This is a genomic window from Burkholderia sp. BC1 (assembly GCF_052683555.1).
Genome location: NZ_JBQYLP010000001.1, coordinates 55,140 through 164,910 on the forward strand (window position 1 = coordinate 55,140; position 109,771 = coordinate 164,910).

The 109,771-nt window shown below is 68.2% G+C and carries 115 protein-coding genes (2 of these 115 only partly in view); 57 read left to right on the forward strand and 58 right to left on the reverse strand.

Annotation, left to right across the window (positions count from 1 at the left end; genetic code table 11):
- The 7 genes from ACSHSS_RS00280 to ACSHSS_RS00310 form a co-directional block, all read left to right on the forward strand.
- Nucleotides 1-648 carry the 3' portion of a polyamine ABC transporter substrate-binding protein gene (locus ACSHSS_RS00280; RefSeq protein ID WP_006402785.1) on the forward strand. 468 nt of this gene lie to the left of the window's left edge, so the window shows 648 of its 1,116 coding nt (coding positions 469-1,116); its start codon lies beyond the left edge, outside the window; it ends in the stop codon at nt 646-648.
- A 188-nt stretch (nt 649-836) separates the two neighbouring features.
- Entirely contained in the window at nt 837-1,991 is a 1,155-nt protein-coding gene (locus ACSHSS_RS00285; protein WP_006402784.1) for an ABC transporter ATP-binding protein, read from the forward strand.
- 10 nt (nt 1,992-2,001) lie between these two features.
- Nucleotides 2,002-2,985 carry an ABC transporter permease subunit gene (locus ACSHSS_RS00290; RefSeq protein ID WP_261512965.1) on the forward strand — a complete coding sequence of 328 codons (984 nt, stop codon included), beginning with the start codon at nt 2,002-2,004 and terminating at the stop codon, nt 2,983-2,985.
- Nucleotides 2,982-3,821 (forward strand): ABC transporter permease subunit, encoded by an 840-nt coding sequence (locus tag ACSHSS_RS00295; RefSeq protein WP_006416260.1) that lies wholly within the window; start codon nt 2,982-2,984, stop codon nt 3,819-3,821. Before ACSHSS_RS00290 ends, ACSHSS_RS00295 begins: the two co-directional genes overlap by 4 nt.
- A gap of 101 nt (nt 3,822-3,922) precedes the next feature.
- On the forward strand, nt 3,923-5,500 hold the full coding sequence (locus ACSHSS_RS00300; RefSeq protein ID WP_212160258.1) for a DUF3138 family protein: 1,578 nt from the start codon (nt 3,923-3,925) through the stop codon (nt 5,498-5,500).
- Between the two features lie 120 nt (nt 5,501-5,620).
- Nucleotides 5,621-6,922 (forward strand): NAD(P)/FAD-dependent oxidoreductase, encoded by a 1,302-nt coding sequence (locus tag ACSHSS_RS00305; protein WP_212160263.1) that lies wholly within the window; start codon nt 5,621-5,623, stop codon nt 6,920-6,922.
- A 25-nt stretch (nt 6,923-6,947) separates the two neighbouring features.
- The gene (locus ACSHSS_RS00310) at nt 6,948-8,249 is read left to right on the forward strand and encodes an NAD(P)/FAD-dependent oxidoreductase (protein WP_212160264.1); all 1,302 of its coding nucleotides are present in this window, start codon (nt 6,948-6,950) and stop codon (nt 8,247-8,249) included.
- Between the two features lie 97 nt (nt 8,250-8,346).
- On the opposite strand, the gene ACSHSS_RS00315 is transcribed toward ACSHSS_RS00310, so the two are convergent.
- From ACSHSS_RS00315 to ACSHSS_RS00350, 8 genes are all read right to left on the reverse strand, one after another.
- The gene (locus ACSHSS_RS00315; protein ID WP_006416259.1) at nt 8,347-9,021 is read right to left on the reverse strand and encodes a DUF799 domain-containing protein; all 675 of its coding nucleotides are present in this window, start codon (nt 9,019-9,021) and stop codon (nt 8,347-8,349) included.
- 10 nt (nt 9,022-9,031) lie between these two features.
- On the reverse strand, nt 9,032-9,403 hold the full coding sequence (locus tag ACSHSS_RS00320; protein WP_006416254.1) for a DUF4810 domain-containing protein: 372 nt from the start codon (nt 9,401-9,403) through the stop codon (nt 9,032-9,034).
- Nucleotides 9,404-9,457: 54 nt separating this feature from the next.
- Nucleotides 9,458-10,111 carry a CsgG/HfaB family protein gene (locus ACSHSS_RS00325; RefSeq protein WP_012467433.1) on the reverse strand — a complete coding sequence of 218 codons (654 nt, stop codon included), beginning with the start codon at nt 10,109-10,111 and terminating at the stop codon, nt 9,458-9,460.
- Between the two features lie 20 nt (nt 10,112-10,131).
- A complete protein-coding gene (locus ACSHSS_RS00330; RefSeq protein ID WP_146121511.1) occupies nt 10,132-10,380 on the reverse strand; it encodes a hypothetical protein in 249 nt (82 codons plus the stop codon).
- 333 nt (nt 10,381-10,713) lie between these two features.
- Nucleotides 10,714-12,069 carry a glutathione-disulfide reductase gene (gene gor, locus ACSHSS_RS00335; protein ID WP_035952629.1) on the reverse strand — a complete coding sequence of 452 codons (1,356 nt, stop codon included), beginning with the start codon at nt 12,067-12,069 and terminating at the stop codon, nt 10,714-10,716.
- A gap of 238 nt (nt 12,070-12,307) precedes the next feature.
- The gene (locus ACSHSS_RS00340) at nt 12,308-12,535 is read right to left on the reverse strand and encodes a hypothetical protein (RefSeq protein WP_035488925.1); all 228 of its coding nucleotides are present in this window, start codon (nt 12,533-12,535) and stop codon (nt 12,308-12,310) included.
- Between the two features lie 325 nt (nt 12,536-12,860).
- Nucleotides 12,861-13,982, reverse strand: a complete 1,122-nt coding sequence (locus ACSHSS_RS00345; protein ID WP_006408014.1) for a porin — start codon at nt 13,980-13,982, stop codon at nt 12,861-12,863.
- A 281-nt stretch (nt 13,983-14,263) separates the two neighbouring features.
- On the reverse strand, nt 14,264-14,974 hold the full coding sequence (locus ACSHSS_RS00350) for a YoaK family protein (RefSeq protein ID WP_212160265.1): 711 nt from the start codon (nt 14,972-14,974) through the stop codon (nt 14,264-14,266).
- Between the two features lie 227 nt (nt 14,975-15,201).
- Here ACSHSS_RS00350 and ACSHSS_RS00355 point away from each other — a divergent pair, with 227 nt between their 5' ends.
- Complete coding sequence (locus tag ACSHSS_RS00355) at nt 15,202-15,540, forward strand: hypothetical protein (protein ID WP_105840271.1); 339 nt, start codon at nt 15,202-15,204, stop codon at nt 15,538-15,540.
- Between the two features lie 13 nt (nt 15,541-15,553).
- On the opposite strand, the gene ACSHSS_RS00360 is transcribed toward ACSHSS_RS00355, so the two are convergent.
- Both ACSHSS_RS00360 and ACSHSS_RS00365 read right to left on the reverse strand, forming a co-directional pair.
- Nucleotides 15,554-16,081 (reverse strand): chromate transporter, encoded by a 528-nt coding sequence (locus ACSHSS_RS00360; RefSeq protein WP_006402771.1) that lies wholly within the window; start codon nt 16,079-16,081, stop codon nt 15,554-15,556.
- Complete coding sequence (locus ACSHSS_RS00365) at nt 16,078-16,704, reverse strand: chromate transporter (protein WP_039220414.1); 627 nt, start codon at nt 16,702-16,704, stop codon at nt 16,078-16,080. Before ACSHSS_RS00365 ends, ACSHSS_RS00360 begins: the two co-directional genes overlap by 4 nt.
- A gap of 95 nt (nt 16,705-16,799) precedes the next feature.
- On the opposite strand from ACSHSS_RS00365, the gene ACSHSS_RS00370 reads away from it, so the two are divergent.
- Complete coding sequence (locus ACSHSS_RS00370; protein ID WP_176034260.1) at nt 16,800-17,684, forward strand: transcriptional regulator GcvA; 885 nt, start codon at nt 16,800-16,802, stop codon at nt 17,682-17,684.
- 121 nt (nt 17,685-17,805) lie between these two features.
- Here ACSHSS_RS00370 and ACSHSS_RS00375 read toward each other — a convergent pair whose 3' ends face one another.
- The 13 genes from ACSHSS_RS00375 to flgB all read right to left on the reverse strand — a co-directional run bounded on the left by ACSHSS_RS00375 (nt 17,806) and on the right by flgB (nt 31,333).
- Nucleotides 17,806-19,113 (reverse strand): solute carrier family 23 protein, encoded by a 1,308-nt coding sequence (locus ACSHSS_RS00375; RefSeq protein ID WP_006402768.1) that lies wholly within the window; start codon nt 19,111-19,113, stop codon nt 17,806-17,808.
- A 356-nt stretch (nt 19,114-19,469) separates the two neighbouring features.
- Complete coding sequence (gene flgL / locus ACSHSS_RS00380; RefSeq protein ID WP_054317032.1) at nt 19,470-20,705, reverse strand: flagellar hook-associated protein FlgL; 1,236 nt, start codon at nt 20,703-20,705, stop codon at nt 19,470-19,472.
- A gap of 17 nt (nt 20,706-20,722) precedes the next feature.
- The gene (flgK, locus tag ACSHSS_RS00385; protein WP_212160267.1) at nt 20,723-22,702 is read right to left on the reverse strand and encodes a flagellar hook-associated protein FlgK; all 1,980 of its coding nucleotides are present in this window, start codon (nt 22,700-22,702) and stop codon (nt 20,723-20,725) included.
- A gap of 181 nt (nt 22,703-22,883) precedes the next feature.
- A complete protein-coding gene (locus ACSHSS_RS00390; RefSeq protein WP_006408025.1) occupies nt 22,884-23,639 on the reverse strand; it encodes a flagellar brake protein in 756 nt (251 codons plus the stop codon).
- A 214-nt stretch (nt 23,640-23,853) separates the two neighbouring features.
- Nucleotides 23,854-24,819, reverse strand: coding sequence for a flagellar assembly peptidoglycan hydrolase FlgJ (flgJ, locus tag ACSHSS_RS00395; protein WP_212160271.1), 966 nt, complete (start codon nt 24,817-24,819; stop codon nt 23,854-23,856).
- Nucleotides 24,820-25,992 carry a flagellar basal body P-ring protein FlgI gene (locus tag ACSHSS_RS00400; RefSeq protein WP_212160275.1) on the reverse strand — a complete coding sequence of 391 codons (1,173 nt, stop codon included), beginning with the start codon at nt 25,990-25,992 and terminating at the stop codon, nt 24,820-24,822.
- Between the two features lie 5 nt (nt 25,993-25,997).
- Nucleotides 25,998-26,687: a flagellar basal body L-ring protein FlgH gene (gene flgH / locus ACSHSS_RS00405; RefSeq protein ID WP_006402762.1), complete on the reverse strand. Its 690-nt coding sequence runs from the start codon at nt 26,685-26,687 to the stop codon at nt 25,998-26,000.
- Between the two features lie 18 nt (nt 26,688-26,705).
- A complete protein-coding gene (flgG, locus tag ACSHSS_RS00410; RefSeq protein WP_006402761.1) occupies nt 26,706-27,494 on the reverse strand; it encodes a flagellar basal-body rod protein FlgG in 789 nt (262 codons plus the stop codon).
- 37 nt (nt 27,495-27,531) lie between these two features.
- Complete coding sequence (gene flgF, locus ACSHSS_RS00415) at nt 27,532-28,290, reverse strand: flagellar basal-body rod protein FlgF (protein WP_006402760.1); 759 nt, start codon at nt 28,288-28,290, stop codon at nt 27,532-27,534.
- A gap of 20 nt (nt 28,291-28,310) precedes the next feature.
- Nucleotides 28,311-29,552 (reverse strand): flagellar hook protein FlgE, encoded by a 1,242-nt coding sequence (gene flgE / locus ACSHSS_RS00420; RefSeq protein ID WP_059783980.1) that lies wholly within the window; start codon nt 29,550-29,552, stop codon nt 28,311-28,313.
- A gap of 27 nt (nt 29,553-29,579) precedes the next feature.
- Nucleotides 29,580-30,323, reverse strand: a complete 744-nt coding sequence (gene flgD, locus ACSHSS_RS00425) for a flagellar hook assembly protein FlgD (protein ID WP_006402758.1) — start codon at nt 30,321-30,323, stop codon at nt 29,580-29,582.
- A 55-nt stretch (nt 30,324-30,378) separates the two neighbouring features.
- On the reverse strand, nt 30,379-30,804 hold the full coding sequence (gene flgC, locus ACSHSS_RS00430; protein ID WP_006402757.1) for a flagellar basal body rod protein FlgC: 426 nt from the start codon (nt 30,802-30,804) through the stop codon (nt 30,379-30,381).
- A gap of 40 nt (nt 30,805-30,844) precedes the next feature.
- Nucleotides 30,845-31,333, reverse strand: a complete 489-nt coding sequence (gene flgB, locus ACSHSS_RS00435) for a flagellar basal body rod protein FlgB (RefSeq protein ID WP_060111025.1) — start codon at nt 31,331-31,333, stop codon at nt 30,845-30,847.
- 201 nt (nt 31,334-31,534) lie between these two features.
- Between flgB and flgA the strand changes: the two genes are divergently transcribed.
- The 3 genes from flgA to ACSHSS_RS00450 all read left to right on the forward strand — a co-directional run bounded on the left by flgA (nt 31,535) and on the right by ACSHSS_RS00450 (nt 33,626).
- A complete protein-coding gene (gene flgA, locus ACSHSS_RS00440; protein ID WP_212160279.1) occupies nt 31,535-32,701 on the forward strand; it encodes a flagellar basal body P-ring formation chaperone FlgA in 1,167 nt (388 codons plus the stop codon).
- A 100-nt stretch (nt 32,702-32,801) separates the two neighbouring features.
- Nucleotides 32,802-33,140: a flagellar biosynthesis anti-sigma factor FlgM gene (flgM, locus tag ACSHSS_RS00445; protein ID WP_006402754.1), complete on the forward strand. Its 339-nt coding sequence runs from the start codon at nt 32,802-32,804 to the stop codon at nt 33,138-33,140.
- 45 nt (nt 33,141-33,185) lie between these two features.
- Entirely contained in the window at nt 33,186-33,626 is a 441-nt protein-coding gene (locus ACSHSS_RS00450; RefSeq protein WP_006402753.1) for a flagella synthesis protein FlgN, read from the forward strand.
- A gap of 67 nt (nt 33,627-33,693) precedes the next feature.
- Here ACSHSS_RS00450 and ACSHSS_RS00455 read toward each other — a convergent pair whose 3' ends face one another.
- Nucleotides 33,694-35,544: a M24 family metallopeptidase gene (locus ACSHSS_RS00455; RefSeq protein ID WP_212160286.1), complete on the reverse strand. Its 1,851-nt coding sequence runs from the start codon at nt 35,542-35,544 to the stop codon at nt 33,694-33,696.
- A gap of 496 nt (nt 35,545-36,040) precedes the next feature.
- Between ACSHSS_RS00455 and ACSHSS_RS00460 the strand changes: the two genes are divergently transcribed.
- Nucleotides 36,041-36,874, forward strand: coding sequence for a helix-turn-helix domain-containing protein (locus ACSHSS_RS00460; protein WP_212160289.1), 834 nt, complete (start codon nt 36,041-36,043; stop codon nt 36,872-36,874).
- Nucleotides 36,875-37,149: 275 nt separating this feature from the next.
- Here the strand turns inward: ACSHSS_RS00460 and ACSHSS_RS00465 are convergent, their stop codons facing one another.
- The 4 genes from ACSHSS_RS00465 to ACSHSS_RS00480 are packed head-to-tail and all read right to left on the reverse strand — an operon-like array spanning nt 37,150 to nt 42,064.
- The gene (locus ACSHSS_RS00465) at nt 37,150-38,391 is read right to left on the reverse strand and encodes a multifunctional CCA addition/repair protein (protein ID WP_006402749.1); all 1,242 of its coding nucleotides are present in this window, start codon (nt 38,389-38,391) and stop codon (nt 37,150-37,152) included.
- On the reverse strand, nt 38,388-39,035 hold the full coding sequence (locus tag ACSHSS_RS00470) for a glutathione S-transferase family protein (protein ID WP_006402748.1): 648 nt from the start codon (nt 39,033-39,035) through the stop codon (nt 38,388-38,390). The genes ACSHSS_RS00465 and ACSHSS_RS00470 overlap by 4 nt, the downstream gene beginning before the upstream one ends.
- A gap of 59 nt (nt 39,036-39,094) precedes the next feature.
- Complete coding sequence (locus ACSHSS_RS00475) at nt 39,095-40,054, reverse strand: complex I NDUFA9 subunit family protein (RefSeq protein ID WP_060183596.1); 960 nt, start codon at nt 40,052-40,054, stop codon at nt 39,095-39,097.
- Between the two features lie 57 nt (nt 40,055-40,111).
- Nucleotides 40,112-42,064 (reverse strand): lytic transglycosylase domain-containing protein, encoded by a 1,953-nt coding sequence (locus ACSHSS_RS00480; RefSeq protein ID WP_212161323.1) that lies wholly within the window; start codon nt 42,062-42,064, stop codon nt 40,112-40,114.
- Nucleotides 42,065-42,072: 8 nt separating this feature from the next.
- On the opposite strand from ACSHSS_RS00480, the gene ACSHSS_RS00485 reads away from it, so the two are divergent.
- Complete coding sequence (locus tag ACSHSS_RS00485; RefSeq protein ID WP_212161320.1) at nt 42,073-42,681, forward strand: 5-formyltetrahydrofolate cyclo-ligase; 609 nt, start codon at nt 42,073-42,075, stop codon at nt 42,679-42,681.
- 59 nt (nt 42,682-42,740) lie between these two features.
- On the opposite strand, the gene ACSHSS_RS00490 is transcribed toward ACSHSS_RS00485, so the two are convergent.
- Complete coding sequence (locus ACSHSS_RS00490) at nt 42,741-43,253, reverse strand: winged helix DNA-binding protein (protein ID WP_006408041.1); 513 nt, start codon at nt 43,251-43,253, stop codon at nt 42,741-42,743.
- Nucleotides 43,254-43,401: 148 nt separating this feature from the next.
- Here ACSHSS_RS00490 and pxpB point away from each other — a divergent pair, with 148 nt between their 5' ends.
- From pxpB to ACSHSS_RS00510, 4 genes are all read left to right on the forward strand, one after another.
- Nucleotides 43,402-44,058, forward strand: a complete 657-nt coding sequence (gene pxpB / locus ACSHSS_RS00495) for a 5-oxoprolinase subunit PxpB (RefSeq protein WP_006402743.1) — start codon at nt 43,402-43,404, stop codon at nt 44,056-44,058.
- Complete coding sequence (locus tag ACSHSS_RS00500) at nt 44,055-45,122, forward strand: 5-oxoprolinase subunit C family protein (RefSeq protein WP_006402742.1); 1,068 nt, start codon at nt 44,055-44,057, stop codon at nt 45,120-45,122. The genes pxpB and ACSHSS_RS00500 overlap by 4 nt, the downstream gene beginning before the upstream one ends.
- A 60-nt stretch (nt 45,123-45,182) precedes the next feature.
- The gene (gene pxpA / locus ACSHSS_RS00505; protein ID WP_035952672.1) at nt 45,183-45,947 is read left to right on the forward strand and encodes a 5-oxoprolinase subunit PxpA; all 765 of its coding nucleotides are present in this window, start codon (nt 45,183-45,185) and stop codon (nt 45,945-45,947) included.
- Nucleotides 45,948-46,433: 486 nt separating this feature from the next.
- A complete protein-coding gene (locus ACSHSS_RS00510; RefSeq protein WP_212161315.1) occupies nt 46,434-47,150 on the forward strand; it encodes a response regulator transcription factor in 717 nt (238 codons plus the stop codon).
- An 82-nt stretch (nt 47,151-47,232) separates the two neighbouring features.
- Here ACSHSS_RS00510 and ACSHSS_RS00515 read toward each other — a convergent pair whose 3' ends face one another.
- A complete protein-coding gene (locus tag ACSHSS_RS00515) occupies nt 47,233-47,499 on the reverse strand; it encodes a hypothetical protein (RefSeq protein ID WP_059783997.1) in 267 nt (88 codons plus the stop codon).
- Nucleotides 47,500-48,167: 668 nt separating this feature from the next.
- On the opposite strand from ACSHSS_RS00515, the gene ACSHSS_RS00520 reads away from it, so the two are divergent.
- Nucleotides 48,168-48,476, forward strand: coding sequence for a hypothetical protein (locus ACSHSS_RS00520; RefSeq protein WP_196798269.1), 309 nt, complete (start codon nt 48,168-48,170; stop codon nt 48,474-48,476).
- Between the two features lie 81 nt (nt 48,477-48,557).
- Here the strand turns inward: ACSHSS_RS00520 and ACSHSS_RS00525 are convergent, their stop codons facing one another.
- The 11 genes from ACSHSS_RS00525 to ACSHSS_RS00575 all read right to left on the reverse strand — a co-directional run bounded on the left by ACSHSS_RS00525 (nt 48,558) and on the right by ACSHSS_RS00575 (nt 60,603).
- Nucleotides 48,558-48,908, reverse strand: coding sequence for a hypothetical protein (locus tag ACSHSS_RS00525; protein ID WP_146121467.1), 351 nt, complete (start codon nt 48,906-48,908; stop codon nt 48,558-48,560).
- A gap of 318 nt (nt 48,909-49,226) precedes the next feature.
- The gene (locus ACSHSS_RS00530) at nt 49,227-50,375 is read right to left on the reverse strand and encodes a TraB/GumN family protein (RefSeq protein ID WP_212161308.1); all 1,149 of its coding nucleotides are present in this window, start codon (nt 50,373-50,375) and stop codon (nt 49,227-49,229) included.
- Entirely contained in the window at nt 50,368-51,384 is a 1,017-nt protein-coding gene (locus ACSHSS_RS00535; protein WP_212161304.1) for a peptide ABC transporter ATP-binding protein, read from the reverse strand. The genes ACSHSS_RS00530 and ACSHSS_RS00535 overlap by 8 nt, the downstream gene beginning before the upstream one ends.
- Nucleotides 51,381-52,379 carry an ABC transporter ATP-binding protein gene (locus tag ACSHSS_RS00540; RefSeq protein ID WP_006402733.1) on the reverse strand — a complete coding sequence of 333 codons (999 nt, stop codon included), beginning with the start codon at nt 52,377-52,379 and terminating at the stop codon, nt 51,381-51,383. Before ACSHSS_RS00540 ends, ACSHSS_RS00535 begins: the two co-directional genes overlap by 4 nt.
- Before the next feature lies 1 nt (nt 52,380).
- Nucleotides 52,381-53,298 (reverse strand): ABC transporter permease subunit, encoded by a 918-nt coding sequence (locus ACSHSS_RS00545; protein ID WP_212161299.1) that lies wholly within the window; start codon nt 53,296-53,298, stop codon nt 52,381-52,383.
- 3 nt (nt 53,299-53,301) lie between these two features.
- Nucleotides 53,302-54,312 (reverse strand): ABC transporter permease subunit, encoded by a 1,011-nt coding sequence (locus ACSHSS_RS00550; RefSeq protein WP_039220472.1) that lies wholly within the window; start codon nt 54,310-54,312, stop codon nt 53,302-53,304.
- 112 nt (nt 54,313-54,424) lie between these two features.
- Entirely contained in the window at nt 54,425-56,053 is a 1,629-nt protein-coding gene (locus ACSHSS_RS00555; RefSeq protein WP_053297790.1) for an ABC transporter substrate-binding protein, read from the reverse strand.
- A 341-nt stretch (nt 56,054-56,394) separates the two neighbouring features.
- Nucleotides 56,395-57,702 (reverse strand): MFS transporter, encoded by a 1,308-nt coding sequence (locus ACSHSS_RS00560; RefSeq protein WP_212161289.1) that lies wholly within the window; start codon nt 57,700-57,702, stop codon nt 56,395-56,397.
- Nucleotides 57,703-57,891: 189 nt separating this feature from the next.
- Nucleotides 57,892-58,203 (reverse strand): high-potential iron-sulfur protein, encoded by a 312-nt coding sequence (locus tag ACSHSS_RS00565; RefSeq protein ID WP_006402728.1) that lies wholly within the window; start codon nt 58,201-58,203, stop codon nt 57,892-57,894.
- 169 nt (nt 58,204-58,372) lie between these two features.
- A complete protein-coding gene (locus ACSHSS_RS00570) occupies nt 58,373-59,482 on the reverse strand; it encodes an NAD(P)/FAD-dependent oxidoreductase (protein ID WP_212161285.1) in 1,110 nt (369 codons plus the stop codon).
- Nucleotides 59,483-59,622: 140 nt separating this feature from the next.
- On the reverse strand, nt 59,623-60,603 hold the full coding sequence (locus ACSHSS_RS00575) for an AAA family ATPase (protein WP_006402726.1): 981 nt from the start codon (nt 60,601-60,603) through the stop codon (nt 59,623-59,625).
- Nucleotides 60,604-60,830: 227 nt separating this feature from the next.
- Between ACSHSS_RS00575 and ACSHSS_RS00580 the strand changes: the two genes are divergently transcribed.
- From ACSHSS_RS00580 to ACSHSS_RS00615, 8 genes are all read left to right on the forward strand, one after another.
- Nucleotides 60,831-61,550: a nitroreductase gene (locus ACSHSS_RS00580; RefSeq protein ID WP_012214325.1), complete on the forward strand. Its 720-nt coding sequence runs from the start codon at nt 60,831-60,833 to the stop codon at nt 61,548-61,550.
- A gap of 249 nt (nt 61,551-61,799) precedes the next feature.
- Nucleotides 61,800-62,288, forward strand: coding sequence for a hypothetical protein (locus ACSHSS_RS00585; RefSeq protein ID WP_006402724.1), 489 nt, complete (start codon nt 61,800-61,802; stop codon nt 62,286-62,288).
- Between the two features lie 5 nt (nt 62,289-62,293).
- Nucleotides 62,294-63,109: an endonuclease/exonuclease/phosphatase family protein gene (locus ACSHSS_RS00590; protein WP_006402723.1), complete on the forward strand. Its 816-nt coding sequence runs from the start codon at nt 62,294-62,296 to the stop codon at nt 63,107-63,109.
- Between the two features lie 254 nt (nt 63,110-63,363).
- A complete protein-coding gene (locus tag ACSHSS_RS00595) occupies nt 63,364-64,134 on the forward strand; it encodes a ferredoxin--NADP reductase (protein WP_012214327.1) in 771 nt (256 codons plus the stop codon).
- A 414-nt stretch (nt 64,135-64,548) separates the two neighbouring features.
- Nucleotides 64,549-65,340, forward strand: coding sequence for a quorum system sensor histidine kinase RqpS (gene rqpS, locus ACSHSS_RS00600; RefSeq protein WP_212164380.1), 792 nt, complete (start codon nt 64,549-64,551; stop codon nt 65,338-65,340).
- A 7-nt stretch (nt 65,341-65,347) separates the two neighbouring features.
- Nucleotides 65,348-66,004 (forward strand): response regulator transcription factor RqpR, encoded by a 657-nt coding sequence (rqpR, locus tag ACSHSS_RS00605; RefSeq protein WP_006402720.1) that lies wholly within the window; start codon nt 65,348-65,350, stop codon nt 66,002-66,004.
- Between the two features lie 232 nt (nt 66,005-66,236).
- Nucleotides 66,237-67,637, forward strand: a complete 1,401-nt coding sequence (locus ACSHSS_RS00610; protein WP_006402719.1) for an amino acid permease — start codon at nt 66,237-66,239, stop codon at nt 67,635-67,637.
- Between the two features lie 146 nt (nt 67,638-67,783).
- The gene (locus tag ACSHSS_RS00615) at nt 67,784-68,809 is read left to right on the forward strand and encodes an XdhC family protein (RefSeq protein ID WP_212161282.1); all 1,026 of its coding nucleotides are present in this window, start codon (nt 67,784-67,786) and stop codon (nt 68,807-68,809) included.
- A 70-nt stretch (nt 68,810-68,879) separates the two neighbouring features.
- On the opposite strand, the gene ACSHSS_RS00620 is transcribed toward ACSHSS_RS00615, so the two are convergent.
- Nucleotides 68,880-69,614 (reverse strand): PepSY-associated TM helix domain-containing protein, encoded by a 735-nt coding sequence (locus tag ACSHSS_RS00620; protein ID WP_212161278.1) that lies wholly within the window; start codon nt 69,612-69,614, stop codon nt 68,880-68,882.
- On the opposite strand from ACSHSS_RS00620, the gene ACSHSS_RS00625 reads away from it, so the two are divergent.
- Complete coding sequence (locus ACSHSS_RS00625) at nt 69,553-69,792, forward strand: hypothetical protein (RefSeq protein ID WP_212161329.1); 240 nt, start codon at nt 69,553-69,555, stop codon at nt 69,790-69,792. The genes ACSHSS_RS00620 and ACSHSS_RS00625 overlap by 62 nt on opposite strands.
- Nucleotides 69,793-69,877: 85 nt before the next feature.
- Here ACSHSS_RS00625 and ACSHSS_RS00630 read toward each other — a convergent pair whose 3' ends face one another.
- The 5 genes from ACSHSS_RS00630 to fliE all read right to left on the reverse strand — a co-directional run bounded on the left by ACSHSS_RS00630 (nt 69,878) and on the right by fliE (nt 72,940).
- Nucleotides 69,878-70,195, reverse strand: a complete 318-nt coding sequence (locus ACSHSS_RS00630; protein ID WP_006402715.1) for an EscU/YscU/HrcU family type III secretion system export apparatus switch protein — start codon at nt 70,193-70,195, stop codon at nt 69,878-69,880.
- Complete coding sequence (gene fliK / locus ACSHSS_RS00635) at nt 70,192-71,550, reverse strand: flagellar hook-length control protein FliK (RefSeq protein ID WP_261512941.1); 1,359 nt, start codon at nt 71,548-71,550, stop codon at nt 70,192-70,194. The genes ACSHSS_RS00630 and fliK overlap by 4 nt, the downstream gene beginning before the upstream one ends.
- Nucleotides 71,551-71,628: 78 nt before the next feature.
- Entirely contained in the window at nt 71,629-71,961 is a 333-nt protein-coding gene (locus tag ACSHSS_RS00640) for a flagellar protein FliT (protein WP_006407159.1), read from the reverse strand.
- Nucleotides 71,958-72,392 carry a flagellar export chaperone FliS gene (gene fliS, locus ACSHSS_RS00645; protein ID WP_212160684.1) on the reverse strand — a complete coding sequence of 145 codons (435 nt, stop codon included), beginning with the start codon at nt 72,390-72,392 and terminating at the stop codon, nt 71,958-71,960. Before fliS ends, ACSHSS_RS00640 begins: the two co-directional genes overlap by 4 nt.
- A gap of 203 nt (nt 72,393-72,595) precedes the next feature.
- A complete protein-coding gene (gene fliE / locus ACSHSS_RS00650; RefSeq protein ID WP_012214333.1) occupies nt 72,596-72,940 on the reverse strand; it encodes a flagellar hook-basal body complex protein FliE in 345 nt (114 codons plus the stop codon).
- Between the two features lie 248 nt (nt 72,941-73,188).
- Here fliE and fliF point away from each other — a divergent pair, with 248 nt between their 5' ends.
- The 6 genes from fliF to ACSHSS_RS00680 are packed head-to-tail and all read left to right on the forward strand — an operon-like array spanning nt 73,189 to nt 80,048.
- Nucleotides 73,189-74,952, forward strand: coding sequence for a flagellar basal-body MS-ring/collar protein FliF (gene fliF, locus ACSHSS_RS00655; RefSeq protein ID WP_212160673.1), 1,764 nt, complete (start codon nt 73,189-73,191; stop codon nt 74,950-74,952).
- Complete coding sequence (gene fliG / locus ACSHSS_RS00660; protein ID WP_006402963.1) at nt 74,942-75,937, forward strand: flagellar motor switch protein FliG; 996 nt, start codon at nt 74,942-74,944, stop codon at nt 75,935-75,937. Before fliF ends, fliG begins: the two co-directional genes overlap by 11 nt.
- A complete protein-coding gene (fliH, locus tag ACSHSS_RS00665) occupies nt 75,930-76,607 on the forward strand; it encodes a flagellar assembly protein FliH (protein ID WP_006402964.1) in 678 nt (225 codons plus the stop codon). The genes fliG and fliH overlap by 8 nt, the downstream gene beginning before the upstream one ends.
- A complete protein-coding gene (gene fliI, locus ACSHSS_RS00670) occupies nt 76,601-78,166 on the forward strand; it encodes a flagellar protein export ATPase FliI (protein ID WP_253596531.1) in 1,566 nt (521 codons plus the stop codon). The genes fliH and fliI overlap by 7 nt, the downstream gene beginning before the upstream one ends.
- Before the next feature lie 41 nt (nt 78,167-78,207).
- The gene (gene fliJ / locus ACSHSS_RS00675; RefSeq protein ID WP_006415419.1) at nt 78,208-78,666 is read left to right on the forward strand and encodes a flagellar export protein FliJ; all 459 of its coding nucleotides are present in this window, start codon (nt 78,208-78,210) and stop codon (nt 78,664-78,666) included.
- A gap of 32 nt (nt 78,667-78,698) precedes the next feature.
- Nucleotides 78,699-80,048 (forward strand): flagellar hook-length control protein FliK, encoded by a 1,350-nt coding sequence (locus ACSHSS_RS00680; protein ID WP_261512939.1) that lies wholly within the window; start codon nt 78,699-78,701, stop codon nt 80,046-80,048.
- 24 nt (nt 80,049-80,072) lie between these two features.
- Here ACSHSS_RS00680 and ACSHSS_RS00685 read toward each other — a convergent pair whose 3' ends face one another.
- Nucleotides 80,073-81,713 carry a GMC family oxidoreductase gene (locus ACSHSS_RS00685; protein ID WP_048805551.1) on the reverse strand — a complete coding sequence of 547 codons (1,641 nt, stop codon included), beginning with the start codon at nt 81,711-81,713 and terminating at the stop codon, nt 80,073-80,075.
- Nucleotides 81,714-81,929: 216 nt separating this feature from the next.
- Here ACSHSS_RS00685 and ACSHSS_RS00690 point away from each other — a divergent pair, with 216 nt between their 5' ends.
- Both ACSHSS_RS00690 and ACSHSS_RS00695 read left to right on the forward strand, forming a co-directional pair.
- The gene (locus tag ACSHSS_RS00690; RefSeq protein ID WP_261512937.1) at nt 81,930-82,343 is read left to right on the forward strand and encodes a hypothetical protein; all 414 of its coding nucleotides are present in this window, start codon (nt 81,930-81,932) and stop codon (nt 82,341-82,343) included.
- Nucleotides 82,340-83,782 (forward strand): coniferyl aldehyde dehydrogenase, encoded by a 1,443-nt coding sequence (locus ACSHSS_RS00695; protein WP_261512935.1) that lies wholly within the window; start codon nt 82,340-82,342, stop codon nt 83,780-83,782. Before ACSHSS_RS00690 ends, ACSHSS_RS00695 begins: the two co-directional genes overlap by 4 nt.
- A gap of 144 nt (nt 83,783-83,926) precedes the next feature.
- Here the strand turns inward: ACSHSS_RS00695 and ACSHSS_RS00700 are convergent, their stop codons facing one another.
- From ACSHSS_RS00700 to ACSHSS_RS00710, 3 genes are all read right to left on the reverse strand, one after another.
- Nucleotides 83,927-84,949, reverse strand: coding sequence for a serine/threonine protein kinase (locus tag ACSHSS_RS00700; protein ID WP_006413292.1), 1,023 nt, complete (start codon nt 84,947-84,949; stop codon nt 83,927-83,929).
- Between the two features lie 58 nt (nt 84,950-85,007).
- A complete protein-coding gene (locus ACSHSS_RS00705) occupies nt 85,008-85,220 on the reverse strand; it encodes a hypothetical protein (RefSeq protein ID WP_006402972.1) in 213 nt (70 codons plus the stop codon).
- Nucleotides 85,221-85,322: 102 nt separating this feature from the next.
- Nucleotides 85,323-85,598: a hypothetical protein gene (locus tag ACSHSS_RS00710; RefSeq protein ID WP_212160695.1), complete on the reverse strand. Its 276-nt coding sequence runs from the start codon at nt 85,596-85,598 to the stop codon at nt 85,323-85,325.
- Nucleotides 85,599-85,890: 292 nt separating this feature from the next.
- Between ACSHSS_RS00710 and ACSHSS_RS00715 the strand changes: the two genes are divergently transcribed.
- Nucleotides 85,891-86,772, forward strand: a complete 882-nt coding sequence (locus ACSHSS_RS00715; protein WP_059784035.1) for a DMT family transporter — start codon at nt 85,891-85,893, stop codon at nt 86,770-86,772.
- Nucleotides 86,773-87,065: 293 nt separating this feature from the next.
- Nucleotides 87,066-87,251: a hypothetical protein gene (locus tag ACSHSS_RS00720; RefSeq protein ID WP_006402976.1), complete on the forward strand. Its 186-nt coding sequence runs from the start codon at nt 87,066-87,068 to the stop codon at nt 87,249-87,251.
- 87 nt (nt 87,252-87,338) lie between these two features.
- Here the strand turns inward: ACSHSS_RS00720 and mgrA are convergent, their stop codons facing one another.
- Nucleotides 87,339-88,382, reverse strand: coding sequence for an L-glyceraldehyde 3-phosphate reductase (mgrA, locus tag ACSHSS_RS00725; RefSeq protein WP_006402978.1), 1,044 nt, complete (start codon nt 88,380-88,382; stop codon nt 87,339-87,341).
- Nucleotides 88,383-88,559: 177 nt separating this feature from the next.
- On the opposite strand from mgrA, the gene ACSHSS_RS00730 reads away from it, so the two are divergent.
- On the forward strand, nt 88,560-88,769 hold the full coding sequence (locus ACSHSS_RS00730; protein WP_006402979.1) for a DUF3185 family protein: 210 nt from the start codon (nt 88,560-88,562) through the stop codon (nt 88,767-88,769).
- A gap of 140 nt (nt 88,770-88,909) precedes the next feature.
- Here the strand turns inward: ACSHSS_RS00730 and ACSHSS_RS00735 are convergent, their stop codons facing one another.
- Nucleotides 88,910-89,683: a phytanoyl-CoA dioxygenase family protein gene (locus tag ACSHSS_RS00735; RefSeq protein ID WP_006402980.1), complete on the reverse strand. Its 774-nt coding sequence runs from the start codon at nt 89,681-89,683 to the stop codon at nt 88,910-88,912.
- A gap of 352 nt (nt 89,684-90,035) precedes the next feature.
- Here ACSHSS_RS00735 and ACSHSS_RS00740 point away from each other — a divergent pair, with 352 nt between their 5' ends.
- Nucleotides 90,036-90,377, forward strand: a complete 342-nt coding sequence (locus tag ACSHSS_RS00740) for a hypothetical protein (RefSeq protein ID WP_006413290.1) — start codon at nt 90,036-90,038, stop codon at nt 90,375-90,377.
- Between the two features lie 95 nt (nt 90,378-90,472).
- Here ACSHSS_RS00740 and metK read toward each other — a convergent pair whose 3' ends face one another.
- Nucleotides 90,473-91,660: a methionine adenosyltransferase gene (gene metK / locus ACSHSS_RS00745; RefSeq protein WP_006407179.1), complete on the reverse strand. Its 1,188-nt coding sequence runs from the start codon at nt 91,658-91,660 to the stop codon at nt 90,473-90,475.
- A gap of 265 nt (nt 91,661-91,925) precedes the next feature.
- Between metK and lpxL the strand changes: the two genes are divergently transcribed.
- Complete coding sequence (gene lpxL / locus ACSHSS_RS00750; protein WP_006402984.1) at nt 91,926-92,810, forward strand: lauroyl acyltransferase LpxL; 885 nt, start codon at nt 91,926-91,928, stop codon at nt 92,808-92,810.
- Nucleotides 92,811-92,846: 36 nt separating this feature from the next.
- On the opposite strand, the gene ACSHSS_RS00755 is transcribed toward lpxL, so the two are convergent.
- Nucleotides 92,847-93,131, reverse strand: a complete 285-nt coding sequence (locus ACSHSS_RS00755; protein WP_230975269.1) for a HigA family addiction module antitoxin — start codon at nt 93,129-93,131, stop codon at nt 92,847-92,849.
- Nucleotides 93,132-93,237: 106 nt separating this feature from the next.
- Between ACSHSS_RS00755 and dapF the strand changes: the two genes are divergently transcribed.
- From dapF to ACSHSS_RS00800, 9 genes are all read left to right on the forward strand, one after another.
- Nucleotides 93,238-94,107: a diaminopimelate epimerase gene (gene dapF, locus ACSHSS_RS00760; RefSeq protein WP_006402988.1), complete on the forward strand. Its 870-nt coding sequence runs from the start codon at nt 93,238-93,240 to the stop codon at nt 94,105-94,107.
- Nucleotides 94,108-94,146: 39 nt separating this feature from the next.
- A complete protein-coding gene (locus ACSHSS_RS00765; RefSeq protein ID WP_012214346.1) occupies nt 94,147-94,875 on the forward strand; it encodes a DUF484 family protein in 729 nt (242 codons plus the stop codon).
- Between the two features lie 13 nt (nt 94,876-94,888).
- Complete coding sequence (gene xerC, locus ACSHSS_RS00770) at nt 94,889-95,809, forward strand: tyrosine recombinase XerC (protein WP_006402990.1); 921 nt, start codon at nt 94,889-94,891, stop codon at nt 95,807-95,809.
- A gap of 76 nt (nt 95,810-95,885) precedes the next feature.
- A complete protein-coding gene (locus ACSHSS_RS00775; protein ID WP_012214348.1) occupies nt 95,886-97,100 on the forward strand; it encodes a class I SAM-dependent rRNA methyltransferase in 1,215 nt (404 codons plus the stop codon).
- A 281-nt stretch (nt 97,101-97,381) separates the two neighbouring features.
- The gene (locus ACSHSS_RS00780) at nt 97,382-98,467 is read left to right on the forward strand and encodes a CobW family GTP-binding protein (protein ID WP_039220533.1); all 1,086 of its coding nucleotides are present in this window, start codon (nt 97,382-97,384) and stop codon (nt 98,465-98,467) included.
- A 475-nt stretch (nt 98,468-98,942) separates the two neighbouring features.
- Nucleotides 98,943-99,359, forward strand: coding sequence for an RNA polymerase-binding protein DksA (gene dksA / locus ACSHSS_RS00785; RefSeq protein WP_006402995.1), 417 nt, complete (start codon nt 98,943-98,945; stop codon nt 99,357-99,359).
- 234 nt (nt 99,360-99,593) lie between these two features.
- Nucleotides 99,594-100,130, forward strand: a complete 537-nt coding sequence (gene hslV / locus ACSHSS_RS00790; protein WP_006402996.1) for an ATP-dependent protease subunit HslV — start codon at nt 99,594-99,596, stop codon at nt 100,128-100,130.
- A 10-nt stretch (nt 100,131-100,140) separates the two neighbouring features.
- On the forward strand, nt 100,141-101,484 hold the full coding sequence (gene hslU, locus ACSHSS_RS00795) for an ATP-dependent protease ATPase subunit HslU (protein WP_006402997.1): 1,344 nt from the start codon (nt 100,141-100,143) through the stop codon (nt 101,482-101,484).
- Between the two features lie 214 nt (nt 101,485-101,698).
- On the forward strand, nt 101,699-102,070 hold the full coding sequence (locus ACSHSS_RS00800) for a hypothetical protein (RefSeq protein WP_212160638.1): 372 nt from the start codon (nt 101,699-101,701) through the stop codon (nt 102,068-102,070).
- Between the two features lie 25 nt (nt 102,071-102,095).
- Here the strand turns inward: ACSHSS_RS00800 and ACSHSS_RS00805 are convergent, their stop codons facing one another.
- The 3 genes from ACSHSS_RS00805 to ACSHSS_RS00815 all read right to left on the reverse strand — a co-directional run bounded on the left by ACSHSS_RS00805 (nt 102,096) and on the right by ACSHSS_RS00815 (nt 104,377).
- Nucleotides 102,096-102,638 carry a response regulator transcription factor gene (locus ACSHSS_RS00805; RefSeq protein WP_006402999.1) on the reverse strand — a complete coding sequence of 181 codons (543 nt, stop codon included), beginning with the start codon at nt 102,636-102,638 and terminating at the stop codon, nt 102,096-102,098.
- A gap of 14 nt (nt 102,639-102,652) precedes the next feature.
- Complete coding sequence (locus ACSHSS_RS00810) at nt 102,653-104,056, reverse strand: ATP-binding protein (RefSeq protein WP_105781285.1); 1,404 nt, start codon at nt 104,054-104,056, stop codon at nt 102,653-102,655.
- Between the two features lie 96 nt (nt 104,057-104,152).
- The gene (locus tag ACSHSS_RS00815) at nt 104,153-104,377 is read right to left on the reverse strand and encodes a cysteine-rich CWC family protein (protein ID WP_105824520.1); all 225 of its coding nucleotides are present in this window, start codon (nt 104,375-104,377) and stop codon (nt 104,153-104,155) included.
- A 294-nt stretch (nt 104,378-104,671) separates the two neighbouring features.
- On the opposite strand from ACSHSS_RS00815, the gene argB reads away from it, so the two are divergent.
- From argB to ACSHSS_RS00850, 7 genes are all read left to right on the forward strand, one after another.
- Nucleotides 104,672-105,571, forward strand: coding sequence for an acetylglutamate kinase (argB, locus tag ACSHSS_RS00820; RefSeq protein ID WP_006401887.1), 900 nt, complete (start codon nt 104,672-104,674; stop codon nt 105,569-105,571).
- Nucleotides 105,568-106,359, forward strand: a complete 792-nt coding sequence (locus tag ACSHSS_RS00825; RefSeq protein ID WP_006401886.1) for a pyrimidine 5'-nucleotidase — start codon at nt 105,568-105,570, stop codon at nt 106,357-106,359. The genes argB and ACSHSS_RS00825 overlap by 4 nt, the downstream gene beginning before the upstream one ends.
- Nucleotides 106,326-106,991, forward strand: coding sequence for a nucleoid occlusion factor SlmA (gene slmA, locus ACSHSS_RS00830; RefSeq protein ID WP_012214354.1), 666 nt, complete (start codon nt 106,326-106,328; stop codon nt 106,989-106,991). The genes ACSHSS_RS00825 and slmA overlap by 34 nt, the downstream gene beginning before the upstream one ends.
- A 115-nt stretch (nt 106,992-107,106) precedes the next feature.
- Entirely contained in the window at nt 107,107-107,397 is a 291-nt protein-coding gene (locus tag ACSHSS_RS00835) for a hypothetical protein (protein WP_212160633.1), read from the forward strand.
- A gap of 24 nt (nt 107,398-107,421) precedes the next feature.
- Nucleotides 107,422-108,567, forward strand: a complete 1,146-nt coding sequence (metX, locus tag ACSHSS_RS00840) for a homoserine O-succinyltransferase MetX (RefSeq protein ID WP_006401873.1) — start codon at nt 107,422-107,424, stop codon at nt 108,565-108,567.
- Complete coding sequence (gene metW, locus ACSHSS_RS00845; RefSeq protein ID WP_006401872.1) at nt 108,564-109,172, forward strand: methionine biosynthesis protein MetW; 609 nt, start codon at nt 108,564-108,566, stop codon at nt 109,170-109,172. The genes metX and metW overlap by 4 nt, the downstream gene beginning before the upstream one ends.
- 144 nt (nt 109,173-109,316) lie before the next feature.
- Nucleotides 109,317-109,771: the beginning of an AmpG family muropeptide MFS transporter gene (locus ACSHSS_RS00850; protein ID WP_105779154.1), read on the forward strand. Its footprint extends 967 nt past the window's final position; only the first 455 of its 1,422 coding nucleotides appear in the window; its start codon is at nt 109,317-109,319; the stop codon falls past the right edge of the window.

A 109,771-nucleotide genomic window follows, 5' to 3' on the forward strand; every position in this document is an offset into this window, starting at 1 on the left:
GCGCCCGTCGACAGCTGGGCGCTCGTGTTCGATCCGGCCAACATGGAGAAGCTGAAGAGCTGCGGCGTGTCGATCCTCGATCAGGCCGTCGACGTATTCGCGGCCACGCTGCAATACATGGGCAAGAACCCGAACAGCACGAATCCGGCCGACTATCAGGCCGCGTTCGACGTGCTGAAGAAAGTCCGCCCGTACATCACGCAGTTCAACTCGTCGGGCTACATCAACGACCTCGCGAACAACGACGTCTGCGTCGCGCTCGGCTGGTCGGGCGACGTCGGCATCGCGCATCGCCGCGCGGCCGAAGCGAAGCGCTCGTACGACATCCGCTTCGCCAATCCGAAGGAAGGCGGGCTGCTGTGGTTCGACGTGATGGTGATCCCGAAGGACGCGCCGCATCCCGAGAACGCGCTGAAGTGGATCAACTACGTGTCCGATCCGAAGGTCAACGCGGCCATCACGAACACCGTGTTCTATCCGACCGCGAACAAGGCCGCGCGCCAGTTCGTGACGCCGGCCGTCGCGCAGGACCCGACCGTGTATCCGTCCGACGAGGTGCTGAAGAAGATGGTGCTGATGAAGCCGATGCCGGCCGAGATCCTGCGGCTGGAAAACCGTCTGTGGGCGCAGCTGAAGACCGGCCACTGACCGCGATGCCGCACGGCGTCGCGCAGGCCGCCCGCCTGCCGCGCGCCTGACATTCGCGGACAGCGTCCGCCCGCGCGCGCCGCGCGCACCTGTTCCATCCGGCCCGAGCCGTTTTCCGCGAGTCGCGTTGCGCGCCTCGTGCGGGAGCGCTCGCGCCTGCAATCCGTGAAGAACGAATGGTGACTCCCATGCAATCGATTCCCTCTTCCGCCGCTGCGCGCCACGTGCAGCCGGCCGCGGCCGTCCGTCCCGCCAACGACGCGTTCGTGCGCATCGAAAACGTCGTGAAGAAGTTCGGCGACAGCACCGCCGTCGACAACGTGAACCTGACGATCGCGAAGAACGAGCTGTTCGCGCTGCTCGGCAGTTCGGGCTGCGGCAAGTCGACGCTGCTGCGCATGCTCGCCGGCCTCGAAACCGCGACGTCCGGCAAGATCTACGTCGACGGCGAAGATCTCGCGTCGCTGCCGCCGTACCGCCGGCCGGTGAACATGATGTTCCAGTCGTACGCGCTGTTTCCGCACATGAGCGTCGAATCGAACGTCGCGTTCGGGCTGAAGCAGGAAGGCACGCCGAAGCACGAGATTCGCGAACGCGTCGCCGATGCGCTCGCGCTCGTGCAGATGAGCAAGTACGCGAAGCGCAAGCCGCACCAGCTGTCGGGCGGCCAGCAGCAGCGCGTCGCGCTCGCGCGCTCGCTCGTCAAGCGTCCGAAGCTGCTGCTGCTGGACGAGCCGATGTCCGCGCTCGACAAGAAGATCCGGCAGAAGACGCAGCTCGAACTCGTCAACATCATCGACAAGGTCGACGTGACCTGCGTGATGGTCACGCACGATCAGGAAGAAGCGATGACGATGGCGAGCCGCCTCGCGGTGATGAGCGAAGGCCGCATCGTGCAGATCGGCACACCGGGCGAAGTCTATGAGTATCCGAACAGCCGCTTCTCGGCCGAATTCATCGGTTCGACGAACCTGTTCGAGGGCCGCGTCGTCGAGGACGAGCCCGACCACATCTTCGTCGAGAGCGACGATCTCGAAACACGCATGTACGTGAGCCACGGCGTGACGGGCCCGCTCGGGATGCCGGTCGGCATCTCGGTGCGCCCGGAGCGCGTGCACGTGTCGCGCGAGAAGCCGAACGCGCCGCACAACTGGGCGCGCGGCGTCGTCACCGATATCGCCTACATGGGCAGCTACTCGCTGTATCACGTGCGGCTGCCGAGCGGCAAGACGGTCGTGTCGAACCTGTCGAGCTCGCATCTCATGCACGACGGCGCGCCGTCGTGGAACGACGACGTGTTCGTCTCGTGGTCGCCGGCGAGCGGCGTCGTGCTGACGCAGTGAGGAGCCGACGATGAGAACCTCCGCTTCCACTTCGTCCGCGCCGGTGTCGCCCGGCGCCGTGCCGGCTGCCGCGGCGCCGCGCCGCCGCGCGCGTTTCCCCACGCTGTCGCGCCTGCTGCCGTCCGGGCGCAGCGTCGCGATCGGCGTGCCGTTCCTGTGGCTCGCGGTCTTCTTCGCGCTGCCGTTCGTGCTCGTGCTGAAGATCAGCTTCGCCGATCAGGTGATGGGCATTCCGCCGTACACGTCGCTCCTGCAGGTCAAGGACGGCGTCGTGCACTTCGCGCTGCAGCTGTCGCACTACGCGTTTTTGTTGCAGGACGACCTGTACGTCGCGACCTATCTCAGCTCGCTGAAGATGGCGGCCGTATCGACGGTGTTCTGCCTGCTGATCGGCTATCCGATGGCGTACTACATCGCGCGCTCGGAGCCCGGCACGCGCAACGTGCTGATGATGGCCGTGATGCTGCCGTTCTGGACGTCGTTCCTGATTCGCGTGTACGCATGGATCGGCATCCTGAAGGACGACGGCCTGCTGAACCACGCGCTGATCGCGCTCGGCATCATCCACACGCCGCTGCGGCTCTATCACAGCGATGCGGGCGTCTATATCGGGATGGTCTATTCGTACCTGCCGTTCATGGTGATGCCGCTGTACGCGCACCTCGTCAAGATGGACCTCACGCTGCTCGAGGCCGCGTACGACCTCGGCGCGAAGCCGTGGGTCGCGTTCACGCGCATCACGCTGCCGCTGTCGAAGAACGGCATCATCGCGGGCAGCCTGCTCGTGTTCATTCCGGCCGTCGGCGAATACGTGATTCCGGAGCTGCTCGGCGGCGCCGACACGCTGATGATCGGGCGCGTCATGTGGGATGAGTTCTTCAACAACATGGACTGGCCGATGGCGTCCGCGGTCACCGTCGCGATGGTGCTGCTGCTCGTGCCGATGGCGTTGTTCCAGTACTACCAGGTCAAGGAACTGGAGGAAGCGAAATGATCAAGCCGAGCAAACCGCTGTCGACGGGCGTTCTCGCCTTCGGCTTCCTGTTTCTCTACATCCCGATCATCAGCCTCGTCGTGTACTCGTTCAACGAGTCGAAGCTGGTCACCGTGTGGTCCGGCTTCTCGCTGAAGTGGTATGCGGCGCTCTGGCAGGACGACGAACTGCTGACGGCCGCCTGGCTGTCGCTGAAGATCGGCCTGCTGACCGCGACCGCGTCGGTCGTGATCGGCACCTGGGCCGGCTTCGTGCTCGCGCGCTTCGGGCGCTTCCGCGGCTTCACGCTCTACACGGGGATGATCAACGCGCCGCTCGTGATTCCCGAAGTGATTCAGGGGATCTCGCTGCTGCTGCTGTTCGTCGCGCTCGAGCAGATGTTCGGCTGGCCGAAGGGGCGCGGGATGGTGACGATCTGGATCGGCCACGTGATGCTCTGCGTGTCGTACGTCGCGATCATCGTGCAGTCGCGCGTGAAGGAGATGAACAAGTCGCTCGAGGAGGCGGCGCTCGATCTCGGCGCGACGCCGTTGAAGGTGTTCTTCGTCGTCACGCTGCCGCTGATCTCGCAGGCGCTGCTGTCGGGGTGGCTGCTGTCGTTCACGCTGTCGATCGACGATCTGGTGTTGTCGGCGTTCCTGTCGGGCCCCGGCTCGACGACGCTGCCGCTCGTCGTGTTCTCGCGCGTGCGGCTCGGGCTCAATCCCGAGATGAACGCGCTCGCGACGCTGTTCATCACCGCGGTGACGATCGGCGTGATCGTCGTGAACCAGATGATGATCGCGCGCGAACGCCGACGCATCGCCGATCTGAAGCACGCGTTCGCGGCCGCGTAAGCCAGCCCTTCCATCCGTACCGAAAACAACCCGGCGCGTCGCGTTGCGCGGCGCGCCGTTCGACCACGCACTGACGACGCGCACGACAAGGAGAATCCGCAATGAAGAAGAAACTGATCTGCCTGCTGGTGGCCGGCGCACTGCCGGGCATCGCGCTGGCCGACTCGACATCCGCGCAGATCAAGGCACTGCAGGCACAGGTGGCCGCGCTGCAGCAGCAGATGAAGGCGATGCAGGCGCAGCTCGCCGCGCGGCCGGGCGCCGCCGCGAATGCGTCGGGCGGCACGAAGGCCGCCATCGCACCGGTCGCGGTCGCCGCCGATCCGGGCTCGCCCGATTACGGCAAGGCGCCGGCCATGCTGACCAACGACGACGTGACCGAGATGAAGCAGCAGATCGCGAGCCAGCAACTGAAGGTCGACACGCTGACCGACGCGGCGAACACCGGGCCGCTCGCGGGGCTGTCGGTGACCGGCTACATCGACCCGACCTACATCTACAACCGCGCGGCCGGCACGTCGTCGTTCCTGTTCGCGAACCACGAGAACGCGTACAACTACTTCAACAGCACGTTCGGCGATCTCTATCTCGACATCAAGAAGACGTTCGGCGTCGGCCCGATGGCGCCGTCGGCCGAGATCACGCTGATGCCGAACCGCGGCAACGGGATCACGCTGTTGCAAAACTCGCGCGGCTCGATTACCGACAACCTGCTGAACACGGCGGTCGTCAACGTGCCGATCAGCGCGACGACGACACTCGTCGCCGGCCTGATTCCGAGCTTCGGCGGCTACGAGGTCCAGCAGTCGAACCAGATGCTCACGCTCACGCACAACCTGCTGTACGACTTCTCCGATCCGGGCAGCTACATCGGCGCGGGCATGAACTACACGAAGGGCGCCTGGGCGTGGAAGTTCTTCCTCGGCAACGAGCAGTACCGCACCTACGGCTCGGTCACGCAGACCGGCACCAACGCGCTCGGCGATCCGATCACGACCAGCAACAAGGTGCCGACCTTCACCGCACGCGCGGACTACACCTGGTCGAGCGCGCTCGACATCGGCGGGTCGTTCAACATCGGCCGCCAGACCTTGCCGAGCGCGATCGACCCGGCGACCGGCAACGTGTCGTACGGCGTCGGCGGCGCCGCGCCGAGCGCCTACGGCACGTTCTTCTTCGCGGAAGCCGATGCGACCTACACGCTCGCCGACGTGCAATACAACGCCGAACTCGACTACGGCCAGCAGCAGCACGCGGCGTACAACGGCGGGCTCGCGCAGTGGTACGGGCTGTCGCTGCTCGCGCACCGCAAGTTCAACGCGCCGGTGGTCGGCCGCATGGGCGTGACGCTGCGCTACGATGCGCTCGTGAACCGCAAGAACGGCGGCGGTGGCGGCGGCATCGCGCTGAACGGCAACGGGATGGATCCGTACAACGGTTTCGGCGTCGACGCGGACTGCCTCGCGACGTCGAGGGCGAACGGCGGACTCGGCTTCGACTGCAAGGGCGCGATCCGTCAGGACGTCGCGCTCGACCTGCTGTTCTATCCGACGCAGCAGATCACCGTGAAGGTCGAATACCGGCACGACTGGGCGAACAACAAGGTGTTCCTGCGCAACGACGGCTCGTACGGCAAGTCGAACGATCTGCTCGCGACGCAGTTCATCTATTCGTTCTGATCGCGGTTCGCGCGTTCGCGCGTTCGCGCGGGCGCACGGTGCCGCGCGTCCCGCGTCGTTTCGGCCGGCCGGCGCGCGGTGCCGCACGATCGCCGCCGGTCGCCATTCAGGAGTCCGTTCATGAAGCAGTCTTTTGCCCGCCGCGCCGATGCGCTCGCGCGCGACTCGTACTACGAAGCGTCGGTCGTACGCGCGGCCGACGATGCGCCGCTCGACCGCACGGTCGACGTCGACGTGTGCGTGATCGGCGCCGGTTTCGCCGGGCTCTCGACGGCGCTCGACTGCCGCGCGCGCGGGCTGTCGGTCGCGGTGATCGATGCACACCGTCCCGGCTGGGGCGCATCCGGCCGCAACGGCGGCCAGGCGATCGCGGGCTTCGCGAAGGACGACGAAATCGAGCGGCAGCTCGGCGCCGACGGTGCGCGCGCCGCGTGGTCGCTGTCGTTCGACGGCCTCGCGCTGATCGCCGAGCGGATCGCGCGCTACGGCATCGACTGCGACTTCACGCGCGGCTATCTGACGGTCGCGACGAAGCCGCGCGGCGTCGACGCCTTGCGCGCGTGGATGGACGCGGCGACGTCGCGCTGGGGCCATCCGTCGCTCGCTTGGCTCGATGCCGATGCGATCGGCACGCGCATCGCGTCGACGCGCTATCTCGCCGGCGTCCACGATCCGCTGTCCGGCCATCTGCATCCGCTGAAGTACTGCCTCGGTCTCGCCGATGCCGCGCGCCGCGAAGGCGTCGCCCTGCACGCGCATACGCCGGCGCTCGACGTCGTGCGCGGGGCACGGCCCGTCGTGCGTACGCCCGGCGGCGAAGTGCGCTGCCGCTTCGTCGTGTCGTGCTGCAACGCAGGGCCGGGCGGCATCCTGCCGGCCGCGACGGCCGCGCGCATCGCGCCGATCGCGTCGTACATCATCGCGACCGAACCGCTCGCGCAGGATCGCGCCGATGCGCTGATCGCCCGGCGCGAAGCCGTGTGCGACAACAACTTCTTTCTCGACTATTTCCGGCTGTCGGCCGACAACCGGATGCTGTTCGGCGGCCGCGCGAATTCGGCCGGCGCGTCGCCCGACACGCTCGCCGATGCGATCCGGCATCGCATGGTGCGCGTGTTCCCGCAGCTCGCGGACGTGCGCGTCGCACACGCGTGGGGCGGCTTCGTCGACGTCACGCGCAACCGCGCGCCGGACTTCGGCGCGCTCGATCCGAACTTCTTCTACGTGCAGGGCTTCAGCGGGCACGGCGTCGCGCTGACCGGCATCGCGGGCCGCGCGATCGCCGACGCGATCGCCGGCGACACGCGCACCTTCGACCTGTTCGCGCGCGTGCGCCATCGTCGCTTTCCGGGCGGCGACGCGTGGCGACAACCGGCGCTCGAACTCGGCATGCTGTATCACCGCGTGCGCGAGCTGTTCTGACTTCCTTCTTCTTCGTCTTTCGACCATGCAGACATTCGCGAACCAGCCGCACACCGCGTCGTACTACGCCGCGACCGCCAACGACGTCACGCGTCACGCGCCGCTCGCCGGCGCCACGGACGCCGACGTCTGCGTGATCGGCGCCGGGCTGACGGGGCTGTCGGCCGCGCTCAATCTCGCGGAGCGCGGCCATTCGGTGACCGTGCTCGAGGCGTCGCGCGTCGGCTGGGCCGCAAGCGGCCGCAACGGCGGGCAGCTGATCGGCGGCTTCGCCTGCGACATCGACACGTTCGGCCGCTTCATGCCCGAAGAGGACGTGAAGCGGATCTGGGACATGGGGCTCGAAACGCTGTCGCTCGTGAAGTCGCGCATCGTGCAGCACCGCATCGACTGCGCGTTCGTGCCGGGCTACCTGACCGCCGCGAATACTGCGCGCGACGTCGATGCGCTGAAGCGCTGGCGCGACGAAGCGGCGACGCGCTTCGGCTACGACCGTTTCCGCTTCGTCGACGGCGCCGATCTCGGCGACTACGTGCAGTCGACGCGCTATCGCGGCGGCCTGTACGACCCGGACAGCGGCCACCTCCATCCGCTCAACTACACGCTCGGGCTCGCGCGCGCGGCGACCGAGGCCGGCGTGCGCATTCACGAGGACAGCTGCGCGACGCGCGTGCGCGACATCGCGGGCGGGCATCTGGTCGAGACGGAACGCGGTCACGTGCGTGCGCGCTACGTCGTGCTCGCGTGCAATACCTACGTCGGCACGCTCGCGCCCGCGCTGTCGAAAAAGATCATGCCCGTCGGCACCTACGTGATCGCGACCGAACCGCTCGGCGACGCGCGCGCGGCCGCGCTGATGCCGGCACGCGCGGCGATCTGCGACAGCCGCTTCGTGCTCGACTATTTCCGGCCGGCGCCCGACACGCGCATCGTGTGGGGCGGCAAGGTCAGCTATTCGACGCTGCCGCCGCGCAATCTCGCGGAGGCGATGCGCCGCGACATGCTGAAGACGTTCCCCCAGCTCGCCGACGTGAAGATCGACTACGCATGGGGCGGCTTCGTCGACATCACGATGAACCGCGCGCCGCACTTCGGCCGCATCGCGCCGACGCTGTATTTCGCGCAGGGCTTCTCGGGGCACGGCGTGAACACGACCGCGCTGGCGGGCAAGTTGATCGCGGAAGCGATCGACGGGCAGGCGAGCCGCTTCGACCTGTTCGGCCGGATCCGCCATCGCGACTTTCCCGGCGGCGCCGCGCTGCGCACGCCGGCGCTCGTGCTCGCGATGAGCTGGTACCGGCTGCTCGACGCGTTCGGCGTGCATTGAGCGCTCGGGGCGCGTGCGGCGCTCAAGGCCACTGCACAGAAAAAACGGCTGCGCGAATGCGCAGCCGTGCAATCAGCGACGCGTCGCGACGATGCGATCAGTCGGTGCCGTACTTCGGCGAACGCGGGCCGTACAGCAGCCCGTTCGGCGTCCCCGCCGAGAGCAGCCGGCTGCTCGTCAGCGCGGCCACGTCGTGCGCTTCGTCGCTCAGCGAGTGCGCGACCTGCTTGACGGCCGCCTGCACGAGCATCCCGACGATGCCGAACGCGTTCACGCTCATGTTGTTGCCGACTTCCTTGCCGGTCGCGCGGCCTTCGCCCTGCCAAAGAACGTCGCCGGTCTTCAGATCAACGAGCTTGGCGGACGCCGCGACGATCGTCGTGCTGTCGACGACCTGGTAGACCGACCCATATTGCTTGACCTTCGAGTACAGCGCGGCGTCCGCGCCGAAGATCTCCCGCAGCTTGGCGGGCGACGTCTGCTGGATCTCGGCCGCGTTCGTCAGGCCGTTTTGTTTGAACGTCTCGTCCATCACGGCGACCGGCACCACGTAATAACCGGACTCCGCGAGCGGCAGCGTCATCTGCGACAGCATGCCGTACGTTGCGCCGACATCGGTAGTCTCGTTGACGGGCGGCAGCACGAGAATCGAGCGCGGCTGGCTCTTCTTGAATGCCGCGTAGTCGGGACGTTTGACCGGCTGCGCGCACGCGCTCAGCAGCGCAGCGATCGACAGCACGGAAAGCAGCTTGAATGAAAGTGTCTTGAACATGATGCGCACGTCACTGTTGGGCGGTTTTCTGCGGAACGGATTTCTTCTTCATCAGGAAATCCATGTAGGCGGACGATTCCGGAAACAGCTGCTTTTCGGCCTGCAGTTCCTGGTCGGCGCGTTGCTCATTGCCGACGCTCGCGTACAGCATTCCCAGATGTGCATGGAAGCCCGGCGGCGGCGTGCGGCCCTTCGCGCGAATTTCCTGCAGCGCCTTTTCGAGCGCGTCGATCTGCGCCTGCGGCGACTGCTGGCCCTTGAAGTATTCGTACACCTGCGGCTGATAGCCGTTCCATTGATAGAGCGGCGGCGTGCTCGGCGCCGCGCAGCCTGCAAGCAGCAATGCGGCCGCCGTCGCCGGAAGCCAGATACCCCGTTTCATGTGCGTTCTCTTTTCGTTGAGTAAAAATCGTCGATGCGATGCCGGTGCGCCGCTTTACTGCGACGCTTTCAGCGCGCCTGCGTCGACCTGGTCGACGAGATGGTTCACGGCCTCCTGGATCGCGAGATCGAGCACCTTGCCGTTCAGCGTCGAGTCGTAGCCGGCGGTGCCGCCGAAGCCGATTACCTCGCGGTTCGACAAGCTGAATTCGCCGGCGCCCTGGCTCGATGCGACGACTTCGGACGTCGTCGTGTCGACGATGTTCAGGTTGACCTTCGCGTAGGCCACCTGCGTCTTGCCGCGGCCCAGAATGCCGAACAGCTGGTGATCGCCGACATCCTTGCGGCCGAACTCGGTCACGTCGCCCGTCACCACGTAGTTCGCGCCCTTCACTGCCTGCGCCTTCTTCATGAAGCCGGCTTCCTGCTTGATCTCGTCGAGATTCTCGCGGTCGAGCACGTTGAAGCGGTGGCTTTGCTGCAGCCGCGTGACGAGAATCGTCTTCGCCTGGCCGCCGAGGCGGTCGATGCCGTCCGAGAAAATGCCGCGCATGTAGCTCGAGCGGTTGTCGAACTTGCCGACCGCGATCGCGACCGGCTTGCCCGCATACGGCTTCTGCGCGCTGCTGACGGCCGGCACGTCGAGCGTGCGCGAGGATTCGGTCGCGCAGCCCGACAGCGCCGCGACGGCGGCGGCTGCCACGAGCATCGTGCGTCGTGTCTGAATAGTCACTGCTGGGTCTCCTTCGATGAAAAGCTTGCCCGGAACGGGCACGCCGGCACATGGGCGAACCGGCGCTGCAAACGACAACGCGATGCGTGCGCGAGCGCATGCATCGCCAGGCCGGCGACGGCGGTACAGGAAGGGAAGGTGCGCACAACGGGTGAGTTGCGGCCACTAGCGAAAATGCGGCGAACCGGTCGAGATTCGCGCGCGACGGTCACCCCTTTATTGTGATTGCGCTGTTGATCGCGCATCGTCGGCCCCGGATATCGTTTCGCGCGATGATAGCAAATGCTTTTATCGAGACGTGCAATCTTTAAAAGAATTGACGCGGTTTTGACAAAAACGCGCGCTGCGTCCTATTCCGGGAGAACGCGGCGGGATACGGGATCGCGGCCGATCGGACGCAAACGGCGATTTGGCGCGACGGCGAATGACGGGTCAAAAGCTAGACGGCGGTTGGCGATTGGTAATCAATCGATGTCGATATCGCCGATATATCGCCCATGTCGAATCGCGCGCAATAGCGCCGCTTGCGCAGCACGCGGGAACGCATGCCACGCATGGCTCGCGGCACGCCCACCGCGCTACTCGCCCACCTTCTGCCGCATCGTCACGAACTCCTCGGCCGCCGTCGGATGAATGCCGATCGTTTCGTCGAACTGCGCCTTCGTCGCGCCCGCGCGAATCGCGATCGCGATGCCCTGGATGATCTCGCCCGCCTCGCGGCCGACCATGTGCGCGCCGACCACGCGCTGGCTGTCGCGCGCGACGACGAGCTTCATCAGCGTGCGCTCGTCGCGCCCCGACAGCGTATGGCGCAGCGCCTTGAACGACGTGCGATAGATGTCGACCGCACCGTACTGCTCGCGGGCGCGCGCCTCGGTGAGACCGACCGTCGCGACTTCCGGCTGGCTGAACACGGCCGACGGCACCCATTCGTGATCGGTCGCGACACGGCGGCCGCCGAACAGCGTCATCGCGAGCAGCGCGCCGTCGCGCGTCGCGACCGGCGTGAGCTGCGGCCGCGACGTCACGTCGCCGATGGCGTGGATCGAATCGACCGACGTCGCCGAATACGCGTCGACCGCGATCGCGCCGCGCGCATCGAGCACGACGCCCGCCGCCTCGAGGCCGAGCCCTTCGACGTTCGGCACGCGGCCCGTCGCGTACAGCACCGCATCGTACGGGCCATGCTTTGCGTCGCCGACACGCAGGCTCAGCGTGCCGTCGTCGGCGCGCTCGATCGCCTGGATCGTCGCGCCCGTATGAATCGCGATGCCCTGCTTCGTCATCTCGTCGGACAGGAACTGCCGCACGTCGTCGTCGAAGCCGCGCAGGATCGTTTCGCCGCGATAGAAGAGATCGACGCGGCTGCCGAAGCCGTTGAAGATGCCCGCGAACTCCACGGCGATATACCCGCCGCCGACCACCGCGATGCGCGCGGGCAGCGCGTCGAGCGACAGCGCCTCGCGCGACGTGATCGCGTGCTCGATGCCCGGACGCGGCGGCAGCGACGGACGCGAGCCGGTCGCGATCGCGATATGGCGCGCGCGAATCCGCCGCTCGCCGACGGCGACCGTATGCGCATCGACGATCGTCGCGCGCCCGGCGATCATGTCGACGCCCGATTGCCGCAGCAGGTTCACGTAGATGTCGCTGAGCCGGTTGATCTCGCGATCCTTCGCGGCGATCAGCGCGTGCCAGTCGAGCGTGCCGGCGCCGAAGGTCCAGCCGAAGCCCTTCGCGTCCTCGATGTCGTGCGGGTAATGCGAGGCATAGACGAGCAGCTTCTTCGGGATGCAGCCGCGCAGCACGCACGTGCCGCCGATCTGTTCTTGCTCCGCAATGCCGACGCGCGCGCCGTACGACGCGGACATCCGCGCGAGCCTCACGCCGCCCGAGCCGGCGCCGATCACGAACAGGTCGTAGTCGAAGTCCATCGCATGCCCTCATCTCGATCAGGATGACGGCACGATAGCAAGATTCGGGAATTCGTGCGGAACGCCCCCGCGGCGGGCGCGCATAAAAAACGGCGAGAGACGTCGCCTCTCGCCGGTCAATCCGACTGCCGGGTCGTCATGCGTCACCGATCGACCGCATGTCCGGCGCGCCGGTCGCGCGGCACCGGTCCGCCGCATTCGCGCGCGCTGCGCGAACGGGCCGAACCGGCCGCCATGCTCATGCCTGCGACGTGTCGCTGCCGTCCGTCGCCTGCGTGTCGTCCGCTGCCTGTTCGGTCGCGTCTTCCTTCTTCTCGAGCAGACCTTCGAGCGCTTCGGCGCCCTTGAAGCCCGCGACGGCCGCGGCCGCCTTCGTCAGCAGGCCCGCATCCGGGTCGAGCTTCTCGGCCGCTTCGACAGCCGCCACGGCACCGGCGATTTCGCCTACGGTGTTCAGGATACCCATCGTCAACCCCTTTTCGAGCAATCGTGACGTGCATCGTCACACGAAAAAATCCGGCGCAATGTGTCTGTGATCGCCGGATACACAAGTTACGCACCGGCAAGTACCGGAGCCATGCAGGCAGCGTAGCGGAAAGCGGTCGCGCGCACTGTCAAAGTATGTTCGGCAATACCGACGAACGGCTTACGCCGCAGGCCGTGCGCAATGGAGCGTTCGCCGAATAGTCGCGTACGCATATGAAGGTTGCGCGCGCAAAAAAAGAGGCTCCCGCAGGAGCCTCTTCGAGCGCGCGCCGGACTCGCGTCCGGCGTCGGCGATCCGACGTTCGTCAGAAGATATTGCGCAGACCGATCGCGATGCCGGTCTGGTTGCTGCGGCCCGGCAGTTCGACGTTGGCCGCGCCGTTCGTCTTGTTGAAGTCGATCGTGCCGTAGATTTCGGTGCGCTTGCTCAGCGCATATTCGGCGATACCGACGATCGCATAGCGGTTGCCGCTCGCGAGCGTGCCGTTCGCGGTCATCGCGTTGCGCATGTGGTCGTAGTAGAACGCGCCCGTCAGCGTCAGCGGCGTGCTGACTTGCCAGCTCACGCCCGCGAACGGACCGTCGTCGATACGGCCGGTGCCCTTGGCAGTCGGAATCGTCTGCTGCGCGAGCAGGCTGTCGACGAAGCCCGTGTCGTCCTTCGAGCGCAGGTAGCCCGCGTAGATCTTCGCCTTGCTGAACGCGTAGACGACGTTCGCGTGGTAGATCGTCTGCTTGCGTGCCGAGTTGTCGCTGTTCTGCTGCGCGCCGGCCGCGATGCTGAGCGGGCCCATCACGTACGACAGCGACACGCCCCACGCATTGCCCTTGCCGAGCGAACCCGGAATCTGGCCGGAGAAGCCGCCGGCGCCGGTCGATTCGTAGTTCGTGCCCGTCGAGTACATCGCCTTCGCGGTCAGGCCTGCGAACTTGCCCGTGTACTTGATCTGGTTGTCCGCATACAGGCCGCCGCCGAGTGCGACCGGCAACCACGCGTTTTCGAGATAGTTGCCGACGGTCAGAGGATCGTAGGTGTCCGACAGCAGATCGAACAGCGGCGTCTTCTGACGGCCCAGCGTGACCGTGCCGTACGGGCTCTGCAGGCCGACGTACGCAGCGCGGTTGAACAGGCGGCCGCTGTCGGCGAATGCGCCGTTCTGCAGGTTCACGCCGCTTTCGAGATTGAACAGCGCCTTCAGGCCGCCGCCGAGATCTTCCGTACCGTAGATGCCGAAGCGGCTGTTCGTGATCGCGCCGTTGGTCATCTGCAGCAGGCCGTCGTTGTTCGCGTTCGCGTTGGTGAGGTAGCGAACGCTCACGTCCGCGACGCCCCACAGCGTGACCGAGCTTTGTGCCGCCGCGTACTGGCTGGCGAAAGCCAGCGCCGCGCCCCCTGCAAGTGCTGCGAGTCTGGTGGTCTGCTTCATGAGCTTGCCCTTTTGTAGGTGTCTCCGTTCATTGCCGGCCGCGTGCGCAACCGGGTGGCGATCGCGCCACGCTCATGGCGCGCGCGATGTGGGCTGAATCATAAGACCAGGCCGACCGCTGAAAGAAATTGAATCCGCGGCGGCGGGCGGTTTTGTCGCCCTGGCACAACGCTTGGCGCGCGCGGGCTTGCCTGCCGCGCATCGCGCGCCAACGGTTTCGCGCGCGGCCGCGCCCGTGCCACTGTAAGAATCGGCGGCCGCGACGGGCGCAACCGGCGCGCTCAGGCCGCTTGCGCGTCGCCGCCGCCGGTGTCGCCGCGCCCCGCGCGACGGCGCGCGCGCCGCACGATCTCCGCAAATGCGCCGACGAGCAGCAGCACCGCGCCCCACAGCGCGACGGCCGGCGCGATGCGCGTCGCGAATCCGCCGAGCACCGCGCCGGCCATGAAGCAGGAGCTGATCGTCGCAAGCAGCGCGGAATCGTGGAGCGCGCCGGCGTCGTAGCGCGGAATCAGCCCGACGAACAGCTTCTGCGTTGCGCGCCGCAGGTTGCCGGTCGTCATCACCGACGTGTACGACAGTTCCTCGAGATGCGTGAACGACAGCGTCTGCAGCGTCGCGACGAACGAAATGCCGGGAATCAGCCAGGCGCTCGACGCGCCGACGATGCCGCTCGCGGCGATGCCGAGAAACGCGATCTCGACGATCAGGCTCGCGAACGCGGTGTGCCGCACCCAACCGCGCTGTGCGGCGAGCCCGAGCAGGTGCGCGACCAGCACCGCGATCACGAAGCCGACGAGCGGCGGCACGTGGTGCAGCGCAGCGCCCCACTCGCCGGCGGACAGATTGATGCCGAGCAGCGCGACGTTGCCGGTCATCGTGTTCGCGAATACGTGGCCGTGGCCGACGTAGGTGTACGCATCGAGATAGCCGCCGGACAAGGTCAGCAGCGCGGCGACGGTGAGATTGCGGCTGGCGCCGTCGAGATCCATCGATCCTCCGTGTAGCGCACCGCGCGCGGTGCGAGGTCGGGCCCGGCCGGCCGTCGCGACACGCGCGGCGCATCGGGCGGGCCCATATAATGAACGCCTTCGGACGCGCGTCGTGCGGCGCGGGCCCGCCGCGTCGCGGCAACGGGCGGCGCGCCGAGTATACCGGCCGTGCCGCCGCACGCCGGCGCGCCGCACGCCGGCGTGCCCCCGCTTCATCGATGCTCCGCATGACACCCGCGAAATTCTTCCTGCGCTACACCGTGATCCCGTTCGTCGCGATCGTGCTGGTGGCCGTCTGGGCCTTCAACCGCGAATCGGGCGAGATCGATGCGCGCCAGTATGCGGCGCTCGCCGCCGCGTATCCGAACTTCACGCCGAAGCTGAAGCGCGAGGTCGCCGATGCGCTGCGCGGCGGCCGGCTCACGAAGAACGACTACGCGACGATCATGCGCGATGCGCTCGAGGCCGGTTACGTGATCGACTGGCCCGCCGCGACGAGCGACGTCGGCAGCGAGCGCGGCCGGCTGCTCGGCGCGGTGAACAGCGACGCACCTGCGTTGCCGTAACCGCTGCGCGCGATTACTGACCGAAGCCGGTCAGTCCGATCAGCGCGCCGCCCGCGAGCAGCCAGAGCGGATGGATCCGCGTGCGGTATGCGAGCACCGCGCAGACCGCGGTGATGCCCCACTGAATCGCCGTGCGGTTCGACGCCTGCGCGATCAGCACCGCGCTCGCCGCGACGAGCCCGGCCGTGACCGGCATCAGCCCCTGCTGCACGTAGCGGCGCCACGGCCGGTCGCGAAAGCGCTCCCACGCGTGCAGCGCGAGCACGGTGACGATCGACGACGGCCCGAACTTGGCCAGCGACGCGACGAGCAGCCCCGACCAGCCGGCGACGTGCCAGCCGACGAGCGACACGATCATCATGTTCGGGCCGGGCGCCGCCTGCGCGAGCGCGAACAGCGCGGTGAACTCGTGCGCGCTCATCCAGTGATGCACGTCGACGACCTGCCGCTGCATCTCCGGCAGGATCGTGTTGCCGCCGCCGAACGCAAGCAGCGACAGCTGGCTGAAGATCGTTGCGATCGCGATCAGCGTGTCGTTCATCGGCGGCCTCCGTCGCGCGGCTCGGGCGTGGGCGCGCGGGCGGCAGCGCCCGCGGCGGTATCGCGGCGCCGCGCCGCGAGCCAGATGCTGACGGGCGTCAGCACGAGCATCGTCGTCAGCAGCGGAATGCGCAGCACGGCGATCGCGACGAACGCGAGCGCCGCGATGCCGGCCGCCGCGCGAGCGTGCCGCAGCGGCTTCGCGACCTTCACGGCCATCGCGGCGAGCAGCCCGGCCGCCGCGGCCGCGAGCCCGGCAAACAGGTGCTGCACGCGCGGATCGTTCTGCGTCTTCGCGTACAGCACGCCGAGCGCGACGACGACGAGCGTCGGCCCCGCGATCAGCCCGAGAATGCCGGCGAACGCGCCCGGTATCCCGCGAAAGCGCATGCCGACCGCGACCGACAGGTTGATCACGTTGCCGCCGGGCAGGAACTGGCAAAGGCCGAGCAGATCGGTGAATTCGTCGGCGGACAGCCAGCGGCGCTCCTCGACGATCGTGCGCCGCGCGAACGGCAGCGCGCCGCCGAACGACATGAGCCCAAGCGACAGAAAGCCGGTGAACAGCTCGGCGAGGCCGACCCGTCGCGGCGGCGTGACGGGCGGCGAAGAAGCGGATGGCATGGGGTTCCTCATCGAAAGTAGGCCGAGGTTACCGCCGATCCGCGCGGCGGCAAAACGATTTTATCGACACGCCTTTGTGATCTAGAATCACAAGCATGCGTCGCGACCTCCCGCCCTTCTCCGCGCTTCGGGCCTTTGAAGCCGCGGCCCGCCATGAAAGCTTCAGCGCTGCCGGCGACGAGCTGCATGTGACCCACGGTGCCATCAGCCGGCAAATCGCCGGCTTCGAGGCATGGCTCGGCAAGCCCGTGTTTCACCGCTACGGCAAGCGCGTGAAGCTCACCGACGAAGGCCGCCGCTATCTCGACACCGTGCGCGCCGCGTTCGACAGCATCGCGCTCGCGACCGAGCAGCTGCGCCATACCGGCACCGCGCGCGTGCTGCGCATCAATGCACTGCCGACTTTCGCGATGAAATGGCTGCTGCCGAGGCTGTCGCGGTTCCAGCGCGACGTGCCGAACGTCGAGCTGAAGCTGTCGACGTCGAATGCGCCGCTCGACACGCTCGACGGTTTCGACGTCGCGATCCGGCGCGGCCCCGGCCACTGGCCGGCATGCACGAGCGGCCACTTCCTCGACGAAAGCGTGATTCCGGTCTGCAGCCCGGCGCTGCTCAAGCGCGCGCCGATCGCGCGCGCGGACGATCTCGTGCGGCACGTGCTGCTGCATTCGGATACGCGGCCGGAAGGCTGGCGCGACTGGTTCGCGGCGGCCGGCGTGACGATGAAGGCGCGCAAGCGGCAATCGTTCGACCACTTCTATCTCGCGCTGCAGGCGGCCGTCGACGGGCTCGGCGTCGCGCTGGGCCCGCTGCCGCTGATCGACGACGAACTGGCGAGCGGCCGCCTCGTGATGCCGCTCGCGGGCCCGCGCATCGCGACGCGCAGCTACTGGTGGATCGCGCCGCGCGCGCCGGCGGACGATCCGCTCGTCGCGCAGTTCTGCGCGTGGCTGGAGGCGCAGTCGAACGTCGGCGCGTAGTACCGCGCGGTTCGACGAAACAAGCGGTGCGGGCGGCAGGACACCGCCACACCGCGGCGCCGCCCATGCGGCCCGCTCCGCGCGCGGACGGCCTTGCACCGCCCGCTGCCGCGCGCACCGCTCAGACCACCGGGCCCGGCTCCTTTTCCTTGCGCAGCAGCGCGTACAGGATGATCGCGCCGAACGTCGCGGTACCGATGCCGCCGAGCCCGAAGCCGCCGATCTTCAGCGAGAAGTCGCCGGCGCCGAGCACGAGCGTGACGGCCGCGACGATCAGGTTGCGGTTGTCCGAGAAATCGACCTTGTTGACGACCCAGATCCGCGCGCCCGTGACGGCGATCAGCCCGAACACGACGATCGACACGCCGCCGAGCACGGCGCCCGGAATGGTCTGGATCACCGCGCCGAACTTCGGCGAGAAGCCGAGCACGATCGCGATCACCGCGGCGACCGCGAACACGAGCGTGGAATAGATGCGCGTGACGGCCATCACGCCGATGTTTTCGGAATAGGTCGTCACGCCGGTGCCGCCGACGCTGCCCGACACGATCGTCGCGAGCCCGTCGCCGATGAACGCGCGGCCGACGTAGCGGTCGAGGTTCTGCCCCGTCATCGCGCTGACGGCCTTGATGTGGCCGAGGTTCTCGGCGACGAGGATCACCGCGACGGGCGCGAGCATCAGCATCGCGTGCGGATCGAACACCGGCGCGGTGAAGGCCGGCATCCCGAACCACGCGGCGTGCGAGACGATCGAGAAGTCGATCGGCTTGCCGAGCCCCATGCCGTTGGTCGCGATCGCATAGATCACGTACGCGATCACGAGGCCGACCAGGATCAGCAGCCGCTGCATCATGCCGCGCGCGAACACCGCGACGCCGCCGACGCAGAGCACGGTGACGAGCGCCATCGTCGAATCGAAGTTCGACGCCGACACGCCCTTGACCGCGATCGGCGCGAGGTTCAGCCCGATCACCGCGACCACCGCGCCCGTCACGACAGGCGGCATCAGCGTTTCGATCCAGCGCGTGCCGATCGCCGACACGAGCGCGCCGAGCGCGACGTAGACGACGCCGCACGCGACGATCCCGCCGAGCGCGACGGGGATGTTCGGGTTCGGGCCGCTGCCGCCGTAGCCCGTCACCGCGATCACGAGGCCGATGAACGCGAAGCTCGAGCCGAGATAGCTCGGCACGCGGCCGCCGACCAGCACGAAGAACAGCAGCGTGCCGATGCCCGACATGAAGATGCAGAGGTTCGGATCGAAGCCCATCAGCAGCGGCGCGAGCACGGTCGAGCCGAACATCGCGACGACGTGCTGCACGCCCATCGCGACCATCTGCGGCCACGGCAGGCGCTCGTCGGGGCCGACCACGCGCGCGGACGCGCCGGTCGACTGCACCCGCCAGCGCGGGAAGTAGGAATCGGACATGGGAAAAAGGGCTCCTGTCGGTCGCCGGCTGCGACGGTGCGCCGGTCTGGAAACTCGCGCGAGTTTACGGAGCGGAAATGGGGCTGGCAAGCGCGGCCCGCGCGCTCGACGGCGCGCGGCAGTACGAACCGACGGCTGCGCAATTTCGAACCTGTCCGCTTCCAGCGCGCGGCGTGCTGCCCTACAGTACGCGGACCGCTGCGATACCAGGGCGCAGCGGGTTGTGAGTGGCTCCCTCTCGCCGCCCGCGCGTTGCGCCGGGCGGCTTTTTTATGCGCACGCCGCTCGCGCCCGCGGCCCGCTGCCGCGTCGCGCGACGTGAGCGGGCGCTCACATCGGGCGACGCACGCGTTGCGTCACGGGTTGATGTACTGGAACAGCGACAGGTTCTGCAGCTGCGCGTACGCCTTCTGCGCGCCCGTCAGCGCGTTCTGCATCTGCAGGAACTGGCTGATCGTCGACACCATGTTGGTGCTCGTCAGATCGGCGAGGTTGCTGGTCACCTGCAGCGTATTCGTCTGGTTCACGGCCTGCATCGCCTGGATTTCCTGCTCGCGGCCGCCGACCGACGCCTGCACGGTGAGGATGTTCGTCATCGTGTTGTCGAGCTTCGTCGTGCCGGTCGTCATCGCGTTCGCGAGCTTCGCGGCCGCGACCGTGTCGCTGCCGATCGGCACCTTCAGCGCCGCGATCATCGTGTCGAGCGTCGCGAACACGTCGGTGCCAGCCTGCGGCGCCGGCGTGACCGAGAACGTGTCGTTCGGCGACGGCGTGCCCGACACCGGCACCGACAGGCCGTTGCCGAGCGCGATCGCCGTGCCGGCGGCATACGGTTGCGGCGCCGTGGTCGTCGGCGGCGCGACCGTCTCGTCGGTCACCGTGTAGGTCGGCGCGGCCGACGTGCCGCCGAACGTGATCGTGAACGTGTGCGCGTTCGTCGCGGCCGACGGATCGGTGATCGTCACCGCGCCGATCGTCGCCGTGCCCTGGTTCGCCGCGCCGGCGGCCGGCACCGGCTGGCTGCCGAGCATCGGCACCGACAGGAACACGCTCGCGCCGTCGTCGCCCTGCGCGATCGTGCGCGTGTCGGCGATCTGCACCTGGCGCGCGCCGCGGTCGCCGCTGTAGACCACGCCGCCGCCCGTGCCGTTCGCGAACGGCGCCGTCGTCGACTGGTAGCCCGCGAACAGGTAGTTGCCGGCGCCGTCGGTCGAGTTCGCGAGCGTCAGCAGCTGGTCGCGATAGCCCTGCAGCTGCGTCGCGAGCGCCGACCGGTCGCTGTCGGACAGCGCGCCGTCGCCGGCCCGGATCACGATCGAATGGATGCTGTTGAGCAGGTTGTTCACGCTCGTGAGCGCCTGATCCTCCTTCTGCAGCGACGACAGCGCGACGTTCTGGTTCGTCGCGTACTGCGACAGCGTCGCCGACGTCATCGACAGCTGCACGGCCTGCGCCGCGCCGAGCGGGTTGTCGGCGGCCGTCGACAGGCTCACGCCGCTCGAAATCTGCTGATACAGCTGCGCGAGCTGCGCCTGCTGGTCGCTCATCTGCGCGACGTTCAGCTGGTAGAACTGGGCTGTGGAAATCCGCATCGCTTCGATCCCCGGAATCAGTTGAACAGGCCGAGCACGGTCTGGAACAGCGTCGCCGCCGTCTGGATCACCTTCGCGTTCGCCTGGTAGAGCTGCTGGTACTGCATCAGGTTCGCCGCTTCCTCGTTCTGGTTCACGCCCGACACCGACTGCTGCGCGGACGTGATCTGGCCGACGAGCGCCGTCTGCGCGGCGCTCGACGACTTGAGCTGGCTCGCCGCGTTGCCGATGTCGTTCACGTAGCTGGCGTACGCACCGGTCAGCGTGACCGTGCCGTTGCCGAACGACTTCGCGGTGACGAGCTTCGAGAGCGCGAGCGCGTTGGTGCCGTCGTTCGTGCCGCCCGCGTACGGGCCGATCCGGAACGTATCGCCGTCGGCCGGCGCGCCGGACAGCGACACCGTCACGCCGCTCAGCGCGCCCGGTGCGGTGCCCGACATCGTCAGCGTCGCGCCGGCGGCCGGGTCGTACGGCACGGGCGTCGTCGAGCTCGTGATCGTCACGGTCTGCGGCGGCGTGCCGGCGATCGTCACCGTCGTGCCGGCCGGGAAGCCCGACAGCGACTTCGTCGCCGCGTCGTAGGTCAGCGTCGTGGCCGGCACCTGATAGCCGGCGCTCACCGGCCCCTGCGTGATGGTCGCGGTGCCCGCGTTGGTCGACGCGGCCGACGTGACGACCGGCGACGCGGCCGCGATCGCGGAACCGTTCGAGGTCGCGAGCTGGAAGCCGTCGAGCGCGCCGCGCGTCGGCAGCACGGTGAACTGGTCGCCGGCCTGCATCGTGCCCGACGACACCGAGAAGTCGAGCCCGCCGATCGAGCCGGGCATCGTGTTCGACGTGCCGACCACCGAACCCGTCGCGCGGTCGGTCAGCGTGTACTGCGTGCCGTCGAACGACAGCGTGTAGTCGCCGGTGGTCGGCTGCGACGCGTTCGAAAACGACACCGACAGCGTCGCGTCGCCCTGGTTGCGCGTGTCGGTATAGACGGTCGGCGCGCCGACCGCGAACAGGTTGCTGCCGACGTTGCCCGACAGATCGATGCCGAGCGCGTTCTGCGCGTTGACCTGCGCGGCGAAGCTGGCGGCGATCGCGCCGAGCTTCGCCTGCGCCGGATCGAGCGTCTGGCTGCGGAACGCGAGCAGGCCGCCGAGCGTGCCGCCGGACAGCGACGTGTCGGGCAGGTACTGGTTCGGGCCCGGCGGATTTGCGCCGGCGATGCCCTGCGACACGACGGTCAGCTCGCTCGGGTCGGACGGCGACGTGACGGTCGCGAGCTGATAGCTCTTGTCCGCGACGACGAGCGGCTGGCCGCCCGCGAGGAATACGCTGTAGCCGTCGCTGTTGCGCACGACCTGCACGCCCGCGAGGCTCGACAGGTTCGACACCGCGAGGTCGCGCTGGTCCATCAGCTGGTTCGGCGGCTGCCCCTGGCTGCTCGCGGCGGCGATCTGCTGGTTCAGCTGCGCGATCTGCGCGGTGTAGGTATTGATCTGCGATACGGTGCTCGTGAGCTGCGTGTTCACGCTCTGGCGCAGCGCGTCGTATTGCTGGCCGGCGGCCGTGATCTGGTCCGCGAGCGTCTGCGCGTTGCTTATCGCCGTCTGCCGCACCGTCGGGTCGGCCGCGTTGTTCGCGACGTTCTGCAGCCCCGTGAAGTAGTTCGTGATCGCGGTCGAAATGCCGGCCGTCGGGCTGCCGATGTAGTTGTTCAGCTGCGCGACGAGCGAATACCAGGTCGACAGCGCGCCGCTTTGCGTCTGCGCGGTGTTCAGCTGGTCGCTCAGGTACTGGCTGTACTGCCGCTGCACGGTGACGGTGTTCACGCCCTGCGGCAGGTAACCGCTGCTCGTGTACTGGCCGCTCGCTTCCGCGTAGACGGGCCGCTCCACCGAATAGCCGGGCGTCGCGGCGTTGCTGATGTTCTGACCGGTCGTCGTGAGGCCCCAGAGCGCGGCGTTGAGGCCGCTGACGCCGAGGTTCATGAGTGTGTTGGACATGCGCGATCCTGATGAGCCGGCCGCGCTGCGGCCGCCGGGTTGCGTGACTCCCGGTATAACGGCCGCGGATCGAAAAAATTGAGGGAAAAATGGCCGCCCGACGCGCATGTCGCGCATCGGGCGCCGGCGCTGCCCGAAGCGACGCCGGCGAGCCTGCCGCGCGCCGTCGCGGCGCGGCGCGTCACGCGCGAGCGAGCGAGCGGCGCTTCATCTCGAGCTGCGTGATCAGCCGCTGCAGCGTGTTTTCGGCGCTGCCCGGCAGCGACAGGAAGCGAAAGCCGAGCTGATAGCGGCGCGCGCCGTTCGGCAGCTGCGTCGCGCGCTGCGACACGAGCTGCAGGTCGAGCGACAGCTTGCCGTGCCCGGTCAGCTCGAGCTCGACGTCCGGCAGCACCGTGCCGAGCGCGAGCGCCTCGACGCGTTCGTCGGCCGTGCGCAGCCCGACGCCGCCGAGCGACAGGTTGTGCACCTCGAACTGGAAGCGCTCGCCGTCCGGCAGCGCGCCGCGGCACAGGAACGGATCGACGACCGGCGCGTCGACGCGGAAATACTCGCGGCGCTGGATGCAGACGAGCACGTCGGGGAAATCGGCGACGAACGCCGGCAGCCCCTCGTAGCGCGTCTCGCGCGGCGTGCCGGTCGTGAATTCGACGCGCACGCCTTCGGGCGCGGCCGAGAACGCGCAGTGCGCCGCGCCGAGAATGCTCGCGTTCTGTTCGGACAGTGCGCCCCAGTCGAACGTGAACGTGCGTGCGCCGACATCGACTTCCAGCAGGCGCGTGACGAGCTGGCCGCCCGGATACTCGACGGTCAGGAAATCGCCGCGGTTCACGAGATTGCGCAACTGGACGCCGATTTCCAGCGGATTGCGGCGGGCGTAGTCGGGGCCGGAGTGGCCCGAGTCCAGGCTCGGGTCCGTCGACGTTTCGATATTCATGGCTAGCCGGTCTTTCTTGTCATGGGCGCACGCATAACCGGTGCGCGATAAAACCGGGCCAGAATACGGGGCCCGGACGCAGGTCTCTCACACTTAGCGGCAGTGCTGACCGAAAGTTTAGATCGATTTGCCGAATTTTTTTGCGCAAACGTTGAAACCGCGCGCGGCGGGGTGCCGGGCGCGGTCCGTCGGGGGCCAAAGCGTCAGCGATTCGTCAGCCGATCTGCTGCATGATCGAGATCAGCTTTTTCGCGTAGTTCGGGTCCGTCGCATAGCCGGCCTTCTGCATCCCCTGCGCAAAACCCTCGACGCTGCGGCTCGCGCTCAGCACGCCCGCATAGCGCGGATTGTTCTTCAGCAGGTTCGCGTAGTCGGTCATCGCATGCTCGTACGAATCGTACGCGCGGAACTTCGCGACGACGCGCCGCGGCGTGCCGTTCACGTATTCGGTCGTCAGCGCCGATACCGTGCGGCCGGTCCAGCCGCGTGTCGCCTTGATGCCGAATACGTTGTAGCTGGTCGAGCCGTCGGCCGCGCGGATCTCGCGCTTGCCCCAGCCCGATTCGAGCGCCGCCTGGCCGACGATGAAGCGCGCCGGAATGCCGGTCGCCGCGCTCGCCGCCTGTGCGGGGCCGGCGAGCCGGTCGACGAACGCGTCCGCGTCCGGCGCACCGGTCGCGCCCTTCACCGGCGGCGTCAGCGCGCTGCCGGCCGAATAGCCGCGCGCGCGCGACAGGCCGCCGTTGTTCGCGGCCGCGTTCGCATAGGCGTTCGCCATCGCGCTCATCGCGGCGAGGCTGCCTTCGTTGCCGGCCGCGCCGAAGCCGCCGCCGAGATCGGCCGCCGCGCCGGCGCCCGCGCCCTGCCCGGCGTTGCGCATCAGCTGCTTCATCAGCGCGTCGGCGACGCCGATGCCGCGCGACGACATCTGCTGCGCGAGCTGCTGGTCGAGCATCGACGTGTACATCTTCGACGTATGCGAGTCGAACAGCCCGCCTTCGGGCGTCGCATCGCGCATGCTCTTCAGCATCATCTGCGTGAACATCGCGTCGAACTGGCCTGCGACCGCCTTCGCGCCGCCCTGCGGCGACTGCTTCGCCTGCGCGCGCAGCGCGTCGAAGCCCTGCACGTCGAGTGCGAAGCGCTGCGTGAGGTCGGTGGCACCGGGGAAATTCGCCATTTAGATGATCTCCAGATCCGCGCGCAGCGCACCGGCCGCCTTCATCGCCTGCAGGATCGACATCAGGTCGGCCGGCGTCGCGCCGAGCGTGTTCAGCGCCTTCACGACGTCCGCGAGATTCGCGCCGGCCGTCACCATCTTCAGCGCGCCGTTGTCCTGCTTGAGCTGGATCTGCGACTGCTGCGCGACGACCGTCTGCCCGTTCGAGAACGGCCCCGGCTGCGACACGACCGGCTGCGTGTTGACGACCACCGACAGGTTGCCGTGCGCGACCGCGCAGCTTTGCAGCGTGACCATCTGGTTCATCACGATCGAGCCCGTGCGCGCGTTCAGGATCACCTTCGCGGCCGCCTTGTCGGGGCTCACGTCGAGGTTCTGCAGCCGCGCCATGAACGCGACCTGCTGCGCGGGATCGGCCGGCGCGGCGAGCTGGATCGTCCGCCCGTCGAGCGCGGTCGCGACGCCCGGACCGAAGCTCGAATTGACGGCCGCGACGATGCGCTGCGCGGTGCCGTAGTCCATGTCGTTGAGCTGCAGCTGCAGCATCCCGTTCATCTGCGCGAGCGCGTTCGGCACCGAGCGCTCGACGATCGCGCCGCCGACGATGCGCCCGGCCGCGAGCTGGTTCACCTGCACACGGCTGCCGTTCGCGCTCGCGCCGGCGCCGCCGACCGCCATGTTGCCCTGCGCGAGCGCGTACACCTGCCCGTCCGCGCCCTTCAGCGGCGTGAGCAGCAGCGTGCCGCCGCGCAGGCTCTTCGCGTTGCCGAGCGACGACACGGTCACGTCGAGCGCCTCGCCCGGCCGCGCGAACGGCGGCAGCGTCGCGGTCACCATCACGGCCGCGACGTTCTTCAGCTGCATGTTGTTCAGCGACGACGTGCCGCCGTTCGCCGAACCGTTGTTGATCGAGATGCCGAGGTTCGCGAGCATGTTCGCGAGCGTCTGCGTCGTGAACGGCGTCTGCATCGTCTGGTCGCCGGTGCCGTCGAGGCCGACGACGAGCCCGTAGCCGATCAGCGGGTTGTCGCGCACGCCCTGGATCTGCGCGAGGTCCTTCAGCCGCTCCGCGTGCGCGGCGGGCGCGCCGAGCGCGCATGCGACGGCGATCAGCAGGCCGGCGGCCGCGGCCGACACGCGCGACGAGAGGCGGTGAAATACGGTGTCGTGCATCGTCTTCACCACGGCGCGATGTTCAGGAAGAAGCGCTGCAGCCAGCCCATCGTCTCGGCCTCGTTGATGTAGCCCTTCGCCGAGTATTCGATCCGCGCGTCGGCGACCTGCGTCGAGTACACCGAGTTCGAGCCCGAGATCGTGTTCGGATTGACGACGCCCGAGAAGCGCACGAATTCGTTGCCCTGGTTGATCAGCATCTGCTTCTCGCCGCTGACGACGAGGTTGCCGTTCGGCAGCACGTTCGTGACGGTCACCGTGATCGTGCCGTTGAACGTGTTCGCCGCGCTCGCGCCGCCGGTGGCCGCGAACTTGTTCGTGCCGGCCGCCGACAGGTTCGCCTTGCTGAACAGCCCGCCGAGAAAGCCGGCGGTCGGCACGTTGAAGTCGGTATTGCCTTGCCGGTTCGTGTTCGCGCCCGACGATTTCGTCGCGTTGATGTTTTCCGCGATCACGATCGTCAGGATGTCGCCGATGTTGCGCGGCCGCTGATCCTCGAACAGCGGCCGGCCCGCGTAGCCGGGATTGAAGATCGAACCCGGCGCCTGCATCGATACCGGCAGCGGCGGCTGCGCGGTCATCGGCTGCTGGACGATCGGCTCGCGCGGAATCTGCGCGCAACCGGCGAGCGCCGCCGCCGCGAGCGCGCAGGCGGCGCGGACGGCGGCGGGCGGGAGAAGGCGAACCTGCTTCATGGCAACGACTCGGTCCGGTTAGCTCTTCATCTGCGTGACGGTCTGCAGCATCTGGTCGGACGTCGTCACGGCCTTGCTGTTGATCTCGTACGCGCGCTGCGTCTGGATCATGTTCACGAGTTCCTGCACGACGTTCACGTTCGACGCCTCGACGTAGCCCTGATTGAGCGTGCCCGCGCCGTTCAGTCCCGGCTGCGACACGTTCGGCGCGCCCGACGACGTCGTCTCCGCGAACAGGTTCTCGCCCTTCGCCTCGAGGCCGGCCGGGTTGATGAAGGTCGCGATCTGCAGCGAGCCGATCTGCACCGCGTTGCTCGAGCCCGGCTGCGTGACCGACACGACGCCGTCCTTGCCGATCGTCAGCGACGTCGCGTTCTGCGGCACCGTGATCGCCGGCAGGATCTGATAGCCGCTCGACGTGACGAGCTGGCCCTGCGCGTTGGTCTGGAACGAGCCGTCGCGCGTGTACGCGTTCGTGCCGTCCGGCATCAGCACCTGGAAGAAGCCCGCGCCGTTGATCGCGACGTCCTTCGAGTTGCCGGTCTGCGTGAGGCTGCCCTGCGTGTAGAGCCGCTCGGTCGCGACCTGCTGCACGCCGGTGCCGAGCTGCAGCCCGGACGGCAGCTCGGTCTGCTGCGTCGAGTTCGCGCCCGGCTGGCGGATCGTCTGGTACAGCAGATCCTCGAACACCGCGCGCGAGCCCTTGAAGCCGTTGGTGCTGACGTTCGCGAGGTTGTTCGAGATCACGTCCATCTGCGCCTGCTGCGCGTTCATGCCGGTAGCGGCGATATAAAGCGAACGATTCACTTATCAGGTTCTCCTGCGGTGGGCTGGCGCGGGTCGCTCAGCTGAAGTTGAGCAACTGGTTCGCCGACTGCTCGTTCTGGTCGGCCGTCTGGATCAGCTTCGACTGAAGCTGGAATGCGCGCGCGTTGTCGATCATCGCGACCATCGCGGTGACCGGATTCACGTTGCTGCCTTCGAGCGAATTCGGCACGACCGCGACGTTCGGATCGGCGTCGGCCGGATTGCCGTCGGTGGTGCGGAACAGGCCGTCGTTGCCGCGCACGAGCGTGGCCGGATCGGGATTGACGAGCTTCATCTGATCGACGATCGCGACAGCCGTCGGCGGATCGCCCGGCATCAGCGCGGACACCGTGCCGTCCTTGCCGATCGTCACTTCCGCATTCGGCGGCACCGAGATCGGGCCGCCGTTGCCGACCACCGGCAGGTTGCTCGCGTTCACGAGCTGGCCGTTCTGGTCGACGTGCAGGTTGCCCGCGCGCGTGTACGCCTCGCTGCCGTCCGGCAGCTGCACCGACAGCCAGCCGGGGCCCTGCACCGCGACGTCGAGCGGGTTGCCGGTGCGCGTGATCGGGCCCGGCGCAAAGTCGGCGCCCGGCGTCGAGGCGAGCACGTAGGTACGCGTCGTATTCGGATCGATCGCGCTGCCGTCGCCGAAATTCATCGGCACCGCGCGGTAGGTCGCGAGCTGCGCGCGAAAGCCCGTCGTCGACGCGTTCGCGAGGTTGTTCGCGACGATCGCCTGCTGGTCGAGCGACTGCGACGCGCCCGTCATCGCCGTATAGATCAGTCGGTCCATGGCTGCCCGTTATCCGCGCGTTACAGATTGATCAGCGTCTGGTCGACGGTCTGCTGCGTCTTGATCGTCTGCGCGTTCGCCTGGTAGTTGCGCTGCGCGGTGATCAGGTTCACGAGCTGCGACGTGAGGTCGACGTTCGAGTTCTCGAGCGCGCTGCCCTGCAGCGTGCCGTGGTTCGTGCTGCCCGGCACCGAGATCTGCGGGACGCCCGATGCGGCCGTCTCGGCGTACTGGTTGCCGCCGATGTTGACGAGCCCGTTCGGGTTGTTGAAGTTCGCGAGCGCGATCTGGCCGAGCACGGCGGTCTGCCCGTTCGAGTAGTTGCCGGTGAGCTTGCCGTCGGTGCCGATCGTGAACGTCGTCAGCGTGCCGCTCGCGTAGCCGTCCTGCGCGAGGTTGTTCACGCCGTCCTTGCCGCCATACTGCGTGGTGCCGGTCAGGTCGAGCGTCAGCGTCTGCGGCGTCGCGGAGCCGTCGGTGTTCGGCACCGTGAACTGGAACTGGCCGAGCGCCGCGGTCGGCGTGGCGGGCGAGCCCGTCGTCGTGCCCGAGATCGCGCCCGACGAATCGAACTGGATCGTGCCGAGGTCGTTCGTCGTGCCGCCCTGCACGCCCGCGTACGCTTCCCACGTGCCGGCCGCGGTTTTCACGAAATACATGTTGACGGCCTGCGAGCCGCCGAGCGAGTCGTATACCTGGATCGACGTCGAATAGTTGTAGGTCGTCGTGTCGTTCGCGTCGAACGGCGTCTTGGTCGGCACCGTGTCCTGCGAGTTCAGGTTGAACTGGCCGGTGATCTTGGTCGTCGCGGTCGGCGCGATGTTCGTCGTCGGCGCCTGCAGCGGCACGGTCTGCGCGGTATTGATCACGCCGTTCTTGTCGGCCGCGTAACCCATCAGGTTCAGGCCCTGCGAGTTGACGATGTAGCCGTTCTTGTCGCGCTGGAACGTGCCGTCACGCGTGTACGTGATCGTGCCGTTGTTCGACATCTGGAAGAAGCCGTTGCCGTTGATCGCGACGTCGAGCGACGAGTTCGTCGTGTTGATCGTCCCCTGCCCGAACTGCTGCTGCACCGACGCGAGCGCCGTGCCGATCCCGATCTGCGTGTTCACCGACGTCGCGATCGAATTCGCGTACATGTCGGAAAACTGCGCGGTGCTCGACTTGAAGCCGACCGTATTCGCGTTCGCGATGTTGTTGCCGATCACGTCCAGCGCGTTCGATGCGCCGGCGAGGCCGCTCAGACCCTGTTGATAACCCATTTCGGTCTCCGTTTCGAGGAAGCTGGATCAGTTGGTGGACGCGCTGCCGGACGACGACGAGCCCGTGTTCGGGAAGATCGACGCGACCTGCGTGAGGCCCACCGTCGAACCGTTCGACAGCACGAGCCCCGGCGTGCCGTCCGACTGCTTGATGACGCTCTGCACCTGCGCGGCGGTCAGCACGGTCGGCGCGTAGCTCTTGCCGTCGGTGCCCGTGTACTGCGCGCTGATCGTGTACTGGCCGTCCGGCAGCGCGTTGCCGGCTGCGTCGGTCGGCGTCCAGTTGAACGGCACGGTGCCGGCCGACTGGCTGCCCGCGTTGATCGTGTTCACGACTGCGCCCGCCGAGTTCTTCACGGTGATCGTCAGGTTCGACACGTCGGATGTCAGCGACACGCCGAACGGCGACGCGGCGCCGCTCTTCACCGCGACCGTATCGCCCGGCGCGAGCACGTTCGAGCCGATCAGCAGCGCGGCCTGCGTCTGCTGACCGGCCGCGAGCTGCGTCGACAGCGACGTCAGCGACGTATTCAGCTGCGCGATGCCGCTTACCGTGTTGATCTGCGCGAGCTGCGACGTCATCTGCGAGCTGTCGACCGGGCTCGTCGGATCCTGGTTCTGCAACTGCGTGACGAGCAGCTTCAGGAACGTCGCCTGCAGGTCGCTCGCCGACGTGCCGGTCGTCGACACGTTGTTCGTGTTCATCGTGTCGGTCGGCAGCGTCGATACGTTCGCGCCGTTGCTGCCGATCGTCGTGGAGGAGGAGGTCATGCTCGGTGGCCTTGTGTCGAAACTGTCGGGTCGGTCGAATCGGGCGCCGCGCGGCTCACGAGCCGATCGTCAGCGTCTTCAGCATCAGTTGCTTCGCGGTGTTCAGCGTCTCGACGTTGGCCTGATACGAGCGCGACGCCGAGATCATGTTCACCATTTCCTGCACCGGATCGACGTTCGGCATCTGCACGTAGCCGTTCGCGTCGGCGGCCGGGTTCGCGGGGTCGTAGGTCGACTTCATCGGCGACGGATCGTCGATCACCTTCGTCACGCGCACGCCGCCGACGCCCTGGCCCGACGCGGTGCGCGCGCCGCCGATCGGATCGGTCGCGAACACGACCTGCTTGGCCTTGTACGGCTTGCCGTCGGGGCCGGTCGCGCTGTCGGCGTTCGCGAGGTTCGATGCGGTGACGTTCAGGCGCTGCGACTGCGCGGACAGCGCCGAGCCGGCAACGCCGAAGATGTTCATCAACGAGGGCATGAAGGCTCCTTGTGCTCGGGTTCGGAAACGGCGCGCGCGCTCACGAGTTCGTCGTGATCGCGGCGATCATCGCCTTGATCTGCTGCGTCATCACGGTCATCCCGGTCTCGTAGTGCAGCGCGTTGTTCGCGAACTGCACGCGCTCGACGTCGAGATCGACCGTGTTGCCGTCGAGCGACGGCTGCAGCGGCATCCGGTATTGCGCGCGGCCGTAGTCGTCGGACGGGCCGCCGGTCGGAATCAGCTTCACGGCGCCGGCCATGTGGCCGGGCGCGGTCGAGGCCATCGTCATCCCGCTCGTCACGCCGGCCGGCTGCGCGAGCGGCAGCTGCGCGGCGTTGCTCGGCGCGAGTCCGCCGTTCGCCTGCTTCAGCGAGCGTGCGAGCGTCGACGCGAAATCGACGTCGCGTGCCCGATAGCCCGGCGTATCCGCGTTCGCGATGTTCGACGACAGCAGTTCCTGCCGATAGGCGCGGACGTCGAGCGCCTGTCGCCCGAACGCGAATTCGGCATCGAGTTTGTCCAGCATCTGTGCGTCCTCCGGATGAAGCGCTGCACGCCTGCCGCGCCGCGCGGGCCCGGAAGGCTTTTTTCCATGACAGCGATGGTAGGCGGCGCGTGCAACCGGCAATCGTGCGAATAACGCGGCAAAGCCCCCCTCTATTCATCGTTTGCGCGCCGGGTGCGCTCCCTAGAATGCGAAGCGGATCAACGGATCGAGGACACGGCGATGAAGGGCGGCGCACTTCGCGGAACGGACGAACGGCCGATGCAGCGCCGGCGTGCGCGCGCGCTCGGGCTCGCCGCCGTGCTGTCGGTCGTCGCGGCGGTCGCGCACGCGGACGACGGGATGATCGTGATTCCCGGACGCGGCGACACGGCCGAGCACGCACTCGCGAGCGCGAATGCCGCGAGCGGCGGACGGCTCGGTGCGAACGGTGCCGCGCCGATGCGCGATGCGGGCAATGTGACGCCCGCCGGCCCCGTGAATTTCGTGGCGAACGCGCCGGCCGATGCGGCGCCGGGCACGCGCGGCAATGCAGCCGTCGTCGCACCGGCAGCAGCCGCGCCGCGCGCGGCCGATCCGGGCGGTATCGTGACGGTCGTTGCAGGCGCGTCGGACGCGGCGCCGAACATCGTGAAAACGCCGCCGCGCGCGGCGCTCGCGACGCGCGCCGTACCCGCCGTATCGGCAACACGCCCTGCCGCCGTCACCGCGGCCGCGACAGCCGCACCCGCTTCGCCGCCGCCGACGCAATCGGCCGGCGCCCCCGCCCAGCAGGACCCCGACACGATCCGGCGCGCGGCGCTCGCGTTCCTGCAGCAGCAGATCGCCGGGCTGCCCGGCAAGACGAGCGCGACCGTCGCACCGGCGTTCCCGCGCGGGCTCGCCGCCTGCACGACGCTCGAGCCGTTCCTGCCGACCGGCGCACGGCTCTGGGGCCGCACGACGGTCGGCGTGCGCTGCGCGGGCGAGCGGCCGTGGACCGTCTATCTGCAGGCGAAAGTCACCGTGCACGCGACCTACTACGTCGCCGCGCGGCAGATCGCGCCCGGCGAGCCGCTGAGCGCGGCCGATCTCGTCGCGCGCGACGGCGATCTGACGGTGCTGCCGCTCGCGGTGATCACCGATCCCGCGCAAGCGATCGGCGCGACCGCGCTCGCGCGGATCGCGGCCGGGCTGCCGCTGCGGCAGGACATGCTGAAGAGCGCGGCGTCGGTATCGGCCGGGCAGACGGTGCGCGTCGTCGCGGCCGGGCCCGGCTTCACGATTTCGGCCGAAGGCAGCGCGCTCGCGAATGCGGCGCCCGGCCAGTCGGTCAGGGTCCGGATGGCGGCGGGCCAGATCGTCACCGCGATCGTGAAGGACGCGGGGACGGTGGAGATCCCGCTATAAGAATGCAAAGGATTGTTTATTCGGAGAATTTCGAGCGCGCGATGCTAAAGTTCGGGCCGCACCTGCCGTTATCTGGGTCAAACCGTACAGGAACGCCATCGTGAAAATCGATACCACTCCGAACCCGAGCCCCGTCGCGCCGGCCAGCACCGGCAACGGCGCCGCTCGCCCGCAATCCGGCGCGGCCGCGTCGACGGCGCCGCAGGCGTCCGACGCCGGGTCCGCCGGCGGCGACGCGACCGTGAACCTGTCCGGTCTGTCGGGCCAGTTGCGCGCGCAGTCGGCCTCCGGCGGCGCGGACATCGACATGGGCCTCGTCCAGTCGATCAAGGACGCATTGAAGGACGGCACGCTGACGATCGACGCGAACAAGATCGCCGACGGCGTGCTGAACACCGCGCGCGAACTGCTGCAGCAGCAGCGGCCGCGCGGCAACTGAGCCGGTTCCCGGTTTGCCGGCGCCCGGCGCGACGAGCATCACGCGATGAGAGAAGAACTGCTGGCCACGGTCAACGACGAGCACGCGACGGTCGAAGCGTTCGCGTCGCTGCTCGCGTATGAGGAAAAGGCGCTGACGACGGCCGAGCCGCTCGCGATGCTGCCCGACATCGTCGAGAAGAAGACCGCGCTGCTCGACCGGCTCGCGCAGCTCGAGCGCACGCGCGACACGCAGCTCGCGGCGCTCGGCTTTCCGGCCGGCAAGAAGGGCATGGATCTCGCCGCGGAGCGCGACACGCGCCTCGCGGGCTGCTGGACGCTGTTGCAGCAGGCCGCCGAACGCGCGCGCCGCGCGAACGCGAACAACGGAATGCTGATCCGGATCCGGATGGACTACAACGAGCGCGCGCTCGCCGTGCTGCGCTCGGCCCCCGCGCCGGCCGGCGTGTACGGGCCGGACGGACGCGTGTCGGCGCTGATGCGCTGATGCGCCGAGACGGCCGGCGAGCGCCGCGTCGCGCGCGGCGGCTGCGCCGAGCCGCACCCTGACAAACCTACAGCAGCGGACACGCCGTCACCTGCGTGCCGCGCTCCACGCACATCCGCTCGTAGTCGCGCAGATACGCACGCTCGTCGTCGTCGAGCAGCGCCAGATCGATCAGATCCCAGTCGTAGCCGACCGCAACGAGATTCTCGAAGCGCACCTTGTCCGGCTCGCGCTCGCTCGGGCGGATGATGACGATGTTCTCGATCCGCACGCCGCCCTTGCCCGGCACGTAGATGCCGGGCTCCACCGAAATCACCGCGTTCGGCACGAGCCCGTAGGGCGCGCCCGGCGCGAAACGCACGCCGCCTTCGTGCACGTGGATGCCGACGCCGTGTCCGGTGCCGTGCCCGTAGTCGTAGCCGTGATCGCGGCACACCTGACGCACGAGCGCGTCGACGTCGCCGCCCGTCGCGTCTTTCGGGTAATGCGTGACGAGCCCCTTGATGCACGCCTTCAGCGCGACCGTGTAGATCTCGCGCTGCCACGGCTGCGCGACCGTGTCCGCACGCGTGCGCCGCAGGACGACGCGCGTGCAGTCGGTCGCGAAACCCGCTTCGTAGTACGCGCCGCTGTCGAGCAGCACGAGTTCGCCTTCGGTCAGCTCGACGTCGGCGCTCGCGGCCGTGTAATGCGCGTGCGCGCTGTTCGCGCCGTTCGCCGCGATCGACGGAAACGTCAGCGCGACGGCCGAGCGCGCGCCGTACGCGTCGTTGATCGCGCGCGCCAGATCGTATTCTGTGTGCCGCCGGCCGGGCTCGCCGGCCTTCGCCCAGCGCATCGTCTCGGCGATCGCCGCCGAACTGCGCGCGAACGCGTCGCGGAACCGGTCGAGCACGGCCGGCGTCTTCGTGGCCCGCATCGCTTCGACCGGATTGAAGTCGATGTGCGACGCATGCGGCCAGACGCGGCGCACGCTGTCGGCAAGCGCGCAGTTGACCGCGTCGAAGCCGTAGCAGACGTGCTCGACCGCGAACCGCGCAACGAAGCGCTCGAGTGCGCCGAAGTCGCGCCGGATCACGTGCAGCGCCGGATACGACGCGAGTTCGACCGGGCAGCGATCGCAGCCTTCCGGCAGGAACAGCACGATCTGCTCGCCGATCACGAACAGGAAGCCCAGATGCGACGACGCATTCGGCAGATGGTAGCCGCGGCTGTTCAGCAGATAGGCGAGATCGTCGGACGCGCAGGTGACGAATGCGGTCTTGCCGTCGGCCGCGCCGGTCCGCGCGGCGAGCCGCCCGTTCAGCGCCGCGACGTGCTCGGCGACGCGCGCGCCCGTCATCGACTCCGGCAGCTCGAAGATCGGCCGCTCGACGTGCCAGCCGGGCAGCGCGATCGCGCGATCGACGGCGCGATCCGCGACGCTCGTCCACGTCAGCGACGCGTCGCGCGTCGCGGCGAACAGGCGCTCGCGCTGGCCGACGCTGACGCGCCAGCCGTCGTAGCCGATGCGCGGCACGTGGGCCGCGTGCGCGACCAGCCAGTCCGCGATCGCGGCCCAGATCGTCCGATCGAGGCCGAGCTTCTCGACGCGCACGCGCGCGGGGTCGCACTGCTGCTCGGCCTGCAGGTGATAGCGACCGTCGACGAACAGCACGAACGGCGGCATGCCGAGCGCACGCGCGGCCGCTTCGCCGAGAAACACGCCGCAGCCGGCCGAGCCGTCGAAGCCCGACAGCGCGTAGCGCGGATTGTTGTGGCGCGGCAGATACTCGGTCACGTATTCGTCCTGCGACGTGACGACGAGCGCGTCGAGCTGCAGCGTATCGAGTGCGCGCGACAGCGCGGCCTGCGTGTCGGCAACGGAAGCTTGATACGGCGAGAGGCTGGAAAAGCTGTATGTCAGTCGATCGATCATCGAAGGGTCGTCCTGTCGTTGTTATCGGCACGCGTGCTGCGGCGTGCGCGTTGTGCTCGCATGCGGCGAAACCGGCTGGCTGGCTGGCTGGCTGGCGGCCGGGCGTTGCGCATGCAGCAAAGGCATCGGCCGCGCGGCCTGGCTCGCGCCCGCGCCCGCGCGGTGTGCCGCAGCGCCGGCCGCCGACGCGCGGATGCGCGACGATCCGGCCTTGCCGGCCGTGCGAGAATTTTCGTCACACTAAAATTTCGGCGCGCGCGCGACAGAATCTAGAGCAGCGCGGAATTGAGGTCAAGCTTAAATTTTGGTGGCACTAAAATTCCGCGACGCACGCGCGAGGCCCGCCGCGCCGACGCGGCCGAACGATGCCGCGCGGTACAATGCGCCGGCATCGCCGCCTGAAACGGCCGTGCCGCGTGCGATTCGCGGAAAACCGCATCCGGGCCGCCGGCGCCGTCCGTCCCCGCCTTCCGGCTCGCTGCCACGAAAGAGATTCATGGATTCAGACATCATGCGTATCGGCCAGCGCATTCGCCGCCTGCGCCGGGAAGCGAAGAAGACGCTGCTGGAAGTCGCGACCGAAGCGAAGCTGTCGGTCGGATTCCTGTCCCAGGTCGAACGCCATCTGACGGGCATCTCCATTTCGTCGCTCGTCAACGTCGCGAAGGCGCTGAACGTGCCGCTCGGCGCGCTGATCGACCAGCCGCGCCAGGCGCAGCCCGATTCGCACGCGGGCCGGCGCGAGTCGTACGCGGTCGACCGCACGTCGCAATGGTACGAACGGCTGTCGACGACGTTCGACGGCAGCCAGCTCAATGCGCTGAAGGTCCGGATGATGGAAGGCTACCGCTCCGAATGGGTCGCGCACGGCGGCGACGAGTTCGTGTACGTGCTGAGCGGCCGCATCTGCTACACGATCGGCAAGAAGGACTACCCGCTGTCGCCGGGCGATTCGCTGCACTTCGATGCGCGCAAGCGGCACCGTGTCGCGAACGTCGGCGACGGGCCGGCGGAAGTGATCGCGGTCGGCACGCTGCCGCTGTTCGACGACAGCCGCGCGACATTCGTCTCGGCGACGATGGACGTCGCGCAGCGCACGGGTGAAGCGCAGGCCGACGCGCGGCATGCGGACACGCGCACACGCGATGCAGCGCCGCGCCGCCGTGCGGCGGTCGCGACGAAGCGCGCCGCCAAGCCCGCCGCGCAATCGGCATCCAAGCCCGCCGATGGCGGCGCGGCGGCATCCGAGAGCGAATCGCCCGCGCGCGTCGGTCGCCGCACGGCGAGCGCACCCGCTCCGCGCAAACGCGCGGCGCGCGCGAAGCCCTAAAGCGTTGCCCCGGCAGCGGCGCAACCTGCCCGCCGCCTACGTCGACCGCCGACCCTGCCGGCGCTCGGGCGCACACCGTGGCCCGCATCGCATACGCCGTCCCGTCGTCCGCCGCCTACACCGACCGCCGAGCCTGCCGGCGCGCGGGCGCACACCGCGGCCCGCACCGCATACGCCGTCCCGTCGCCCGCCGCCTACACCGACCGCCGAGCCTGCCTGCGCGCGGGCGCACACCGTGGCCCGCACCGCATACGACGTCCCGCCGTCCCCCGCCGTTACTCGCCGATCTCGAGCGCGTGCGCAACCGCCTCGATCCGTGCGCGATGCACGGCGTCCTTGATCTTCGCCGAATCGCTGCCGGTCGCGCGCGCAATCGCGCCCGCGTCGACACTGCGCGCGGCCGCGAGCGCGACACGCAAGCGCTCGGCCTGCGGATACGGCTGCGCTTCGAGCCCGAGCCGGCCGCGCGCGTCCGCCTCGCATGCCTGCAGCATCTCCGCGAAGCGCGCCGGCTTGCGCAGCGCGTCGGTGCGTTCGAAGAACCGCACGAGCGCCGCCGCGCCCATCTCCATCACGCGATGCAGGTTGCCGTGCTCGCGCGCGACGACGAGCGCGAGGTCGCGGCATTCGTTCGGCACGCGCAGCCGCTCGCACAGCGGTTTCAGCAGATCGACGCTGCGGCCTTCGTGACCGGTGTGACGCGGCAGCACGTCGTCGGGCGTCGTGGCCTTGCCGAGATCGTGCGTGAGCGCCGCGAAGCGCACCGGCAGCGAATAGCGCTGCTTCGCCGCGTAGTCGACGACCATCATCACGTGTACGCCCGTGTCGACTTCCGGGTGATAGTCGGCGCGCTGCGGCACGCCCCACAGTCCGTCGACTTCCGGCAGGATCCGCGCGAGCGCGCCGCAGTCGCGCAGCACCGCGAACATCCGCGACGGCTTCGCTTCCATGAGCCCGCGCGCGAGCTCCTGCCATACGCGCTCGGGCACGAGCGCGTCGACTTCGCCCGCGTCGACCATCCGGCGCATCAGCGCGAGCGTATCGTCGGCCACCGTGAAGTCGGCAAAACGCGCGGCAAAGCGCGCGAGCCGCAGAATCCGCACCGGGTCCTCGACGAACGCGTCGCTCACGTGCCGGAACACGCGCGCGCGCAAATCGCGCTGCCCGTCGAACGGATCGATGACCGGGCCGATCAGCGTGCCGTCCGGGCTCACCTCGCGCGCCATCGCGTTGATCGTCAGATCGCGGCGCGCGAGATCCTCGTCGAGCGTCACGTCGGGTGCGTAGTGGAACTGGAAGCCGTGATAGCCGGCCGCCGTCTTGCGCTCCGTGCGCGCAAGCGCGTATTCCTCGTGCGTGTCCGGATGCAGGAACACCGGGAAGTCCTTGCCGACCGGCCGGAAGCCCTGCGCGATCATCTGCTCGGGCGTCGCGCCGACGACCACGTAGTCGCGGTCCTGCACCGGCACGCCGAGCAGTTCGTCGCGGATCGCACCGCCCACGGCATAGATGTTCATCGCGTCGGCTCGTATTCGGCAATCACGTTCGTCTCGCGCCGCGCGGCGTCGATCCACTGCCGGACCGCCGGCAGCGCGGTGATGCGTGCCGCATAGCCGGCCGCCTCCGGTGAGAGCGTCGGCGCGTACGTGTTGAAGCGCATCACGACGGGCGCGTACATCGCGTCGGCGATGCCGAATTCGCCGAACAGGAACGGGCCGCCCGAGGCCGCGATGCATTCGCTCCACAGCGCGTCGATCCGCGCGACGTCGGCGAGCGCTTCGGGCGTCGCGCCGCGGCCCGGCATCGACGCACGCACGTTCATCCCCATCTGCGTGCGCAGCGCCGCGAAGCCCGCGTGCATCTCGGCCGAGATGCTGCGCGCATGCGCGCGCCGCGCCGGATCGGCCGGCCACATCGGGTACTGCGGAAAGCGCTCGGCGAGCGTCTCGGCGATCGCGAGCGATTCCCAGATCGCGACGCCGTGATCGTCGATCAGGCACGGCAGCTTGCCGGACGGCGAATATTCGCGGATGCGCGCGGCCGTATCGTCGCGCCGCAGCTCGATCGCGATCTCCTCGAACGGAATGCCGAAATGCGTGAGCAGCAGCCACGGCCGCATCGACCACGACGAGTAGTTCTTGTCACCAATGACGAGTTTCATGATGGTCTTCCGAAAAGCGCGAAAGTGAAAACGGGGATGGGCGCGCCGCCGACGCCGCGCTAGCGGCGCGAGCGGAACGCTTCGAATCGCGAGCGCTGCGCGGCGTCGCCGAGATAGGCCGGCGCGATGCTTTCGAGACTCGCGGGCACGATGCCGAGTTCCGGCGCGAGCGGCCCCGACAGCACGTTCGGCACCGACATCGACGCGAGATTGTCGCGCGTGATCACGGGCTCGCCGGGCAGACACTCGAACACGCGCGCCTGCAGCTGCGCGAGCGCGTCGGGCAGCCGCACGATGCGTGCCTGCCGGCCGACCAGCGTGCCGCAGTAGCGCACCAGCTGCTCGAGCGTGTAGACGGTCGGGCCGCCCAGTTCGTACGTGCGCCCGTGCGCGGCGCTCAGCTCGAGCGTGTTGACGAACGCGCGCACGACGTCGCCGACGAATACCGGCTGAAAGCGCGCGTCGGGCATCGCGAGCGGCAGCACCGGCGCGATGCGCTGCAGCCGCGCGAACGTATTGAGAAACGCATCGCCGGGCCCGAACACGACCGACGGACGAAAGATCGTCACCGCGAGCGGCTCGGTCGCGGCGATCGCGTGCAGCGCGGCCTCGCCGTCGCCTTTCGAGCGCTGATACATGCTCGGCCCGTGCGAATCGGCGCCGAGCGCGCTCATGTGCAGCACGCGCCGCACACCGGCTTCGACGCACGCGCGCGCGAGCGCGGCCGGCAGCGCGACGTGCGCGCGCTCGAAGCCGGCGCCGTACGGCGTGCCGCGGCCGCCGTGCAGCACGCCGACCAGATTGACGGCCGCCTGCGCGCCGGCGACGAAGCGTGCGAGCGAACGCGTGTCGAACGTCTCGAGCTCGACGATGTCGACCGGCAGCATCGACAGATGGCGCGCGTGCTCGCGACGGCGCGTGCCGATCCGGACGTGCTTGCCGGCATCGATCAGCGCTGCGACGAGCCGGCTGCCGATAAAGCCGGTGCCGCCCAGCAGCGCGACGGTCTGGCCATCCATGGTCGGAACCTCAAAAGGACACTGCCGCGTCGTGCGCGGCAGTGTGAAGGTTGCGGATCAGGGCGAGATCATGCCCAGCCGTTTCTTCAACGACTGCGGTTTGCCTTCGAACAACGCCGCGTAATACACGGTGTTCGACAACACGTTCTTCACGTAGTCGCGCGTCTCGTTGAACGGGATCGTTTCCGCGAAGATCGCGCCTTCGACGGGCTGCGTCAATACCTGCCGCCACTGGCGCGGGCGGCCGGGGCCCGCGTTGTAGCCGGCCGTCGCGAGCACCGGCGAGCTGTCGAAGTTGTTGTAGATGTCGGCCAGATACCAGGTGCCGAGCTGGATATTGGTATCGATGTCGTGCATCTGCGCGCGCGTGATCGTGCCCATGCCGAGCTTCTTCGCGACGAGTTGCGCCGTGGCCGGCATCAGCTGCATCAGGCCGCCGGCGCCCGCCGACGAACGCGCGCTCGTGATGAAACGCGATTCCTGGCGGATCAGCCCGTACGCCCATTCGATGTCGAGGCCGGTCGATTGCGCGTAGCGCTCGACGATGTCGCGATACGGCGACGGATAGCGCAGCGTGAAATCGTGCTCGGCCTTCGTACGATCGGCCGTGTTGACCGTGCGGTCGAGCAGCCCGACGCGCTTGCCGTATTCGGCGGCTGCGAGCAACTGACGGTCGGTCATGCCGCGCAGCGGCCAGTTCCATTCGCGATTGCCTTCGAGCCGCAGGTTCAGCGAATAGAAGCGCTGCGCGAGCGCGAAGCCCGGCACCTTGCTCATTGCGTCGATCTCCGCGTCGCTGACGCGCGTGCGCGGCGGAATCGTCGTACGCTGACCGAGCTCCTCGCCGGCGAGCTGCCCGTAGAAGTTGAACTGGCCCGCGACCTGCTCGAATTCCTGATTCGCCTGCAGCGTGTCGCCGCTTTGCTTCAGCGCGCGCGCATGCCAGTAGATCCACGCCGGATCTTCGCGCAGCGACGGCGGCATCTGCTCGATCGACCAGCGCACCATCGGCCAGTTGCCGGCGAGCAGCGCCGCGCGCGTGCGCCATTCGTAGCCGGAATTCGACAGCGGCGCGTTCGCGGACTTCGCATACCAGACCGACGCGAGCGGCGAGCGCTTCAGCGCGCCCTGATAGCCGATCGCGCCCCACGCGATCGCCTGCTCCTGCTTCGTCAGCGACGGCGCGATCGACGTCAGCATCGCGGCCGCCGAATCCGGATCGTTGCGCGCCATCCGTCCGAGCGCGATCAGCGCGAGCTGATGCGAGGCCGCGTCGGCGCCGACGCCGCGCGCGAGGTACAGCGGCGGCGCGCTCGTCGCCTGATCGAAGCCGACCGGGCGTGCGCCGAGCGCGTCGACGATCTTGCCGCCGAGCGACGTGTAGTTCTGCTCGTACGCGAAGCGCGCCTGCTGCCACACGTCGTCGCTCGTGAACTGCTGATTGACCGCGAGCGCGGTGATGAGATCGACGCACGCGTCGCCGTAATACTTCGGCTCGACGAGCAGCGCGCGCGCCGCATCGGCGACGTTCTCGCCGCGCGCCGCGCGCGACTCGAGCGCGTAGCACTTGACCTGCGTGTCGTCGTCGAGCACGAAGCGCTTGTACTGCTCGTCGAAATTGCGCCAGTCGTGGCGCGCACCGAGCACGAGCAGATAATCGTTGCGCATGCGATCGGCGATCGCCTGCCCGTCGTAGCGCTGCAGGAACGACGCCACGGGCGCGTCCGGCGCATCGACGCGCGCGCGGCCCGTCGAGTCGAACAGCTGCGGCTTGATCTGGAAATACTCGACGTACGACGACACCGGATAGTTCGGAATCATCGCGGCGAGTTGCGCAGCCTTCGCTGCGTCGTTGCGGCGCGCCGCTTCGCGAAGCTGCACGAAGATCTGGTCGTCCCCGGCCAGCGTGTCGTCGTTCGGGGCGGCACAGGCGGCCGTGCCCGCGACGAGCGTGGCGGCCGACAGCGCGAGCGCGACCGCACGATATACTCGGAAAAGGCTGTTCGACATCGTTTTGAATGGAGCACGAATTGAGCGAAAGCATAGCACGCAACCCTGTGCCGAACCCGAAGGTTGCGCTTCGCAAAACGCTGTCCGGCGCGCGTCGCGACGCCGCGTCGCGCCCCGCCGCGAACGCTTCGCTCGAGGCGCGATTGCGTGCGTTGCTCGAGCGGCTCGCGCCCGTGACGGTCGGCTTCTACTGGCCGCTGCCCGGCGAATTCGATGCGCGCGATGCGGTGCTCGCGTGGTGCGCGGCAGGCAGCGGACGCCGCGCCGCGTTGCCCGTGATCGGCGAGCGCCACACGCCGCTCGCGTTTCACGCATGGGATGCGCACACGCCGATGCGCGAAGGCCATCACCGCATTCCGGAGCCTGCGTCCGGTGTCGTCGTCGTGCCGGACCTGCTGATGATTCCGTGCGTCGGCTTCGATCTGCAGCGCTACCGGCTCGGCTACGGCGGCGGCTATTACGATCGCACGCTCGCCGCGTGGCCGGGCGCGTCGCTGCCGGTCACGGTCGGCATCGCGTACGACGCATGCCGCGTCGACGCGCTGCCGGCCGAAGCGCACGATCTCGCGATGGACTGGATCGTGACGGACGCGCAGCTCTATCCGTCCGCCGAATGAGGGCACACGGCGGCGTGCCGCACGCATGCCGCCGTCGCGCCGAGGCGTGCAATCGTTGTTTACAGCGATGCGGCCGCGCGCGCGGCCGTGTCGTAGAGCCCCGACGCGTGGCGCAGCAGTTGCGCCGCGTCGCCGATCTGTTCGTTCGTGAGGCCGCTGTCCTTCAGCGTCTCGATCAGACAGTGCTCGCGCACCTCGCGATACTTCAGACACAAGTCGCGTCCCGCGTCGGTCGCGGAGAAGAACACTTCCTTGCCGCTTTTCTCGCTTTGCACGTAGCCGCGCGCGATCAGTTTTTTCAGCGCATAGGTCGCGACGTGCGTATCCTCGATATTGAGCACGAAGCAGATGTCGGCGAGCTTCTTCTTGCGTTCGCGATGGCTGACGTGATGGAGCAGCGATACTTCGACCGCCGTCATGTCCTTCGCGCCCGCCGCCGACATGCAACGCACCATCCATCGGTTGAATGCGTTGCCGGCCATGATCAGCCCGTATTCGAGCTCCGACAGTTCGGCGCTCGAGTCGGAGACGAGATGTTCGGACGAGACGATCTTGGTCGGATGACGCTTCATGGAGAGGCGGCGCAAGCGGGTTGTCAGGGTGTGCCGAGTGTACGCCAGAAGGTCTGGCGCACACGCTAGGCAAAAACGCTTATTGGTAACTTATCGATATTTTATCGAGAATGTACGTTAACATTGCCGTCCGAACCGTGCCAGTCCGATGACGCAACCTCGCATCTATCCGCTTGGCGACACCGCACTCGTCTGCGAAGTGCCGCCGCCCGCCACGCTCGACTGCCAGCGCCGCGTCTGGGCCGTTGCCGCGCATGCGCGCACGTGGCCCGACGTCGTCGATGTCGTGCCCGGCATGAACAACCTGACGATCGTGTTCGACGCGCTCGCCGCGAGCGCCGAATCGCTGACGCCGCTGCTGCACGACGCCTGGCAGACGGCCGACGTCGAGCACGCGGACGGGCGCGAGGTCGAGATTCCGGTCGAGTACGGCGGTGCGGCCGGTCCGGACCTGGCGGCCGTCGCCGCGCACACCGGGCTGTCGGCCGACGAGGTCGTCGAACGCCATGCGGCCGGCGAATACGTGGTGTTCTTCATCGGCTTCCAGCCGGGCTTCGCGTATCTCGGCGGTCTCGAAGCGGCGCTGCACGTGCCGCGCCGCACCGTGCCGCGCCTCGAGGTGCCGGCCGGCTCGGTCGGCATCGGCGGCGCGCAGACGGGCATCTATCCGGCCACGTCGCCCGGCGGCTGGCAACTGATCGGCCGCACGTCGCTCGCGCTCTTCGATCCGACGCGGCAGCCGCCGACGCTCTTGCTGCCCGGCGATCGCGTGCGCTTCGTCATTGCCGGAGTCGACGCACGATGAGCCAGAACCACGCACCGGGCAACATCGAAGTGATGCGCGCCGGCCCGCTGTCGAGCGTGCAGGATCTCGGCCGGCGCGGCGCGCGCCATCTCGGCGTCGCGCTCGGCGGCGCACTCGACGGGCTCGCGCTCGAAGTCGGCAACCGGCTCGTCGGCAACCGTCCGGACGCGGCCGCCGTCGAAATCACGATCGGTCCCGCCGCGTTCCGCTTCACGCGCGCGGCGCGCATCGCGATCACCGGCACCGAGTTCGGCGCGACGCTCGACGGCAAGCCCGTGTATTCGTGGTGGAGCCTGCCCGTCGAAGCCGGACAGACGCTCGTGCTGCCGGCCGCCAAGCGCGGGATGCGCGGCTATCTGTGCATCGCCGGCGGCATCGACGTGCTGCCCGTGCTCGGCTCGCGCAGCACCGATCTCGCCTCGCATTTCGGCGGCCTCGGCGGTCGCGCGCTGCGCGACGGCGATCGCCTGCCGGTCGGCGTGCCGCCGGCCGGCATCGGCTGCCTCGCGCCCGATGCCCCGGAGTTCGGCGTGAAGGCGCCGGCCTGGTGCGCGTTCGTGCGCGTCGACGAGCCGCCGCGCCGCCATCGGCCCGCGCATGCGCCGTGGGCGATGCCCGTGCGCGTGCTGCCGGGCCCCGACTTCGCGTCGTTCGCGGCCGATTCGCAGCAGGCGTTCTGGGACGAGGAGTGGCTCGTTACCGCGAACAGCAACCGGATGGGCTATCGCCTCGCGGGTGTCGAACTCGTGCGCGAGCGGCCGGCCGAACTGCTGTCGCACGCGGTGCTGCCCGGCACGATCCAGGTGCCGCCGAACGGCCAGCCGATCGTGCTGATGCACGACGCGCAGACCACCGGCGGCTATCCGAAGATCGGCACGGTGATCCGCGCCGATCTGTGGAAGCTCGCGCAGGCGCGGCTGAACCTGCCGATCCGCTTCGTGCGCACGACGCCCGAGGCCGCGCGCGCCGCGTTGATCGCGGAACGCGCCTACCTGCGTCAGATCGACGTCGCGATCGAGATGCGCGAGGAGGCGCGCCGCCGCGCGCAGTCGCGCGCCGCGTGACGACGTCCGGAACGCGACGGCGTTCCGGGCGCGCCGCGCAATGAGTGGATGAGGAACATCATGGAAATCGACCTGAATGCCGATCTCGGCGAAGGATGCGGATCGGACGAGGCGCTGCTCGACCTCGTCACGTCGGCAAACATCGCATGCGGCTGGCATGCCGGCGGCGCCAATGCGATGCGCGACTGCGTGCGCTGGGCCGTGCAGAAAGGCGTGGCGATCGGCGCGCATCCGAGCTTTCACGATCCGGAGAATTTCGGGCGCAAGGAAATGCAGCTGCCGGCCGGCGACATCTATGCGGGCGTGCTGTATCAGCTCGGTGCGCTGTCGGCGATCGCGCAGGCGGAAGGCGGACGCATCGCGCACGTGAAGCCGCACGGCGCGCTGTACAACCAGGCGGCGCGCGATCCGATGATCGCGGATGCGGTCGTGTCGGCGATCCACGATTTCGATCCGTCGCTCGCGGTGTTCGGGCTTGCGAACAGCGTGTTCGTGGCCGCCGCGCGGCAAGCGGGGCTCGCGGCCGTCGAAGAGGTCTTCGCCGATCGCGGCTATCGCGCCGACGGGTCGCTCGTCCCGCGCAGCGAGCCCGGTGCGCTGATCGACGACGAAGACGCGGTGCTCGCGCGGACGCTCGACATGGTGCGCGACCGGCAAGTGCGTGCGGTGAGCGGCGAATGGGTGCCGCTCAATGCGCAGACAGTCTGCCTGCACGGCGACGGACCGCATGCGCTCGCGTTCGCGAGAAGGATTCGGGAGGCGCTGGAAAAGGCCGGTGTCGAAGTGGTTGCGCCGGCGGTGTTGCAGGCGGGTGAAGAGACGTAAGTCCTGTCGCCGCCAGGCGGCGCCTTGCTCCGTGCGCGGTGTTTCTCGCGCGGACGAGCGAGGTTCCGTCGCCCGACCGGGCAAAGGCAGTCCTCGGGCGGCGGCGGATCTTTTTCGCCCGCAGTACGTTTCCGGCCGCCATCGGCCGGACGGTTTCAGGACACGCATCGATAGACGGCGAAGCCGCGGCGATGGTGCCACCCGAAAAGCGCCGCGCGGGCGCTTTTTCTTTTGGCGGTGGACGCGCTCTGATTGATTGCGGTCCTCGCGAGCGTCCTGACGTGCCGCGCTCTTTCCTTGCTTGCCCGGTATGCGGGCGCGATCCGTCCGCCACCCCGGGGCGCCCGTTGCGAAGTCGAACCGGCACCGCGTACGGAGTCTGCACCGCGCCTCAGGGTTCGGCGCAATGGACGGTATACGATTGTTTCGAGGCGCTCTCGGTGGCACTGTCTACGTCCTGCCCCGGTTCACTTACAGGAGTGAACAATGACGAGAGGAAGCTGCGAGCGCTTGCCGGTCCTCGTTGTCGACGCGCACCCGATCGTCGCGAATGCGATTGGCCGTGCGTTGACCGACCTGAACGACCGGATTGATGTGACGGTTTGCCACAGTGCGAGCGGTGCGCTAGATGTTTTTCGCCGCATGTCCGGCTGGTTCCGGATTTTTCTGGATCTCGATGTGCCCGGAGGCGGGCTGCCGTTCGCGCGGCAGTTTCACGCATCAGGCGTCGCCGATCGATGTGCGATCGTGACGGCGGCCCTTCGGCGGCCGTGGATCGATGAGGCGAAGCGTCTGGGCATGATTGCGTACCTTGCCAAGGGCGCGCCGCTCGGTGCTTTCTCCGACGCGCTGCAGTCGGTGCTCGACGGCCGCTCTGCGTTTCCCGACATCGCAGCCGATGCCGGCTCCGGTATGCGTTTGACGCGTCGTCAGCGCGACATGCTGTCACTGGTTTGTTCCGGGCACTCGACCAAGGAAGTCGCGACGATGCTGAATCTGGCGCTCGGCACGGTCGACAATCACATTGCAAGCGCGATGCGCGTTTTGGGCGCCCGGAATCGTACTCACGTCATTACGCGTGCAATTGCGTTGGGACTGATCGATGCACGTGACGACAGCGGGAAGGAGCGCGACTTGGCGCGAGAGCCGATGGCTAGACCGGCAACCGTCTATCCGCTCGCAGGTCCTCGCGATCGAACGTAATTGATGCGGCCGGTCGGCGCGGTCGAATTGCGACGGGCGATACGCAACGTCGGCGCCACGCTCTTCACTGCCGCGACGCAGTTTAGCGGCCCGCGCTGCGGCACGTGATCGTTTCCTGCAAGCAGGCATACAAGAGGAAACAGAGTGCCCCGGCGCTCCATTTGAAGAGCGACCAGCTGTTCAGCATGTAAAGGAGAAGTGCGTATCCCGCGGCGAAGATGAGCGCCCTGACTGCGCCGCCAACCAGAATGCCCGACCATCCACCGCCAAAGCGCGGAGCAAGCGGAGCCATGAAGATGCCGTGTTCTGCAAATTTCGCTGCTGCCTGAATTACGGATCGAAATTTCATTGAGCGATGTAAAAAAATGAGTAATCGAGAGCGGTGGATGCCGTACGCGCATCCACCGTCGATTTACGGCTGCCAATTACCGCAAGATGCAATTCCAGCTTTGAGCAAGAAAGTTACCTGCGTGCGCATCGACGAATAACCTAGCACTTCGAATCTCGATCGGGAATATGGAATTTCTCATGGTATTGGCGTGCTTCGAAGGTGCCCGAGTAAGCTCCTTTTTGCTGACGCGCTCGGATCTGTCATACGCTCGACGCGTGTTATGCGGGCGCGCCGTATCGCCTGCCCCCGCCGATGGACGACCGCAGATTTCGCTCCTTCCAAGCCACCCACGCAGTGCGCGCAGCCATCTGAAACATCAAAAAGCGTGAGAAATTGCACATTTTCACTCATCAGGCGCAGTGATAAATTCATCCCTAAACGGGCACACACCCAACAGCATCGCATTCATTTCGATCACAACCAATGAAGCCATTCATACCGAAAAATCTCATACTGATACCGACAAAGGCCGCGATTATTTTTCTCATCTACATGGGAGCATACTCATCCATTGAAAAACTGACAGACTTTCACATCACCACGACGTTATCGGTGGCTCTCATATCGCTTGCCGTTATTGCGGAGAGCCTGCTGTTCGCTTACTACAAATCAATAGGTCGATCGTCATGATTTCAAACTTCAATCACGCTTCATGCCAAGCCGGCAATTCCGCAGGGCCGACGGCACTCACCGGTCCGAGAACGCTCACGGCGGAAGAATGCGCTGCTGTTTCGGGCGCATGGAATTGGGGCGGCATGGTACTGGGCGGCTTGCAGCAATCCGTCGCTGGAGGAATCGGTGGTGCGCTCGCGGGAGCCGCCACGGGGCAGCCGATCGGAATGATGGGCATCCAGGGCATGATCATCGGGGTTGTCGGCGGTGGACTGCACGGCGGGCTTCAGCCGCCTGCCAATCGACAAAAAGCAACGGGATGATCTGTCGCTGAGCTTCAGATGCCGACGGCGGGCTTTCGAAGTTGCACCGCACGCATGACCTGTTTCGGGCCCGCTGCCATTTCAGTGCCGCCTTATCCGCTTGACGCGGCCTTCCGGCCAATCCAACGATGCGCCACACGGTCGACCAGACATTGAAATCGCCGACCGATCGATAAAACGCGTCGATCGCGCCGGCTGCTCGAAGAAGCGGCGACGACGCGCATCGGCCGCACAAAAGAAAAAAGCGCCCTCGTAGCGCTTTTCTGTCGACGCATTCGCCGCGGCTTCGCCGTCTGTCGATACGTCCACCAAACCGTCTGTCGGCAGCGACCGGAAAGCTGCTCCGGATGAAAAAACGTCCGCCGCCGCCCGATACTGCATTCCCCGGTCGGACGACGGAACGCTGCTTTTCGCAAGTCGGTCCGCATGCATTTGTTATCCGACGATGATGGCCCCGCCGTGCATGCAGCCACGCCGTGGCCGGCACGCTGACGACGTGCCGGCTGCGCTCACCCCGCGCTTTTTTTTGCTACCCCGTAGAACTTACCTGTACTTATCTGTTCTTTTCATTTTTTCAACTTGTGATGCGAAGAATAGAGATTGGCCGAACCGGATGTCAATCGTTTTAAACGCTATTTTCCGACGAATCGAGGGTTTTCCTGATCGGTGCGCCACGCGCCGCACACGTCGCGTGCCGTCGATGCGCAGGCAATCAAACGGGGATGGATCGAAGCGGCGCATCGCGCGCCGTCAGTTCGCGTCGACGCTGTAACCTTGTTGACGCAACAATTCGAGCACGCCGCGCGGGCCACCCAGGTGCAGCGCGCCGATCGCGACGAACAGCGGGCGGTTCGGCGCCGCGATTGCCGTCATCCGTGCAACGAAGCGCCGATTGCGCTCGTACAGGATCCTGTTGTCGATCGACGCCGACAATGCCTTCGATCGCGCCAGCCGTTCGCTCTTCGCGACGGCCCAGGCGGCGATCGCATCGGCGTCGCCAATTCGCCACAGTCGGTGCAGCGTCTTCACGTCGTCGGCGTTCTGCGCGGGCGTCTGCACCATGTCCTGCGCGAGCATTTCGCGCTGCTCGGCGAGCGTCAGGCCGGTGAACGCGCGCATCTGCTCGGCCAGCGTCTCGAGCCCGATCACGCGGCCGCCCTTCTTCTTGAGGAATACGTTCTGTAATTGCGCCTCGGTGCCGTACTCGGTCTGCAGGCCGGCCGACAGCGAATCGTAGGTCTCGACGACGAGCGACGCGAGCCACGGCCGCATCTTGCGGATTTCCGCGAGCGCGGCCGGATTGCCGTGCAGACGCGCCGCGAGCCGCTGCCACAGCGGCTCGGGCAGCAGCCGCGGCAGGCACGCATAACGGCAGACGCCGTACTTCGAGACGTCGTCCTGCGATTCGAGCAGATCGTCGGGCGACAGCTCGAGCGCGAGCGTCGGCGACGCGGCGAGCGCGGCGAGGATGCGCGGCCGGAACGGCTGCGCGCTCGGATAGTCGGACGGGTCGCCCGTATGCAGCGTGCCGAGCACGTAGAGCGTGACGCGGCCCTTGGTCGCGACGTAGAACGGCATGCGCGCGGGCTGCACGCGCACCGCGCCGCGCGCGACCGTGCCGTTCGACTCGGACGGCGGCACGTGAAAGCCCGGCAGGCTCACGCCGGGCGGCGGCACCTGAGACGGATGGATCGGCGACGTGGCGGGCGCTCGCCCTTCGGCTCGCGCCACCTCGACCGGCACGCCGATGCCGGCCGCGAGGCATGCACCGGCCAGCGCCGCGCCCGTCACGGTGCGCACGCTCCAGCGCCGCGCGCTGCGGCAGGCGCGCAGCATGCGCGCGCTGCGCGCTCCCGAACGGCGCGCGCTCGACGCGCGCGCCGCCAACCGTTCAGGCATTCGCCTCCCCCACCTCCTCGGCGCGATGGCAGGCCACGCGGCGTCCGTCGACGTCGCGCAGCTGCGGTTCCTCGACACGGCACCGCTCGATCGCATACGGGCAGCGCTGGTGAAACGCGCAGCCCGACGGCGGATTGAGCGGCGACGGCAGCTCGCCCTGCAGCTTGATCTGCACGCGGCGGTCTTCCTCGAAGATCGCCGGCGTCGCCGACATCAGCGCGCGCGTATACGGATGGCGCGGCCGTGCGTAGATCGTCGCCTTGTCGCCGAGCTCGGCGACGCTGCCGAAGTACATCACCATCACGTCGTCGGCGACGTGCTCGACCACCGCGAGGTTGTGCGAGATGAACACGTAGCTCGTCTTGAACTGCTCCTGCAGATCCATGAACAGGTTCAGGATCTGCGCCTGGATCGACACGTCGAGCGCGGACACCGGCTCGTCCGCGACCACGATCCGCGGCTCGAGGATCATCGCGCGCGCGATCGCGACACGCTGGCGCTGCCCGCCGGAGAACATGTGCGGATAGCGCTTCGCGTGCTCGGGCCGCAGCCCGACCGTGCGCATGATCTGCGCGATGCGCTGCGCGCGTTCGATCGCGGTCAGCTTCGTGTTGATCTCGAGCGGCTCGGCGAGCGTCTGCTCGACGGTCTTGCGCGGATTCAGCGACGCGAACGGATTCTGGAACACCATCTGCACGCGGCGGCGCAGCTCGGCGATCGTGTCGCGGCTCGCGCCGGCCACGTTCCGGCCGTCGATCGAGAGACGGCCGGACGTCGGCGTCTCGATCATCGTCAGCTGGCGCGCGAGCGTCGATTTCCCGCAGCCCGACTCGCCGACCACCGCGAGCGTGCGGCCGCGCTTCAGCGCGAACGACACGCCGTTCAGCGCCTTCACCGTGCCCTGCCCGAACATCCCGCGCCGCACCGTGTAGTGCTTCGCGAGCTGGTCGGCCACCAGCACGTCGTCCTCGTCGTGCTCGACGCGGCGCGTTTCGTTGACAGCATTCATCGTGCGCCTCCGTTCAGGTCGACATGGGACAGGTTCAGCGGCTTGATGCAGCGCGCGCGCATCGCATCGTTGCCGGGCACCAGCGTATCGAGCGCCGGGCGCGCCTTGCGACAGTCGTCGACGACGTACTTGCAGCGCGGCGCGAACAGGCACCCGGACGGGCGATCATCGCGGCCCGGCACCATGCCCGGCAATGCGGCAAGGCGACGCGCCCCCTTATTGTGCTCGGGAATCGCCGCGAGCAGCGCTTCGGTGTACGGATGATGCGGCGCGCGGAAGATATCGGGCACGCGGTTGGTCTCGATGATCTCGCCCGCGTACATCACGGCGACGCGCTGCGCGACCTCCGACACCACGGCGAGGTCGTGCGAGATCAGCACGAGCGCCATCCCGCGCTCCTTCTGCAGCTTGACGAGCAGGTCCATGATCTGCGCCTGGATCGTCACGTCGAGCGCGGTCGTCGGCTCGTCGGCGATCAGGAGCTTCGGGTTGCATGCGACGGCCATCGCGATCATCACGCGCTGGTTCATCCCGCCCGACATCTGGTGCGGAAACGCGCCGATCCGGTTCTTCGCGTCGGGAATCCCGACCTGGTCGAGCAGCTCGAGCGCGCGCCGGTGCAGCGCGTCGCCGCGCAGCCCTTCGTGCAGCTTCAGCACCTCCTTGATCTGGTAGCCGACCGTATAGCTCGGGTTCAGGCTCGTCAGCGCGTCCTGGAACACCATCGCGACGTCCTTGCCGACGATCCTGCGCCGCACCTTCGGCGACGCCTTCAGCAGATCCACGCCGTCGAACGTGATCTCGTCGGCCGTGACCTTGCCCGGCGCATCGATCAGCCCCATCAGCGCCATCATCGTCACGCTCTTGCCGGAGCCCGATTCGCCGACGACGCCCACCACCTCGCCCGGCGCGATCGACAGGTTGATCCGGTCGACCGCGGGCAGGCCGTTGAAGTTCACCGCGAGATTGCGGATGGTCAGTAGATTCGAAGTCATGTCACGCCATCCGTTTCAGTTTGGGATCGAGCGCGTCGCGCAGCCCGTCGCCGAGCAGGTTGATCGCGAGCACCGAGATCAGGATCGACAGGCCTGGCATCGTGACGATCCACCAGGCGTTGTCGATGTAGTCGCGCGCGGAGGCGAGCATCGCGCCCCACTCGGCGGTCGGCGGCTGCACGCCGAGACCGAGGAAGCCGAGCGCGGCCGCATCGAGAATCGCCGACGAGAAACCGAGCGTCGCCTGCACGATCAGCGGCGCCGTGCAGTTCGGCAGCACCTGCGAGAACATCAGGCGCAGCGTGCCGGCGCCGGCCACGCGCGAGGCGGTCACGTATTCCTTCTGCAGCTCGCCGAGCGCGGATGCGCGCGTCAGACGCACGTAGGCGGGCAGCGCGACGATCGCGATCGCGAACATCGTGTTCGTAAGCCCCGGCCCGATGATCGCGACGACCGCGACCGCGAGCAGCAACGAGGGCAGCGCGAGCAGCACGTCCATGATGCGCATCACGGCCGTGTCGGCCCACTTCTGGAAAAACGCGGCGACGAGGCCGAGCACGATGCCGGGGATCAGCGCGAGCACGACCGACACGAAGCCGATCGAGAACGACATGCGCGCGCCGAACATCAGGCGCGAAAGAATGTCGCGGCCCGCTTCGTCGGTGCCGAGGATGAACTGGCGGTTGCCGCCGTCGAGCCACGCCGGCGGAATCTTCACGTAGTCGCGGTATTGCTCGACCGGGCTGTGCGGCGCGATCAGCGGCGCGAAAATCGCGACCGCGATCAGCACCAGCACGACGATGCCGGCGCCGACGGCGCCGCGGTTGCGCGAGAAGTTGGCCCAGAACTCGCGCAGCGCGAGCGCACGGCCGCCGGCCGGCGCGGATTCGCTCGGCAGGGTGTTTTGCAGATTGCTCATGGATTACCTCGTGTGGCGGATGCGCGGATTCAGCACGCCGTACAGCAGGTCGACGATCAGGTTCACGACGATCACGAGCGTCGCGATCAGCAGAATGCCGCCCTGGACGACCGGATAGTCGCGACGGCCGATCGCATCGATCAGCCACTTGCCGACGCCGGGCCACGAAAACAGCGTCTCGGTCAGCACCGCGCCCGCAAGCAGCGTGCCGATCTGCAGGCCGATCACGGTGACGACCGGAATCAGCGCATTGCGCAGCGCATGCACGACGACCACGCGCGCGGGCGACAGCCCCTTCGCGCGCGCGGTGCGGATGTAGTCCTCGCGCAGCACTTCGAGCATCGACGAGCGCGTCATCCGCGCGATCACCGCGAGCGGAATCGTGCCGAGCACGATCGCGGGCAGGATCAGGTGGCTGAGCGCCGACTTGAACGACCCTTCGTCCGGCGCGAGCAGCGCGTCGATCAGCATGAAGCCGGTCGGATGCGGGAAGTCGTATTCGACCGCGATGCGGCCCGACACGGGCGTCCAGCCGAGATACGACGAAAACACCATGATGAGGATCAAGCCCCACCAGAAGATCGGCATCGAATAGCCGGTCAGCGCGGTGCCCATCACGCCGTGATCGACGATCGAGCCGCGCCGCAGCGCGGCGATCACGCCGGCCGGCAGCCCGACGACGAGCGCGAACACGAGCGCGCACAGCGACAGTTCGACGGTCGCCGGAAAGCGCGCGAAGAACTCGCCGGCGACGCTCGTGTTCGTGACGATCGACGTGCCGAGGTCGCCGTGCAGCGCCCGGCCGATGTAGTGGAAATATTGCACGGGCAGCGGCTGGTCGAGCCCGAGGCGTTTCATCGCCTCCGCGTGCATCGCGGGGTCGACGCCGCGCTCGCCCATCATCACTTCGATGGGGTCGCCCGGTATCAGGTGAATCAGCGCGAACGCGAGGATGGTGATGCCGATGAAGGTCGGAATCACCATGCCCACGCGGCGCAACACGAATCGGAGCATGATGCGTCTCGTCTTTTCTTGTGGGAAATGTGCGACCGGCGACGGGGAGCTCGTGGCCCCCCGCCGCCGGATGGGTAGGTCTCGGTCTTCGTGACAGCTTACGCCTGCTGCGTTACTTCACGCTCACACCATCGAAGCGTGCGTAGCCGAGCGGTTCGATGCGCATGTCGACGACGTTCTTGCGCACCGGCTGGTACACCGTCGAGTTCGCGATCGGCGAGAACGGCAGCTGCTGCGCGAAGATCTGCTGCGCCTGCGTGTAGAGCTTCGTGCGCGCGTCCTGGCCCGTCGTCGTGCGGCCCTTCTGGATCAGGTCGTCGAACGGCTTGTAGCACCAGTGCGAGAAGTTGTTGCCCTTGATCGCCTCGCAGCCGAGCAGCGTGCCGAGCCAGTTGTCGGGGTCGCCGTTGTCGCCGGTCCAGCCGATCAGCATCGTGTCCTGCTCGCCGCCGTGCGCGCGCTTGATGTACTCGCCCCACTCGTACGTGACGATCTTCGCCTTCACGCCGATCTTCGCCCAGTCGGCCTGGATCATCTCGGCCATCAGGCGTGCGTTCGGGTTGTACGCGCGCTGCACCGGCATCGCCCACAGCGTGATCTCGAACCCGTTCGGATAACCGGCCTTCGCGAGCAGCGCCTTCGCCTTGGCGGTGTCGTAGGCGGCCATCTTCAGGTTCTTGTCGTAGGACCACTGCGTCGGCGGCATCGGCGCGTTCGCGGCCTGGCCCGCACCCTGATAGACCGATTCGAGAATCGCCTTCTTGTTGATCGCCATGTCGAGCGCCTGACGCACCTCGAGCTTGTCGACCGGCTTGTGCTCGACGTTGTACGCGAGGTAGCCGAGGTTGAAGCCCGGCTGCGACGGCATGTCGATGTTCGAGTCGGCCTTCAGCGTCGCGATGTCGGCCGGGCGCGGATAGCTCATCACCTGGCATTCGTTGCGCTTGATCTTCTGCACGCGCACGCCCGGATCGGGCGTGATCGAGAAGATCAGCTTCGACAGCTTCACTTCGCCCTTCTTCCAGTAATCCGGATTGCCGTCGAAACGGATCGTCGCGTCCTTCGTGTAGCTGCGGAAGATGAACGGGCCCGTGCCGACCGGCTTCTGGTTGATGTCGGCGGCCTTGCCGGCCTTCATCAGCTGATCCGCGTATTCGGCCGACAGGATCGACGCGAATTCCATCGCCATGTTCTGGATGAACGGCGCGTTCGGTTCGGCGAGCGTGAACTTCACCGTGTACGGATCGACCTTCTCGACCTTCGTGATCAGCTTGTCGAGGCCCATGTCGGTGAAGTACGGGAACGACACCGGATACGCCTTGCGGAACGCGTTGTTCGGATCGAGCATGCGCTCGAACGTGAACACGACGTCGTCCGCGTTGAATTCACGCGTCGGCTTGAAGAAGTCGGTCGTGTGGAACTTCACGCCGTGGCGCAGGTGGAACGTATAGACCTTGCCGTCGGACGACACGTCCCACTTCTCGGCGAGGCCGGGCTCGACCTTCGTGCCGCCGCGCACGAATTCGACGAGGCGGTTGTAGACGGTGAACGTGGCGGCCGTGAAATCGACGCCGGTCGTGTATTGCGCGGAATCGAAGCCCGCCGGGCTGCCTTCTGAGCAGTAGACGAGCGTCTTGTTCGGGATCTGTGCGAATGCAGAGCCCGCGACGCCGAGCGATGCCGCTGCCACGCCTGCAATGGCGGTAACACGCAGGGTGTGCAACAGACGGTTGTGTTCCATGTTTCCTCCAGGTCTCCAGATCGGAACCGGTCCCTCCCGGGGCCGGCGTACGCGGATATTACTTGAGCAAGCGATTTTGCAACAAGCTGGAGAAAAAACCTCTCTACACGCATTTGCGCGGGTTTTTGCCGATGTTTTGCGCAATCGAAAGCTGTCAACGCGTGTGCGAGCGACGGTTCCGCGCATCGCGCGCGTGTTTCCGTCGACAACTAAACAGGAGGGACGCCGAAGCAGACGTGCAGCGCACGGCCGCACGGTGCGCCTTTACCGCGCTTTTGCGGCGTTTTCGCGTATTTCGCGCGCTGCGTCGCGCGCGCCGCAACGATCGATGTGCGTGCCTTTCATGCCGGCGCGTCGAGGTCCGCGCTGCGTGCGGGGACGAACGCGACCGCGACGATCGACAGCGCGAGCCCCGCCATCACGTAGTACGTCGGCGCGAGCGGCGTGCCCGTCACCTTGATCAGCCACGTGACGATGAACTGGCCGAAGCCGCCGAACAGCATCACCGCGACGTTGTAGGCGATCGACAGTCCGGTCGAGCGCACGTTGGCCGGAAACAGTTCGGCGATCATCGCGCCGAACGGCCCGTAGTAGCCGGCAAGCGTGATCGACAGCACGACTTGCACCGCGATCAGCCGGCCGATGCTCGGCGCGGCGTCGAGCCATGCGAACAGCGGATAGATCAGCGCGAGCGTCAGCACCAGCGACCAGAGCGAGAGCCCCTTGCGGCCGATGCGGTCCGACCATGCTCCGGCGAGCGGCGACAGCACGGTCAGCAGCAGATTGCCTGCGATCACCGCATAGAACGAATCCGCGTAGGGCAGCTTCAGCTGCTTGACCGCGAAAGTCGGCAGATAGCTGATCAGCACGTAGATCGTCACGGTCAGCGCGATCACCGAGCCGAGCCCGCAGAGCACTTCGCGCGAGTGGCGCGCGAACACGTCGCCGAGCGTCGCGCGGCGCGCGTTCTGCTGCGCGTGCAGGAACGCTTCGGAATCGGCGAGATGGCGGCGGATGTAGAAACCGATCGGGCCGATCATCAGCCCGAGGATGAACGGCACGCGCCAGCCCCAGGCACGCAGCGCTTCGGGCGACAGGCCGCGCGTGACGGCCGCGCCGACGACCGCGCCGATCAGCAGCGCGGCGGCCTGGCTCGACATCTGCCAGCTGCCGTAGAAGCCGCGCTTCGAAAACGGCGCGGCCTCGATCAGCAGCGCGGTCGCGCTGCCGAATTCGCCGCCGGCCGAGAAGCCCTGCAGCAGCCGGCCGAACACGATCAGCAACGGCCCGCCGATGCCGATCGCCGCATACGGCGGCGCGATAGCGAGCAGGAAGATGCCGGCCGTCATCAACAGGATCACGAGCGACAGCGCGGCCTTGCGGCCCGCGCGGTCCGCATACAGGCCGAGCACGATCCCGCCGATCGGACGCATGAAGAACGCGACGCCGAACGTCGCGGTGGTCAGCAGCAGCGACCCGTATTCGCTCGAGGTCGGAAAGAACAGCTCGGCGATCACGACGGCCATGAAGCTGAACACCGTGAAGTCGTACCACTCGAGCGCGTTGCCGATCACCGCAGCGGCCACCGCACGCCGGTTCAGCGCACGCTCGGGGCGGACCGGTTTCGTTGAATTCGCAATCGTCGCCATGCGTGCCTCGTCGTGGAGAGTTTGCCGTCGCGGACGGCGCGGCGTGCGCGTTGCCCCGCGCATCGATGTGCAGCGAGTGTAGAAAGCACCGGAACCGTTTTCAAGCAATAAAAACGCCCGCGATCGCAGGATCGCGGGCGTTGTGCGGTTTTCACCACATATCGCGGCATCGCACGATGCCGCCGGGCATCAGCCCATCTTCGAGAACGCGCTGCACCAGCCCTTCGCCGCGACCTGCTTGCCGCCGAACGCCGCGCACGGACCGGACGTCGAGCCCTTCTTGCCCTGGTACAGCATGCAGGCCGCGCAATCCTGGCCCGCTGCATATTTCGGATACTTCGCCTTGTCGACCTTCGTCGCGTCGGCCTTGTAGCCGAGCGCCTGCGCGGTCGGATCGCTTTCCGACAGCATCGGCGCATCGGCCAGCGCTTCGCGCGACAGCGCCAGCGCGGACACGACGCCGACGCTCGAAATCAGGAAACTCCGACGGGATGTTTTCATGGGGACTCGCTCCAACGTTATCGGTTTGAAAGCTGTTCTGGCGACAGCCGCTACAGCATAACCGCCAAGCGCCGAAACGTGCGTCCCGAAATGCCGGAAATAATGAATTTCACACGGCGCGCCTGCGATGCGCGCCGCCCGCCGTGCGCGCGCCTCGCGCGAACGGGCGCTAGCCGTATGCGGCCATCTCGCCGACGCGTTGCGCGAGCGCAAGCGAGGCCGTGAGCCCCGGCGATTCGATGCCGAACAGATTCACGAGCCCGCGCACGCCGTGCTGCGCGGCGCCCTGCACGATGAAGTCGGCGGGCGGCTCGGCGGGCCCCGCGACCTTCGGCCGGATGCCCGCGTAGGCGGGCTGCAGCGCGCCGTCGGGCAGCTCGGGCCAGTACGCGCGGATCGATGCGTAGAACGCGCCCGCGCGCGCCGGATCGACTTCGTAGCGCAGCGCGTCGATCCATTCGACGTCCGGACCGAAGCGCGCCTGCCCGGCGAGATCGAACGTCAGGTGAATGCCGAGGCCGGCGCGGTCCGGCATCGGATAGACGAGATGCGAGAACGGCGCGCGACCGGACAAGCTGAAGTAATTGCCGCGCGCGAGATAGAGCGGCGGCACCCAGCGCGGATCGAGGCCGCGCGTGCGGCGCGCGAGCGCCTGCGCGCCGAGGCCCGCGCTGTTGATCACGCACGCGGCTTCGATCTCGGTCGGCGCGTCGCCGCCGGTACGCACGACGAAGCGCCCGCCGCGCAGCACGTCGATCGATTCGACCGGCGACTTCAGTGCGCATACGGCGCCGTCGCGCTGCGCGTCGCCGAGCAGCGCGAGCATCAGCTGATGGCTGTCGACGATGCCGGTGGACGGCGAGAACAGCGCCTCCACGCATTCGAGCGCAGGCTCGAGCGCCTGTGCTTCGGCGCGCGTGAGCGGCAGCAGATCGAGCACGCCGTTCTCCTCCGCACGCGCGGCGATCGCCTTCAGCTGTTTCACCTGCGAGGCGGTCGTCGCGACGAGCAGCTTGCCGACGCGCCGGTGCGGCACGTGATGCGTCTCGCAGAAGTCGTACAGCAGGTCGCGCCCGCGCACGCACGACAACGCCTTCAGCGATCCGCGCGGATAGTAGAGCCCCGCGTGAATCACCTCGCTGTTGCGCGAGCTCGTGCCGGTGCCGATCGCGTCGGCCGCCTCGAGCACGAGCGTCTCTCGTCCGCGCGCGGCCAGCTCGCGCGCGATCGCCAGACCCACGACGCCCGCGCCGATCACTACACAATCCATCTGCTCCATGACTTGTCGCGTCGCTCGCGCGTAGAGGGGAGACAGCGGAATTGTACGTCCCGGTTCGCCCGCCTGCCGATCGCGATGTACGTCTCGTCACGACTGTTACGCATCGCACACGCTGCGCGGCGCGCGCCGCAGCGCGCCGCTCAGAACCCGATCGGCCTGCGCCGCGCCGAGCCTTCGTCCGCGCGGATGTCGCGCGGCTCGATCGCGTCGCGTCCGTCGAGCCGCGCGGCGCCGAACGCGTGCAGCAGCGCGCGGCGCATCGTGCGCGGCGGCGTCGCGGCCAGCACGTCGAGCGCGGCGTCGCCGAGCGTTTCCGGGAAGCGCCGGCCCCACGCATGCGACATGCGGATCTCGTCGTAGATCGTCTGCGCAATGCGGCGCGCGCCGGCCGCATCGGGCGGCGCGATCTCGTAGACGTTCATGCGGTTCAGCAGCGGCTCCGGAATCGCATGCGCGTCGTTCGCCGTCGCGATCCAGATCACGTTGCCCGCATCGATCGGCACTTCGGCAAATTCGTCGACGAAGGCGCGCGCGGTGTCGTGCTCGAGCAGCGCGTAGAGCGCGCCGAGCGGATCGTATTGCGCATCGGCGCCGGCCTTGTCGATTTCGTCGACGGCGATCACGGGGTTCGCATAGCTGCCGTTCACGAGCGCGTCGAACACCTTGCCGGGCTTCGCGTTCTTCCATTGCGACGATGCGCCCGACAGGATCCAGCCGGCCGTCAGCGAGCTCATCGGCACGTAGTGATACGCGGTGCCGAGCATCTGCGCGAGCGCCTTCGCGAAATGCGTCTTGCCGATCCCCGGCGGGCCGAGCAGCAGGATCGGCATCAGTTCGAGCCGATCGTCGGTTTCGAGGCAGAGCGCGACCTGCTTGCGCACGTCGTCGAGCGGTTCGGCGAAATTGGGCAGCGCTTCGCCGAGCGCGTCGAACGACGGCATCCGGTTCGGCTTCACGCAGAAACGCAGATTGCCGGTCTTCAGCATCCGCTCGTAGGTTGCGCGCAAGGCATCGCTCGCGCTTTCGTTCAAATCGTTCAGTGCCGTCTCGACCTGCTCGAGGTCGTACACCGTGCTGAAAGACGCCACCGCCAGTTCCTGTTTCACCATCGCCGTCGTCATACCAACCTCACCGCTGCTTGCTGTCACACGATCATCAGACCCTTACGATTTTCAGTGTAGCGGCGCGCGTCGCGCGTGCAAGCAAGCAGCCGCGCGAGGCTGCTGCTAACACCGGCCGCGCGCTGCAGGCCTGCGCCGCGCGGCGTATCATCGTCAGTTCACCGGTCGCCGCGCATGGCCGGCGGTGCACCGCGTACCGCGTCCGCTTTCGTCTCCAGGGTATGCCGATGTCCGTCCCCGCCGCTCCTCCGAACGTCGATCCCGACGCGATCCGCGCCGTCGACGCCGCACTGACGTCGCGCCGCTCGGTGCGCGCATTCCTGCCGACGCCGGTGCCGCGCGCGACGCTCGAGGCGATCCTCGAAGCCGCGAGCCGCGCGCCGTCCGGCACGAACATCCAGCCGTGGCACGTGTACGTCGCGACGGGCGCGACGCGCGATGCGCTCGCGGCCGCGCTCACCGCCGCATACGACGATCCCGCACGCGACGAAAAATACGTCGCCGAATACGACTACTACCCGCGCGAATGGGTCTCGCCGTATATCGACCGGCGCCGCAAGGTCGGCTGGGATCTGTACGGCCTGTTGAACATCGGTCGCGACGAGAAAGCGCGCATGCATGCGCAGCACGCACGCAATTTCCGCTTCTTCGATGCACCGGTCGCGCTGTTCTTCACGCTCGACCGGATCATGACGCACGGCGCATGGCTCGACTGCGGGATGTTTCTGCAAGGCGTGATGACGGCCGCGCGTGCGCGCGGGCTCGATACGTGCCCGCAGGCCGCGTTCGTGCCGTTTCACCGGATCGTCGCCGAACACCTCGACATCCCGGACAACGAACAGCTCGTCTGCGGGATGTCGCTCGGCTACGCCGATCCGCATGCGGTCGAGAACCGCCTCGTCACCGAGCGTGCGAGCGTCGCCGAGTTCGCGCGTTTTTTCGCTTGAAAACGCGTGACGCGTACCTACTTTTCACAGCGTCCGTCCGTCGCCGGCACGCCGATGCGTCGCGCCGGCGCACGGGCGGCAGCGGAACCGCAGCGCGGCCGTACCCGAACCAAAGCGGGACAGGACCGTAGCGGGACCGCATCGTGCTCCGCACCGCTCGCCGCCGCGTGCGGCGACAGCGCTGCCGAAATCGATCGGGCGTAAGATGAGCGTCCGTTCCCCACTACCCCGCGTTTCCGGAGAAGCTTCATGCTGAAACACGGCCTGGCCGTCCTGCTCGCGAGCGTCGCGCTCGCCGCCCATGCGCAAAGCCCTGCACCGGCCGTCGTTGCGTGGGAGATCCAGGTCGTGCGCGACGGTCAGACGATCGACACGTTCCAGCAGCAGACCACCGTGGGTCAAACGCGCACCGACACCCATCGCTATCCGTCCGCCGTGCCGGTCGGCTGCGGCAATGCCGCGCGCGTCGTGCCGACCGAGCGTTCGCGCGCCGTCACGGTCGCGCCGCTCGCCGCCGATACCGCGGCCGGCACGGTCTCGCTCGCGCTCGACGTGCAGGAAACGCTCGACGACGAAAGCGCACGGCAGAGCGATCCCTGCATGCCGGCGTCGCCGCGCCAGATCGTCGCGAGCCATCCGGGCCTGTCGGTCGGCGCCGACGCCTGGACCGACTGGACGCTCGTCGAGCAGCATCCGCATCTCGTCTACCGCGTGCGCGCGCACGTCGCGAAGGACTGATCGCCATGGCTGCCGACGCGCTATCCGTCCCGTTCGCCGAACCGCACGCGGCCCCCGACGAAATCACCGCGGTCAGCTGGAACCTGCACAAGGGCCGCTCGCCGCTCGGCTTCACTGCATGGAACGCGATGCGCGACTGGATGCAGTCGACGCACGCGGACGTGTATTTCCTGCAGGAAGCGATGGCGCGGCGCATGCCGCGGCCGGTGCTCGCGCAGGGCTTCGGCGCGCCGATGGACGATGTCGACGACGACGTCTGGCACTGCCAGGCGACCGAGATCGCCCGCGCGCTCGACTGGCAGATCGCGCTCGGGCCGAACGTGTTCAAGCCGTCGTGGCGGCACGGCAACGCCATCCTGTCGCCGCATCCGCTCGACCTCGGCGGCCGCTGGGACATTTCCGCGCACCGCTTCGAGCGGCGCGGGCTGCTCGTCGCGCGCGCGACGCTCGCCGGCGCGCGCCCCGTCACGCTGCTGTGTGCGCACCTCGCGCTCACGCGCGCGGCGCGGCTGCGCCAGATGCACTGGATCGCGCACTGGATCGTGCGCAACGCGGGCGACGATCCGCTCGTGCTCGCCGGCGACTTCAACGACTGGCGCAACGATTCGGTCGCCGTATTCGGCGAGATCGGGCTGTCCGAAGTGGCGACGCTGCTCGGCGAGTCCGGGCGCACGTTCCCGGCGTTCTCGCCGGCGCTCGCGCTCGACAAGATGTTCGTGCGCGGCCTCACGCCGCTCGAGTGGCGCGCGCCGTCGAGCGAAACCGCGTGGCTGTCGGACCACCTGCCGTACATCGCCCGGCTGCGTCTCGATCCGCGATAAGCGCCGCCCGGCCGCGCCCGCGCGATCGAAAGCGCATCGTAAGCGCGCGTTGCGCCAAATCCGCGCGGCCACGGGGGGCAAGCCCGCGATTCGCGCAGGCAGGGTAAAATAGCCAGTTCCTCAAACGTCTGTCATCGAGAAGGCGCGTGTCCGACGCGCCGGCCGGCCGATCCGCGATCGGGCCGACGCACTCGGTTTTTGCCCGTTTTTGGGCCCGTTACACGCGTCCGCTACGCGCGTCCGTTTTGAAAGCCATGAGCAAATACGACACCGCCATCGTCCAATCCGTCCATCACTGGACCGACACGCTTTTCAGCTTCACCTGCACCCGTGAGCCGAGCCTGCGCTTCAACAACGGCGAGTTCACGATGGTCGGCCTCGAGGTCGACGGCAAGCCGCTCGCGCGCGCCTACTCGATCGTGAGCCCGAACTACGAGGAGCACCTCGAATTCTTCAGCATCAAGGTCCAGGACGGCCCGCTGACGTCGCGCCTGCAGCACCTGAAGGTGGGCGACACGGTGCTGATCGGCAAGAAGCCGACCGGCACGCTGGTCGTCGACAACCTGCTGCCGGGCAAGACGCTGTGGCTGCTGTCGACGGGCACGGGCCTCGCGCCGTTCATGTCGATCATCCGCGATCCGGACATCTACGACCGCTTCGAGAAGGTCGTGCTGACGCATACCTGCCGCCTGAAGGGCGAGCTCGCGTACATGGACTACATCAAGCACGACCTGCCGGGCCACGAGTACCTCGGCGACATCATCAAGGAAAAGCTCGTCTACTACCCGACCGTCACGCGCGAAGCGTTCGACAACGAGGGCCGGATCACCGACCTGATCGCATCGGGCAAGCTGTTCACCGATCTCGGCGTCGCGCCGTTCTCGCCGGAAAACGATCGCGTGATGCTGTGCGGCAGCACCGCGATGCTGAAGGACACGACCGCGCTGCTCAAGCAAGCCGGCCTCGTCGAAGGCAAGAACAACGCACCGGGCCACTACGTGATCGAGCGCGCTTTCGTCGACTGATCCATCCCCAAATTTGTGCAGCATCAAGAAACCGGAGCGAAAGCTCCGGTTTTTTTTCGTCCGCGCTTGGCGAATTCGTAACAATGACGGACCATTTCATCTCAAATAGTTACATTTGACGCACCGCATCGACGACCTTCGATGTCGGTTTTTTTCCTACGCCGCGTTCAATCCGATTATTCACATTTACCCTTAAATGTCCGCCCGACATGACTTTTTCGCCATTTTTGAGATATTATGCGCGGCGCGTGACGCTGACTTGGCCGCACGCAAGGGGTCGGACTCAGGTGTTACTGAATGTAACTTTTGTTACCTTGGCATGCCGCCGTTTTCCGGCCGCATGCGGGAGCCGGACGGCCGCCGACCCGCGCCGCCGACCGGTGTCTGAACCGCTTTCTGACAGCAGGGAGAGTCATGGATACGTCGCTTAATGCGCCCCACGGCGCTCACGCCCCGTTCCCGTCGCGGCTGCCCGCGCATGGCTGCGCCGCCGCAACGTCGGCCGATCCCATCCCGAAATCCGATCCGTGCGCGCAGCGCATCGCGGTGCTGTCCGCGCAGCTGCTCGCCGCCGATGAAGCCGCGCGCCGCCATCTGGCCGGCGAGTTGCACGACGGCCTCGGCGCAGAACTCACCGCCGCGCGTTTCGCGCTCGCCAACGCCCAGGCGTGGCTGCCGGCCGACGCGCCGGAAGGCTGCCTGCGCGCGCTCGACGCGGCGACCGACGCGAATCGCCGGCTGATCGACGCACGCGGCGTGCCGGCGCTCGACAGCGGCGTCGTGCCCGCGCTGTCCGCGTGGATCGACGGCTTCGCGGCCCGTACCGGCCTGCGCACGAGCTTCGTCTGCGCGGCCGATGCGCGCGTGCCGCACCTCGCCGGCGACGCCGCGCTCGCGATTTTCCGCGTCGCGCAGGAAGCACTGTCGAACGTCGCGAAGCATGCGCGCGCCGCCTCGGCCGACGTGCGGATCGACGCCGACGACACGTTCCTGTCGCTGATCGTCACCGACGATGGGACCGGTTTCGCGCGCAAGCGCCGCGCCGGCTACGGTCTCACCGGCATGCAGGCGCGCTGCGCCGCGTTCGGCGGCCGGCTCGACACGGCGTCCGGCGCGGCCGGGCGCGGCACGCGCGTGACCGCGTACTTCGCGTGGGACGCGCTGCTCGGCGCGCCCGCCGCGGCCCGTTTCGCGTCGCTGTCGTGAGGTCGCGATGGGCCTGAACATCCTGCTCGTGGACGACCACGCGATCGTCCGGCAAGGGATCTGCCAGCTGCTCGTCGACCGCGGCGTCGCGCGCGAGGTCACCGAAGCCGAAAACGGCGCCGACGCGCTCGCCGCCGTCGACCGGCAGACGTTCGACGTGATCCTGCTCGACATCTCGCTGCCCGACACGAACGGCATCGAGGTGCTCAAGCGCCTGAAGCGCAAGCTGCCGCGCACGCCGGTGCTGATGTTCTCGATGTACCGCGAGGATCAGTACGCCGTGCGCGCGCTGAAGGCCGGCGCCGCCGGCTATCTGTCGAAGACGGTCAACGCCGCGCAGATGATCGGCGCGATCCAGCAGGTCGCCGCGGGCCGCAAGTACGTGAGCCCCGCGATGGCCGAAGCGCTCGCCGAATACGTGTCGTTCGAGAACGAGCCGCTGCCGCATGAAAAGCTGTCCGACCGCGAATATCAGACGCTCTGCATGCTGGCCTCGGGCAAGCGGCTCACCGACATCGCGAACACGCTGTCGCTGTCGGTGAAGACGGTCAGCGTGTACCGGTCGCGGCTGCTCGAGAAGATGCGGCTGTCGAACAACGCGGAACTCACGTTCTACGTGATGAGCAACCGGCTCGTCGACATGTCGCCCGCGTCGGGCACCTGACGCACCGCGCGCACACCCTCTCGCTGTCCCATCCGCAAGGTTCCGGCGCGGCCGCTCGGCCGCCGCTCGGCCGCCGCCCGGCCGTTGCGCACGCAAGCGCTTGTTTTATCGGACGATTCGGCGACGCAACGCTGCGCGAGCGCGAGCCTTTTGCGTCAAATCGGCTAAAATTGCGGGTTTTCACTCAGTCAGCACCGCCGCCCCCGCGCGCCCCGCTGACGATCCACCCGCAATGTCTCTCTTTCGCAAGAAAAACGTCGATCGCATGATCGCCGGCGCGCACGCCGCCGGACTCAAGAAGGCGCTCGGCGCGATCGACCTGACCTTCCTCGGCATCGGCGCGATCATCGGCACCGGCATCTTCGTGCTGACCGGCACCGGCGCCGTGCAGGCCGGCCCCGCCCTGATGCTGTCGTTCGTGATCGCCGCGATCGCCTGCGGCCTCGCCGCGCTGTCGTACGCGGAGTTCGCGTCGACGATCCCGGTCGCCGGCTCGATCTACACGTATTCGTATGCGACGCTCGGCGAACTCGTCGCGTGGATCATCGGCTGGGATCTGATGCTCGAATACGGGCTCGCGGCATCGGCCGTGTCGGTCGGCTGGTCGGGCTATCTGCAGTCGCTGCTGCAGGGCTTCGGGCTCACGCTGCCGACCGTGCTGACCGCCGCGCCGGGTGCGGTGCCTGGCGTCGTCACGTGGTTCAACCTGCCCGCCTTCCTCGTGATGATCGTGATCACGACGCTGCTGTCGATCGGGATCCGCGAATCGACGCGCATCAACAACGTGATGGTGTTCATCAAGGTCTCGGTCGTGCTGCTCGTGATCGCGGTCGGCCTGTTCCACGTGACGCCCGCGAACTGGAAGCCGTTCATGCCGCACGGCTGGAACGGCGTGTTCGGCGCGGCCGCCGTGATGTTCTTCGCGTTCATCGGCTTCGACGCGGTGTCGTCCGCGGCCGAGGAAGTGAAGAATCCGAAGCGCGACCTGCCGATCGGCATCATCGCGTCGCTCGCGGTGTGCGCGGTGCTCTACGTGACGGTCGCGGCGGTCGCCACCGGCATCGTGCCGTCCGCGCAGTACGCGAGCATCTCGCACCCGATCTCGTACGCGCTGCAGGTCGCCGGCGAGAAATGGGTCGCCGGCTTCATCGATCTCGGCGCGGTGCTCGGCATGCTGACCGTGATTCTCGTGATGAGCTACGGGCAGACGCGGATCATCTTCGCGATGTCGCGCGACGGGCTGCTGCCGGCCACGCTGTCGCGCGTGCATCCGCGCTACGCGACGCCGTTCCTGACGACCTGGCTCGTCGGCCTGTTCTTCGGACTGATCGCCGCGCTCGTGCCGCTGAACGTGCTCGCGGAGCTGATCAACATCGGCACGCTCGCCGCGTTCTCGATGGTGTCGATCGCGGTGCTCGTGCTGCGCCGCACGCACCCGCACCTGCCGCGCGCGTTCCGCTGCCCGGGCGTGCCGGTGGTGCCGCTGCTCGCGGTCGCGGCGTGCGTGTTCCTGATGGTGAATCTGCAGCCGGTCACCTGGATCGCGTTCGGCGTGTGGCTCGTGATCGGTCTCGCCGTCTATTTCCTCTATTCGCGACACCATTCGAAGCTCGCCCGCGGCCACGCGGAGTAATCCCGCGCGCGGCGCAGCGACGCGCCGCCCGCACCGACGGCGCGCCCGCCTTGCGAGCGCGCCGTTTTGTTTTGCAGCCGCCGCGGCACGCCGAGCACGTCCGCGGCAGGCGGTTCATAATGCGCGCAATCAACGAGGGAACGACGATGGAAAGTGTGGATCTCGACGTGCTGAAATCGAGCGCGCGCTGGCTCGACGAAGGTCGCCGCGTGCTGCTCGTGACGGTCGTGAAGACGTGGGGCTCGTCGCCGCGCCCGGAAGGCGCGATGCTCGCGGTGCGCGAAGACGGACTCGTGGTCGGCTCGGTGTCGGGCGGCTGCATCGAGGACGATCTGATCGCGCGCGTGCATGCGAACGGCATCGCGCGCGACGCGCGGCCGGAAGCGGTCAAGTACGGCGTAACGGCCGAAGAAGCGCACCGCTTCGGGCTGCCGTGCGGCGGCACGATCCAGCTCGTGCTCGAGCCGCTGACGCGCGACAGCGGAATCGCGGCGCTCTGCGCGGAAGTCGAGGCGGGCCGCCTCGTCACGCGCACGATGACGCTCGCGACGGGCCGCGCGTCGCTCTCGCCGGCACAGGCGACCGACGGGCTCACGTTCGACGGCGAGCGGCTCGTGACGATCCACGGCCCGCGCTACCGGATGCTCGTGATCGGCGCCGGGCAGCTGTCGCGCTATCTGTGCCAGATCGCGGTCGGGCTCGACTATCAGGTGACGGTCTGCGATCCGCGCGAAGAATACACGGACGGCTGGGACGTGCCCGGCACGCGCATCGTGCGCACGATGCCCGACGATACGGTGCTCGACATGAAGCTCGACGCGCGCTCGGCGGTGATCGCGCTCACGCACGATCCGAAGCTCGACGATCTCGCGCTGATGGAGGCGCTGAAGACGCCCGCGTTCTACGTCGGCGCGCTCGGCTCGCGGCGCAACAACGCGGCGCGCCGCGAGCGGCTGCGCGAATTCGATCTGAGCGAAGCGGAACTGAGCCGGCTGCACGGGCCGGCCGGCATCTACATCGGCAGCCGCACGCCGCCGGAAATCGCGATCTCGATTCTCGCCGAGGTCACGGCCGCGAAGAACAACGTGTCGCTGCCGACGATCCTGCAGGTCGAAGGCGCGAAAGCCGCGCGCGAGATCGCCGCGAACGGCGGCGCGACCTGCGGGCTCTGAGGCCGGCGCGGCCGCACGCGCGGTCGCACCGCGAAGGCGACGCGCGCAATGCGCCGCGCTGCCCGTGCCATCACGCGAGGCCGGCGGCGAGCGCCGCGGCCACCGAGCCGGCGACCAGCACGACGCCGACGGTGCGCCGCTTGTTCAGCTCGGTCCAGAGCAGCACGCCGGTCAGCGACAGCAGGATCAGCGAGCCCGCGATCGTATCCATCAGCAGCACCCAGCCGATGCTCATCCCGACGCCGCGATGCAGATTGTTCAGCGTCGTCAGGAACGTGTTGCCCGTGCGCTTCACCGACACGTAGCCGTTGCCGACCCAGTATTCGGCCTGCAGGTTCTGCCGCGGCCCGAACAGGCCCATCTGCCAATGCTCGGGCTGCATCACGTGCCGGTCGCCCCACGCGACCGGCTGCGCGGGCTCCTTGCGCACGCGCCCCGGACGGCCTTCGAAATGCAGTTCGCGCTGCAACCACTTCGTCATCGCGGCCGGCGTCTTCGGCGCCGGGTCCGGCAGCGCGAGCTGCAACTGCTCGACCTGCGGCTCGCCCGTCGCGATCTTCAGCGGTGGCGCGCGATGATTGAGCAGCACGCCCGTCACGCCGAACAGCAGCCCGAGTACCGCGCCCCATAGCCCGACCCAGCCGTGTACCTTGCGCAGCCACTTGATGAAGGTCGCGCGGCGCGACCGCGAACGGCGTGCCGCCAGCTCGGCATCGGTCAGCGGACGGGCGGACGGATGCAGCATGGCAACGCCCTCGCGGGGCAAGTCCGCGTGGAGCGGATCGATCGTTTCGGGCGCGTTCACGCGAAAGCTTCCATTCTTCAAAACGACGGGCGGCGCGCCGGTTCGCGCGCCGCCCGCTCAACATGAAATGAGAATGGCTATCATTACACAAATCGAGATGCGCCTCAACGGCGGCGAGCCGGCGGCGGCGCCGTGCGATCGGAAAAAAGCGATACGAAGGCGTGCGATCGCGGGGTGATGGCAGACCGTTGCGCACGAATCGCGACAGAAAGCCGTTTGTATTATTCGCGCACCGCGTGACCGCCGGAGCGCGGTCAGCGCACTCAGCGCAGCGGCGGCAACGGAAAGCGCGGCGCGGCCGCGTCGGCCGGCGCATCCGTGCGATCGAGCGCATAGAGCCACGCGAGCAGGTCCGCGACGGCCTGATAGAGCTGCGGCGGGATCCGGTCGTCGAGATCGACCTGCATCAGCAGCGACACCATCTCGGGCGCCGTATGCACGTAGAGCCCGGCCTCCTTCGCGCGCGCGACGATCATCTCCGCGAGCGCGCCATAGCCCTTCGCGACGACGCGCGGCGCCGTATCGCCGCCCTTCGGATCGTAGACGAGCGCTGCCGCGCGCTTGCGGTGCGGCGTCGTCATCGCAAGGCTCCGTCGTCGGGCGGCACCGGCGGTACCGGCGCCATAGCGCCGCCGGCCGCCGCGTGCGCATAGGCGCTGGCCGCCGCCTGCGCCGCAAACACGTCGAACGCCTCGGGCTGCTCGTCGACCGCGCGAATCGACAGGCCGCCGAGCTGCAGCCCCGATCCCTCGAACCGCCGCCGCAGCGCAGGTTCGTGCTGAGCGAGCCGCGCGGCGCCCGCCTGGTTCGCGCGCAGTCGCGCGACGAGCTGCGCGCCGTTCAGCACGAGTTCGGCGTCGACCGTGCCGAGCGTCGGCAGCGTCAGCGTGAGCCGCGTGCGCCACGCGATGCCGTCGCCCGCGTCGTCGCCGCTGCGCGGCGCGTGCCCGCCCGACTCGTCGGGCTCGATCGTCCAGTCGACGCGCACGCCCGGCCACGCTTCGCCGGTCCAACGAAACTGGTCGGTCGCGAGCGTGTCGAGTTGCTGCCGGACGATCGGCACGGCCGCCGGATGCACGGGCGTCGGCGGCGCCGCGTCGGACGGCGCTGCGGCGTCGGCCGGACGCGCAACCGACGCGCGCCAGTCGGCGAGTTCGTGCAGGGGATCGGTGGCGTCCGCCGCCGCGCGCGCGAGCGGCGGATGCGGCTGAGCGCCCGGCATCGGTTCCGGCGCGGACCCGGCCGGGCGCGCGCCGCCCGACGCAGCGGCGCCCGACGCAACGGCGCCCGGCTGCACCGCCGCACGCGCGGACGGCAGCGACAGGCGCGGCGTGAGCAAGGCATCGAGCGCATCGTCGTCCGGCGCGGCGTCCGGATCGGCCGACGTCTGCGCGATCGCGATGCGCGCCTGCGGCTCGCGCAGCAGCGCCGCGAGTGGCCGCTGGCCGGCGAACCACTGCGCGAGATGGGATTCGTAGAAGAGGCCGCTTTCGCCGACGGCCTGCGCGAGCGCCGCCCGCAATGCGCCGGCGAGCGATGGAGGTGCGGCTTCGGCGGCAGAGGCCTTCGCGGCGCCCGAGGCGGACGCAACGGCCGCATGCCCGGACTGCCCGGCGGCGCCATCCGCCGCCGCGGCGAACAGCGCCGCCGGATCGGGTACGAGCGGCATGCGGCCCACGACGGCAGGCGTGGCATCGCCGCCCGTGCGCGCGATCGCGTCGAGCACGCGCGCGACATCGGACAGCGCGGTCTGCGTGGAGGCAGCCGGCGGCTGCGGCAGCGCGCCGCCCGCCTCGGACGACGGCGCGACGCCGGCGCCCGGCGTGCCGACCTGCGCCGCCGCACCGCCGGCGGCCGCCGACGCTACGCCGCCGGTCAGCAGGCTATCGAGACGGCTCGCGAGCAGCGCGGCCGCAACGGAGTCGATACCGGTCATGATCGGAGCCTGCTCACCTCGGCCACATCGTTGCGCACTCCGGGAACGAGGCCGCCGCGCTGCCCCGGAATACGGACTCTAGCCGCGCGTGCGGTAGAGCTCGGTCAATACCTTGGTCGAACGCCGCGTCTCGAACAGCGCGGACAGCCGCGCGACTTCGGGGCTCGCGAGATCGCGGATCGCCGCGTCGTCCGCGAGGATCCGGCGGATCAGCGCGAGCTTGCGGCCCAGTTCCGATTCGTCGAGCGCGATGTCCCGCTCGGCCTCCTTCAGCGCATCGACGAGCCGCAGATACTCGTCCTGCAGCCCCGACAGCGCATGCCAGTCGGCGCCGCGCGCCGCGCGCAGCATCCGGCCCGATACGGCCGCGAGCGCCTCGTAGCGTGCGAAGTAGTCGGCCTTGCGATTCATCTCGGCATATCGCCCGTCTGCTGCGCGGCCATCCGCGCGACTTCGGGGCCGATGCCGGTCCATGCTTCCTCGAGCGTCGCGAGCAGTCCGTCGATCTCGACCAGCATCGCGTCGCTCGCCTGCGCGTTCGCTTCGAGCAGCCGCCGGCCGATATACGCGTACAGCGCGTCGAGGCGCGCGGCGATCTCGCCGCCCGCCTCGCGGTTCAGCGCGGCCTGCAGGCCGCTTTCGACGATGCGGATCGCCTTGCCGATCGCGTCGCCGCGCGCCGGCACGTTGCCCTGCTGCAGATGCATGCGCGCGAGCGCGACGGCCTGGCGCGCGCCCTGATAGAGCATCGCGATCAGCCGGTGCGGTGAGGCGCCCATCACCCCGGTCTCGACGCCGACACGCGCGTAGGCATTGGCTCCAGCGTGTCCTGGGGAAAACATGCGCTTCTCCTTGTTGATGCTTGGCTATGACGGGAGCCGCTGCCGTGCGTCGCACGGCGCGGTTTTCTCCCTGAGTTATCGGAAAGGAACGGGAAAGCTTTAGGTGCGCGGCGCGGCGAGCGGTGCGCGGCGCAGCGGGCCCCGCGGCACGGCCGCGGGCCGGCGCGGCGGCCGGCGACGAAGGCGGGGCAGCGGCCCGCGCGTCACACCGACATCTGCATGATGTCGTTGTAAGCGCTCACGAGCTTGTTGCGGACCTGCAGCCCGAACTGGAAACCGATATTGGCCTTCTGCATGTCGACCATCACGTCGTTCAGCGACACGTTCGCCGCGCCGACCTCGAACGCCTGCGCTTCGCCGAGCGCGCGCTGCTGGTCGCCGCTGATCTTGTCGAGCGAGGCCTTCATCGCGCTCGCGAACGTGCCGGCCGTCGCCGCGCCCGAGCCGGCGAGCGCGGCCGCCGGGCTCGCGACGCCGCCCGACGCCTGCGCGGCCATCGCCTGCATCTGTTGCAACACCGAACCGATTCCGCTGACGTTCGCAGTCATGCTGTCCCCAGACATAGAAAGAAATGACCCGGCCGCACCGGGCGATCCGCGCGTGCGCAATCGCCGCACCATCCCGGATCGCGAAAAAGAATAGCAGCGCACCGTGCGGCAAAGCCGCGAAAGTACGGGGGAAACCCGGCTCTTTTCGGTCGATCGAGACCGGGCGCGGATACCGATAATCGCATCGTGTCATTGTCCGCCCGCTCGTCCGAGCGGCTCAGTCGTCCCGCTCCGGAGAACCTCGACGCATGGATTCGCAGGCCAATTCGCTGATCAATCCCGATGCCCGCGCGGGCCTCGCCAGCCCGGCGCCCGGCGCCGCCGCGGCCGCCGCGCTGCCGGGCGCGGGCGGCGCGGGCGCGGATTTCGGGCTCGGCGGCTTCGCGGAACGCATTCCGGGCATCGCGCGGATGAAGGGCAATCCGAAGCTGCCGTTCCTGATCGCCGTCGCGTTCGCGGTCGCGGTCGTCACGGCGCTCGTGCTGTGGAGCCGGGCGCCCGACTATCGCGTGCTGTACAGCAACCTGTCCGACCGCGACGGCGGCGCGATCATCGCCGCGCTGCAGCAGGCCAACGTGCCCTACAAGTTCGCCGACGCCGGCGGCGCGATCCTCGTGCCGGCGGCCCAGGTGCACGAAACGCGGCTCAAGCTCGCGGCGCTCGGGCTGCCGAAGGGCGGCGCGGTCGGCTTCGAGCTGATGGACAACCAGAAGTTCGGGATCAGCCAGTTCGCCGAACAGGTCAATTACCAGCGCGCGCTCGAAGGCGAGCTGCAGCGCACGATCGAGTCGATCAACGCCGTGCGCGGCGCGCGCGTGCATCTCGCGATTCCGAAGCCGTCCGTATTCGTCCGCGATCGCGAGGCGCCGAGCGCGTCGGTGTTCGTCGATCTGTACCCGGGGCGCGTGCTCGACGAAGGCCAGGTGCAGGCGATCACGCGGATGGTGTCGTCCGGCGTGCCCGACATGCCGGCGAAGAACGTAACGATCGTCGACCAGGACGGCAACCTGCTCACGCAGCCGGCGTCGGCGACCGGCCTCGACGCGAGCCAGCTCAAATACGTGCAGCAGGTCGAGCGCAACACGCAGAAGCGCATCGACGCGATCCTCGCGCCGATCTTCGGCGCCGGCAACGCGCGCTCGCAGGTCAGCGCCGACATCGACTTCTCGAAGCTCGAACAGACGTCCGAAAGCTACGGCCCGAACGGTTCGCCGCAGCAGGCGGCGATCCGCAGCCAGCAGACCAGCACGTCGACCGAGCTCGCACAAAGCGGCGCGTCGGGCGTGCCGGGCGCGCTGTCGAACACGCCGCCGCAGCCGGCGTCCGCGCCGATCGTCGCCGGCAACGGCGCAAACGCGCCGCAGACGACGCCGGTCAGCGACCGCAAGGACCAGACGACCAACTACGAGCTCGACAAGACGATCCGCCACGTCGAGCAGCCGATGGGCACCGTGAAGCGGCTGTCGGTCGCCGTCGTCGTCAACTATCAGCCGGTCGCCGACGCGAAGGGCCACGTGACGATGCAGCCGCTGCCGCCCGCGAAGCTCGCGCAGATCGAGCAGCTCGTGAAGGACGCGATGGGCTACGACGCGAAGCGCGGCGACTCGGTGAACGTGATGAACAGCGCGTTCTCGACCGCGACCGATCCGAACGCCGATCTGCCGTGGTGGCGCCAGCCCGACATGATCGCGCTCGCGAAGGAAGCGGCGAAGTGGCTCGGCATCGCGGCGGCCGCGGCGGCGCTCTACTTCATGTTCGTGCGGCCGGCGATGCGCCGCGCGTTCCCGCCGCCCGAGCCGCCGGCGCCGGCGCTCGCGCTGCCGGGCGAGCCGGTCGTGCTCGACGGGCTGCCGGCCCCCGAGCCGGAAGACGAGTCCGATACGGCGCTGCTCGCCTTCGAAAACGAGAAGAACCGCTACGAACGCAACCTCGACTACGCGCGCACGATCGCCCGCCAGGATCCGAAGATCGTTGCGACCGTCGTGAAGAACTGGGTGTCCGATGAACGCTGAAGGCTTGACCAAAAGCGCGCTGCTGCTGATGTCGATCGGCGAGGAAGAAGCCGCGCAGGTATTCCGCTTCCTCGCGCCGCGCGAGGTGCAGAAGATCGGCGCCGCGATGGCCGCGCTGAAGAACGTCACGCGCGAGCAGGTCGAGGACGTGCTGCAGGAGTTCGTGAAGGAAGCCGAGCAGCACACCGCGCTGTCGCTCGATTCGAGCGAATACATCCGCTCGGTGCTGACGAAGGCGCTCGGCGAGGACAAGGCCGGCGTGCTGATCGACCGCATCCTGCAGGGCAGCGACACGAGCGGCATCGAAGGGCTCAAGTGGATGGACTCGGGCGCGGTGGCCGAGCTGATCAAGAACGAGCATCCGCAGATCATCGCGACGATCCTCGTCCATCTCGATCGCGATCAGGCCTCCGAGATCGCGTCGTGCTTCACCGAGCGGCTGCGCAACGACGTGATCCTGCGCATCGCCACGCTCGACGGCATTCAGCCGGCCGCGCTGCGCGAGCTCGACGACGTGCTGACGAGCCTGCTGTCCGGCAGCGACAACCTGAAGCGCAGCCCGATGGGCGGCATCCGCACGGCGGCCGAGATCCTGAACTTCATGACGAGCGTGCACGAGGAAGGCGTGCTCGAAAGCGTGCGCCAGTACGACCCGGACCTCGCGCAGAAGATCGTCGACCAGATGTTCGTGTTCGAGAACCTGCTCGACCTCGAGGATCGTGCGATCCAGATGGTGCTGAAGGAAGTCGAGTCCGAGACGCTGATCGTTGCGCTCAAGGGCGCGCCGCCGCCGCTGCGCCAGAAGTTCCTCGCGAACATGTCGCAGCGCGCGGCCGAACTGCTCGCCGAGGATCTCGACGCGCGCGGGCCGGTGCGCGTGTCCGAAGTCGAGACGCAGCAGCGCCGCATCCTGCAGATCGTGCGCAACCTCGCCGAGAGCGGCCAGATCGTGATCGGCGGCAAGGCGGAAGACGCGTATGTCTGATCCGGCCAGCGCCCGCACGCTCACCGCGTACCAGCGGTGGGAGATGGCGTCGTTCGATCCGCCGCCGCCCCCGCCGCCGCCCGACGATGCGGCCGCGGCCGCCGCCGCGCTCGCCGAGGAACTGCAGCGCGTGCGCGACGCCGCGCACGCCGAAGGGCATGCGGCCGGCCACGTCGAAGGCCAGGCGCGCGGCTATCAGGCCGGCTTCGAGCAGGGCCGGCAGCAGGGATTCGAGGCCGGCCAGGCCGAAGCGCGCGAACAAGCCGCGCAGCTCGCGGCGCTGGCCGCATCGTTTCGCGAAGCGCTCGCGAGCGCCGAGCACGATCTCGCGGCCGACGTCGCGCAGCTCGCGCTCGAGATCGCGCAGCAGGTCGTGCGTCAGCACGTGAAGCACGATCCGGCCGCGCTCGTCGCGGCGGTGCGCGACGTGCTGGCCGCCGAGCCCGCGCTGTCCGGCGCGCCGCATCTGGCCGTCAACCCGGCCGATCTGCCGGTCGTCGAAGCCTATCTGCAGGACGATCTCGATGCGCTCGGCTGGAGCGTGCGCACCGATGCGTCGATCGAACGCGGCGGCTGCCGCGCGCACGCGGCGACCGGCGAAGTCGATGCGACGCTGCCGACGCGCTGGCAGCGCGTCGCGGCCGCGATCGGCAAGGTGAGCACGTGGTGACGCCGCATACGCCCGAGTCGCTCGCGCAGGGCGCGATGACGCCGCTCGAGCGTGAACTCGCGCGCGCGTCGCGCGGGCCGGACGCCTTGGACGACACGCACGACACGGCCGATGCCCACGCCGCACCGGCCGCCGACCGCGCGGCGCAGCGTACGTCGTCCGCGCCCGACGCGCGGCGCGCGCCGCACAATCCGCATCTCGCGCACTGGCGCGAACATCTGCACGCGCTGTCGGCGCGCAGCCAGCGCGCGCTGCCGCTGCGCCCGTGCGGGCGCCTCACGCGCGCGGCCGGGCTCGTGCTCGAGGCGATCGGACTGCGCCTCTCCGTCGGCGCCGAATGCACGATCGAATTGCCGCCGGGCAGCACGCTGCCCTATGCGGAGGCGGAAGTCGTCGGCTTCTCCGGCGAGCGCCTGTTCCTGATGCCGACCACCGACGTCGCGGGCGTGCTGCCCGGCGCGCGCGTGTGGCCGCTCGAACGGGCGCCCGTCGCCGATCCGCTCGCCGGCGCGAAACGGCTGCCGGTCGGCTGGGAAATGCTGGGTCGCGTCGTCGATGCGGCCGGGCGCCCGCTCGACGGGCTCGGCCCGCTCGCGTCGAAGGTCGACGCGCCGCTGTCCGCGCCGTCGATCAATCCGCTCGATCGCGAACCGATTCATCACGTGCTCGACGTCGGCGTCCGCGCGATCAACGCGCTGCTCACCGTCGGCCGCGGGCAGCGCATGGGGCTGTTCGCGGGCTCGGGCGTCGGCAAGTCGGTGCTGCTCGGCACGATGGCGCGCTACACGAGCGCCGAGGTGATCGTGATCGGCCTGATCGGCGAACGCGGCCGCGAAGTGAAGGAATTCATCGAACAGATCCTCGGCGAGGACGGGCTCGCGCGCTCGGTCGTCGTCGCGGCGCCGGCCGACGTGTCGCCGCTGCTGCGGATGCAGGGCGCCGCGTATGCGACGTCGCTCGCCGAATACTTCCGCGACCAGGGCAAGCACGTGCTGCTGCTGATGGATTCGCTGACGCGCTATGCGATGGCGCAGCGCGAGATCGCGCTCGCGATCGGCGAACCGCCGGCGACGAAGGGCTATCCGCCCTCGGTGTTCGCGAAGCTGCCGGCACTCGTCGAGCGCACCGGCAACGGGCCCGAAGGCGGCGGCTCGATCACCGCGTTCTACACGGTGCTGACCGAAGGCGACGACCAGCAGGATCCGATCGCCGATTCGGCGCGGGCGATCCTCGACGGCCATATCGTGCTGTCGCGCGCGCTCGCCGAGGCCGGTCACTATCCGGCGATCGACATCGAGGCGTCGATCAGCCGCGCGATGACCGCGCTGATCGACGATACGCATCTCGACCGCGTCCGCCATTTCAAGCAGATGCTGTCGCGCTATCAGCGCAACCGCGATCTGATCGCGGTCGGCGCGTACGCACCGGGCCGCGACGCGCAGCTCGACCGCGCGATCGCGCTCTATCCGCGCATCGAAGCGTTCCTGCAGCAGGGCTTTCGCGAATGCGCACCGTTCGCGTCGAGCCTCGCGGCGCTCGATGCGTTGTTCGATTCCTGAATCCGTTCGCGGATCCACCCGGTCCCTGGAGGCTCACGCAAATGGCACACGGTTTCCCGCTTCAACTGCTGCTCGATCGCGCGCAGGAAGACCTCGACGACGCCGCGAAGCAGCTCGGCACCGCGCAGCGCGACCGCACGGCCGCGGCCGAACAGCTCGACGCGCTGCTGCGCTATCGCGACGAATATCACGCGCGCTTCGCGCAGTCGGCGCAGCACGGGATGCCGGCCGGCAACTGGCGCAACTTCCAGGCGTTCATCGACACGCTCGATGCGGCGATCGCGCAGCAGCGCAGCGTGCTCGCCGCCGCCGAACTGCGGATCGACGAGGCGCGGCCGAACTGGCAGCAGAAGAAGCGCACCGTCGGCTCGTACGAGATCCTGCAGGCGCGCGGCGTCGCGCAGGAAGCGCAGCGCGCGGCGAAGCGCGAGCAGCGCGAAGCCGACGAGCACGCGGCGAAGATCCTGCGCATGCGGGCCGACGCGGCCCGGACGTCGTAACCCGCCCACCGCCTTCGAACGAGAGAATCGCCATGCCTTCCCCGTCCCTGACCGGCGCCCTGATCGATACCGTCGGCGCCGCGCTGAAAGCCGCGGGCCGCAGCGCGTCGTCCGCCGCGAGCGGCGACCGCGATGCCGCGACGCCCGCCACGGCGCCGTTCGCGCAGACGCTGCAGCAACGCGTCGATACGCGGCACGACGCCGACCGTACCGCGACCGCCGACACCGCACCGCCGAAATCGGCCGACGCGAAGCCGGTCGCGGCCAAAGCGGACGACGACGACGCGTCGCCGGACCAGGCGCACGCGTCGACCGCGGCGAATCCCGATGCGGCCGCACTCGCGGCGGCCGCGGCCGTCCAGGCCCAGCTGCAGGCGCACGCGGACGGCGCGTCGGCCGCCGACGCGTCCGCGCAGTCCGCCGCAGCGGACGGCCAGCCGACGCTCGCGACGACCGCTTCGACGACCGCCGGCACCGCGCCGGACGCCACGTCGGCGGCCGCCCCCGCGACAACGCGCGACGCGCTGCATGCGGCGCTCGACAAACTGACCGGCGGTGCCGGCGCCGTCGCGCTGCCGGCGTCGGGCGCGGCTGCGCCGTCGAGCGCCGCAACGGCCGCGGCGCCGCTGACGCCGTCGATCCCGAAGGCGCCGACGTTCGGCCATGTGCTCGCCGATGCGAAGGGCGCGGCGCCGCAGGCGCAAATGCAAACGCAGGCGCAAGCGCAAGCCGCCGCGCAGCCGGCATCGGCCGCACAGCCGAGCGCAGCCGCGACGCAGCCCGACGCGCAGACGGCCGCTGCCGCGACCGACGCAGCCGAACCGAATGCCGCCGCAACGCTCGCGGCGGCTGCCGCCACCGCCGCCGCGCATGCGAACCTGCCGACGCCGCCCGCATCGGCCGCGATCGCCGCGGCGAACGCGCACGTGCTCGCGCCGCCGGTCGGCACCGCCGACTGGACGGACGCGTTGAGCCAGAAGGTCGTGTTCCTGTCGAATGCGCACCAGCAGAGCGCCGAGCTGACGCTGAACCCGCCGGATCTCGGGCCGCTGCAGGTCGTGCTGCGCGTCGCGGACAACCACGCGCATGCGCTGTTCGTATCGCAGCATGCGCAGGTGCGCGACGCGGTCGAAGCCGCGCTGCCGAAGCTGCGCGACGCGATGGAAGCGGGCGGGCTCGGGCTCGGCAGCGCGACCGTCAGCGACGGCGGCTTCGCATCGCAGCAGCAGCCGCAACAGCAGTTCGCCGGCGGCCGGCCGTCGCAGCGCGCGGGCGGCGGGTCGTCAGGCGCCGATGCACCGGTCGACGCCGCGGCATCCGCGACGGCCGCAACGAGCGCCGCCGTCGTGCAGCGCGCGGGCCTCGTCGATACGTTCGCCTGAACATCGCGCCGCGCCGCACGGTGCTCAGCGGCCGTGCACGGTGGCCGCGGGCTGATCGCGCGGCACACCGCCCTTGCGCGCGGCAACGATGAAGTCCGCCGCGCGTTCGCCGATCATCACCGACGGCGCGTTCGTGTTGCCGCCGATCAGCGTCGGCATCACCGATGCATCGACGACGCGCAACCCTTCGACGCCGCGCACGCGCAATTGCGGATCGACGACCGCGCGCGCATCCGAGCCCATCCGGCAGGTGCCGACCGGGTGATAGATCGTGTCCGCATGCGCGACGATCGCTTCGCGCAGCTCGGCTTCGCTCTGATCCGGATGCGTGTACAGCTCGCGACCGCCGTGCGAGGCGAGCGGCGGCTGCGACAGGATGCGGCGCATCGCCTGCGCGCCGCGCACGAGCAGGTCGAGATCGCGCGAATCGCTGAAAAAGCGCGGATCGATCAGCGGCGCGTCGCGCGCGTCGCCGCTCGCAAGCGCGACCGTGCCGCGGCTGTACGGACGCAGCGCACACACGTGCAGCGAATAGCCGAATCCCCAGTGCATCCTGCGATTGTGATCGTCGACGAGCGCCGTGCAGAAATGCAGCTGCAGGTCCGGCCGATCGAGCGACGGATCGCTCTTGATGAAGCCGCCCGCTTCCGCGACGTTGCTCGTCATCATTCCCGTGCGGCTCGAGAAATAGCGAGCGAGCGCGGGCGTCATCTTCGCGATCCCGCGCAGGCAGATGCCGACCAGCTCCGACGAATTCACGCGCGTGTTGATGATGAAGTCGATGTGGTCGATCAGGTTTTCGCCGACGTCCGGCGCATCGTGCACGACCGCGATCCCGTGCCGGCGCAGCTGCGCGGCGGGCCCGATGCCCGAGCACATCAGCAGTTGCGGCGAGTTGAACGCGCCCGCCGACAGGATCACTTCCGCGCGCGCGCCGAGCGTCTCGATGCGCCCGTTGCGCGACACCGCGACGCCGACCGCACGCTTGCCGTCGAAGCCGACGCGCAGCACGGTCGCATCGGTGATCACGTGCAGGTTCGGCCGGTTGCGGCCGTAGATGTACGCGCGTGCGACGCTGCAGCGCGACCCGTCGCGATGCGTGACCTGATAGAAGCCGACGCCTTCCTGCGTCGCGCCGTTGAAGTCGTCGTTGAGCGGATAGCCGGCTGCATGCGCGGCTTCGATGAATCGTTCGGAGAACGGATTGCGAAAGCGCAGATCCGATACCGTCAGCGGACCGTCGGCGCCATGCCATGCGTCGGCGCCGCGCTGGTTGCCTTCCGCGCGGCGGAAATACGGCAGCACGTCCTGCCAGCCCCAGCCGGTCGCGCCGAGCTGCGCCCATTCGTCGTAGTCGCTCGGATGGCCGCGCGTATAGATCATCGCGTTGATCGCGCTCGAGCCGCCCATGCCACGGCCGCGCGGCTGATAGCCGCGGCGCCCGCCCAAGCCCGGCTGCGGCACGGTCTCGTAACCGTAGTTCGTGCGCAGCTTGAACGGCACGAGCGCCGCGATGCCGACCGGCATGTTGACGAGCAGATTGCGCTCGGTGTGCGGGCCGGCTTCGATGAGTGCGATCGTCGCGTCCGGGCACGCGTCGGCGAGGCGCGCGGCGACGCTCGAACCGCCCGAGCCGCCGCCGACGATGATGTAGTCGTATTGCATGTCACGTCTCCTTCGTGTCATGCGGGGCGCCCGGCGCGGCCCGGGTCCCGCTTGTAATGTTCGGGCATTGTAGGAACGGCCGTCCGCTGCGCGGCGCGACGATTCAAGAGCGATTCCTCTAAACGTGCGCGTGGACTAAATTTAAGATGTGCCGATTGACTGCGCGCGATGCACCGGCCGCCAGAAGCCGATCCGTCGCGAAACGGGAGAGAGACGATGCAGCGTCAGGTTCTGCAGGCCGCATGCCGCCCCGACGACCGGGACGCGCCGCGCGGCCTGCGCATTTCATTTCAAACGCGCATGTGCGCGGCCACGCATGGTACGACGCGCGCGCCCGGCGCGAATCGAACGGCGATAGCCATCGCCGACCGTTTGGACGGTCTGCGCGCGCAACGATTCGACGGATCGCACGCAGTGTCCCGTGCGCGCGTCGCCGCGCACGGCAACGGTGCATCGCCCGGTGATCGCTCGTTGCAGGTGCGCCGCCATTCAATGCTGCGCGATGCCGAGCACGCATGCCGCGCGCGGCGTACTCCGTGCTGCGTCACCGTCGCGCGGGCGCGACGCTTGCCGTCCCGCCTCGCCCGCTGCCGCCCGACGCGCCCCGACATCCTGAAGGAGACGACATGAAGAACGATCTGCCCGAACTGGCGCCGCAAGCGCAGCCGTCGATCGACGCACTCGATACGCTGCTGCGCGAGCAGCGCGCGGCCTATCTGCGTGCGCCGTATCCGGCATGGGAGACGCGCGCGCGGCATCTGCGCGCGCTGCGCACGATGCTGATCGACCACGCGGACGCGCTCGCCGATGCGATCAGCGCCGACTTCGGCCATCGTTCGAAGCAGGAAGTGCTGCTCGCGGAAATCTGGATGGCGAAGGAAGAGATCGACGATGCGCTGCGGCACGGCAAACGCTGGATGAAGCCGATGCGCAAGCCGATGAACAAGTGGCTGCGCCCCGCACGCGCGAAGGTGATCCCGCAGCCGCTCGGCGTGGTCGGCATCGTCGCGCCGTGGAACTACCCCGTGCTGCTCGCGGCCGGCCCGCTCGTCTGCGCGCTCGCGGCCGGCAATCGCGCGATGATCAAGATGTCCGAACTGACGCCGCGCACGGCGGCGTTGTTCGAGCAGTTGATCGCGACGACGTTCGCGCGCGACGACGTCGCCGTCGTGAACGGCGATGCGCAGGTCGGCGCCGCGTTCAGCGCGCTGCCGTTCGATCACCTGTTGTTTACCGGTTCGACGCAAGTGGGCCGCCACGTGATGCGCGCGGCGGCCGACAACCTCACGCCCGTGACACTCGAACTCGGCGGCAAGTCGCCGGCGATCATCGGTCCGAACGCGCGCTTCGATGCGGCCGTCGACGCGATCGTCGCCGGCAAGACGCTGAACGCCGGGCAGACCTGCATCGCGCCCGACTACGTGCTGCTGCCGCGCGGCATGGAGGCCGCGTTCATCGAGCGCGCACGCGCCCGCTTCGCGACGCTCTATCCCGATCTGCAGAACAGCGGCGACTACACGACGATCGTGTCCGGCCGCCATTTCGCGCGGCTGCAGCAACTCGCGAGCGACGCGCAGGCGGCGGGCGCGCAGCTGCACGCGCTGTCCGACGCGGCATCCGATCCGGCGTCGCGCCGCTTCGTGCCGTGTGCGCTCACGCACGTGCCGGCGTCGGCGCAGGTGATGCACGAGGAGATCTTCGGGCCGCTGCTGCCGCTCGTGCCGTACGAGCGGCTCGACGAAGCGATCGCGTACGTGAACGCGCGCCCGCGTCCGCTCGCGCTTTATCTGTTCGACGAGGATGCCGGCACGATCGAGCGCGTGATGCACGAGACCATCTCCGGCGGCGTGACGGTCAACGAGACGCTGATGCACATCGCGTGCGGCAGCCTGCCGTTCGGCGGCGTCGGCGCGAGCGGGATGGGCGCGTATCACGGCTACGACGGCTTCGTCACGTTCTCGAAGATGAAGCCGGTCGTCATGCAGCCGCGGATCAACCTGCGCGGACTGATCGCGCCGCCGTACGGCAAGCGCTTCGCGGCGGTGATCAAGCTGATGCTGAAGTTCTAGGGTCTACCGACATACGGAAGGGGCTGGCGTCGCGGCAAGAGCGACCGTGCGACGCAGCCCGTCCTCGTTGTATTCGCAAGACACGCCACGCGGCGAGCGGCCATCATCGGCAGATACACGTGGCCGCCGTTGCCGCGCGTGCCGTCACACCGGCCACAGCGGCCCTTCCTGCATCGCGCCGATCTGCTCGCGCAGTTCGAGCACGCGCGCTTCCCAGTATCGATGCGTGTTGAACCACGGAAACGCGGCCGGGAATGCGGGATCGTCCCAGCGTCGCGCGAGCCACGCCGCGTAGTGGATCAGCCGCAACGTGCGCAGCGCTTCGACGAGATGCAGCTCGCGCGGCTCGAATTCGCAGAAATCCTCGTAGCCGGCGAGCAGGTCCGCGAGCGCGCGCGATGCGCCCGCGCGATCGCCGGGCAGCAACAGCCACAGATCCTGCACCGCGGGCGCCATCCGGCTGTCGTCGAAGTCGACGAAATGCGGGCCCGCATCGGTCCACAGCACGTTGCTCGGATGGCAGTCGCCATGCGTGCGCAGCAGGCGGATCTCGCCTGCGCGCTCGAACGCCGCCTCGACACCTTCGAGCGCGAGCGCGACGGCCGTTTCGTACGCGGGGCGTACGTCGTCGGGAATGAAATCGTGCGCGAGCAGATAGTCGCGCGGCTCGTAGCCGAACGTGCGGATGTCGAGCGACGGACGCGCGACGTACGGTTGCGTCGCACCGACCGCATGAATGCGGCCGATGAATCGGCCGAGCCATTCGAGCGTATCGCTGCGATCGAGATCGGGCGCGCGGCCGCCGCGGCGCTCGAAGATCGAGAAGCGGAAGCCGCCGAACGCATGCAGCGTGCGGCCGTCGAAGGTGCGCGCCGGCACGGCCGGAATCTCGCGCGCGGCGAGTTCGGCGACGAATGCGTGTTCCTCGAGGATCGCTTCGTCAGACCAGCGCGCCGGACGGTAAAACTTCGCGACGACGGGCGGGCCGTCTTCGACGCCGACCTGATAGACGCGGTTTTCGTAGCTGTTCAGCGCAAGGAGGCGCCCGTCGGTCCGCAGACCGGCCGGCATCAGCACGCTGTCGAGCGCATCGAGCACGCACTCGGGCGTGAGACCGGCAAACGGCGGGCCGTCGGGAGAAGCGGGGGCGGAGGTGACGTCGTTCATCCCCCGCATTGTGCCGCGCGCCGCGCCGAAAGACGAGCGTTCGGCACGGCGCGCGCGTTCAGTGGATCGCCGCGCCGGCCGGCAGCACGGATTCGCCGGTGTCGATCAGATCCTCGAGAAAGAACGGCTCGGTGTTGAGTTCCTTGGACTCGCCCGGCACGCCCGCGTACCAGGTCACCATGGCCATGTCGCCCAGAATGCGCTGGACGATCCCGCGCGCGCCCTTCGGCACCGCGATATGGGTAGTGCAAACAATCGACCCGACATGCATGATGGTTCCCCACTCTTGAAACTTGAAACGCGGCCTTGTGGAAGGCCGGCAAACGCGCGATCGGCGCCGCTCTCGCCGGAGCGTTGCGCGCGATCCCATTGTTCACGGTTTATCGAAGCGCGAAAAGAAGAAGAAGCGGGCAAAGCGCCGCGATTTCGTCGAATGTCTCCAATCAACCACTGCGCCGCACGGGCGCTTGCTCGCGCGGATGCCCCCATCATACCCTGTCGAATGTCGGCCGCCGCCGATTCCGCGCAAGCGCATCCGGCGCGCATGCAGGCGAACATGCAGGCGCGCGCAGCAGGCACGCATGTCGAGCGGCGGCACGCGACGCATCCGTTGCCGGCATGCACGCAATGCGGTACCTTTGACGTTCATTCGCATTCCACTGCCTTCGACACGATGCATTCGCTCACGTCCGCCTTTGCGAGATGCCGGCCGCTGCCCGACGCGCGGCCGCGGGCGTGCACGCATCCGTCGATTCTTCCTCCGCCTGTCGCACCGCCGCTCGTCGGCGCCGCGCCGCCTCCGCCGGCACTCGCCGGCTGATCGGCCGGCCTTTCGCTTCGTCTTCCATTCGCCCGCCTGTCGACGTTCGTGCGCCTTGACGCACGCGCGTCGTGACGCGTGCGCATGGAACGTTCCGATTCGTTCAGACAGGTGAATTCCTATGGTTTCGTTCAAACCCGCGCTTCGCGCGCATGGGGCGACGTCGCTGTTCGTGCTGCTTTGGAGCAGCGGCGCGATCTTCGCCGAACTCGGCTTGCGTCATGCCTCCGCCTTCGTGTTTCTCGCCGCGCGCTTCGCGCTCGCCTCGCTCGTGCTGCTCGTGCTCGCGCGCCTGCGCGGACGCTGGCTGCCGCCGCGCGGCGAACGGCGCATGACGGTGCTGACCGGCGTGCTGATGATGGGCGGCTACTCGATCTTCTATCTGCTCGCGCTCGAACGCGGCATCGCGCCCGGCGTGCTCGCGACGATCCTCGGCGTACAGCCGATCCTGACGCTCGCTTTCGTCGAGCGGCGCTGGCAACCGATGCGCGTCGCCGGGCTCGCGCTGGCGCTCGCGGGACTGGCGCTCGTCGTCTGCCGCGGCGTCGGCGATGCGCGGCTGCCGATGTCCGGCATCGCATGTGCGCTGCTGGCGCTCGGCGCGCTGACGGTCGGCTCGCTGCTGCAAAAGCGCGTGCGCGCCGCGCCCGCGGACGTGCTGCCGCTGCAGAACGCGATCGGGCTCGTGCTGTGCGCGGTGGTCCTGCCGTTCCGGCCGATCGCGTTCGAGGTGAGCTGGGCGTTCGTCGTCCCGCTGCTGTGGCTCGGCATCGTGATCTCGGTCGTCGCGCAGCTGCTGTTCTACCGCTTGATGCAGCGCGGTGATCTCGTGAACGTGACGAGCCTGTTCTACCTCGTGCCGATCGTCACCACGCTGATGGACGCAATGTGGCTCGGCAATCGCCCTGCGCCGCTCGCGCTCGTCGGCATGGCGGCGATCGTCGCCGGCCTCGCGCTGGTGTTCCGCACGCCGGCTGCGCGCGTGCAGTCCGGCCGCGCATGAGCGAGCGGCCGCCGCACCGCCGGTGTGGCGGCCGCCTCGCCGACGATGCGGCGTTTCGCCGGAAAACCGCAATCAATATGAAAGACTGATGCAAGGCATTCGTCGAATACGCGAAAAAATGCGCGGTTTTCCGGGTTTTCCGCAGACTTTTTAATGGTTCGGATAGCGAAAAACGCCGCCGCGTTGCCTATACTCGAAACGACGTCCCGCTCACGATCGGGACGCATGACACGAGACATGCCCGGCATGGCGCCGGAGCCCGCATGCGGCTTCGGCACACGTAGGAGACACGCATGACGACCTATTTCACGATCGGCGACTTCATCCTTCTGATCCCGATGGCGCTCGCCGGCGCGCTATTTCTCGGCGCAGTGCCGTGTGCGACGCAGTTCCGCCATAACCTGCTGCGCGCGCTGGGCGTGATTCTCGGCGTCGGCGTGGCGGTGCTGCTCGTCGAAGGGCTACCGGCGCTGATCTAGCCGCACGCGCCGGCGCGCCGCCGATGCGCTCGTCGTGCCGCGCTGCTGCGGCGCGCGCGAACGCGCGCACGCCGCTTCGCTTGCCGCTCAGATCGCCTGATCGGTCGACGGCTTTTCCCACAGATTGATCCCGCCTTCGGTCGCGTAGCGATCGATTTCGGCGAGCTCCTCGGCCGAGAACTCGAGGTTCTTCAGCGCGCCGACGTTTTCGCGCACCTGCTCCGCGCGGCTCGCGCCGATCAGCGCGGACGTCACGCGGCCGCCGCGCAGCACCCAGGCGAGCGCCATCTGCGCGAGGCTCTGTCCGCGCCGTTGCGCGATCTCGTTCAGCTTGCGCACGTGCTCGAGGTTGGCCGCGCTCAGATGCTCCTCCTTCAGCGAGCCGCCGCCCGGCTTGTTCACGCGCGCATCGGCCGGCACGCCGCCGAGGTATTTCGACGTCAGCAGCCCTTGCGCGAGCGGCGTGAATGCGATGCTGCCCGTGCCGATCTCGTCGAGCGTGTCGAGCAGCTCGCGTTCGATCCAGCGGTTCAGCATGTTGTACGACGGCTGATGGATCAGCAGCGGCACCTTGTACTGCGCGAGCAACTCGGCCATCTCGCGCGTTTTCGTCGCCGAGTACGACGAGATGCCGATATACAGCGCCTTGCCCTGCTGCACCGCCGCTGCGAGCGCGCCGGCCGTCTCTTCGAGCGGCGTATGCGCATCGAAGCGATGCGAATAGAAGATGTCGACGTAATCGAGCCCCATGCGCTGCAGGCTCTGATCGAGGCTCGCGAGCACGTATTTGCGCGAGCCGCCGCCGCTGCCGTACGGGCCCGGCCACATGTCCCAGCCCGCCTTCGTCGAAATCAGCAGCTCGTCGCGGTACGGACGGAAGTCCTCCTTCAGCAGCCGGCCGAAGTTGATTTCCGCGCTGCCGTACGGCGGCCCGTAGTTGTTCGCGAGATCGAAATGCGTGATGCCGAGATCGAACGCGGTGCGCAGGATCTCGCGCTGCGTCGCGATCGGCGTCGAATCGCCGAAGTTGTGCCACAAACCGAGCGACAGCGCGGGCAGTTTGAGCCCGGATTTGCCGCAGGTGCGGTATTGCATGTCGGCATAACGTTCGGAAGCTGCTTCGTAGGCCATGGATTTTTCCCGTGAGGACATCGGAGGAGGAAACGCGCCGGCCGCGCATGCGCGCGGGCGGCGAAGAAGCACGCCGGTAATGGTAGCGAACGTCGCGCAGGCGCGCACGGCGATGGACGCAGCAGCGGTCGTCCCCTACACTGCGGCGTCTCGAATCACCGTTTCTGCGAGGTTGGTATGTCCCGGGTCATCTCGGTTGCGCTGCTCGTCGGCGGCATCGTGCTGCTGTATTTCGGCGGGCAGTCGTTTCATTCGCTCAACGACAACCTGTCGCGCTTCTTCACCGGCTCGCCGGCGACGAAGACGATCCTGCTGATCGCGGGCGGCGCCGTCGCGCTGCTGGTCGGCCTGATCGGCCTCGCGATGCCGGGCAGCAACAAGCGCTGATCGAGCGCGCCGGTTCGGTGGGCGCGCAAGCGCGTCGCATCCACCGGCCCGCACACAGCGCAACGGGCGGCCAGGCCGCCCGTCGTTTCGGTCAAGCGCAGCGGCCGTCGCTCGCTGCGCCTCGCGCCCATGCAGCGCGCCTAGAACTGCACTTCCGGCTTCGATGCCGAACGCGTGCCGGGGATCGGCCGGTTGCTGATCCCGTGATACGTGTAGACGAGCGAGAACTTCACGTCGTCGGAGCGGTTCTGCCCGGCCGAATGCAGCGTGTTGCAATGGAAGAACACGACGTCGCCGGTGTTCAGCGACGGACACGTCGCCGCGTCGATCATCGCGCGGTTCGCGGGCAGATCGCTGCGGAAGAACTTCGCGTCGTCGAATGCATCGGGCCCGAATTCGGCCGTATGCGAGCCCGGCACGAGCCACAACGCGCCGTTCTCGTTCGTCTCGGGGCCGAGCGCGAGCCACACCGACACCATGTCCGCGCGCTCGAACGCCCAGTAGCGAAAGTCGCGATGCCAGCCGGTCAGGCTGCCGTACGCGGGATGCTTCGTCATCATGCAGTTGTGATGCGCGCGCGACAGCACCGGCTGTTCGCCGAAGTACTCGCGCATCCATGCGCCGATCTCGGGCGCGATCGCGCGCTCGGCGAACGCCGGATCGCGGCCGTACGCGTCGAGCAGCCGCCGCACCGTGTGCCCGCCCGGCGCATGCTTGGACTCGGGCGCGCCCGGATAGCGCAGATCCGCTTCGAACTCGATCGGCGCCGCGGCCTCTTCGAGCTGCTGCTGCGCGATGCGCTTGAGCGTCGCGCACTGCTGCTCGCCGACGAGGCCGCGCGCGACGACGAAGCCGCGTTCGCGCAATTCCGCGACCTGCTCGCGGATCGATTCCGACTGCAAGGGAGACGACATGGGATGCCACGCGATTATTGTGTGAATGTGACGATTGTAAATCGGCGTCCGATCGGGCGAACAGCACCATTGTCGTGCGCAGGGGCATGCCAATCGGCAATTTGATCGCGATCAACGGAACTGTTCGGCGCCGCAGCGGCCTCAGCGACAGGCGCAATTCGGCGCGTGCCAGACGGCACAAGGGTTTATCGCGACTTTTGCCCGTCATGAAACCGCTGTAGCCTGTCGCGGCCTGTCAATTCTGGCGGGCGCGGCGCGCAACGACTTTCGGTAAGATGCGTTGCGCCATCCGAGGCCGTTCATACCAGTGCGCTCTTCAAGGGCGCCACCATTCAAGCGAAGCATCGTTCACATGCCATTCCGTCTGACTTCCCGTCTCAGCCGCGCTGCCAAGCGCGTCGTACCGTCCGCTCCCGCCCGCCCGCTGCGCCATCACCGGACGCGCGTGCGCGCGCTGGCGGAGCGTACGCACGCGCTCAGCCGGCTCGACGGCATCCGCGCGTGGTTTCACGCCTTTTTGTCGCTGATGAGCGCGCAGGCGCTCGCGCGCCGCGCGGGCCTGCGTTCGCTGCTGCAAAAGCCGTCGTCGCTGCGCGCGCTCGCGCTGCGCCGCGCGCAGGCGCCGCAGCGCCGCGTCAACCGGCCGCGCCGCCTCGCGGCGAGCAACGGCTGGTTCGGGTTCGGCGGCCGCTGAACCGAGCGGCATCGCCGCATCCGCGCCCGTGCACGGGCGACGCACAAGAAAAAACCCCGGCATGCCGGGGTTTTTCGTTTTGGGGCGAACCGCGCTTACGCGACGCGCGCCGTCGGCTCCACGCCGGCCGCTTCGGCCAGCGCGAGCGCCTTGTCGGTCGCTTCCCACGAGAATTCCGGCTCTTCGCGGCCGAAGTGGCCGTAAGCGGCCGTCTTCTCGTAGATCGGGCGCAGCAGATCGAGCATCTTGATGATGCCCTTCGGACGCAGGTCGAAATGCTCGCGCACGAGCTTCGTGATCACCGCATCCGACACGCGGCCCGTGCCGAACGTGTTGACCATCACCGAGGTCGGCTCGGCCACGCCGATCGCGTACGACACCTGGATCAGCGCGCGCGACGCGAGGCCCGCGGCGACGATGTTCTTCGCGACGTAACGGCCCGCATACGCAGCCGAACGGTCGACCTTCGACGGATCCTTGCCCGAGAACGCGCCGCCGCCGTGCGGAGCCGCGCCGCCGTAGGTGTCGACGATGATCTTGCGGCCCGTCAGACCGCAGTCGCCCTGCGGGCCGCCGATCACGAACCGGCCGGTCGGGTTCACGAGGAACTTGATGTCGCCCTTGATCAGGTCGGCCGGCAGCGTCGGCTTGATGATTTCCTCGATCACGGCTTCGCGCAGCGCCGGCAGCTCGATGTCCGGCGCGTGCTGCGTGGACAGCACGACGGTGTCGATCGAATCGGGCTTGCCGTCGACATAGCGGATCGTGACCTGCGACTTCGCGTCCGGGCGCAGCCAGGGCAGGCGGCCGTCGCGGCGCAGGCTCGCCTGGCGCTCGACGAGGCGGTGCGACAGATAGATCGGCAGCGGCATCAGTTCCGGCGTTTCGTCGCACGCATAGCCGAACATCAGGCCCTGGTCGCCCGCGCCCTGATCGAGGTTGTCGTCGTGCGCGCGATCGACGCCCTGCGCGATGTCCGGCGACTGCTTGTCGTACGCGACGAGCACCGCGCAGCCCTTGTAGTCGATGCCGTAGTCGGTGTTGTCGTAGCCGATGCGCTTGATCGTGTCGCGCGCGATCTGGATGTAGTCGATGTTGGCCGTCGTGGTGATTTCGCCGGCCAGGACGACGAGACCCGTGTTGCACAGCGTTTCGGCGGCAACGCGGGAGTATTTGTCCTGTTCGAGGATGGCGTCGAGAATCGCGTCCGAGATCTGGTCGGCGACCTTGTCCGGATGACCTTCGGAGACGGATTCGGACGTGAAGAGATAATCGTTTGCCACTTTTTCAGGCTCCTGTGTGGTTACGGTTGGTTTCACGTAGCCAGCTTCTTTCGGCCTGAAGCGGCGACGCTTTAGCGGATTACCAGTGCCGGGCAGCGCGCATCGCGCCAACCGGCTTCGCCCCGCAAGTTGTCAGTTAACTCGGCGAAGCCCGTATTATAGCGGCTTTCGTGAATTGTCACAGAGCGCCGCCCGTGCTGCATCTTCCGCTGTCCTACCCCCCTGTTCGCAACGAACCGGCCCGCCGGTCCCTCGGAGGTTCCGCATGCTAGGCCGTCTCGGCACGCACCTCGCCATCGGCTTGCTGAAGCTGTTCGCCCTGCTGCCGTACGGTCTCACCGCGCGCATCGGCGACGGCCTGGGCTGGCTGCTGTACCAGATTCCCAGCCGGCGAAAGCGCATCGTACACACCAACCTGAAACTCTGCTTTCCGGACTGGAGCGACGCACGCCGCGAGGAAGTTGCCGGCCGGCACTTCCGCCATGCGATCCGCAGCTACGTCGAGCGCAGCGTCCAGTGGTTCGGCTCCGAGAAGAAGCTCGCGAAGCTGATCCAGGTCGACAGCGCGGTCGACCTCGACGATCCCGACCTGCCGCCGACGCTGTTCCTCGGCCTGCACTTCGTCGGCATCGAGGCCGGCTCGATCTGGCTGAACCGGTCGCTGCACCGCCGCTGCGGGTCGCTGTACCAGCCGTTCTCGAATCCGGTGCTCGAAGCCGAAGCGAAGAAGGCGCGCGGCCGCTTCGACGCGGAGATGGTCGGGCGCGCCGACAGCGCGCGCGTCGTGCTGCGCTGGCTGCGCGATCGCAAGCCGGTGATGCTCGGCGCCGACATGGACTACGGGCTGCGCAACTCGACGTTCGTACCCTTCTTCGGCGTGCCGGCCTGCACGCTGACGGCCGTCGGCCGGCTCGCGAAGACGGGCCACGCGCAGGTCGTCCCGTTCATCGGCGAGGTGCTGCCGAACTACAAGGGCTACCGGCTGAGGGTGTTCAAGCCGTGGGACCACTACCCGACCGGCGACGACGATCTCGATGCGCGGCGGATGAACGAATTCCTCGAGGAGCAGATTCCGCTGATGCCCGAGCAGTACTACTGGGTGCACAAGCGTTTCAAGACGCGGCCGCCGGGCGAGCCGAGCCTTTACTGAAGCGGCGGCGCAGAGGCCCGCATATGCGGGTGCGGTTCAGGTGCGGGCCTGCGCCCGCGCGACTTTCGGCGCACCCTTCGCGCGCGCCTGCCATAGATCGTAGGCGGACTGCTGCGCGAGCCACAGATCGGCGCGGCCGCCATGCTCCTCGCCGAGCCACGCCTCGAGGCGCAGTGCCATTTCCGGCGAGATGCCCGCATGGCCGTGCAGGATGCGCGAAAGCGCGGCGCGCGTCACGCCGAGCTGCCGAATCGGCGTGCGTTCATGCCCGCGGCCCGACGCGAAGCGCCCGTCCGCGCGGGACGCCCCGGTCCGCTGCATGTATCATTTGCGGTTGAGATCGGCCCGACGAACGGCGCCGCGCGATAGCGCGCGTCGTCGCCCGCGCGGTGCCGACCGCCTCGATCGCCATGGAATTCCGGACCCAGTGAAACTCTCGTTCACCAAGATGCACGGCGCGGGCAACGACTTCGTCGTGCTCGACGGCTATTCGCGCACGCTGCCGCCGCTCACCGCCGCGCAGGTGCGCGCGCTCGCCAGCCGCCACTTCGGCATCGGCGCCGACCAGCTGCTGCTCGTCGAGAAGCCGACCGTCGACGGCGCCGACTTCAAGTACCGGATCTTCAACTGCGACGGCGGCGAAGTCGAACACTGCGGCAACGGCGCGCGCTGCTTCGTGAAATTCGTCAGCGATCGCGGCCTCACCGACAAGCGCAGCGTGCGCGTGCAGGTGATGAAGGGCCTCATCACGCTGACGATGCAGGACAACGGCGAAGTGGTCGTCGACATGGGCGCGCCCGTGTTCGCGCCCGAGCAGGTGCCGTTCGATGCGTCGGGCCTCGACGGCCGCAGCGAAGGCCGCGACACGCTGTGGCCGCTCGAGGTCGGCGGCCGCACGCGCTGGATCTCGACGGTCTCGATGGGCAATCCGCATGCGGTACAGGTCGTCGACGATGCCGAAGCGTATCCGGTGCTCGAGGAAGGCCCGCTGATCGAGCGCCATGCGCGCTTTCCGCAGCGCGTGAATGCCGGCTTCATGCAGATCGTGTCGCGCAGCGAGGTGAAGCTGCGCGTCTACGAACGCGGCGCGGGCGAAACGCTCGCCTGCGGCACCGGCGCATGCGCGGCCGTCGCGGCCGGGATCCGGCGCGGGCTGCTCGATTCGCCGGTCACCGTGCACACGCACGGCGGCACGCTGACGATCGGCTGGGACGGCGCACGCGACGAATCGGCCGCGCTGATGATGGCCGGCCCCGCGGCGACCGTGTTCGAAGGCGAGATCGACCTGCCCGCCTGACCTTTCAACGTCCGATAACCCGAAGAACGCGCCAGTCACATGAACGATCGCGAAGTCGCCGACTACCTGCTCGCCAACCCCGAATTCTTCGCGCGGCACGCCGAACTGCTCGCGACGATCCGCCTCGCGAACCCGCACGGCAAGGCCGCGATCTCGCTGCAGGAACGGCAGATGGAGATGCTGCGCGACAAGAACAAGCATCTCGAACGTCGGCTCGCCGAACTCGTGCGCTACGGGCACGAGAACGACAGCCTGTCCGCGAAGTTCGGCCGCTGGACCGCGCGCGTGATCGCCGAGCGCGATCCGTACGCGCTGCCGCGCACGATCGCCGACGGCATCGCCGACGTGTTCGACGTGCCGCAGACGGCGCTGCGCGTCTGGGACGTCGCCGATACGTACGCACAGGCCGACTTCGCGCGCCAGGTCGGCGAGGAAGTGCGGCTCTTCGCCAACGGCCTCGTGACGCCGTATTGCGGCGCGAACACCGGCTTCGAAGCCGCGCAGTGGCTCGCGCCGGCGGTGGCCGCGCCGGCCGCGAATGCGGCGGACGGCGGCGACGCCGCGGCGCCGGCCGGCGACGGCGCGGCCGCATCGGTCGCGCTGCTTGCGCTGCGCGCGCCGCAGGCCGGCGCCGACGCGCCCGCATTCGGCCTGCTCGTGCTCGGCTCGCCCGATCCACGCCGCTTCCACGACGGCATGGCGACCGACTTCCTCGCGCAGATCGCGACGCTCGCGAGCGCCGCGCTCACGCGCCTGCTGCCGCACTGATACCGCGCACGCGATGACCGACGATCCGATCGCCGCCTACCTGTCGAACCTGAAGCACGTCAGGCAGTTGTCGGAACACACGCTGCGCGCGTATACGCACGAACTCGACGAACTGAAGAAGCTCGCCGCCGGTCGCCCGCTCGACACGCTGGTCGCGGCCGACATACGCGGCGCCGTCGCGCGTGCGCATGCGGGCGGGCTGTCGGCGCGCTCGATCTCGCACCGGCTGTCCGCGTGGCGCGCGTTCTACCGCTGGCTCGCACAGCGCGTCGAGATGCCGGCGAATCCGGTCGCCGCGGTGCGTGCACCGAAGCGGCCGAAGACGCTGCCGAAAGCGCTGTCGGTCGACGATGCGTCCGCGCTGATGGACGCGCCGCTCGCCGATACGACCGAAGGCATCCGCGATCACGCGATCCTCGAGCTGTTCTATTCGTCGGGCCTGCGCCTCGCCGAGCTGATCGGCCTCGACGTCGCGTATACGCAGACGGGCGATTACCGGTCGGCCGGCTGGCTCGATCTCGCCGAAGCGGAAGTGACCGTGCGCGGCAAGGGCAACAAGGAGCGCAAGGTGCCGGTCGGCCGCAAGGCGATCGACGCGCTGAACGCGTGGCTCGCGGTGCGCGGCGAATTCGTGAAGCACGATCCGCATCCGCTGTTCCTGTCGGTGCGCGGCAACCGGATGTCGCCCGGCGTCGTGCGCGAACGCGTGAAGCGCGCGGCACTGGCCGCCGGCATTCCCGCACACGTGCATCCGCACGTGCTGCGCCATTCGTTCGCGACCCATGTGCTGCAGTCGAGCGGCGACCTGCGCGCGGTGCAGGAGCTGCTCGGCCACGCGAGCGTCTCGGCGACGCAGGTGTATACGTCGCTCGACTTCCAGCATCTCGCGAAGATTTACGACAGCGCGCATCCGCGCGCGAAGAAGCGCGACTGACGCGCTTTCCGTGTTATCCGCCGCGCGCGGCGACCGGCGACGGTCGGCTCCGCCCGCGGCCCATTTCGAATTCATCATGCAAACCGTCACACTGAAGCCGTCCAAGGAAAAATCGCTGCTGCGCCGCCATCCGTGGATCTACGCGAACGCGATCGACCGCGTCGACGGCAAGCCCGCGCCGGGCGCGACGGTCGTCGTGCGCGCGCACGACGGCCGCTTTCTCGCGCGCGGCGCCTACAGCCCGCAGTCGCAGATCCGCGTGCGCGTATGGAGCTTCGACGAGAACGAGCCGATCGATCACGCGTTCTTCAAGCGCCGCGTGCAGCGCGCGGTCGCGCACCGCACCGCGATGGTGTCGGGCACCGGCGCCGTGCGCCTCGTATTCGGCGAGGCCGACGGGCTGCCGGGCCTGATCGTCGACCACTACGTGGCGGATACCGCCGAAGCCGGCGCCGCGCCGCGCGGCCAGCTCGTCTGCCAGTTCATGGCCGCGGGCGTCGAAGCGTGGAAGGACGCGATCGTCGCGGCGCTGGTCGGCGCGACCGGCTGCCCGAACGTCTACGAGCGCTCGGACGTGTCGATCCGCGACAAGGAAGGGCTCGAGCAGACGACCGGCGTGCTGGCCGGCGACGCGCCGCCCGCGACGCTGATCGTCGACGAAAACGGCGTGCGCTATCACGTCGACGTGCCGAACGGCCACAAGACCGGCTTCTACGTCGATCAGCGCGACAACCGCGCGCTCGTCGCGCAGCATGCGGCGGGCCGCGACGTGCTGAACTGCTTCTGCTACACGGGCGGCTTTTCGCTGGCGGCGCTCAAGGGCGGCGCGACGCGCGTCGTGTCGATCGACTCGTCCGGCGACGCGCTCGCACTCGCGCAGCAGAACGTCGTCGCGAACGGCTTCGATCCGGCGCGCGCGACCTGGCTCGACGCCGACGCGTTCAAGACGCTGCGCCGCCTCGTCGACGAAGGCGAGCGCTTCGACCTGATCGTGCTCGACCCGCCGAAATTCGCGCCGACGCGCGACAGCGTGGACCGCGCCGCACGCGCGTACAAGGACATCAACCTGAGCGGGTTCCGTCTGCTGCGTCCGGGCGGCCTGCTGTTCACCTATTCGTGCTCGGGCGCGATCGACATGGATCTGTTCCAGAAGATCGTCGCGGGCGCGGCGGCCGACGCGAAAGTCGACGCGCGGATCCTCAAGCGCCTCGGCGCGGGCGTCGATCACCCGCTGCTCGCCGCGTTCCCGGAAGGCGAATATTTGAAGGGGCTGCTGTTGCAAGTCGTGTAAGCGCCCCGATCTTCGCGCACGGCGTGCGGCGTGCGGCGTGCGACGCGGCAGGCCCGGCCGCCCGCCCCCCGTCCGTCGCCCGCTGCCTACGACGCAGCGACCTCGCGACCCACGCCGCACACGCGGCCGGCAGCGCATGGCGGCTTCATGCTCGCCTCTGTCGTCCGGCCGACCGACGCGGGCTTGACAGATATGTTTCAATGGATGGCTGTGCGCCCCGCTGAGCGGGCGCGTTGCACATCCTGGTTTTGACCCCGATTCACGAACCGCAGGCGACCGACATGGCCACTCCCGTCACCATCCTCACCGGCTTCCTCGGCAGCGGCAAGACGACGCTGCTCAAGCGCATCCTGAACGAACATCACGGCATGAAGATCGCCGTGATCGAGAACGAATTCGGCGAAGAGAACATCGACAACGAGATCCTCGTGCAGGACACGAACGAGCAGATCATCCAGATGAGCAACGGCTGCATCTGCTGCACGATCCGCGGCGATCTGGCGCGCGCGCTCGGCGATCTCGCCGCGAAGAAGCGCGAAGGCAAGCTCGACTTCGACCGCATCGTGATCGAGACGACCGGCCTCGCGAACCCGGGCCCGGTCGCGCAGACCTTCTTCATCGACAGCGAGATCGCCGACGACTTCCTGCTCGACGCCGTCATCACGCTCGTCGACGCCAAGCACGCGAACGCGCAGCTCGACGAGCACGAAGTCGTGCAGCGCCAGGTCGGCTTCGCCGATCGCCTGTTCATCACGAAGTCGGACCTGGTCGACGACGAGACCGTCGCGGGCCTCAAGCACCGCCTGATGCACATGAACCCGAAGGCCACGATCAAGCTCGTGAACTTCGGCGACGCCGACATCAAGGAGATCTTCGACCTGCGCGGCTTCAACCTGAACGCGAAGCTCGAGATCGATCCGGATTTCCTCGCCGAGGACGATCACGCGCACCACGACCACGATCATGACCACGATCACGCACATTGCGATCACGATCACGGCCAATGCGCGCACGATCACGACCACGGCCACGGTCATGGCCACCACAACCACCACCACGCGCACCACGACGACAAGATCAAGTCGTTCGTGTACCGCAACGATCGTCCGTTCGATCCGAACAAGCTGGAAGACTTCCTCGGCGGCATCCTGCAGATCTACGGCGAGCGCATGCTGCGCTACAAGGGCGTGCTGTACATGAAGGGCGTCGACCGCAAGGTCGTGTTCCAGGGCGTGCACCAGATGATGGGCAGCGATCTCGCCGCGAAGTGGCTGCCGGCCGAGAAGAAGACCAACAAGATGGTGTTCATCGGCGTCGACCTGCCGCAGGACCTGATCACCGACGGCCTCGACGCCTGCCTCGCGTAACGCCCGCGCCCTTCGCGCACCGGCGCGGCGCCGCTTTCGGGCGGCGCCCGCGACCGCCGCCGGGAAGGGTTTTGCCGTCATCGCTTTTTCGCGATTTGCGCGTTATATTTTCTAGATATTGGCGCAGCCGACGGGGATCGACCCGATACGGCGCACGCTTGCGATTCAGTTACAATACGTGCCCGCTGGAGTACGGCAATAACAGGCCCGGTTCTTGCAGAACATTGTCCGGGCATCGCAACCGCGCCGGATCGCCCATCCGCCACCGGCCGCGCCCGATGCGATCTGCCACGCAGCACACCGGTTCGCCGCGCGCGCAGGTCCGCGCCAGGCCTATCCTGGTATTTGAGAACCGGTTTTCCAGAGGCTTTCGGCCCCGCAGCGGCCAATCGCAAATGATTGCAAGCGCAGTTGCGGGTAATCCCAAAGTGCAGGCAATATCTCCTGATTTGCCGCACATTGAAGAAGCAAGCAGATGACGAAGAAACTCTTGACCGAAGCCGAAATCCTGAAGATGAGCGACAAGGATTACATGAATGAGGATCAGCTCGCCTTCTTCAAAGCTCGGCTCGAACAATTGCAGGCGGAAATTCTCCACAACGCCGGCCAGACGACCGAGAACCTTCGCGAGACGGTGATCGTGCCGGACCCTGCCGATCGCGCGACGATCGAGGAAGAGCATGCGCTCGAACTGCGCACGCGCGACCGCGAGCGCAAGCTGCTCAAGAAGGTCCAGCAGTCGCTCGCCCGCATCGAGTCCGGCGAATACGGCTGGTGCGAGGAAACCGGCGAACCGATCGGCATCCCGCGTCTGCTCGCGCGCCCGACCGCGACGCTGTCGCTCGAGGCGCAGGAGCGCCGCGAGCTGCGCCAGAAGCTGTTCGGCGACTGACCGGGCGACGTTCCGCTCCGACACGCTGCTTCCCGAAAGCGCGCGGCCTGCCGCGCGCTTTTTGTTTTTCGGGCGCCGGTTCGCGCTCGCCCGATTTGCCGCCGCCCCTTGATATCGCGGCGCCCGCCCTAAAATGAAACGGACGCGCGCCGGGCCGCTCCCCGGCGCACTGCGATTCACCCGGCGGCGCGGCGCGCCGCCCGACTCATTCCCCGTTTTTCTCAAGGAACGCAGATGGAGCAATTTCACGGCACGACCATCGTTTCGGTCCGGCGCGGCGACAAGGTCGCGCTCGGCGGCGACGGCCAGGTGACCCTCGGCAACATCGTCATGAAGGGTGGCGCGCGGAAAGTGCGGCGGATCTACAACAACCAGGTTCTGGTCGGATTCGCGGGCGGCACCGCCGATGCGTTCTCGCTGCTCGACCGCTTCGAGGCGAAGCTCGAGAAGCACCAGGGCAATCTGACGCGCGCGGCCGTCGAACTCGCGAAGGACTGGCGCACCGACCGCATGCTGCGCCGCCTCGAGGCGATGCTGATCACGGCCGACGCGAACACGACGCTCGTGATCACCGGCAACGGCGACGTGCTCGATCCGGAAGGCGGCATCTGCGCGATCGGCTCGGGCGGCGCGTATGCGCAGGCCGCCGCGCGCGCGCTCGCGGAGAACACCGAGCTGTCGCCGCGCGAGATCGTCGAAAAGTCGCTCGAGATCGCCGGCGACATGTGCATCTACACGAACCACAACCGCGTCATCGAAACGATCGAGTAAGGACCGTACCATGAGCACCATGACCCCTGCCGAGATCGTCTCGGAACTCGACAAGCACATCATCGGCCAGGCCAAGGCGAAGAAGGCCGTCGCGGTCGCGCTGCGCAACCGCTGGCGCCGCCAGCAGGTCGCCGAACCGCTGCGCCAGGAAATCACGCCGAAGAACATCCTGATGATCGGGCCGACGGGCGTCGGCAAGACCGAAATCGCGCGCCGCCTCGCGAAGCTGGCCGACGCGCCGTTCATCAAGATCGAAGCGACCAAGTTCACCGAAGTCGGCTATGTCGGCCGCGACGTCGACAGCATCGTGCGCGACCTCGTCGAGATTTCGGTCAAGCAGACGCGCGAAAGCGAAATGCGCAAGGTGCGCAGCAAGGCGACCGATCAGGCGGAAGACCGCATCCTCGACATCCTGCTGCCGCAGCCGCGCGCGGTCGGCTTCGGCGGCAACGCCGACCATGCGAACGACGACAACAACGCGACGCGCCAGACGTTCCGCAAGCGCCTGCGCGAAGGCCAGCTCGACGACAAGGAGATCGAACTCGATCTCGAACAGCCGAGCGTCGGGATGGACATCATGGCGCCGCCGGGCATGGAAGAGATGACCGAGCAGATCCGCTCGATGTTCTCGAACCTCGGCAGCGGCAAGAAGCAGCGCCGCAAGGTGAAGATCAAGGAAGCGCTGAAGCTGCTGACCGACGAGGAAGCGGCGAAGATGCTCAACGACGAGGAAGTGAAGACGAAGGCCGTGCAGAACGTCGAGCAGAACGGCATCGTGTTCCTCGACGAAATCGACAAGATCACGTCGCGCAACAACGAAGGCAGCGGCGGCGAAGTGTCGCGCCAGGGCGTGCAGCGCGACCTGCTGCCGCTCGTCGAAGGCACGACGATCAACACGAAGTACGGGATGGTGAAGACCGATCACATCCTGTTCATCGCGAGCGGCGCGTTCCATCTCGCGAAGCCGAGCGACCTGATCCCCGAACTGCAGGGCCGCTTCCCGATCCGCGTCGAGCTCGATTCGCTGTCGGTGAACGACTTCGAGGCGATCCTGGTCGCGACCGACGCGAGCCTCGTCAAGCAGTACCAGGCGCTGCTCGCCACCGAAGATGTCGAGCTCGAATTCGCGGACGACGGCATTCGTCGCCTCGCGGAAATCGCGTATTCGGTGAACGAGAAGACCGAGAACATCGGCGCGCGCCGCCTGTATACGGTGATCGAGAAGCTGCTCGAGGAAGTGTCGTTCTCGGCCGGCAATCACGCCGGCGAGCGCGTGACGATCGACGCGAAGTATGTCGACCGTGCGCTCGGCGAAGTCTCGCAGGACGAGGATCTGTCGCGCTACGTGCTGTAACGCGCGGCGCACCGCGCACGGCGAAGCATGAAACGACGGGCGGCCCTTTGCGGGGCCGCCCGTTTTCGCTGTGGCGCGCGCATTTCGGACGCGTCCAATGGCGCGCGTCGGGTCGACCGTCTAGCATCGATCGTCGCTCGCTGCCTGGGCCGCCCAGCCGCAATCAGGCAGGCATCCCGCTTCCCGTCGAGCCAACGTTACGCTCCGTCATCCGATGCCGATTCTGTTCCCTTCGATTGCCGGCCTGTTCGTGCCCGAACTGAGGGCGCTGACGCGCGCCGATCTGCATGCGCTGCTCGAGCGCGTTCGCCGCGATTCGCTGCACCGCTACAACGTCGCGTTCGTGGTTTCATGGCTCGGCGGAATGGCCGGCGCCCTGCTGCTCGGGCTGCTCCTGGGTGCGGGCGTCGCGTTCGTCGCGGGCCGCTGCCTGTCCGCCTCGTGGGCGCCGCCGATCATGGCGGGTATCGTCGGCGCGCTGATGTATCCGCTCACGTCCGCGATCGGCACCGCATTGATGACGATCCGGCTGAAAGCCGAGATCAACGCGCAACTGGCGCGCGACGCCGGCCGTTCGCCCCGATGAACGCGCCGCCGCCCCACGCGGCCGCTTACTGCCGGACCGGCTTCTTCGCGAGCTTTCGCTGCAGCGTGCGGCGGTGCATGTTCAGCGCGCGCGCCGTAGCCGAGATGTTGTTGTTGTTCTCGGCCAGCACGCGCTGGATGTGCTCCCACTCGAGCCGGTCGACCGACAACACGACCGGGTTCTCGATCGCTTCCTCGGCCTGCACCTCGCTCGCGTTGGTCTGCAGCGCCGCGAGGATCGACTCGACGTTCGCGGGCTTCGCGAGATAGTTGTCGGCCCCTTCCTTCACGGCCTGCACGGCCGTCGCGATGCTCGCGTAGCCCGTGAGCACGAGAATCCGCGCGTCGGGCTGCAGGTCGCACAGCGGCGCGATCAGGCTCAGCCCCGAATCGTCGCCGAGATGCAGGTCGACGGTGATGAACTGGAACTTGCCCGCCGCGGCGAGCCTGAGCGCCGTCTCCTTGTCGTGCGCCTGCTGGACCGCATAGCCGCGGCGCTCGAGGCCGCGCGCAAGCGTGCCCGCGAACACCTCGTTGTCGTCGATCACCAGGAAATTGTTGTCGCTCATAGGTTTCTCTCCGTCTACGTGTGGTGGGAGGCGGCCGCCGGCTGCACCGCGATGCGTGCGACCGGCAGTCGCAGCACGGCGCGCGTGCCGCGGCCGCCGGCGGCCGGCCGGCCGTCCGCGCCTGCCGCGCGTTCGGCCGGCGCCGTGCCCTGGCCCGATGCCTGCGCGGCCGCCGCCGTGGCGGCGCCGGCACGTGCGGCGCCGCCGATGCGCGGCGTCACGTCGGACAGCTCGATCTCGCCGCCCAGACGCGCCGCCGCGCTGAATGCGAGATACAGGCCGACACCGTGCCCGCCCTGCGTGCTGTCGACCGGCATCGCGCCGAGCGATTCGCGCAGCGCGGCCGGAATGCCGGGCCCGTCGTCGCATACTTCGAATGCAATCTGGTCGGGCGTGCGATCGTGCACGACCTTCGCGGCCAGCGTCACGCGGTGCGGGCTCGCGCGCGCCGCGTTGTCGAGCAGGATCGTCAGGATCTGGCCGGCCGCGACCGTATCGTCGAGCGCGACGCCGGACGGGCGCGCCCCGAGCAGCTCGAACTGCACGTGCGGATGCCGCAGGCGCCAGTGCTCGACGAACGTGTCGAGCCACTCGTCGACCGGCTGCCGGCTCGCCGGCGCACTTGCGCGGCTGCGCAGGCGCGCGAGCGCCGACGTGCACAGCATCATCTGTTCTTCGAGCACTTTCAGGTCGGCCTCGTAGCGCGCGAGACCCGGATCGTCGCGTGCGGCATCGCGCAGCTCTTCGGCGAGCATCGCGATCGTCGACAGCGGCGTGCCCATTTCGTGCGCGACCGTCGCGGCCTGCACGCCCAGCGCGACCGCGCGCTCGTCGCGCAGCAGCCGCTGCTGCGCGTCGCCGAGCGCCGAATCGCGCTGCCGCAGCGCATTCGACATGCGCGCGACGAACCACGCGATCAGCCCGACGCTCACCATGAAGTTCACCCACATCCCGGTGCGGTAGTAGTCGAACAGGTTCGCCGGATTGTCCATGTTCAGCGGCACCGAATCGAAACCGAGCGCCGCGTAGCAGGCGACGGCAAACGCCGCGAGCCAGATCATCAGATGCCACGGCAGCACGGCCGCCGCAATCGCGAGCGACGGCAGATACAGCGACACGAACGGATTCGTCGTGCCGCCCGACAGGAACAGCAGCGCCGACAGCGCACCGAGGTCGACCCACAGCTGGCCGAGCAGCTCGAAGTTCGTCTCCGGACGCGCGCGCAACACGCGCACCCACGTCAGCGCGTTGAAGACGATTTCGAGCGCGATGACCATCAGCATCGCCGGCAACGGCAGATGCACGCCGAAATACGTCTGCACGACGCCGATCGTCACGAGCTGGCCGATGATCGCGAGATTGCGCAGCCAGAACAGGTGACTCAGATTGACGCGCCCGGTGGTGGTGATTCGTTGCATCCGGGCAGTTTACCCGTTTCGCGTGCGGCGCCTCCAGCGGGGCCGGATCGGCGCGCGCCGGCACGATCGTTCGCCGCCGGTTTCGCGTGCCGCGCGTCAGCCGGGCGCGCCTGCCATCCGCTGCGCGATCTCGGCGGCCAGGCATTCGGGGCACAGGCAACGCACGCCGGGCGCCGACGGCGGCGCACCGGGCGGCGTCGGCATCGACGCGCACCAGCACTCGAACGGCTGCGTGTGCGCGCCGCAGTCGAAGGCGCGCCCGCAGCGCGCGCAGCGCACGCGACGCGGAACCGAACGGGCGCCGGCGGCAGAATCGGTCATGGCGAAAATCGCGGAAACGGGCGATGCAGCGCCCTACGCGACAAGCATAGCGCGGCAGCCGGATTTTGCACGTCGGCCGATCGGCCGATGCGCACCGCGCACCGGCACACATCCGGCGCCGATCGCTGCGCGGCCAGCGCCGCGCGCAGGCCGCTCGGCCATGACTGGCGGGGCACCGCGCGTTCTGCGCGGCGCTCGGCACCGGCCGTTCGGCCGACCCAAAAACCGATGCTGCGCTGCGCCACTCCTGTACAATTCGCCCTGTTTCAACCGTTCCCAGCCAGAGCCGCCGCCATGTCCGAGCCCCTCGACCTCTCGCAGATCGCCCCTACGCTGAAAGCAGAAATCCTTGCCGAGGCGCTGCCGTATATCCGCCGCTATCACGGCAAGACCGTGGTCATCAAATACGGCGGCAATGCGATGACGGAAGAACGGCTCAAGCAGGGCTTCGCGCGCGACGTGATCCTGCTGAAGCTGGTCGGCATCAATCCGGTGATCGTCCACGGCGGCGGTCCGCAGATCGATCACGCGCTGAAGAAGATCGGCAAGGCGGGCACCTTCATCCAGGGCATGCGCGTGACCGACGAAGAGACGATGGAAGTCGTCGAATGGGTGCTGGGCGGTGAAGTGCAGCAGGACATCGTGATGCTGATCAATCACTTCGGCGGCCACGCGGTCGGCCTGACCGGCAAGGACGGCGGCCTGATCCATGCGCGCAAGCTGCTGATGCCGGACCGCGACAACCCGGGCGAGTACATCGACATCGGCCAGGTCGGCGAAGTCGAGGCGATCAACCCGGCCGTCGTGAAGGCGCTGCAGGACGACGCGTTCATCCCCGTGATCTCGCCGATCGGCTTCGGCGAAGACGGCCTGTCGTACAACATCAACGCGGATCTCGTCGCCGGCAAGCTGGCGACGGTGCTGAACGCCGAAAAGCTCGTGATGATGACCAACATCCCGGGCGTGATGGACAAGGAAGGCAACCTGCTGACCGATCTGTCCGCACGCGAGATCGACGCGCTGTTCGAGGACGGCACGATTTCCGGCGGCATGCTGCCGAAGATCTCGTCGGCGCTCGACGCAGCGAAGAGCGGCGTGAAGTCGGTCCATATCGTCGACGGCCGCATCGAGCATTCGGTGCTGCTCGAAATCCTGACCGAGCAGCCGTTCGGCACGATGATCCGCTCGCATTGAGCGCGCGCCGCCCACCCTCCGGTATCGATCTGCCGGCGTCGCTGCGCCGCCGGCGCGTGTCCCGCAGCCGGCCGCGCGCCGGCGCGCCGGTCTGGCTGTTCGATCTCGACAACACGCTGCACCACGCGTCGCACGCGATCTTTCCCGAGATCAACCGTGCAATGACGCAGTACATCGTCGACACGCTACAGGTCGAACGCGCCGAAGCCGATCGGCTGCGCACGGGCTACACGATGCGCTACGGTGCCGCGCTGCTGGGCCTTACGCGCCACCATCCGATCGATCCGCACGATTTCCTGCGCGTCGTCCATACGTTTGCCGACCTGCCCGCGATGCTGCGTGCGGAGCGCGGGCTCGCGCGCGTCGTCGCCGCGCTGCCGGGCCGCAAGTTCGTGCTGACGAACGCGCCCGAACGCTATGCGCGCGCGGTGCTGCGCGAACTGCGCATCGAGCGCCTGTTCGAGCGCGTGATCGCGATCGAGCACATGCGCGACCGCCGCACGTGGCGCGCGAAGCCCGATTCCGCGATGCTGCGCCGCGTGCTGCGCGACGCGCACGCGCGCATCGAGGATGCGATTCTCGTCGAGGATACGCGCGGCCATCTGAAGCGCTACAAGCGGCTCGGGATCGGCACCGTGTGGATCACCGGGCACTTGCCCGGCCATCTGCCGAGCACCGGACGCCCGCATTATGTCGACCGGCGGATTCGTTCGCTAAAATCGCTCCGACTGGGCACTCGATCGGGGCGACAAAAATGCAGCCGACTCACCCGCAGGACCACCGCGTAACGGACGACCAGGCCACACCCGCGCGAGCGCGCGCCCGACCGAAGCCGGGCGAGCGCCGCATGCTGATCCTGCAGACGCTCGCGTCGATGCTCGAGGCACCGAAGCGCGAGAAGATCACGACGGCCGCGCTCGCGGCACGGCTCGACGTGTCGGAAGCCGCGCTCTACCGGCATTTCGCGAGCAAGGCCCAGATGTACGACGGGCTGATCGAATTCATCGAAGAAACGTTCTTCGGGCTCATCAACCAGATCGCGGCGAAGGAGCCCGACGGCGTGCTCCAGGCGCGCGCGATCGGCATGATGCTGCTCAATTTCGCGGCGAAGAACCCCGGCATGACGCGCGTGCTGACCGGCGAGGCGCTCGTCGGCGAGCACGAGCGGCTCGCCGAGCGCATCGACCGCATGCTCGAGCGGATCGAGGCCTCGGTCCGGCAGTGCCTGCGCGTCGCGCTGGCCGAACGCACGGCGGCCGCCGGCAGCGGCGCACCGCTTCCGGCCGGCTACGATCCGGCCGTTCGCGCGAACCTCCTCGTCGGCTACGCGGTGGGCGCGTGGCAGCGCTACACGCGCAGCGGCTTCACGAAACCGCCCGGCGAACTGGCCGAGCAGAAGCTGCAATTGATCCTGCAGTAGCGCTTCCACACGCGCCGCGATCAGCGGCCCGCTTACCTCCCGCCTCCCCTACGCACGTCGAACATGTCCGACGCCGGCGCGTTGCCGCCTGCGTCGCGCGTACACCGCGCTCGTCGTGAAGCGCACAAGCGGAGACGGCGCGACGACGAAGGTCGGCATCCCGCTCGTCGAAACCCGCAACGGCGGCGTCGCTTCCCGCGCCGGCAATTTCCGCTATACTCTGCCGACTGCCGCCACCCGGGCGGCATGTCGGAAGCGCGCCGATTTGCTGACTCGATTGCGGGCGCGCGAACCGGCCGGGGCGTTGATGCATCGATGCGTCGTTCCCCGGCGGTTCACTACAAATGCGGCTAAAGAGGTCGTCAGCCGCGCATCTTCGACTCCGCGCATCGCCGACACCATTTAGCCGCCCAGTCATAAGGCGGAACGAATGGAATCGATCGGCATCGTCGCTCCACAGACCATGCATTTCGCCGAACCGCTGCGCTTGCAAAGCGGCAGCGTGATCGGCAACTATCAGCTCGTCGTCGAGACGTACGGCGAGCTCAACGCCGCGCGCTCGAACGCGGTCCTCGTATGCCATGCGCTGAACGCGTCGCATCACGTCGCCGGCGTCTACGCGGACGATCCGCGCAGCACCGGCTGGTGGGACAACATGGTCGGCCCCGGCAAGCCGCTCGACACCAACCGCTTCTTCGTGATCGGCGTGAACAACCTCGGCTCGTGCTTCGGCTCGACCGGCCCGATGAGCATCGATCCGTCGACCGGCAAGCCGTACGGCGCGCGCTTTCCGGTCGTCACCGTCGAAGACTGGGTGCACGCGCAGGCGCGCGTCGCCGACGCGTTCGGCATCGAGCGCTTCGCCGCAGTGATGGGCGGCAGCCTCGGCGGCATGCAGGCGCTGGCCTGGAGCCTGATGTATCCGGAGCGCGTCGCGCACTGCATCGACATCGCGTCGACGCCGAAGCTGTCCGCGCAGAACATCGCGTTCAACGAGGTCGCCCGCTCGGCGATCCTGTCCGATCCCGATTTCCACGGCGGCGACTACTACGCGCACGGCGTGAAGCCGAAGCGCGGCCTGCGCGTCGCGCGGATGATCGGCCACATCACGTACCTGTCCGACGACGACATGGCCGAGAAATTCGGCCGCGCACTGCGCCGCGCGGACGGCGCGCTCGACGCGTACAACTTCAGCTTCGACGTCGAGTTCGAGGTCGAGTCGTACCTGCGCTATCAGGGCGACAAGTTCGCCGACTACTTCGACGCGAACACCTACCTGCTGATCACGCGCGCGCTCGACTACTTCGATCCGGCGAAGGCGTTCGACGGCAATCTGACGGCCGCGCTCGCGCACACGCAGGCGAAATACCTGATCGCGAGCTTCTCGACCGACTGGCGCTTCGCGCCCGCCCGCTCGCGCGAAATCGTCAAGGCGCTGCTCGACAACAAGCGCACGGTCAGCTACGCGGAGATCGATGCGCCGCACGGCCACGACGCATTCCTGCTCGACGACGCGCGCTATCACAACCTGATCCGCGCGTATTACGAACGAATCGCCAACGAGGTGGGTGCATGAACCAGCAGGCGCTGAACTCCCTGTCCGCGCGCGCGGACTTCCGCGCGATCGCGCGCTGGGTCGAGCCGCGCTCGACGGTGCTCGACCTCGGCTGCGGCGACGGCTCGCTGCTGTCGCTGCTGATGGAAGAACTCGACGTGACGGGCTACGGGATCGAGCTGAACGACGCGGGCGTGCTCGCCAGCGCGAAGAACGGCATCAACGTGATCCAGCAGAACCTCGAGGACGGGCTGCGCCTGTTCGAGGATCACAGCTTCGATTTCGCGATCCTCTCGCAGACGCTGCAGACGATTCACCAGACGGCCGCGATCCTGCGCGAAACGGCGCGCGTCGGCCGCGAATGCATCGTGTCGTTCCCGAACTTCGGCTACTGGGCGCATCGGCTGTCGGTGCTGCGCGGCCGGATGCCGGTGTCGAAATCGCTGCCGTACCAGTGGCACAACACGCCGAACGTGCGCGTGCTGACGATCAAGGATTTCGAGGCGCTCGCGCCGGAAGTCGGCATCACGATCCTCGACCGCGTCGTGCTGCACGAAGGTCAGCCGATTCGATGGGGAGCGAACTGGCGTGGTAGTCTTGCTGTCTACCGCGTCAAGCGCAGCTGAGCCGGGAAGCCGTTGACGGAACGCCCGGCCGGCAGTTCCGGCCGCGCCGGTTCGCCCGCACGCGCGGGCGCCGGCTTCGCGCCGCGCGCGCGGCTGCCTGCCCTGCCGCCGCAATCCGCCAACGCTATCCGGTTTCTGTCATCCATGTCGAAAACGCCACACGAGGCGCCCGCACTCACCGCTCACGAGGAACATCCCGGCTGGCGCGCCTACCTGAACACGCACATGCTGATCTGCGTGTTTCTCGGCTTCACGTCGGGCCTCCCGCTCTTCACGCTCGTCTATCTCGTGCAGGCATGGCTGCGCTCCGAAGGCGTGAACCTGAAGGAAATCGGCCTGTTCGCGCTGATCCAGTTCCCCTATACCTGGAAGTTCCTGTGGGCGCCGCTGATGGACCGCTACATCCCGCGCCTGCCCGGCTGGCGGCCGGGTCGCCGGCGCGGCTGGATGCTGCTCACGCAGGTGCTCGTCGCCGGTGCGATCGCGGCGCTCGGCTTCGTGTCGCCGCGCGACTCGATCTGGACGGTTGCCGCGCTGACGACGCTCGTCGCGTTCTTCGGCGCGAGCTCCGACATCGTGATCGACGCCTATCGGCGCGA

Coding starts and splice junctions, on each gene's coding strand:
- ACSHSS_RS00465 (WP_006402749.1), bottom strand. CDS start 38,391: ATGAACATCTATGCCGTGGGCGGTGCGATCCGCGACGAACTGCTCGGC.
- ACSHSS_RS00690 (WP_261512937.1), top strand. CDS start 81,930: ATGCAGCGTCAGGTTCTGCAGGCCGCATGCCGCCCCGACGACCGGGAC.
- ACSHSS_RS00290 (WP_261512965.1), top strand. CDS start 2,002: ATGAGAACCTCCGCTTCCACTTCGTCCGCGCCGGTGTCGCCCGGCGCC.
- ACSHSS_RS00720 (WP_006402976.1), top strand. CDS start 87,066: ATGACGACCTATTTCACGATCGGCGACTTCATCCTTCTGATCCCGATG.
- ACSHSS_RS00370 (WP_176034260.1), top strand. CDS start 16,800: ATGCGTCGCGACCTCCCGCCCTTCTCCGCGCTTCGGGCCTTTGAAGCC.
- ACSHSS_RS00775 (WP_012214348.1), top strand. CDS start 95,886: ATGCAAACCGTCACACTGAAGCCGTCCAAGGAAAAATCGCTGCTGCGC.
- ACSHSS_RS00365 (WP_039220414.1), bottom strand. CDS start 16,704: ATGCCATCCGCTTCTTCGCCGCCCGTCACGCCGCCGCGACGGGTCGGC.
- rqpR (WP_006402720.1), top strand. CDS start 65,348: ATGGGCCTGAACATCCTGCTCGTGGACGACCACGCGATCGTCCGGCAA.
- ACSHSS_RS00360 (WP_006402771.1), bottom strand. CDS start 16,081: ATGAACGACACGCTGATCGCGATCGCAACGATCTTCAGCCAGCTGTCG.
- flgK (WP_212160267.1), bottom strand. CDS start 22,702: ATGTCCAACACACTCATGAACCTCGGCGTCAGCGGCCTCAACGCCGCG.
- hslV (WP_006402996.1), top strand. CDS start 99,594: ATGGAGCAATTTCACGGCACGACCATCGTTTCGGTCCGGCGCGGCGAC.
- gor (WP_035952629.1), bottom strand. CDS start 12,069: ATGGACTTCGACTACGACCTGTTCGTGATCGGCGCCGGCTCGGGCGGC.
- ACSHSS_RS00295 (WP_006416260.1), top strand. CDS start 2,982: ATGATCAAGCCGAGCAAACCGCTGTCGACGGGCGTTCTCGCCTTCGGC.
- ACSHSS_RS00350 (WP_212160265.1), bottom strand. CDS start 14,974: ATGGATCTCGACGGCGCCAGCCGCAATCTCACCGTCGCCGCGCTGCTG.
- ACSHSS_RS00780 (WP_039220533.1), top strand. CDS start 97,382: ATGGCCACTCCCGTCACCATCCTCACCGGCTTCCTCGGCAGCGGCAAG.
- flgE (WP_059783980.1), bottom strand. CDS start 29,552: ATGGGTTATCAACAGGGTCTGAGCGGCCTCGCCGGCGCATCGAACGCG.
- ACSHSS_RS00700 (WP_006413292.1), bottom strand. CDS start 84,949: ATGAACGACGTCACCTCCGCCCCCGCTTCTCCCGACGGCCCGCCGTTT.
- ACSHSS_RS00330 (WP_146121511.1), bottom strand. CDS start 10,380: ATGCGCGATCAACAGCGCAATCACAATAAAGGGGTGACCGTCGCGCGC.
- fliG (WP_006402963.1), top strand. CDS start 74,942: ATGAACGCTGAAGGCTTGACCAAAAGCGCGCTGCTGCTGATGTCGATC.
- ACSHSS_RS00450 (WP_006402753.1), top strand. CDS start 33,186: ATGAGAGAAGAACTGCTGGCCACGGTCAACGACGAGCACGCGACGGTC.
- ACSHSS_RS00520 (WP_196798269.1), top strand. CDS start 48,168: ATGATTTCAAACTTCAATCACGCTTCATGCCAAGCCGGCAATTCCGCA.
- ACSHSS_RS00640 (WP_006407159.1), bottom strand. CDS start 71,961: ATGAATCGCAAGGCCGACTACTTCGCACGCTACGAGGCGCTCGCGGCC.
- flgJ (WP_212160271.1), bottom strand. CDS start 24,819: ATGGCGAATTTCCCCGGTGCCACCGACCTCACGCAGCGCTTCGCACTC.
- flgB (WP_060111025.1), bottom strand. CDS start 31,333: ATGCTGGACAAACTCGATGCCGAATTCGCGTTCGGGCGACAGGCGCTC.
- flgF (WP_006402760.1), bottom strand. CDS start 28,290: ATGGACCGACTGATCTATACGGCGATGACGGGCGCGTCGCAGTCGCTC.
- ACSHSS_RS00525 (WP_146121467.1), bottom strand. CDS start 48,908: ATGCATGCGGACCGACTTGCGAAAAGCAGCGTTCCGTCGTCCGACCGG.
- pxpA (WP_035952672.1), top strand. CDS start 45,183: ATGGAAATCGACCTGAATGCCGATCTCGGCGAAGGATGCGGATCGGAC.
- ACSHSS_RS00710 (WP_212160695.1), bottom strand. CDS start 85,598: ATGAACGTCAAAGGTACCGCATTGCGTGCATGCCGGCAACGGATGCGT.
- metX (WP_006401873.1), top strand. CDS start 107,422: ATGGAATCGATCGGCATCGTCGCTCCACAGACCATGCATTTCGCCGAA.
- pxpB (WP_006402743.1), top strand. CDS start 43,402: ATGACGCAACCTCGCATCTATCCGCTTGGCGACACCGCACTCGTCTGC.
- xerC (WP_006402990.1), top strand. CDS start 94,889: ATGACCGACGATCCGATCGCCGCCTACCTGTCGAACCTGAAGCACGTC.
- ACSHSS_RS00630 (WP_006402715.1), bottom strand. CDS start 70,195: ATGACGACGCCGCACCGCAAGCGCGCGGCAGCGCTCGTCTACGATCCG.
- flgA (WP_212160279.1), top strand. CDS start 31,535: ATGAAGGGCGGCGCACTTCGCGGAACGGACGAACGGCCGATGCAGCGC.
- ACSHSS_RS00730 (WP_006402979.1), top strand. CDS start 88,560: ATGTCCCGGGTCATCTCGGTTGCGCTGCTCGTCGGCGGCATCGTGCTG.
- ACSHSS_RS00485 (WP_212161320.1), top strand. CDS start 42,073: ATGGAGCACGAATTGAGCGAAAGCATAGCACGCAACCCTGTGCCGAAC.
- ACSHSS_RS00325 (WP_012467433.1), bottom strand. CDS start 10,111: ATGCTCGTGGCAGCCGCCGCCGTCGCGGCGCTGTCGGGCTGCGCGACC.
- flgH (WP_006402762.1), bottom strand. CDS start 26,687: ATGAAGCAGGTTCGCCTTCTCCCGCCCGCCGCCGTCCGCGCCGCCTGC.
- ACSHSS_RS00320 (WP_006416254.1), bottom strand. CDS start 9,403: ATGAAACGGGGTATCTGGCTTCCGGCGACGGCGGCCGCATTGCTGCTT.
- ACSHSS_RS00345 (WP_006408014.1), bottom strand. CDS start 13,982: ATGAAGCAGACCACCAGACTCGCAGCACTTGCAGGGGGCGCGGCGCTG.
- ACSHSS_RS00515 (WP_059783997.1), bottom strand. CDS start 47,499: ATGAAATTTCGATCCGTAATTCAGGCAGCAGCGAAATTTGCAGAACAC.
- flgC (WP_006402757.1), bottom strand. CDS start 30,804: ATGCCCTCGTTGATGAACATCTTCGGCGTTGCCGGCTCGGCGCTGTCC.
- ACSHSS_RS00810 (WP_105781285.1), bottom strand. CDS start 104,056: ATGCAACGAATCACCACCACCGGGCGCGTCAATCTGAGTCACCTGTTC.
- flgL (WP_054317032.1), bottom strand. CDS start 20,705: ATGCGGATTTCCACAGCCCAGTTCTACCAGCTGAACGTCGCGCAGATG.
- ACSHSS_RS00625 (WP_212161329.1), top strand. CDS start 69,553: ATGGCAACGCCCTCGCGGGGCAAGTCCGCGTGGAGCGGATCGATCGTT.
- ACSHSS_RS00550 (WP_039220472.1), bottom strand. CDS start 54,312: ATGCTCCGATTCGTGTTGCGCCGCGTGGGCATGGTGATTCCGACCTTC.
- ACSHSS_RS00570 (WP_212161285.1), bottom strand. CDS start 59,482: ATGGAGCAGATGGATTGTGTAGTGATCGGCGCGGGCGTCGTGGGTCTG.
- rqpS (WP_212164380.1), top strand. CDS start 64,549: ATGGATACGTCGCTTAATGCGCCCCACGGCGCTCACGCCCCGTTCCCG.
- ACSHSS_RS00455 (WP_212160286.1), bottom strand. CDS start 35,544: ATGATCGATCGACTGACATACAGCTTTTCCAGCCTCTCGCCGTATCAA.
- ACSHSS_RS00565 (WP_006402728.1), bottom strand. CDS start 58,203: ATGAAAACATCCCGTCGGAGTTTCCTGATTTCGAGCGTCGGCGTCGTG.
- slmA (WP_012214354.1), top strand. CDS start 106,326: ATGCAGCCGACTCACCCGCAGGACCACCGCGTAACGGACGACCAGGCC.
- ACSHSS_RS00305 (WP_212160263.1), top strand. CDS start 5,621: ATGAAGCAGTCTTTTGCCCGCCGCGCCGATGCGCTCGCGCGCGACTCG.
- fliH (WP_006402964.1), top strand. CDS start 75,930: ATGTCTGATCCGGCCAGCGCCCGCACGCTCACCGCGTACCAGCGGTGG.
- ACSHSS_RS00390 (WP_006408025.1), bottom strand. CDS start 23,639: ATGAATATCGAAACGTCGACGGACCCGAGCCTGGACTCGGGCCACTCC.
- metW (WP_006401872.1), top strand. CDS start 108,564: ATGAACCAGCAGGCGCTGAACTCCCTGTCCGCGCGCGCGGACTTCCGC.
- ACSHSS_RS00530 (WP_212161308.1), bottom strand. CDS start 50,375: ATGCCTGAACGGTTGGCGGCGCGCGCGTCGAGCGCGCGCCGTTCGGGA.
- hslU (WP_006402997.1), top strand. CDS start 100,141: ATGAGCACCATGACCCCTGCCGAGATCGTCTCGGAACTCGACAAGCAC.
- ACSHSS_RS00285 (WP_006402784.1), top strand. CDS start 837: ATGCAATCGATTCCCTCTTCCGCCGCTGCGCGCCACGTGCAGCCGGCC.
- ACSHSS_RS00500 (WP_006402742.1), top strand. CDS start 44,055: ATGAGCCAGAACCACGCACCGGGCAACATCGAAGTGATGCGCGCCGGC.
- mgrA (WP_006402978.1), bottom strand. CDS start 88,382: ATGGCCTACGAAGCAGCTTCCGAACGTTATGCCGACATGCAATACCGC.
- ACSHSS_RS00765 (WP_012214346.1), top strand. CDS start 94,147: ATGAACGATCGCGAAGTCGCCGACTACCTGCTCGCCAACCCCGAATTC.
- ACSHSS_RS00595 (WP_012214327.1), top strand. CDS start 63,364: ATGAGCAAATACGACACCGCCATCGTCCAATCCGTCCATCACTGGACC.
- ACSHSS_RS00610 (WP_006402719.1), top strand. CDS start 66,237: ATGTCTCTCTTTCGCAAGAAAAACGTCGATCGCATGATCGCCGGCGCG.
- fliE (WP_012214333.1), bottom strand. CDS start 72,940: ATGACTGCGAACGTCAGCGGAATCGGTTCGGTGTTGCAACAGATGCAG.
- ACSHSS_RS00475 (WP_060183596.1), bottom strand. CDS start 40,054: ATGGATGGCCAGACCGTCGCGCTGCTGGGCGGCACCGGCTTTATCGGC.
- ACSHSS_RS00300 (WP_212160258.1), top strand. CDS start 3,923: ATGAAGAAGAAACTGATCTGCCTGCTGGTGGCCGGCGCACTGCCGGGC.
- ACSHSS_RS00510 (WP_212161315.1), top strand. CDS start 46,434: ATGACGAGAGGAAGCTGCGAGCGCTTGCCGGTCCTCGTTGTCGACGCG.
- flgD (WP_006402758.1), bottom strand. CDS start 30,323: ATGACCTCCTCCTCCACGACGATCGGCAGCAACGGCGCGAACGTATCG.
- ACSHSS_RS00480 (WP_212161323.1), bottom strand. CDS start 42,064: ATGTCGAACAGCCTTTTCCGAGTATATCGTGCGGTCGCGCTCGCGCTG.
- ACSHSS_RS00805 (WP_006402999.1), bottom strand. CDS start 102,638: ATGAGCGACAACAATTTCCTGGTGATCGACGACAACGAGGTGTTCGCG.
- ACSHSS_RS00580 (WP_012214325.1), top strand. CDS start 60,831: ATGTCCGTCCCCGCCGCTCCTCCGAACGTCGATCCCGACGCGATCCGC.
- ACSHSS_RS00755 (WP_230975269.1), bottom strand. CDS start 93,131: ATGCAGCGGACCGGGGCGTCCCGCGCGGACGGGCGCTTCGCGTCGGGC.
- ACSHSS_RS00740 (WP_006413290.1), top strand. CDS start 90,036: ATGCCATTCCGTCTGACTTCCCGTCTCAGCCGCGCTGCCAAGCGCGTC.
- ACSHSS_RS00680 (WP_261512939.1), top strand. CDS start 78,699: ATGCCTTCCCCGTCCCTGACCGGCGCCCTGATCGATACCGTCGGCGCC.
- ACSHSS_RS00545 (WP_212161299.1), bottom strand. CDS start 53,298: ATGAGCAATCTGCAAAACACCCTGCCGAGCGAATCCGCGCCGGCCGGC.
- ACSHSS_RS00470 (WP_006402748.1), bottom strand. CDS start 39,035: ATGAAACTCGTCATTGGTGACAAGAACTACTCGTCGTGGTCGATGCGG.
- fliK (WP_261512941.1), bottom strand. CDS start 71,550: ATGACCGGTATCGACTCCGTTGCGGCCGCGCTGCTCGCGAGCCGTCTC.
- ACSHSS_RS00815 (WP_105824520.1), bottom strand. CDS start 104,377: ATGACCGATTCTGCCGCCGGCGCCCGTTCGGTTCCGCGTCGCGTGCGC.
- ACSHSS_RS00715 (WP_059784035.1), top strand. CDS start 85,891: ATGGTTTCGTTCAAACCCGCGCTTCGCGCGCATGGGGCGACGTCGCTG.
- ACSHSS_RS00575 (WP_006402726.1), bottom strand. CDS start 60,603: ATGACGACGGCGATGGTGAAACAGGAACTGGCGGTGGCGTCTTTCAGC.
- ACSHSS_RS00400 (WP_212160275.1), bottom strand. CDS start 25,992: ATGCACGACACCGTATTTCACCGCCTCTCGTCGCGCGTGTCGGCCGCG.
- fliF (WP_212160673.1), top strand. CDS start 73,189: ATGGATTCGCAGGCCAATTCGCTGATCAATCCCGATGCCCGCGCGGGC.
- ACSHSS_RS00685 (WP_048805551.1), bottom strand. CDS start 81,713: ATGCAATACGACTACATCATCGTCGGCGGCGGCTCGGGCGGTTCGAGC.
- lpxL (WP_006402984.1), top strand. CDS start 91,926: ATGCTAGGCCGTCTCGGCACGCACCTCGCCATCGGCTTGCTGAAGCTG.
- argB (WP_006401887.1), top strand. CDS start 104,672: ATGTCCGAGCCCCTCGACCTCTCGCAGATCGCCCCTACGCTGAAAGCA.
- ACSHSS_RS00735 (WP_006402980.1), bottom strand. CDS start 89,683: ATGTCGTCTCCCTTGCAGTCGGAATCGATCCGCGAGCAGGTCGCGGAA.
- ACSHSS_RS00555 (WP_053297790.1), bottom strand. CDS start 56,053: ATGGAACACAACCGTCTGTTGCACACCCTGCGTGTTACCGCCATTGCA.
- dksA (WP_006402995.1), top strand. CDS start 98,943: ATGACGAAGAAACTCTTGACCGAAGCCGAAATCCTGAAGATGAGCGAC.
- ACSHSS_RS00540 (WP_006402733.1), bottom strand. CDS start 52,379: ATGACTTCGAATCTACTGACCATCCGCAATCTCGCGGTGAACTTCAAC.
- ACSHSS_RS00535 (WP_212161304.1), bottom strand. CDS start 51,384: ATGAATGCTGTCAACGAAACGCGCCGCGTCGAGCACGACGAGGACGAC.
- ACSHSS_RS00355 (WP_105840271.1), top strand. CDS start 15,202: ATGACACCCGCGAAATTCTTCCTGCGCTACACCGTGATCCCGTTCGTC.
- fliJ (WP_006415419.1), top strand. CDS start 78,208: ATGGCACACGGTTTCCCGCTTCAACTGCTGCTCGATCGCGCGCAGGAA.
- ACSHSS_RS00315 (WP_006416259.1), bottom strand. CDS start 9,021: ATGTTCAAGACACTTTCATTCAAGCTGCTTTCCGTGCTGTCGATCGCT.
- ACSHSS_RS00585 (WP_006402724.1), top strand. CDS start 61,800: ATGCTGAAACACGGCCTGGCCGTCCTGCTCGCGAGCGTCGCGCTCGCC.
- ACSHSS_RS00695 (WP_261512935.1), top strand. CDS start 82,340: ATGAAGAACGATCTGCCCGAACTGGCGCCGCAAGCGCAGCCGTCGATC.
- ACSHSS_RS00460 (WP_212160289.1), top strand. CDS start 36,041: ATGGATTCAGACATCATGCGTATCGGCCAGCGCATTCGCCGCCTGCGC.
- ACSHSS_RS00375 (WP_006402768.1), bottom strand. CDS start 19,113: ATGTCCGATTCCTACTTCCCGCGCTGGCGGGTGCAGTCGACCGGCGCG.
- ACSHSS_RS00560 (WP_212161289.1), bottom strand. CDS start 57,702: ATGGCGACGATTGCGAATTCAACGAAACCGGTCCGCCCCGAGCGTGCG.
- ACSHSS_RS00615 (WP_212161282.1), top strand. CDS start 67,784: ATGGAAAGTGTGGATCTCGACGTGCTGAAATCGAGCGCGCGCTGGCTC.
- ACSHSS_RS00490 (WP_006408041.1), bottom strand. CDS start 43,253: ATGAAGCGTCATCCGACCAAGATCGTCTCGTCCGAACATCTCGTCTCC.
- ACSHSS_RS00340 (WP_035488925.1), bottom strand. CDS start 12,535: ATGGGTATCCTGAACACCGTAGGCGAAATCGCCGGTGCCGTGGCGGCT.
- ACSHSS_RS00800 (WP_212160638.1), top strand. CDS start 101,699: ATGCCGATTCTGTTCCCTTCGATTGCCGGCCTGTTCGTGCCCGAACTG.
- ACSHSS_RS00590 (WP_006402723.1), top strand. CDS start 62,294: ATGGCTGCCGACGCGCTATCCGTCCCGTTCGCCGAACCGCACGCGGCC.
- ACSHSS_RS00705 (WP_006402972.1), bottom strand. CDS start 85,220: ATGCATGTCGGGTCGATTGTTTGCACTACCCATATCGCGGTGCCGAAG.
- ACSHSS_RS00310 (WP_212160264.1), top strand. CDS start 6,948: ATGCAGACATTCGCGAACCAGCCGCACACCGCGTCGTACTACGCCGCG.
- fliS (WP_212160684.1), bottom strand. CDS start 72,392: ATGTTTTCCCCAGGACACGCTGGAGCCAATGCCTACGCGCGTGTCGGC.